Origin of the sequence: Entomobacter blattae, from assembly GCF_014672835.1 — a bacterium.
Classification (GTDB): Bacteria; Pseudomonadota; Alphaproteobacteria; order Acetobacterales; family Acetobacteraceae; genus Entomobacter; species Entomobacter blattae.
Genome location: NZ_CP060244.1, coordinates 57672 through 173014, shown reverse-complemented (window position 1 = coordinate 173014; position 115343 = coordinate 57672). Strand labels below are relative to the sequence as shown.

104 protein-coding genes, 2 tRNA genes, 1 other RNA gene and 2 pseudogenes (2 of these 109 cut by a window edge) are annotated in these 115343 nt (G+C 46.5%); 70 read left to right on the top strand and 39 right to left on the bottom strand.

Going from position 1 to position 115343, the window contains the following annotated elements; all coding sequences use genetic code 11:
- Nucleotides 1–379 carry the 5' portion of a 16S rRNA (cytosine(1402)-N(4))-methyltransferase RsmH gene (rsmH, locus tag JGUZn3_RS00795; RefSeq protein WP_203413906.1) on the bottom strand. The gene continues 650 nt to the left of window position 1, outside the view, so only the first 379 of its 1029 coding nucleotides appear in the window; it begins with the start codon at nucleotides 377–379; the stop codon falls past the left edge of the window.
- Nucleotides 380–617: 238 nt separating this feature from the next.
- Nucleotides 618–1014: RNase P RNA component class A (rnpB, locus tag JGUZn3_RS00790), an RNA gene on the bottom strand.
- Nucleotides 1015–1108: 94 nt separating this feature from the next.
- Here rnpB and JGUZn3_RS00785 point away from each other — a divergent pair.
- A pseudogene (locus tag JGUZn3_RS00785) lies at nucleotides 1109–1288 on the top strand (redox-regulated ATPase YchF); the annotation flags it as partial.
- A gap of 277 nt (nucleotides 1289–1565) precedes the next feature.
- Complete coding sequence (locus JGUZn3_RS00780; protein ID WP_238996843.1) at nucleotides 1566–2435, top strand: alpha/beta hydrolase; 870 nt, start codon at nucleotides 1566–1568, stop codon at nucleotides 2433–2435.
- 33 nt (nucleotides 2436–2468) lie between these two features.
- On the opposite strand, the gene petA is transcribed toward JGUZn3_RS00780, so the two are convergent.
- The 3 genes from petA to zwf form a co-directional block, all read right to left on the bottom strand.
- Nucleotides 2469–3158, bottom strand: coding sequence for a ubiquinol-cytochrome c reductase iron-sulfur subunit (gene petA / locus JGUZn3_RS00775; protein ID WP_238996842.1), 690 nt, complete (start codon nucleotides 3156–3158; stop codon nucleotides 2469–2471).
- A 174-nt stretch (nucleotides 3159–3332) separates the two neighbouring features.
- The gene (locus JGUZn3_RS00770; RefSeq protein WP_203413905.1) at nucleotides 3333–3755 is read right to left on the bottom strand and encodes a hypothetical protein; all 423 of its coding nucleotides are present in this window, start codon (nucleotides 3753–3755) and stop codon (nucleotides 3333–3335) included.
- A 2-nt stretch (nucleotides 3756–3757) separates the two neighbouring features.
- On the bottom strand, nucleotides 3758–5233 hold the full coding sequence (gene zwf, locus JGUZn3_RS00765) for a glucose-6-phosphate dehydrogenase (RefSeq protein ID WP_408871783.1): 1476 nt from the start codon (nucleotides 5231–5233) through the stop codon (nucleotides 3758–3760).
- Nucleotides 5234–5601: 368 nt separating this feature from the next.
- Between zwf and JGUZn3_RS00760 the strand changes: the two genes are divergently transcribed.
- Entirely contained in the window at nucleotides 5602–5874 is a 273-nt protein-coding gene (locus JGUZn3_RS00760) for a DUF2312 domain-containing protein (protein ID WP_203413903.1), read from the top strand.
- Between the two features lie 143 nt (nucleotides 5875–6017).
- On the top strand, nucleotides 6018–7049 hold the full coding sequence (locus JGUZn3_RS00755) for a hypothetical protein (RefSeq protein ID WP_203413902.1): 1032 nt from the start codon (nucleotides 6018–6020) through the stop codon (nucleotides 7047–7049).
- Nucleotides 7050–7105: 56 nt separating this feature from the next.
- Here the strand turns inward: JGUZn3_RS00755 and proB are convergent, their stop codons facing one another.
- The 4 genes from proB to rplU all read right to left on the bottom strand — a co-directional run bounded on the left by proB (nucleotide 7106) and on the right by rplU (nucleotide 10181).
- Complete coding sequence (gene proB / locus JGUZn3_RS00750) at nucleotides 7106–8233, bottom strand: glutamate 5-kinase (RefSeq protein WP_203413901.1); 1128 nt, start codon at nucleotides 8231–8233, stop codon at nucleotides 7106–7108.
- Between the two features lie 160 nt (nucleotides 8234–8393).
- On the bottom strand, nucleotides 8394–9389 hold the full coding sequence (gene obgE / locus JGUZn3_RS00745) for a GTPase ObgE (RefSeq protein ID WP_203413900.1): 996 nt from the start codon (nucleotides 9387–9389) through the stop codon (nucleotides 8394–8396).
- Between the two features lie 151 nt (nucleotides 9390–9540).
- Nucleotides 9541–9810 (bottom strand): 50S ribosomal protein L27, encoded by a 270-nt coding sequence (rpmA, locus tag JGUZn3_RS00740; RefSeq protein ID WP_203413899.1) that lies wholly within the window; start codon nucleotides 9808–9810, stop codon nucleotides 9541–9543.
- 56 nt (nucleotides 9811–9866) lie between these two features.
- The gene (gene rplU, locus JGUZn3_RS00735; protein WP_203413898.1) at nucleotides 9867–10181 is read right to left on the bottom strand and encodes a 50S ribosomal protein L21; all 315 of its coding nucleotides are present in this window, start codon (nucleotides 10179–10181) and stop codon (nucleotides 9867–9869) included.
- A gap of 246 nt (nucleotides 10182–10427) precedes the next feature.
- Between rplU and JGUZn3_RS00730 the strand changes: the two genes are divergently transcribed.
- Both JGUZn3_RS00730 and JGUZn3_RS00725 read left to right on the top strand, forming a co-directional pair.
- Nucleotides 10428–10517, top strand: a tRNA-Ser gene (locus JGUZn3_RS00730).
- A complete protein-coding gene (locus JGUZn3_RS00725; RefSeq protein ID WP_203413897.1) occupies nucleotides 10490–10666 on the top strand; it encodes a hypothetical protein in 177 nt (58 codons plus the stop codon). The genes JGUZn3_RS00730 and JGUZn3_RS00725 overlap by 28 nt, the downstream gene beginning before the upstream one ends.
- A 374-nt stretch (nucleotides 10667–11040) precedes the next feature.
- Here JGUZn3_RS00725 and JGUZn3_RS00720 read toward each other — a convergent pair whose 3' ends face one another.
- From JGUZn3_RS00720 to JGUZn3_RS00705, 4 genes are all read right to left on the bottom strand, one after another.
- Nucleotides 11041–11274 carry a hypothetical protein gene (locus tag JGUZn3_RS00720; RefSeq protein ID WP_203413896.1) on the bottom strand — a complete coding sequence of 78 codons (234 nt, stop codon included), beginning with the start codon at nucleotides 11272–11274 and terminating at the stop codon, nucleotides 11041–11043.
- Nucleotides 11275–11627: 353 nt separating this feature from the next.
- Nucleotides 11628–12263 (bottom strand): recombinase family protein, encoded by a 636-nt coding sequence (locus JGUZn3_RS00715; RefSeq protein WP_203413895.1) that lies wholly within the window; start codon nucleotides 12261–12263, stop codon nucleotides 11628–11630.
- Nucleotides 12200–12772, bottom strand: coding sequence for a recombinase family protein (locus JGUZn3_RS00710; RefSeq protein ID WP_203413894.1), 573 nt, complete (start codon nucleotides 12770–12772; stop codon nucleotides 12200–12202). The genes JGUZn3_RS00715 and JGUZn3_RS00710 overlap by 64 nt, the downstream gene beginning before the upstream one ends.
- 55 nt (nucleotides 12773–12827) lie before the next feature.
- Entirely contained in the window at nucleotides 12828–13271 is a 444-nt protein-coding gene (locus JGUZn3_RS00705; RefSeq protein WP_203413893.1) for a DUF2924 domain-containing protein, read from the bottom strand.
- A gap of 605 nt (nucleotides 13272–13876) precedes the next feature.
- Here JGUZn3_RS00705 and JGUZn3_RS00700 point away from each other — a divergent pair.
- Nucleotides 13877–14104 (top strand): ParB N-terminal domain-containing protein, encoded by a 228-nt coding sequence (locus JGUZn3_RS00700; RefSeq protein ID WP_203413892.1) that lies wholly within the window; start codon nucleotides 13877–13879, stop codon nucleotides 14102–14104.
- 459 nt (nucleotides 14105–14563) lie between these two features.
- Here JGUZn3_RS00700 and JGUZn3_RS00695 read toward each other — a convergent pair whose 3' ends face one another.
- The gene (locus JGUZn3_RS00695; protein WP_203413891.1) at nucleotides 14564–15817 is read right to left on the bottom strand and encodes an NADH:flavin oxidoreductase/NADH oxidase family protein; all 1254 of its coding nucleotides are present in this window, start codon (nucleotides 15815–15817) and stop codon (nucleotides 14564–14566) included.
- An 86-nt stretch (nucleotides 15818–15903) separates the two neighbouring features.
- Here JGUZn3_RS00695 and JGUZn3_RS00690 point away from each other — a divergent pair, with 86 nt between their 5' ends.
- Together JGUZn3_RS00690 and JGUZn3_RS00685 are read left to right on the top strand one after the other, a co-directional pair.
- On the top strand, nucleotides 15904–16317 hold the full coding sequence (locus tag JGUZn3_RS00690; protein ID WP_203413890.1) for a MerR family transcriptional regulator: 414 nt from the start codon (nucleotides 15904–15906) through the stop codon (nucleotides 16315–16317).
- A gap of 437 nt (nucleotides 16318–16754) precedes the next feature.
- Nucleotides 16755–17591 carry an alpha/beta fold hydrolase gene (locus tag JGUZn3_RS00685; RefSeq protein ID WP_203413889.1) on the top strand — a complete coding sequence of 279 codons (837 nt, stop codon included), beginning with the start codon at nucleotides 16755–16757 and terminating at the stop codon, nucleotides 17589–17591.
- A gap of 77 nt (nucleotides 17592–17668) precedes the next feature.
- Here the strand turns inward: JGUZn3_RS00685 and JGUZn3_RS00680 are convergent, their stop codons facing one another.
- Nucleotides 17669–17809, bottom strand: coding sequence for a hypothetical protein (locus tag JGUZn3_RS00680; RefSeq protein ID WP_203413888.1), 141 nt, complete (start codon nucleotides 17807–17809; stop codon nucleotides 17669–17671).
- 26 nt (nucleotides 17810–17835) lie between these two features.
- On the opposite strand from JGUZn3_RS00680, the gene JGUZn3_RS00675 reads away from it, so the two are divergent.
- From JGUZn3_RS00675 to JGUZn3_RS00655, 6 genes are all read left to right on the top strand, one after another.
- The gene (locus JGUZn3_RS00675; protein WP_203413887.1) at nucleotides 17836–17937 is read left to right on the top strand and encodes a type II toxin -antitoxin system TacA 1-like antitoxin; all 102 of its coding nucleotides are present in this window, start codon (nucleotides 17836–17838) and stop codon (nucleotides 17935–17937) included.
- Between the two features lie 345 nt (nucleotides 17938–18282).
- On the top strand, nucleotides 18283–19707 hold the full coding sequence (locus JGUZn3_RS00670) for a ShlB/FhaC/HecB family hemolysin secretion/activation protein (RefSeq protein WP_238996841.1): 1425 nt from the start codon (nucleotides 18283–18285) through the stop codon (nucleotides 19705–19707).
- An 8-nt stretch (nucleotides 19708–19715) separates the two neighbouring features.
- Entirely contained in the window at nucleotides 19716–20051 is a 336-nt protein-coding gene (locus JGUZn3_RS12225; RefSeq protein WP_238996840.1) for a hypothetical protein, read from the top strand.
- Complete coding sequence (locus tag JGUZn3_RS00665; RefSeq protein ID WP_203413886.1) at nucleotides 20051–22666, top strand: two-partner secretion domain-containing protein; 2616 nt, start codon at nucleotides 20051–20053, stop codon at nucleotides 22664–22666. The genes JGUZn3_RS12225 and JGUZn3_RS00665 overlap by 1 nt, the downstream gene beginning before the upstream one ends.
- A complete protein-coding gene (locus JGUZn3_RS00660) occupies nucleotides 22621–26733 on the top strand; it encodes a beta strand repeat-containing protein (RefSeq protein ID WP_338030809.1) in 4113 nt (1370 codons plus the stop codon). Before JGUZn3_RS00665 ends, JGUZn3_RS00660 begins: the two co-directional genes overlap by 46 nt.
- The gene (locus tag JGUZn3_RS00655) at nucleotides 26693–30856 is read left to right on the top strand and encodes a hemagglutinin repeat-containing protein (protein ID WP_238996975.1); all 4164 of its coding nucleotides are present in this window, start codon (nucleotides 26693–26695) and stop codon (nucleotides 30854–30856) included. Before JGUZn3_RS00660 ends, JGUZn3_RS00655 begins: the two co-directional genes overlap by 41 nt.
- On the opposite strand, the gene JGUZn3_RS00650 is transcribed toward JGUZn3_RS00655, so the two are convergent.
- On the bottom strand, nucleotides 30817–31026 hold the full coding sequence (locus JGUZn3_RS00650) for a hypothetical protein (protein WP_203413883.1): 210 nt from the start codon (nucleotides 31024–31026) through the stop codon (nucleotides 30817–30819). The two genes, JGUZn3_RS00655 and JGUZn3_RS00650, sit on opposite strands and share 40 nt — an antisense overlap.
- Nucleotides 31027–31086: 60 nt before the next feature.
- Here JGUZn3_RS00650 and JGUZn3_RS00645 point away from each other — a divergent pair, with 60 nt between their 5' ends.
- The 11 genes from JGUZn3_RS00645 (at nucleotide 31087) to JGUZn3_RS00595 (ending at nucleotide 41177) form a co-directional block, all read left to right on the top strand.
- Nucleotides 31087–32205, top strand: coding sequence for a polymorphic toxin type 17 domain-containing protein (locus JGUZn3_RS00645; protein ID WP_203413882.1), 1119 nt, complete (start codon nucleotides 31087–31089; stop codon nucleotides 32203–32205).
- A 16-nt stretch (nucleotides 32206–32221) separates the two neighbouring features.
- Entirely contained in the window at nucleotides 32222–32572 is a 351-nt protein-coding gene (locus tag JGUZn3_RS00640; protein ID WP_203413881.1) for a hypothetical protein, read from the top strand.
- Nucleotides 32573–32903: 331 nt separating this feature from the next.
- Nucleotides 32904–33566, top strand: coding sequence for a hypothetical protein (locus JGUZn3_RS00635; RefSeq protein ID WP_203413880.1), 663 nt, complete (start codon nucleotides 32904–32906; stop codon nucleotides 33564–33566).
- Complete coding sequence (locus JGUZn3_RS00630; RefSeq protein WP_203413879.1) at nucleotides 33563–33802, top strand: hypothetical protein; 240 nt, start codon at nucleotides 33563–33565, stop codon at nucleotides 33800–33802. Before JGUZn3_RS00635 ends, JGUZn3_RS00630 begins: the two co-directional genes overlap by 4 nt.
- A gap of 175 nt (nucleotides 33803–33977) precedes the next feature.
- Nucleotides 33978–34847 (top strand): polymorphic toxin type 50 domain-containing protein, encoded by an 870-nt coding sequence (locus JGUZn3_RS00625; protein WP_203413878.1) that lies wholly within the window; start codon nucleotides 33978–33980, stop codon nucleotides 34845–34847.
- Nucleotides 34848–34862: 15 nt separating this feature from the next.
- Entirely contained in the window at nucleotides 34863–35195 is a 333-nt protein-coding gene (locus JGUZn3_RS00620; protein WP_203413877.1) for a hypothetical protein, read from the top strand.
- A 134-nt stretch (nucleotides 35196–35329) separates the two neighbouring features.
- Nucleotides 35330–35536, top strand: a complete 207-nt coding sequence (locus JGUZn3_RS00615; protein WP_203413876.1) for a hypothetical protein — start codon at nucleotides 35330–35332, stop codon at nucleotides 35534–35536.
- Between the two features lie 69 nt (nucleotides 35537–35605).
- Nucleotides 35606–36220: an IS6 family transposase gene (locus JGUZn3_RS12775; protein ID WP_203413875.1), complete on the top strand. Its 615-nt coding sequence runs from the start codon at nucleotides 35606–35608 to the stop codon at nucleotides 36218–36220.
- 1428 nt (nucleotides 36221–37648) lie between these two features.
- Nucleotides 37649–39178, top strand: a complete 1530-nt coding sequence (locus JGUZn3_RS00605; RefSeq protein ID WP_203413874.1) for a hypothetical protein — start codon at nucleotides 37649–37651, stop codon at nucleotides 39176–39178.
- A gap of 99 nt (nucleotides 39179–39277) precedes the next feature.
- Entirely contained in the window at nucleotides 39278–40243 is a 966-nt protein-coding gene (locus JGUZn3_RS00600; RefSeq protein ID WP_203413873.1) for a quinone oxidoreductase family protein, read from the top strand.
- Nucleotides 40244–40403: 160 nt separating this feature from the next.
- Nucleotides 40404–41177 (top strand): SDR family NAD(P)-dependent oxidoreductase, encoded by a 774-nt coding sequence (locus tag JGUZn3_RS00595; protein WP_203413872.1) that lies wholly within the window; start codon nucleotides 40404–40406, stop codon nucleotides 41175–41177.
- Nucleotides 41178–41877: 700 nt separating this feature from the next.
- Here JGUZn3_RS00595 and JGUZn3_RS00590 read toward each other — a convergent pair.
- The 3 genes from JGUZn3_RS00590 to dalD are packed head-to-tail and all read right to left on the bottom strand — an operon-like array spanning nucleotide 41878 to nucleotide 46083.
- Nucleotides 41878–43152 (bottom strand): MFS transporter, encoded by a 1275-nt coding sequence (locus tag JGUZn3_RS00590; RefSeq protein ID WP_203413871.1) that lies wholly within the window; start codon nucleotides 43150–43152, stop codon nucleotides 41878–41880.
- Between the two features lie 48 nt (nucleotides 43153–43200).
- The gene (gene xylB / locus JGUZn3_RS00585; RefSeq protein WP_203413870.1) at nucleotides 43201–44673 is read right to left on the bottom strand and encodes a xylulokinase; all 1473 of its coding nucleotides are present in this window, start codon (nucleotides 44671–44673) and stop codon (nucleotides 43201–43203) included.
- A gap of 9 nt (nucleotides 44674–44682) precedes the next feature.
- Complete coding sequence (gene dalD, locus JGUZn3_RS00580) at nucleotides 44683–46083, bottom strand: D-arabinitol 4-dehydrogenase (protein WP_238996839.1); 1401 nt, start codon at nucleotides 46081–46083, stop codon at nucleotides 44683–44685.
- Between the two features lie 638 nt (nucleotides 46084–46721).
- Between dalD and JGUZn3_RS00575 the strand changes: the two genes are divergently transcribed.
- The 3 genes from JGUZn3_RS00575 to JGUZn3_RS00565 all read left to right on the top strand — a co-directional run bounded on the left by JGUZn3_RS00575 (nucleotide 46722) and on the right by JGUZn3_RS00565 (nucleotide 48625).
- Nucleotides 46722–47189, top strand: coding sequence for a MucR family transcriptional regulator (locus JGUZn3_RS00575; RefSeq protein ID WP_203413869.1), 468 nt, complete (start codon nucleotides 46722–46724; stop codon nucleotides 47187–47189).
- Between the two features lie 205 nt (nucleotides 47190–47394).
- A complete protein-coding gene (gene sppA, locus JGUZn3_RS00570; protein ID WP_203413868.1) occupies nucleotides 47395–48324 on the top strand; it encodes a signal peptide peptidase SppA in 930 nt (309 codons plus the stop codon).
- Between the two features lie 22 nt (nucleotides 48325–48346).
- Nucleotides 48347–48625: an integration host factor subunit beta gene (locus JGUZn3_RS00565; protein WP_203413867.1), complete on the top strand. Its 279-nt coding sequence runs from the start codon at nucleotides 48347–48349 to the stop codon at nucleotides 48623–48625.
- Between the two features lie 182 nt (nucleotides 48626–48807).
- Here JGUZn3_RS00565 and JGUZn3_RS00560 read toward each other — a convergent pair whose 3' ends face one another.
- Nucleotides 48808–49422: a 2,3-bisphosphoglycerate-dependent phosphoglycerate mutase gene (locus tag JGUZn3_RS00560; RefSeq protein WP_203413866.1), complete on the bottom strand. Its 615-nt coding sequence runs from the start codon at nucleotides 49420–49422 to the stop codon at nucleotides 48808–48810.
- A 167-nt stretch (nucleotides 49423–49589) separates the two neighbouring features.
- Between JGUZn3_RS00560 and JGUZn3_RS00555 the strand changes: the two genes are divergently transcribed.
- Entirely contained in the window at nucleotides 49590–49826 is a 237-nt protein-coding gene (locus JGUZn3_RS00555) for a hypothetical protein (protein WP_203413865.1), read from the top strand.
- Nucleotides 49827–49852: 26 nt separating this feature from the next.
- A complete protein-coding gene (locus JGUZn3_RS00550; protein WP_203413864.1) occupies nucleotides 49853–51304 on the top strand; it encodes a mannose-1-phosphate guanylyltransferase/mannose-6-phosphate isomerase in 1452 nt (483 codons plus the stop codon).
- A gap of 43 nt (nucleotides 51305–51347) precedes the next feature.
- Here the strand turns inward: JGUZn3_RS00550 and JGUZn3_RS00545 are convergent, their stop codons facing one another.
- Both JGUZn3_RS00545 and trxB read right to left on the bottom strand, forming a co-directional pair.
- A complete protein-coding gene (locus JGUZn3_RS00545) occupies nucleotides 51348–52232 on the bottom strand; it encodes a LysR family transcriptional regulator (protein ID WP_203413863.1) in 885 nt (294 codons plus the stop codon).
- Nucleotides 52233–52360: 128 nt separating this feature from the next.
- Nucleotides 52361–53335 carry a thioredoxin-disulfide reductase gene (gene trxB, locus JGUZn3_RS00540; protein ID WP_203413862.1) on the bottom strand — a complete coding sequence of 325 codons (975 nt, stop codon included), beginning with the start codon at nucleotides 53333–53335 and terminating at the stop codon, nucleotides 52361–52363.
- 182 nt (nucleotides 53336–53517) lie between these two features.
- On the opposite strand from trxB, the gene JGUZn3_RS00535 reads away from it, so the two are divergent.
- From JGUZn3_RS00535 to JGUZn3_RS00525, 3 genes are all read left to right on the top strand, one after another.
- Nucleotides 53518–53985, top strand: a complete 468-nt coding sequence (locus tag JGUZn3_RS00535) for an Lrp/AsnC family transcriptional regulator (RefSeq protein ID WP_203413861.1) — start codon at nucleotides 53518–53520, stop codon at nucleotides 53983–53985.
- A 65-nt stretch (nucleotides 53986–54050) separates the two neighbouring features.
- Nucleotides 54051–55223, top strand: a complete 1173-nt coding sequence (locus tag JGUZn3_RS00530) for a polyprenol monophosphomannose synthase (protein WP_203413860.1) — start codon at nucleotides 54051–54053, stop codon at nucleotides 55221–55223.
- 87 nt (nucleotides 55224–55310) lie between these two features.
- Nucleotides 55311–56714, top strand: a complete 1404-nt coding sequence (locus tag JGUZn3_RS00525; protein WP_203413859.1) for a glycosyltransferase family 39 protein — start codon at nucleotides 55311–55313, stop codon at nucleotides 56712–56714.
- An 18-nt stretch (nucleotides 56715–56732) separates the two neighbouring features.
- Here JGUZn3_RS00525 and JGUZn3_RS00520 read toward each other — a convergent pair whose 3' ends face one another.
- The 4 genes from JGUZn3_RS00520 to JGUZn3_RS00505 form a co-directional block, all read right to left on the bottom strand.
- Nucleotides 56733–57107: a response regulator gene (locus JGUZn3_RS00520; RefSeq protein ID WP_203413858.1), complete on the bottom strand. Its 375-nt coding sequence runs from the start codon at nucleotides 57105–57107 to the stop codon at nucleotides 56733–56735.
- 145 nt (nucleotides 57108–57252) lie between these two features.
- A complete protein-coding gene (locus JGUZn3_RS00515) occupies nucleotides 57253–57741 on the bottom strand; it encodes a GAF domain-containing protein (protein WP_203413857.1) in 489 nt (162 codons plus the stop codon).
- A gap of 146 nt (nucleotides 57742–57887) precedes the next feature.
- Nucleotides 57888–57964, bottom strand: a tRNA-Arg gene (locus tag JGUZn3_RS00510).
- Between the two features lie 118 nt (nucleotides 57965–58082).
- Nucleotides 58083–58538 (bottom strand): hypothetical protein, encoded by a 456-nt coding sequence (locus JGUZn3_RS00505; RefSeq protein WP_203413856.1) that lies wholly within the window; start codon nucleotides 58536–58538, stop codon nucleotides 58083–58085.
- A 191-nt stretch (nucleotides 58539–58729) separates the two neighbouring features.
- Between JGUZn3_RS00505 and guaA the strand changes: the two genes are divergently transcribed.
- The 5 genes and pseudogenes from guaA (at nucleotide 58730) to JGUZn3_RS00480 (ending at nucleotide 64972) form a co-directional block, all read left to right on the top strand.
- Nucleotides 58730–60334 (top strand): glutamine-hydrolyzing GMP synthase, encoded by a 1605-nt coding sequence (gene guaA, locus JGUZn3_RS00500; protein ID WP_203413855.1) that lies wholly within the window; start codon nucleotides 58730–58732, stop codon nucleotides 60332–60334.
- Between the two features lie 422 nt (nucleotides 60335–60756).
- Complete coding sequence (locus JGUZn3_RS00495; RefSeq protein ID WP_203413854.1) at nucleotides 60757–61479, top strand: HamA C-terminal domain-containing protein; 723 nt, start codon at nucleotides 60757–60759, stop codon at nucleotides 61477–61479.
- Nucleotides 61480–61524: 45 nt separating this feature from the next.
- Nucleotides 61525–62208, top strand: a complete 684-nt coding sequence (locus JGUZn3_RS00490; protein ID WP_203413853.1) for a hypothetical protein — start codon at nucleotides 61525–61527, stop codon at nucleotides 62206–62208.
- A 173-nt stretch (nucleotides 62209–62381) separates the two neighbouring features.
- Nucleotides 62382–63512, top strand: a pseudogene (locus JGUZn3_RS00485) (DEAD/DEAH box helicase).
- Nucleotides 63509–64972 carry a hypothetical protein gene (locus JGUZn3_RS00480; RefSeq protein ID WP_203413852.1) on the top strand — a complete coding sequence of 488 codons (1464 nt, stop codon included), beginning with the start codon at nucleotides 63509–63511 and terminating at the stop codon, nucleotides 64970–64972. The pseudogene JGUZn3_RS00485 and the gene JGUZn3_RS00480 overlap by 4 nt, the downstream one beginning before the upstream one ends.
- Before the next feature lie 2161 nt (nucleotides 64973–67133).
- On the opposite strand, the gene wrbA is transcribed toward JGUZn3_RS00480, so the two are convergent.
- Nucleotides 67134–67733, bottom strand: coding sequence for an NAD(P)H:quinone oxidoreductase (gene wrbA / locus JGUZn3_RS00475; RefSeq protein ID WP_203414722.1), 600 nt, complete (start codon nucleotides 67731–67733; stop codon nucleotides 67134–67136).
- A gap of 349 nt (nucleotides 67734–68082) precedes the next feature.
- On the opposite strand from wrbA, the gene JGUZn3_RS00470 reads away from it, so the two are divergent.
- Nucleotides 68083–69018: a LysR family transcriptional regulator gene (locus JGUZn3_RS00470; protein ID WP_203413851.1), complete on the top strand. Its 936-nt coding sequence runs from the start codon at nucleotides 68083–68085 to the stop codon at nucleotides 69016–69018.
- A 51-nt stretch (nucleotides 69019–69069) separates the two neighbouring features.
- Here JGUZn3_RS00470 and JGUZn3_RS00465 read toward each other — a convergent pair whose 3' ends face one another.
- Nucleotides 69070–69855, bottom strand: coding sequence for a tRNA1(Val) (adenine(37)-N6)-methyltransferase (locus tag JGUZn3_RS00465; RefSeq protein ID WP_203413850.1), 786 nt, complete (start codon nucleotides 69853–69855; stop codon nucleotides 69070–69072).
- A gap of 213 nt (nucleotides 69856–70068) precedes the next feature.
- On the opposite strand from JGUZn3_RS00465, the gene JGUZn3_RS00460 reads away from it, so the two are divergent.
- Entirely contained in the window at nucleotides 70069–71082 is a 1014-nt protein-coding gene (locus tag JGUZn3_RS00460) for a polyprenyl synthetase family protein (protein WP_203413849.1), read from the top strand.
- Here JGUZn3_RS00460 and murI read toward each other — a convergent pair.
- A complete protein-coding gene (murI, locus tag JGUZn3_RS00455; RefSeq protein ID WP_203413848.1) occupies nucleotides 71066–71941 on the bottom strand; it encodes a glutamate racemase in 876 nt (291 codons plus the stop codon). The genes JGUZn3_RS00460 and murI overlap by 17 nt on opposite strands.
- 38 nt (nucleotides 71942–71979) lie before the next feature.
- Nucleotides 71980–72735 (bottom strand): orotate phosphoribosyltransferase, encoded by a 756-nt coding sequence (locus tag JGUZn3_RS00450; protein WP_203413847.1) that lies wholly within the window; start codon nucleotides 72733–72735, stop codon nucleotides 71980–71982.
- Between the two features lie 369 nt (nucleotides 72736–73104).
- Between JGUZn3_RS00450 and JGUZn3_RS00445 the strand changes: the two genes are divergently transcribed.
- Nucleotides 73105–73353: a hypothetical protein gene (locus JGUZn3_RS00445; RefSeq protein WP_203413846.1), complete on the top strand. Its 249-nt coding sequence runs from the start codon at nucleotides 73105–73107 to the stop codon at nucleotides 73351–73353.
- Between the two features lie 151 nt (nucleotides 73354–73504).
- Here the strand turns inward: JGUZn3_RS00445 and JGUZn3_RS00440 are convergent, their stop codons facing one another.
- The 3 genes from JGUZn3_RS00440 to JGUZn3_RS00430 all read right to left on the bottom strand — a co-directional run bounded on the left by JGUZn3_RS00440 (nucleotide 73505) and on the right by JGUZn3_RS00430 (nucleotide 76580).
- On the bottom strand, nucleotides 73505–74800 hold the full coding sequence (locus JGUZn3_RS00440) for a citrate synthase (RefSeq protein ID WP_203413845.1): 1296 nt from the start codon (nucleotides 74798–74800) through the stop codon (nucleotides 73505–73507).
- Between the two features lie 105 nt (nucleotides 74801–74905).
- Nucleotides 74906–75238 carry a chorismate mutase gene (locus tag JGUZn3_RS00435; RefSeq protein ID WP_203414721.1) on the bottom strand — a complete coding sequence of 111 codons (333 nt, stop codon included), beginning with the start codon at nucleotides 75236–75238 and terminating at the stop codon, nucleotides 74906–74908.
- Nucleotides 75239–75866: 628 nt separating this feature from the next.
- Entirely contained in the window at nucleotides 75867–76580 is a 714-nt protein-coding gene (locus JGUZn3_RS00430) for a metallophosphoesterase (protein ID WP_203413844.1), read from the bottom strand.
- Between the two features lie 235 nt (nucleotides 76581–76815).
- Between JGUZn3_RS00430 and JGUZn3_RS00425 the strand changes: the two genes are divergently transcribed.
- The gene (locus JGUZn3_RS00425; protein WP_203413843.1) at nucleotides 76816–78336 is read left to right on the top strand and encodes a succinate CoA transferase; all 1521 of its coding nucleotides are present in this window, start codon (nucleotides 76816–76818) and stop codon (nucleotides 78334–78336) included.
- A 120-nt stretch (nucleotides 78337–78456) separates the two neighbouring features.
- Here JGUZn3_RS00425 and JGUZn3_RS00420 read toward each other — a convergent pair whose 3' ends face one another.
- From JGUZn3_RS00420 to JGUZn3_RS00410, 3 genes are read right to left on the bottom strand one after another with little or no spacing between them, the layout of a single operon-like run.
- A complete protein-coding gene (locus tag JGUZn3_RS00420) occupies nucleotides 78457–79671 on the bottom strand; it encodes a YVTN family beta-propeller repeat protein (RefSeq protein WP_408871782.1) in 1215 nt (404 codons plus the stop codon).
- A 54-nt stretch (nucleotides 79672–79725) separates the two neighbouring features.
- Nucleotides 79726–80622, bottom strand: coding sequence for a creatininase family protein (locus tag JGUZn3_RS00415; RefSeq protein WP_203413841.1), 897 nt, complete (start codon nucleotides 80620–80622; stop codon nucleotides 79726–79728).
- A gap of 8 nt (nucleotides 80623–80630) precedes the next feature.
- Complete coding sequence (locus JGUZn3_RS00410) at nucleotides 80631–81224, bottom strand: hypothetical protein (protein ID WP_203413840.1); 594 nt, start codon at nucleotides 81222–81224, stop codon at nucleotides 80631–80633.
- A 322-nt stretch (nucleotides 81225–81546) separates the two neighbouring features.
- On the opposite strand from JGUZn3_RS00410, the gene ispH reads away from it, so the two are divergent.
- From ispH to rnhA, 3 genes are read left to right on the top strand one after another with little or no spacing between them, the layout of a single operon-like run.
- A complete protein-coding gene (ispH, locus tag JGUZn3_RS00405; protein ID WP_203413839.1) occupies nucleotides 81547–82566 on the top strand; it encodes a 4-hydroxy-3-methylbut-2-enyl diphosphate reductase in 1020 nt (339 codons plus the stop codon).
- A gap of 18 nt (nucleotides 82567–82584) precedes the next feature.
- Nucleotides 82585–83550 (top strand): homoserine kinase, encoded by a 966-nt coding sequence (locus JGUZn3_RS00400; RefSeq protein ID WP_203413838.1) that lies wholly within the window; start codon nucleotides 82585–82587, stop codon nucleotides 83548–83550.
- A 12-nt stretch (nucleotides 83551–83562) separates the two neighbouring features.
- Nucleotides 83563–84021 carry a ribonuclease HI gene (gene rnhA / locus JGUZn3_RS00395; RefSeq protein WP_203413837.1) on the top strand — a complete coding sequence of 153 codons (459 nt, stop codon included), beginning with the start codon at nucleotides 83563–83565 and terminating at the stop codon, nucleotides 84019–84021.
- Between the two features lie 290 nt (nucleotides 84022–84311).
- Here rnhA and JGUZn3_RS00390 read toward each other — a convergent pair whose 3' ends face one another.
- Complete coding sequence (locus JGUZn3_RS00390) at nucleotides 84312–84752, bottom strand: hypothetical protein (protein WP_203413836.1); 441 nt, start codon at nucleotides 84750–84752, stop codon at nucleotides 84312–84314.
- Between the two features lie 530 nt (nucleotides 84753–85282).
- Between JGUZn3_RS00390 and JGUZn3_RS00385 the strand changes: the two genes are divergently transcribed.
- The 4 genes from JGUZn3_RS00385 (at nucleotide 85283) to JGUZn3_RS00370 (ending at nucleotide 88421) form a co-directional block, all read left to right on the top strand.
- Entirely contained in the window at nucleotides 85283–86140 is an 858-nt protein-coding gene (locus JGUZn3_RS00385) for an EcsC family protein (protein WP_203413835.1), read from the top strand.
- 82 nt (nucleotides 86141–86222) lie between these two features.
- Nucleotides 86223–86927, top strand: coding sequence for a leucyl/phenylalanyl-tRNA--protein transferase (gene aat, locus JGUZn3_RS00380; RefSeq protein ID WP_203413834.1), 705 nt, complete (start codon nucleotides 86223–86225; stop codon nucleotides 86925–86927).
- Between the two features lie 174 nt (nucleotides 86928–87101).
- Entirely contained in the window at nucleotides 87102–87776 is a 675-nt protein-coding gene (locus JGUZn3_RS00375) for a DUF4412 domain-containing protein (RefSeq protein ID WP_203413833.1), read from the top strand.
- A gap of 36 nt (nucleotides 87777–87812) precedes the next feature.
- Nucleotides 87813–88421, top strand: coding sequence for a hypothetical protein (locus JGUZn3_RS00370; RefSeq protein WP_203413832.1), 609 nt, complete (start codon nucleotides 87813–87815; stop codon nucleotides 88419–88421).
- Nucleotides 88422–88607: 186 nt separating this feature from the next.
- On the opposite strand, the gene bcp is transcribed toward JGUZn3_RS00370, so the two are convergent.
- Both bcp and JGUZn3_RS00360 read right to left on the bottom strand, forming a co-directional pair.
- The gene (bcp, locus tag JGUZn3_RS00365) at nucleotides 88608–89084 is read right to left on the bottom strand and encodes a thioredoxin-dependent thiol peroxidase (protein WP_203413831.1); all 477 of its coding nucleotides are present in this window, start codon (nucleotides 89082–89084) and stop codon (nucleotides 88608–88610) included.
- A gap of 125 nt (nucleotides 89085–89209) precedes the next feature.
- Nucleotides 89210–92239 (bottom strand): bifunctional [glutamine synthetase] adenylyltransferase/[glutamine synthetase]-adenylyl-L-tyrosine phosphorylase, encoded by a 3030-nt coding sequence (locus JGUZn3_RS00360; RefSeq protein ID WP_203413830.1) that lies wholly within the window; start codon nucleotides 92237–92239, stop codon nucleotides 89210–89212.
- 65 nt (nucleotides 92240–92304) lie between these two features.
- Here JGUZn3_RS00360 and JGUZn3_RS00355 point away from each other — a divergent pair, with 65 nt between their 5' ends.
- The 20 genes from JGUZn3_RS00355 to rplP all read left to right on the top strand — a co-directional run.
- Nucleotides 92305–95604 (top strand): YhdP family protein, encoded by a 3300-nt coding sequence (locus JGUZn3_RS00355; protein ID WP_203413829.1) that lies wholly within the window; start codon nucleotides 92305–92307, stop codon nucleotides 95602–95604.
- 61 nt (nucleotides 95605–95665) lie between these two features.
- The gene (locus tag JGUZn3_RS00350) at nucleotides 95666–96952 is read left to right on the top strand and encodes a DNA recombination protein RmuC (protein ID WP_238996838.1); all 1287 of its coding nucleotides are present in this window, start codon (nucleotides 95666–95668) and stop codon (nucleotides 96950–96952) included.
- Between the two features lie 164 nt (nucleotides 96953–97116).
- Nucleotides 97117–97551, top strand: a complete 435-nt coding sequence (gene rplK / locus JGUZn3_RS00345; protein WP_203413828.1) for a 50S ribosomal protein L11 — start codon at nucleotides 97117–97119, stop codon at nucleotides 97549–97551.
- A 1-nt stretch (nucleotide 97552) separates the two neighbouring features.
- The gene (gene rplA, locus JGUZn3_RS00340; RefSeq protein ID WP_203413827.1) at nucleotides 97553–98245 is read left to right on the top strand and encodes a 50S ribosomal protein L1; all 693 of its coding nucleotides are present in this window, start codon (nucleotides 97553–97555) and stop codon (nucleotides 98243–98245) included.
- A gap of 374 nt (nucleotides 98246–98619) precedes the next feature.
- A complete protein-coding gene (gene rplJ / locus JGUZn3_RS00335) occupies nucleotides 98620–99144 on the top strand; it encodes a 50S ribosomal protein L10 (RefSeq protein WP_203413826.1) in 525 nt (174 codons plus the stop codon).
- Between the two features lie 67 nt (nucleotides 99145–99211).
- Entirely contained in the window at nucleotides 99212–99586 is a 375-nt protein-coding gene (gene rplL, locus JGUZn3_RS00330; protein WP_203413825.1) for a 50S ribosomal protein L7/L12, read from the top strand.
- 356 nt (nucleotides 99587–99942) lie between these two features.
- Nucleotides 99943–104115: a DNA-directed RNA polymerase subunit beta gene (gene rpoB, locus JGUZn3_RS00325; RefSeq protein ID WP_203413824.1), complete on the top strand. Its 4173-nt coding sequence runs from the start codon at nucleotides 99943–99945 to the stop codon at nucleotides 104113–104115.
- A 105-nt stretch (nucleotides 104116–104220) separates the two neighbouring features.
- Nucleotides 104221–108417, top strand: coding sequence for a DNA-directed RNA polymerase subunit beta' (rpoC, locus tag JGUZn3_RS00320; protein ID WP_203413823.1), 4197 nt, complete (start codon nucleotides 104221–104223; stop codon nucleotides 108415–108417).
- Nucleotides 108418–108835: 418 nt separating this feature from the next.
- On the top strand, nucleotides 108836–109207 hold the full coding sequence (rpsL, locus tag JGUZn3_RS00315) for a 30S ribosomal protein S12 (protein WP_003621118.1): 372 nt from the start codon (nucleotides 108836–108838) through the stop codon (nucleotides 109205–109207).
- 14 nt (nucleotides 109208–109221) lie between these two features.
- Nucleotides 109222–109701, top strand: a complete 480-nt coding sequence (rpsG, locus tag JGUZn3_RS00310; protein WP_203413822.1) for a 30S ribosomal protein S7 — start codon at nucleotides 109222–109224, stop codon at nucleotides 109699–109701.
- 73 nt (nucleotides 109702–109774) lie between these two features.
- A complete protein-coding gene (gene tuf, locus JGUZn3_RS00305) occupies nucleotides 109775–110965 on the top strand; it encodes an elongation factor Tu (RefSeq protein ID WP_203413821.1) in 1191 nt (396 codons plus the stop codon).
- A gap of 94 nt (nucleotides 110966–111059) precedes the next feature.
- A complete protein-coding gene (gene rpsJ / locus JGUZn3_RS00300; protein ID WP_203413820.1) occupies nucleotides 111060–111368 on the top strand; it encodes a 30S ribosomal protein S10 in 309 nt (102 codons plus the stop codon).
- 10 nt (nucleotides 111369–111378) lie between these two features.
- The gene (gene rplC / locus JGUZn3_RS00295) at nucleotides 111379–112062 is read left to right on the top strand and encodes a 50S ribosomal protein L3 (RefSeq protein WP_203413819.1); all 684 of its coding nucleotides are present in this window, start codon (nucleotides 111379–111381) and stop codon (nucleotides 112060–112062) included.
- A 12-nt stretch (nucleotides 112063–112074) separates the two neighbouring features.
- Nucleotides 112075–112689, top strand: coding sequence for a 50S ribosomal protein L4 (rplD, locus tag JGUZn3_RS00290; RefSeq protein ID WP_203413818.1), 615 nt, complete (start codon nucleotides 112075–112077; stop codon nucleotides 112687–112689).
- Nucleotides 112690–112724: 35 nt separating this feature from the next.
- Entirely contained in the window at nucleotides 112725–113021 is a 297-nt protein-coding gene (locus JGUZn3_RS00285; protein WP_203414719.1) for a 50S ribosomal protein L23, read from the top strand.
- A 12-nt stretch (nucleotides 113022–113033) separates the two neighbouring features.
- Nucleotides 113034–113864, top strand: a complete 831-nt coding sequence (gene rplB, locus JGUZn3_RS00280; protein ID WP_203413817.1) for a 50S ribosomal protein L2 — start codon at nucleotides 113034–113036, stop codon at nucleotides 113862–113864.
- Between the two features lie 12 nt (nucleotides 113865–113876).
- Nucleotides 113877–114155, top strand: a complete 279-nt coding sequence (rpsS, locus tag JGUZn3_RS00275; RefSeq protein WP_203413816.1) for a 30S ribosomal protein S19 — start codon at nucleotides 113877–113879, stop codon at nucleotides 114153–114155.
- Between the two features lie 2 nt (nucleotides 114156–114157).
- Nucleotides 114158–114562, top strand: a complete 405-nt coding sequence (gene rplV, locus JGUZn3_RS00270; RefSeq protein ID WP_203413815.1) for a 50S ribosomal protein L22 — start codon at nucleotides 114158–114160, stop codon at nucleotides 114560–114562.
- A gap of 1 nt (nucleotide 114563) precedes the next feature.
- Complete coding sequence (gene rpsC, locus JGUZn3_RS00265; protein WP_203413814.1) at nucleotides 114564–115241, top strand: 30S ribosomal protein S3; 678 nt, start codon at nucleotides 114564–114566, stop codon at nucleotides 115239–115241.
- A 42-nt stretch (nucleotides 115242–115283) separates the two neighbouring features.
- A protein-coding gene (rplP, locus tag JGUZn3_RS00260) for a 50S ribosomal protein L16 (RefSeq protein ID WP_203413813.1) crosses the window boundary here: on the top strand, nucleotides 115284–115343 show its 5' portion. It continues 357 nt past the right edge of the window; the window shows 60 of its 417 coding nt (coding positions 1–60); its start codon is at nucleotides 115284–115286; the stop codon falls past the right edge of the window.

The following is a 115343-nucleotide window of genomic DNA, read 5'->3' as shown; positions in this document are numbered from 1 at the left end:
AATCCATAATAACACCGTTGATCTGTGTTACCTCTTGTTTGTGGAGAAGGTGTTTCATGTTTCCAAAAGAGCCTTCCAGCATATGAAGGCGGGAATGCCCTGCGGGATCGGTAAAGCGCTCTGCCAATCGGTAGCCTCTTTGGATGGCATCTGGGTCCCTGTCGATGGCATAAACGGAACAGTTGGCCTTTTCAAGCATAGCACAACAGTACCCACCGCCTCCGAAAGTCGCATCGACGTATATCTCATCGTTTTGTGGCGACAATAAAGCAACGGCCTCCTCCAGCATGACAGGAATATGGCCATTTGCCGGTAGGGAAGCTTGTTGGGAATAATCAGGCCTATTTTTGCTGACTTTTATAGACACACTACCTACCATGATATGCAAACCTTACATTAGTTGCATTATAGGGCTTAAAAAAAAATAAAACAATTTTATTGGTGCTAATTTATTGTTTTTTTTACAAAATTCCTCAATTTTCACAAAAAGGATTAATTCTTTATAAAAAAAGACCTATTGTTAAATATTCTTTCATAATAAAGATGGAATTTAGGGAAAATCACAAGGCCTAAAGAGTATAAAATGCGTTTATCTTATTGTTTTTAGAAGATTTTATTATACCAGATAGCCGATAAGCCGGGTTCTGTCTAAAACTAGAGTTTAGGACGGCCATTCATCTGGGATAGACCTTGCAGCCTACCTCAAGCAACCAACCCGAATGGTACGGCAGAAAAACCGTATATAACCTGTAAAAATACAGCCATTCCTATTTGGTTTTGCTCCCGGTGGGGTTTGCCCTGCCATATATGTTACCATATATGCGGTGTGCTTTTACCACCCCGTTTCACCCTTACCCAGTGTTAAACCTTGGCTTAAAGCTGGGCGGTTTGTTTTCTGTGGCACTTTCCCTAAGGTTGCCCTTGCCGGCCGTTAACCGGCACCGTTTTTCTGTGGAGCCCGGACTTTCCTCCCCTTTACTTACAAGGCAAAAGGGCGGCCGTCTGGCTATCTGGTTGGTGTAAAATAATCAACTGGGAAGGATCGTCAAGCAGAAAATGCCAGAATAAACAAAATATACTTTCTCTCTCTTGTAGGAATGAAGTCATTGTTTTGCGCTGCTTTGAGGATGGTGATATTACCCATGTGGAAGGTTCTGTTGATCCTGTAAGAGATGCAGAAACCATTGAGACAGAATTGATGCTGGCCGATCTTGACAGTTTAGAAAAACGCCTGCCAGCTTTACAGAAAAAAGCTAAAGGAAATGACCGCGAGGCCCAAAGTCAGGTCTCCTATGATTTTTTTAGTTTTTTGGATCGCTGCGCTACTGACTTGACCAAGGATGATCACTTTAGCCAGACTTATAAAGGGAAAGCCGGATATGTATGCCAAACCCGATTTCAGAACTCGTCTGCTTTTATTGGCTTTAAAGACCTCGGTCAGGATAAGAAAAAACTTAACAATCGCCTTCAGATTTTTTAGGAAAATTACGGGCGTTTTCGCTTTAAAGCCATCAAAGTCATCTGGAAAAGGAGCGCGTAACAGCCAGGCTAGGTTTCAATATGGGGTGGATTTATTAGCCTTGCGCAAAGTTATGGATACCCCAAGTTTTCCACAAAAATTCTCACAAATGCAGATACGGCGCGTGGTTTCTTTACATGTTGCTGGTGCTGTTGATAAACGACCGGCACGGTTATATATCCCCTATGGGAAAGTTAGAGGGGTTATTCTTTTTTTTCATGGGGGTGGGTTTGTCCATGGGGGATTGAATGCCTACCATGGGATTTGTTGCCGTCTGGCCCTGAGCAGTCATGCTGCTGTGTTATCTGTTGACTATAGGCTTGCTCCAGAGCATCCCTTTCCGGCCGCTGTAGAAGATGCAGAACAGGTGTGGGTATGGTTGTGCCACGTACTCCAGCAGCGTTTTCCAAACCAAAAGGTTGTTGTGGCTGGCGATAGTGCAGGGGCTAACTTGGCAGCCGTTATTGCCTTTAAAGCCCGCCATGCGAAGAGCGACCAGCTTGCGGGGCAGCTTTTATTTTACCCAACCCTTTCGGGAGCATATGCACTTCCCTCGCGCTTTCAATATGCAGAAAATTATATGCTCACCAAACGGTTAATGGAGTGGTATGGCAAGATGTATCTCACAGAGGAAAGCTGCTTTGAGAACGTTGATTTTGCTCCTTTACTGCACACAGATTTTTCTGGCTTGGCTCCGGCTATTATCATTACGGCTCAGTTTGATCCGCTTTATGATGAAGGGCGCTATTATGCCGCTGCTCTGCATAAAGCGGGTGTTAAAGTCTGGTATCGCTGCTATGGGGGAACAATCCATGGTTTTCTGAATTTTTATGTCTTCATGCCGAAAGCCAAAAAGGCCCTCTCTTATGCTGGTCAAACAGTAAGAAACCTTTTGGAAGCAGCAGATCATCCGTAAATATGGAGGAAAGAGAGGTACGCATAAACAATTTTATAATTGTTCGATGGTGTTGAAGTCAAAATCCTGTCCAGGGGGGTTTGCACCTAGGCGTAAAAGGTGAGGTTTAAGGAAATGATGGGGGGGAATAGGTAAGTTTAAAGGGGCGGGTACATCTTTAAAGACACGGCCAGCACTATCATAAAAAGAGCCGTGACAGGCGCAATGATATTGGGCATTTTCCATTTTATCCTGCCCTGTAGGTGTAGAGGGTTGAAAAGAGGGAATGCAGCCTAGATGTGTACAGATTCCCACCATAACGCCAATTTCTGGCCGTAGGGAGCGATGCCAGTTACGGGCATAACTGGGTTGCTGGTTTTTTAGGCTATCTGGGTCCCGAAGTTTGGCGATATGAGATGACAATTGAAGGGTGGCTAAGTCTGCCGGGCTACGTTTGACAATAAAAACAGGCTTTCCTGTCCAAATAACAGTTTTTGATTCGGTTTCTCGAAGGGTGGAAAGGTCAACATCTAAGGTCTCACTCTCGACCGTTTCAGCAGGAGAAAGGCTTTTTAAAAAAGGCCAGCTCAGGGCTGCAGCTCCCGTAAGGGCTGATGCACAGGTTAACAGGGTAAGAAAATTACGCCTAGGGGCCCATTCCTCATCCGATAAGGGGGGTGAGGGGTCCTCTCTTGTGGGGTGGTTACCCGCTTGGGCGGGAGGCTCTTTACTGGCGGGCATCATTAACCATTGCTTTTATAAATGGGATTTGGATGGACGCTACAAAGAAGAGATATTTGAAAAATCATCTCTCGGTAAATTTACAGTGTAAGATATTATTCGTGTAGAATATTATCTTCTATGAAGGGCGTCAAAAGATATCTTTAAGGTTATTTTAGATTATCAGGTCTGGAATGGTTATTCCAAGGGTCGAAAGACCCCAGGGTTGCCTTGATCTGTCATAAGAGTCTTATGGAGTTTGTCTATTTTTACGGTAAAGAAATGCAACGGTGTATTGGGCTGGCCACCACATGTGGGTGAATTTTTTTCTATAATTTTAACCCGTGTTGCTTCTGACGGATCATTTCCGTTGAAAGAAAGCAGAAGACATTCCCGTTTTGATTGGGTAAGCCCTTTCTCAACGATCACATTACGAATATGTTCCCCAATCTGGAAATTATCAAGCCAGTTCATGTGAGTGGTCGAGACCCGATCGGCTAACCGATCAAGAGTGCCAGTATATTGTAAGGCTATAATAAGAAGCGGTATAGGAAGGGTTACGAGAACCCTTCTTATAATACGGCGCTTAAGCGAAAAGGAGCGTTTAACAGGAGAAGACAAGGCTAACGCATGTCCTCATGCCAGATATGGCCATTTTTTGCTAACATGATTTTGGCTTCTTCTGGCCCCCAAGAGCCTGCAGAATAGACAGCAAGCGGCGTAATGTTTTTGCTCCATCCATCAAGAATAGGCTCAACCCATTTCCATGCGGCTTCTACCTCATCCCTTCTGATAAACAAGATAGGATTGCCCCGTACAGCATCCAGCATAAGGCGCTCGTAGGCATCTGGATAGCGGATGTTGAATTCCTGGGTAAAGGAGACATCCAGATTAGCCCTGCGCAGGGCTACTTCATCAGAGGTGGGGTCCTTGGCCATAATGGAAAGGGTGAGTCCTTCGTTGGGTTGTAGGCGAATAATCAGCCGATCTGGCCCGGGTTTGGAAGGAAACAAGGTGGTGGAGGATTCTTTAAACTGGATAACAATTTCACTAACCTTTTTATGGAGCCTTTTTCCTGTTCGAATGTAAAAAGGTACTCCTTTCCAGCGGGGTGTATCAATTTCAGCTTTTACGGTAACGTAGGTTTCAGTTTGGCTGGTTTGGTTTTCCCCCAGATCTTCAAGGTAGCTTCGTGCCGTAGTTTCTTCAAGAAAACCCCTCTGATATTGAGCACGTACGGTATTTTCAGCAACCTTTTGCCCGGTTATAGGGACAAGGGCATTCAGGATCTTCAGTTTTTCATTTCTCAGGTCGTTGGCATTTAAAGAGGCTGGCTTTTCCATGGCCACCATGCACATAACCTGCAATAGGTGGTTTTGAATCATATCACGCATGGCACCAGATTTGTCGTAATAAGGGCCTCGGCCTTCTACCCCAACTGTTTCAGCAGCAGTAATCTGGATATAATCAATATTTTCAGCAGACCAGACATTCTCCATAAAGGGGTTTGCAAACCGAAGCCCCAAAAGGTCCTGTACTGTTTCCTTGCCCAGGTAATGATCGATACGGAAAATCGCATCTTCCTTAAAGTATTTCCCTACACTTTCGTTAATCTCATTGGCGGTTTGTAGATCATACCCAATGGGTTTTTCTAAAACAACGCGGGTGTTGTCTGTAACCAGCTTATACTTGGAAAGGTTAGCACAGATCTGCCCAAACAGGTTGGGAGAGGTTGCGAGGTAGAAAACGCGAACCTTTTCGGCATCCTTTGGGGTAAAAAGGTCCAGCAGGTTTTGCCAGCTGCCGCTTTCCTCAGCGCCATTGAGGCTGGCGTAAAAAATATGTTCAATAAATTTGGCTGCCACCTTGGCATCGTAATAGGTGCGGTTCACAAAGTCACTTAAGGCCTTGCTAGCCCGTTCACGGTATTCTTCATGGGTGAGCTGGGAGCGGGCTGTGCCGATAAAGCGAAAGTTATCGGGGATCTGCCCTTCACGGAAACGGTGATAAATGGCAGGAATAAGCTTGCGCATGGTCAGATCGCCAGTGGCACCGAAGATGACATAGTCAAAGGGTTCAACCTGGGAGGTTGATGAAATGGGAGACATTAGGAAAACTCCAGGCTCATAAAAAAGGGAATTTTTAATATAAATTTTGCCATTATTGTCTAAAAAGATAGAATATAGAGAATAGACAACCAAATAATATATCCTTTTTCACCCTATAGCATGATAAAGAGTCTTTTTGAAGGGTGATGTAACGAAGGATTAACTTTCTTGAATATGGCACTTTGGTATTGACCATAGCGCCGTAGAGAGATAGTGCCACGCTAAGCGATGAGTGGTACAGACGAGGGAGCCCTTCTTCCCTGAAGATTCGAGTGAGGGTTCTAGGTTTGGTTTTATAGATGGATTACGCCCTATGAGGTTATTATGGGGGTATTCTCAATAAAAAGAGGAAAAAGATTATGGATTCTGAAAGTTTTACAATGGAGAAAAAAAGTGATGTTGGTGGTATAGCTGCCGATAGGTTACGCTCCATTATAGAACGGGTTGAGCGCTTGGAAGAAGAGCGCAAGGCCTTAAGTGGTGATATCAAGGATATTTTTATCGAGGCTAAGTCTGCTGGTTTTGACGTAAAGGTTCTTCGCACGATTTTAAAAATTCGTAAACAAGAGCCTGCCGAGGTGGAAGAACAAGAAACGCTTTTGGATATCTACCGCAGGGCCTTAGGAATGTAGTGAAGAGAAGGGAGCAGGTGCTTATGGGCAGGGGATCCTGAATAATAAATTTCTGAAAAATTTTCTCCCTTGTGAAGGCAGAGAGAAAATTGGTCTATGGAAATGCAAAAAATGGGCAAAACAGGGTATGAGTGGGGGGTTGAATGCAGGCTTTTTTTCCAGCTTGGTTACCTTATTGGGCGCAAGTCAGCCTTATAGGAGGGGTAAGCCTTTTATTATGCGCCGTATTATTAATGCCATTTGCCGTTTTTGGCTTAAAATCCCGCTTGCATTATATCGAAGCCCAGCTTGAAGATGTTCAGACTGCTTTGCGGGTGATCGCTTCCCGCCTACCTCAGCGAGGCACAGAAGGGGCAACTCCCTCATTAAGGAGGATAGTCTCTGATGAGGAAATTTTTGACCCACAGCCTCTTACGAGGACTTCCTACCAATCGCAGGAAGGCAGCCCCAAGAACCCCGACCCGCAGTCCAATCCCCAAGGCCATTCTCCCCTTCAGCGTGAAGAGATTTTTACGCCTCAGGCTGAAAATGGTTTAACGCCCTCTGTGCTTAACAGCACCGATGCTTATCAGCCGCGTTCTCCCTATACAGCCTCTGAAGAAGGACGTTCCGTCGTGCCTGACAGAGCCTCGTCGCAGAAAAATCCTCTATGGTCGGAAGATAAAAATGCAACCAGACAAAGATCTAAGGAAGAGGCCTCCTATTCAAAGGAGAGCATTTATAAGTCAGGTTATAGGGAGATACCGTCATCCACTTCTTTTCCCCATAAAGCCCATTCTGAGGAAAAATTTTATGTCCTCGGTCGTGCCGAGGAAACTCTAGAGGGTAAAGCCAGAATGTCTTCTTTTAGGGAGAGGGATCATCTTCCTCAGGAGGTACCTTTAAGGTCTCCGGGAAGGGGTGGGGCCAATCAATCTCCAAAGCGGGAGGGATATTTTGCATGGAAAAGTACGGGGCATTCTTTTCCAGATGGGGGTTCTTCATCGGTATCTCAACGGGTTGAACCACAGCTTTCCCCCAATCCTTTCCAAGGTGAGGAACAAAGGGACGAAAAAGATGCCATATTCTCCCCCCCAAGAGGTCGGGAGCCAGGTTTTGGGGATGCCTCTCACAAGAGAGATCATGCCAGACAGGAACGTAGGGAACCCGGTTTGCGCTGGCCGCCTTCTTCATAAAATTCTTTCTACGGAAAATCAGTTCTTCTGAAAATAAGGTTTTAGAAGAGCCTGCCCTAGCAGAGGAGCACAAGGTTATCTCTATGGATCATTTCTTCTCGCCCTAGCCATCCTAAAAGCTGTTCTATCTCATGGGTATGATGGCCCATTATTTTTTGAGCATCATCAGCATCATAGGAGATGAGACCTTTGGCTATAAGGCGGTTATGCGAGTCTTTAACAACAACAAGGTCGCCTTGTGAGAAATAACCGTTCATGGAGACAATACCAGCGGGCAGTAGAGAATGCCCTGCAAGAAGGGCTTGAACAGCCCCTTGGTCAATGACCAATTCTCCATTGCTTTTAAGGCTGCTGGCAATCCAGTTTTTACGCGCTGAGATCCTATCTTGTTGAGGCAGGAACCAGCTGCAGCGACCATTACCCTCAATAAGATGGTGTAAGGGACGCATAAGGGTGCCTTTGGCAATGGCTACAGCACAGCCTGCATGGGTGGCTATTTTTGCAGCAATAATTTTGGTTTTCATGCCACCAGAGGAGAAAATATTGGTGGGTTCACCAGCCATGGCTTCTATATCCTCTGTAATGGTAGGAATAAGAGGAATATGTTGGGCAGACGGGTCCTTATCGGGGTTTGCTGTGTAGAGTCCATCAATGTCGGAAAGGATAATAAGCTGGTCTGCATCGGTCATAACAGCAACCTTGGCCGCCAGTCGATCGTTATCGCCAAATCGGATTTCAGTGGTCGCTGTGGCGTCGTTTTCGTTAATAATGGGTACACACCCTAATTTATGGAGCATGTTGAGAGTATTACGGGCATTGAGGTAGCGGTTTCTGGCCTCTGTATCTTCAAGCGTTAGCAGGAGTTGGCCAGCAGTAAGGTTAAAGGGGGCGAGCGCCTTGCTCCACCCTTGGGCTAAGCCAATCTGCCCAATAGAGGCAGCGGCCTGTTTTTCATCTAGCCTTAGTGGGCCATTTTTTAGATTAAGCTGTGTTCGGGCTAAGGCAATGGCGCCCGATGAGACCAGGATGATATGTACCCCCCTACGGGAAAGAAGAGCGATGTCTTCAGCCAGAGATTGCATCCATTCCTTTTGGAGGCGGCCTGTTTGCGTGTTCACAACGAGTGCGCTGCCAACCTTGATCACAATTTTTTTGGCATGAGAAAGGGAAAGGGGAGCCGTCATAAGGAACTCACGATTTTAAGAAAAAACAATGGGAACATCAAGGTAAGGAAAGGACTATAAGAAAGACTGTGAAGAGAGGCCCTTGAAGGACAGTGGACGATTTTGTAAAAATACCCAAAAGGGTAAAAGGGCAAGAATAAAATACGAAAGGGTTATCTGATTAAGGGGTATCGTTAACGATTTTTTGAAGAGCACGCAATAGGGGGGTAAGGCCCTTCTGGCTTGCTGCAGAGATCGGAAAAATAGAAGCAGATGTAACCTGTTGTAAGGATTCTATTTTTTGGCTTATCTCTTCCTCTGTGAGGATATCAACTTTATTGAGGGCTATAATCTCTAGCTTGGCTGCGAGTTTTGGGTCGTAAGCTTGCAGTTCAGCCCGAATGGTGTGCCAGGCAGCCAGGATATCCTCTTGTGTAATATCTATGAGATGGAGCAAGGCCGAACAGCGCTCTACATGACCAAGGAAGCGATCACCTAAGCCAGATCCTTCATGGGCCCCTTCAATCAGGCCTGGGATATCAGCCACCACGAATTCTTCAGTCTGGGAGAGGTGAACAACGCCGAGCTGTGGGTAGAGGGTGGTAAAAGGGTAGTCTGCAATTTTGGGTCGTGCGGCTGAAACCACCGAAAGGAACGTGGATTTTCCCGCATTAGGAAGACCAACAAGGCCAATATCAGCAATCAGTTTAAGGCGTAACCACACCCAGCGCTCTTCACCTGGCCAGCCTTTATCTGCCCGCCGCGGGGCGCGATTTGTGCTACTTTTAAAACGGCTATTCCCAAAGCCACCATCTCCACCACGGCAGAGGGTAAGGGTTTTGCCTGCTTTGTCCATATCAGCAAGAAGCGTTGTTTTGTCTTCATCAAAAATTTGGGTTCCCACAGGAACCTTGATAATAACGGGTGCCGCTCCAGCGCCAGTTTTGTTAGCTCCTGCCCCGTTCCCCCCTTTTTTGGCACGAAAATGCTGCGTATAACGAAAATCAATAAGGGTATTTAGGTTATCCACAGCTTTAAAAACAATATCACCCCCTTTGCCACCATCCCCACCATCTGGGCCGCCAAATTCAATAAATTTTTCGCGGCGAAAGGCTACAACGCCATCTCCTCCATCTCCGGATTTTACGTAGATCTTTGCTTGATCAAGGAATTTCATGTGTAGACTTACCTAAAGGAGAACAAAAAGGCCAACCCTAGAATATAAGGATTGGCCTTAATATCAATGGCTCTCTCAAGTTTCAAAAACTAACTTTTTTTGAGTTTGAGAGAAACGGCAATAATGCCAAGTTTAAACCAAGTGTGAACTTTTACTCGGCAGCAGCAGCGAAGGGGGTTACAGAAACATGCACACGCCCTTCCTTATGGGTTTCAAAACTGACATTGCCATCAACTAAGGCGTAAATGGTATGGTCACGTCCTAACCCAACATTGTGGCCAGGTTTCCATTTTGTCCCTCGTTGGCGAATAATGATATTGCCGGCAATAACCTTTTCCCCACCAAACTTCTTAACGCCAAGGCGACGGCCTTCTGTATCGCGCCCATTGCGGGATGACCCGCCAGCTTTTTTATGTGCCATGTATATGCTCCTTATTTCTCAAACAGGGACTAAGCCCTGCTGTGGGCAGCCTGTTTTTAGGCTGCGTTAATATTTGTGATCCGCACTACGGTAATAGGTTGACGATGGCCATTTTTACGGCGGCTATTCTGCCTGCGGCGTTTTTTGAAAATAATAACTGTATCAAGACGATCTTGGGCGATAATTGTGCCTGAAACTGTAGCTCCATTAACCAGGGGAGCCCCAACTTTCATATTGCTTTCTCCCCCAACAGCCAAAACTTCGTCAAAAGTAATGGTAGAACCAGATTCGCCAGGAAGTTTCTCAATTTTAATAACATCGTTAGGAGAAATACGATATTGTTTTCCCCCGGTGCGGATAACAGCAAACATTCTAACTCTCTTTCCAATTCATAAGCCTATGCTGCCATTTACAGCACAGAAAAGGCCTATAATTGCTTTTTAATTATTATGATCAAACAGATAGCTGGTCTCTCATTCTGCTCAGCATTTCATGCATATATAGGTAAACGCGTGATATTTCTAGACTTATTTGGAGAAACTGCAACATAATTTTCTTTCCATAGGGGCATGACATTGCGTTTTTATTAAACTATCCCTATAAAAACACGATTAAGGGGAGAGATGCCGGAGTGGTCGAACGGGGCGGTCTCGAAAACCGTTGTGCGTTTAGGCGTACCGTGGGTTCGAATCCCACTCTCTCCGCCAGCGACCCCGTGAGAATGATGGAAGATTATGTGTTTGCTGTTGGATGGCGGCTGTGTGCGGACGTTCTGACGGATATGGAGCGTGGAGAGACGCTTTGGCGGGTGATTATCGCTGATAAAGGGCGAGTGTTTCTGATGGGGTATTTTTGAGGTTCGCTTCGCCTGTTTGTGCGGATTTTCTGTTTCTTTCTTTTCCCTTTTTTACATATTGAACAATATTGATTCTGCGTGCTTTTACAGATGCGGAGGATGATCTCTTTTTGTGGGCAGAAAGTGATAACAGGGAATTAACAGGGAATTTTTTCCAAAAAGGATGCTTGTAAGTCATTTTTGGCCATTTTTACTCTGGCAGATCAAGCTGGAGATGGCGCTTTTCTGCGTGTTTTGTCGGTCATAAAACGCAATTCCCTGTTATTATTTTAACAGGGACTTTAAAGTGCGCGAACAGGGAAGTGTAGTTTGAAGAACAGGGAATTACGTGAGCAGGAACAGGGAATAACAGCGAAGAGATGTTTTGCAGAACTTTATTGCACAAAGAGGTTTTCCTGAGTATTCCATGAACTGCTTTTGGCAATATTGAGCAAAGCAGCCAGGGTCAGATCAGGGGGCTGTGTGTCTTTAAGGATATGTTTTTGTATAACGGTAGACAAGAGGGCGAGTGCTATACGCTTGCTGAGATAGCGTGGGGTTACAGCATGGGAGGCGGCAATGGAAGCCAGCCTCTCTCTCCTTGATCCGTGCGAGACACTGATGAGCAAGAGTGAGGTTCCTGAGCAGAACCGGATCAGGTTGTGATGCTCTTTGCCCCAGCAGTAGAACCTGCTCGATCCCTCTGCGCTTGATCTGCAAGGGGGCAATCAGGGTCAAGATGTCCAGATTGAGAAGGTTCTGATCAATCTGGAGATAAGAGGCAAGAGCTATTTGATCTAATGTGAGCGTGAGGGTTTGTGGCGCCAGATCAATGCGAGCGATCAAGGCTGCTCTTTGAACAGGAGCGATGGAAGGGATGCGCTCAATCTGTGACCTGATCTCCTGATCTCCTGATAAGAGGAGAGGGGGATATGTGCAGAAGGAGCGTTCTGTTTTGTTATCTCTTCACTATTATTTACATTTACCAACAGGTTGTGCGCTTCATAACAGGAGAGGAGATGTGTGGTGAGGAGATGTGTAACAGCTTTTTCCAGGGCAGGTGCTGAAAGTCTCCAACCTGTGGGATCCTTGGAGGTGTCAAAAGACGGTGTGAGAGATAATAGCGGAAGCGCTGTGTTGTAGTCCCTTGAGCTTTTTTTTGTGTATGAGAGGGGGTCAGTGTCTTACCTGTTTCATCACGGAGTTTTCCCTTGAGCCATGAAGGAGAGGATGCAAGGGGAGAAGGACCACGCTTTCTGGCACTGGCCTGCATAAGCCTGTCCTGCACCAGCGCAAAGAGTTCTGGTGTGATAATAGCCGGATGCTTGCCCTCATGGAGGGTACCCTTATGACTGATCTTACCCATATAAACCGGATTGGTCAGGATCTTGTGAAGGGCCCCACGTGAGGGAACTGGATGTGTCGTTTGTCTTGAGCTGTTTGCAGTCTTCTTTCCCTTTTCTTCTGCAAGGGCGTGGACAAGCCTGGAGAGGCAGCCCAGTTGACTGTAGAGCGTAAAGATATGCCGGATACGCTCGGCTTTATGCTCATCAATCATGAGGGTGCGTGCATGCCTGTCAGGGTGAGGTGTATAGCCAAAAGGTGCAATGCCTCCCATCCATAAACCACGGCCTTGGAGGCTGCAATCTTGTCCCTGATCCGCTCAGCGGTGACCTCGCGCTCGAACTGGGCAAAAGAGAGGAGCATATTAAGCGTAAGACGGCCCATGGAGGTAGCCGTGTTAAAACTCTGGGTCACCGAGACAAAACTGGCCCCATGACATTCCAGACGCTCAACAATCTTGGAGAAGTCGGCAAGCGAGCGGGTCAGACGATCGATTTTATAGACAATAATACGCTCAACCAACCCGGCTTCAATATCAGCGAGCAGGGATTGAAGGGCCGGCCGGACCAATGTGCCACCTGAGAGGCCGCCATCGTCATAACGGGTTTTGACCAGCTTCCAGCCTTTATGCCTTTGAGAGGCGATATAGGCTGAACAGGCTTCATATTGAGCATCGAGTGAGTTGAAGTGCTGATCAAGACCCTCTTCTGAAGATTTGCGGGTATAGATCGCACAAAGCGTGCGAGAAGGGGAGCGCTGATTGGTATGATCCGTGCGGCTCATGATGATATGACCTTTTCTTTCTCATTTTTCTCCTCTTTTGTTTTTGTGTTTACTTTTATATTTTTACTTTGTTCCTTTTGCCTGCTTTCAACCAGCCGAAAGAATCTGGGCCCTGACCAGTGGGCCCCGTGATGGTCTGGGCAACAGCAGAGAGGGACGGATAGGATGCACCCTGATAGAGACAGCCTCCTTCGGTGATATCAACATGATGAACCACACCTTGCCACTCACGCATCAGCCTGCTGCCAGGCTTGAGGGCAGGAGATGTCCTTCTACCTTTATGTGTAACATGCTGACCAAGGAGTGCCTTTTGCTCCTTTCTGCCTAATCCTCCCTGAGTTTTGGCCTGTTCTTCATAAGTGATTATGCGCCTGAGCAGATCTGTGCTGATGGTGGAAGGAACAGACCTGCGCAGATAGAGTGTCCAAAGGGTACAAAGTTCTGTGCGGTCTTTATCCGAATGAGCTGTTTGATCAGGTTCTATGTCTGCTTTTCTCATGTTCTCTTCCCAGCTTGACAGTGCGACGCGACTTGCAGGGTTTGTATAGCGTCCCAGCACTGAGAGATTTGCTCGAAGGAGCGAGATAGTCCAGTTGATTGTGCAAGGAAAGGAGAGAAAATCAGGGTGAGTTTATGTGTGTATTTAATTGAACGTATTCAATTAATGTTCACATTACGTTCTAGTTGTGGTATAAGGGAAAACATCAATAAGCTTTTGTGCACAAGAAGGCACAAAATCTTCCTGTAAAACTGTCCGTAAAGCTGCCTATTATATAAAAAACAGATGATGGAATGAGATGATAAAAATGATTGGCGTGCAGTTTAAGGCGTAATTACTGTAAAACCCTTATCGTAAAGGAATTGGTATGTCTTCCCCATCATTCTCAACCCTCCCCCTCCCATCTACTCCTACGCTCTTTGTCACACTTTCACCTGCATTGTCTTCTCTTTCACAGCAGATACACACTCTCTCCATAAGTGATCTTCGTCCGTGAAAGAGGAATGCGCGCACGCACTCAAAAAAGCAGCTTAAACAGATTGCACGTAGCATTGAGAGTTTTGGCTTTACCAACCCTGTTCTGATTGATAACAGGCAGAATATCTTTGCAGGGCCATGGCCGGGTAGAAGCAGCCAGACAGTTGGGCATGACGCAGGTGCCGTGTTTATGTATTGATCATCTGGATGATGCCCAGAAGCGTGCCTATGTGTTAGCTGATAACCGGATTGCTTTGAATGCGGGCTGGGATTATACGATTAGCGGTGATGTATTATATTCGTTACCCGCTGAGTTACCACCAGGTAGAAGATTTGTTGTGGGAACAAGGGAGTGATGTTTGCCACGAGACGGTGCGTTATTGGGTAGGAGTTTTCGGCAAGAAGCTTGCACACTCTATTCGCAGAAAGAGACAGGAAGATAGCCACCAGATTTCTATAGAAGTAGATGTTACCTGAACGACAAGGGTGGGAACTTTCATCTACCATTTCGCCGACGTGACTGTATGAAGCAGCATTTTCGGCGTGTGAGATGGTTACAGGAATTTGTGAGTATTCAGGATCAGGTGTATAACTTTTTCAATCACGAGAGGCATTTAATAGGACGAGCCACATATAAGGTGAGACGATCTGCAGCATTGGCTGAATGGATGAGCCTTTCTGTTGGATAAAGTCTCACGATTTTTGCTCTAGCTGAGACCGGTCGCAGATAATATGACAACATCCTCGGAGTAGGTTTCTACGGATTGTGTGACTTTTAATATGGCACAATTATAAATTTAAACCTGGGTTTAAGGTCAAGTGGCTATTACATTCACTGGCACCCTGCGTTGGGCGATCCAGCTGCGATAGCGCTTTGCTTGGCGCTTCGACTTCAACTGCGCGGTGACAAGCGCCCACAGCGGCGACACGTTCGGCGCGGTGCTCCGTCCCAGGCTCAGCCGCTCAAGCTGGTATCGCACCGCCGACATATGCGCCGATGAGGCAAGCTGCTTATTCTTCCAAGTAATTGGCTTCAATGCCGGCGCATCATCGCCACCCTTCCGCCAGTGGTTCGGCAGGTCCGGTCGGATCGCGATCGCGGTTGCGATACCTGCCATCTCGACGCCGCTATCTACGACCTGCTCTGCCACCACGCGTCGACGGATGCCGCCAGTGACCATCAGCGGCATTGCTGCGACTTCCTCGAATTCACGCGCGAATTCGAGGAAATATGCCTCACGGGCGAGCGTGCGCTCGTCGCGAGATGCACCCATCATCGCTGGTGCCTCGTAACTGCCGCCGGATAGTTCAACGAGGTCGATCCCAAGTGGTGTGAGCATCGTGATCACGCTCCGCGCATCCTCAGGCGAGAAGCCACCACGCTGGAAATCGGCCGAGTTGAGTTTTACTGACACTGCAAAAGAGGGAGAAACCGTCGTGCGAATGTCGCGCGCGATTTCGACCAGCAGCCGCGCGCGATTCTCTAAGCTGCCGCCCCATTGGTCGGTCCTATGATTGGCCAATGGCGAAAGGAACTGGCTGAGCAGATAACCATGCGCGGCGTGGATTTCGATCCCGGTGAAGCCGGAGTGCTCCGCCAATTGTGCTGTGGTCGCAAAGCGACGCTGCACATCGGCAATATCAGTTGCGGTCATCGCGCGCGGCATGGGAAATATCTTTGATTGCGCGCCGAGGTCGAGTGCAATTGCAGACGGCGCAACTGTTTCTTGCCCAAGCGCCGCAGGCATTTGGCGGCCGGGATGATTGATCTGCATCCAGACCTGCGCGCCATTTGCACGACCGGCATCGGCCAAAGCGCGGAAGCGATCGAGATACCGATCGTCTTCCAGCACGACACCGGCAGGCCCTGTCATCGCGCGTGCATCGACCATCACATTGCCGGTGATAATCAGGCCCGCACCACCCTGACCCCATGCCCGATATAGTCGGATTAGCTTCGCCGATGGCGCATGGTCGGCGTCAGCCATGTTCTCCTCCATCGCGGCTTTTGCGATGCGGTTCGGGATAATCGCGCCATTGGGCAGCGTGAGGGGTGAAAAGACAGACATAATCGACTCCTGAAAATTCAGCTTGGCATCAGTTTAACCTTTGAGTTAAGTTAAAGGTCAATAGGTAGTTTTGATGGAGCGCAGATTTGAGAATTGGGGAATTGGCGGACCGGACCGGCCTCTCGCAGTCGCGTATTCGCTTTTACGAAAAAATAGGGCTGCTAATGGCAGTGGATCGTCGGTCGAACGGCTATCGGGATTATCCCCGTGAAGCTGTTATCATCCTTCAGCTTATTGCGATGGCCCAATCTGCCGGATTCGGTCTGGAGGAGATACGCGCACTGCTACCCAATAAACAAGAGCAGTGGGACCATGACGCGTTGCTCGACACCCTTCGGCGCAAGGTTGCGGACATTTCCTTACTCGAAACGCGGTTGAAGCAAAACAGGGCGCAACTTGTCTTTGTGATCAATGAGATTGAAGCACGACCCAACGATATTGACTGCGCGACAAATGCACGGCGTGTCTTGTCGCGCTTGCTTGATGATGAGGACAGGTAGGCGGTTTAACATGCCCGGATTGTTAGAATTGTCGCTAATAATTCTTCGCCGCTGAAGCCTCATGGGGCGGTGAGCAGGAGCGCGCCAGAGCCTGCTAGACCGAGGCCGGGTTTAATGCTTGACCTTAAACCTAACTTCAATGTTATGATTAAAATGGACTTACTATTTTAGCGGCTTATCCGTGAGCCGTCCATCGGGTAGATTCATTGAAGAAAGTTATAAGTCGTGGCTAATGAATTAACGGAAGTCGAATTCGCGGGACACAAGGTTATGGTGCCGAAGGGCGGCTACTATGACCGCTTCCGTTCCAATCCCAATCTTGACGAAGTAGCGAAAGACCCGGCGGCTGGAAATATCGACTTCGTCCGTTGCAGACTTTACCTACCATATAAGGATTGCATCGCCAGATTACCTCAAACAATAAAGGAGAAATCACCATGACTTTTGTTAAAACGAAAGACGGTACCGAAATATTTTACAAGGATTGGGGGCCGAAGGACGCGCAGCCGATTCACTTCCATCATGGTTGGCCACTTAGCGCCGACGACTGGGATAACCAGATGCTGTTCTTCTTGAAGGAAGGTTTTCGCGTTGTTGCCCACGACCGGCGCGGGCATGGGCGCTCAAGCCAAGTCAGTGAAGGCCACGACATGGACCACTATGCTGCCGATGCATCAGCGGTTGCCGAGCACCTCGATCTTCGCAACGCGATCCACATCGGCCATTCGACCGGCGGCGGACAGGTCGCACGCTATGTTGCGCAATATGGGCAGCCGCAGGGCCGCGTCGCGAAAGTGGTGCTGGTCAGCGCGGTGCCGCCGCTGATGGTCAAAACTGACAGTAATCCTGACGGAACGCCTATCGAGGTATTCGACGGCTTCCGCACGGCGCTTGCCGCCAATCGCGCGCAATTCTTCCTTGATGTGCCCACCGGTCCTTTCTATGGATATAATCGTCCGGGAGCCGAACCCTCGCAGGGCGTTATTGAGAATTGGTGGCGACAGGGCATGATGGGAAGCGCCAAGGCGCATTATGAAGGCATCAAAGCGTTTTCCGAAATCGACCAGACGGAAGACTTGAAGGCGATCACCGTTCCGACCCTCGTGATGCAGGGTGATGATGACCAAGTGGTCCCCTACAAGGCGGCAGCGATCATGCAAGATAAGTTGCTGCAAAACAGCAAATTGATTATCTATTCCGGCTTCTCGCACGGGATGCTCACCATCAATGCCGATGTGATTAACGTTGATCTGCTCGCTTTTATAAAGGAATGAGTTTTGTCAGACTAATTTTTCTCAATTGAGATTTAGTGATATTTGTAAGGAATGCAAGTAAAAGATCCCATTAAATATTAGCAAGACATCGGCTGAGATAATGCGATTGGCGGTGATGTATTATGTGCGTTATCCGCTGAGTTATCGTCAGGTAGAAGATCTGTTATGGCAACACCGACAATCAAGGAGACACCACCACAGCCAGCCACACGTGCCATGAACTTGCGGGTCCGTGAGGATTTGCATGAATCTGATTGACCAAGTAGCACGTGTCAACGGTAAAACCCGCTCTGACTTTATGATTGAAGCGTCATGGGCGATGACAGAAGAGACAATAAACCGGTAGATATGGGATCAGAGAATAATACATATCGCCTTGTGCCAGTCTTGTTGGGCAAAGTGTTTTAATTTTAGGTGATGTCTGTGTGTTTTCGAATTGGGTGATTATATCCGAATGATATTATTTAATTGATTTGTATTAATGACATTGTGTGGGCTAAGAGCAGCAGCAGTATTTTGGGTGATGTTTGGTCTTAATTAAAGTTGTGAGCTATTTTATATAACCCATTGAGATATATTGTATTCATGTTTTGTTCATCTGTGTTCTTTATGTAACGATTAAGGTTTATTTAACTTACCTGAATAGTTACGTCTTTGATAGGATAAGGTTTGGATTATAAGCCACCTTATCATGAGACCTATAATAACAATAATAAGTGCGGGTATTTTTGGTTTGGTGTGTGTGCGGGCACAGGCACAGGGTTTACCGCTTTCTACTGAACCTGTGATGCCGTCAGGTGGTTTTTTGCCGGCAGGTCCTGGGTCTTCACAAGATCAGTTTCAGCGCTTTCAGCAGCGCAAGGAGGAGTTGCAACGTCTGGCTCCGCCCAACAGTAATACGCAGATCAAGGCTAAAGACAAGACTGTAAATGGATCCAGCCGATGTGTAAGCATTTCGAATATTATTGTTGATGGAGCTCACAACCTGCCAGAGGATGAGTTGCAACGGATTACCTCCCATCATGTACATCAATGTCTTACAGTTTCAGATTTAAACAAGGTAATTGATGATTTGAATGGGGCCTATATTGCCCATGGTTATGTTACGTCACGTGCCTATCTGCCACAGCAGAATTTATCTGGTGGTGTTCTGAAAGTGATTGTTGTGGAAGGCAGGATTGCCTCCTTTTCCTTTAAAGGGGTCGATGCTGATCTGCATGAGGAGATGGCCTTTCCAGGCCTGCAAGGTGAAGTGCTGGATCTGCATGATTTGGAGCAGGGACTGGAGCAGATGAATCGCCTCCCCAACTGGCAGTCACAGATGCAGATTGCCCCAGGCCCTACTCCAGGAACTTCCATTGTTGATGTGAATGTTCCAGATCCTGGTGTTCTTCACGGCCAGATCTGGGCTGATAATAACGGCCAATACGAGACTGGCCGGGAGATTGGGCATGCATTACTGACAGCCCAGGATGCCCTGGGTCTTCTGGATATGTGGTCTGTTGAATATGATCACTCCCTGGTAGGGAATGCGGGTATGAGGCGTACCAGCTATCTGTCGGCTAATGGTTCGATTCCGTATGGATATGCGACTTTTTTTGGTGGGTGGTGGATGGCTGATGATGCCTACCAGCTTAACAGCCAGGGGGAGACTTTTCAGCTTTACGGTAAGCGCAAGGATTTTAGGGTGGGAGCTTCCTATGTGCTGTTACGTAACGATATTGGAGTGACAACATTCCAAACATCTTATGAGTTAAAGTCGTTTGCATCATACCTTAATCAGACGCGTATTGAAACCCAAAGCGCACGTCAGGCTTCCATTGTTTCCCAAGTCAGTGAATCTCTTAACGGATTTGGCGGTGGCGTTTGGTATATCACACTTGGTATGCGTTTTGGTCTTGGAGGGTTGGGAACCAGCCGTAGTTTCTCTGATCCCGGGCCACAAGATCCTCATTCACGCTATGTTAAACCTTCTCTTGATATAGATGGCTATCAGCCGTTAGATGATGACATCGTTTGGCACACATCGGTTCATGGGGAATATAGTACCAAGAACCAGTATACCTCCAATCAGCTGCAGGTAGGTGGGCCCTATACGGTAAGGGGTTTTTTTTAAGCCATCTTTTGCTGGGTAATAACGGTATCTACATACGCAATGATTTTTCTTATACCCTGCCGACATCTGGCATGCAATGTGGGCGATATGAGGGGTTATGCGAGCATTTTCTCAAAGGTGTGGAAGTATATGCCTTGCTTGATGGTGGTTTAATCAGAACCACTCATGATTCCAACAATACACCCGCACAGTTAAAAGGAGGACAAATTGCAGGAACAGGTATAGGGATACGTAAAACGATGGGTAACCTGTTTTGGGATGTAGCTGTAACCCGCTCTATTGCCCGGAGTGGATTAAAGGATGAAGGTGTCATTACCTTTTTTAGGGCGGGTGTAAGATTTTGATGGTCAGGAAAAAATCTCACTCTTTTATTCGGCCTTCTAGTCTTTCTGTTTTTTATAGAAGGAAGAAGTTAAGGCGCTTTCTAAGCCATGCAGTTAGCCTGTCTTATTTCCTGTTCAGCACGAATGTTATGGCTCAACAGGCTCCCCCTTCCATTACGGTTGATACCCAGACTGCTCCACAGGTCCCGGCCCCCACACTTGAGACGACAGCCAACGGCATCCCGCAAGTTAATATTGCCACCCCTAATCAGGCGGGTGTGTCTCATAACATGTTTACCGACTATAATGTGGGTGATAAGGGTGTTGTACTGAACAATGCCACTCATTCCACCAAGACCGAGAGTGCAGGCTATGTTACTGCCAATGGCAATCTGCAGGGTAAATCGGCCAATGTTATTCTTAATGAAGTCACAGGCAAACAGGCCTCCCAGCTGGGAGGCTATACGGAAGTTGCCGGCCAAAAGGCTGCCGTGGTGATTGCCAACCCCAATGGGATTAACTGTAATGGGTGCGGTTTTATCAATACAGATCGTGCCACGCTTTCGACCGGCCATCCTGAATTTGAGGCCAATGGCCAGTTGGGTAGCCTGACAGTCACTGGCGGGCAGGTGACTTTCTCTGGCAAGGGCGGTGATTTTACCACTGTGCCCGTGCTTGATGTTATCAGCCGCAGTGTCAAGCTTGATGCCCATGTCAATGCCCAAACAGTTAATATCATAGCTGGGCGTAATCGCTATGACTATCAGAAAAATACGGCCCAGTCCTTGGGCAAGGGCGACAATGCTCCAAGCTTTGCTATTGATAGCACGGCCTTTGGTGGGCTGTATGCTAATCGTATTTCCATGCTGGTCAATGAACAAGGAGCTGGTGTGCGTGTGGCCGGCCAGATGGCAGCCAATGCTGGCGATCTGACTTTAAATGCCAATGGTGACCTGATCATAGCCTCTTCCGGCAGTGCGCATGCAAGCGGTGCCATTCAGGTTACAGCAGGTGGGGTGAATAATGCTGGCAGTCTGCAAGCCGGTGGTAACACAACTATTACTGCAGCCAGGACATTGACCAATAGCGGTGTGATCCAGTCTGTCAATGCTCGCACAACAGTGCAGACAGCCCAGATCACCAATACAGCCCAGGGCCATATTCAAAGTGATGGCAGCGATGGTGTGACACTGAACGCCGATAATTCCATTAGTAATGAGGGGCAGATTGGAGCTTCCAAGGGCAGTATCAGTATAACAACAGCGCGGTTGGATAATGGCGCACAGGCTATTATCGGGGCAGAAGGTGGCATAAATGCAGCTGCTTCTGCCGGTATAAATAATCAGGGCATGCTTTCTGTGCGCAATGGGGCAATCACCCTTCAGGCGGGTCCAATTTTTGACAATCAGGGCGGTAAGGTTCTGGTTCATGCTGGTCGGGTTTCAGTGACAGCCCAAAGCATTCGTAACCATAATGCCGTTCATCCTGCTTCAACCCCTGAGCAGCCTGCTTCAGTGGATCAGGGGCAGATTGAAGCTGGCGATACTTTGGTGCTTAATGGTGATAGCCTAACCAATGAGGGTGGCTTAATCACAGCGAATAAGACTTTAAATGTTTCCATCGCCAAGGCCATCAATAATGATAATGGCATTCTCTATGGTGCAACTGACAGCATTGTTACAGCACAAGGTGCACTCTCCAGTCATTTCGGGCAGATTGGCACGAGTAATGCCGGTAACCTGACACTTACAGCTGCTACTGTTGATAATGGTTCGGGCAAGATTATCGCCGGTCAAGGACTGACCCTGCAAACCGCACAGCTTGCGAACGGATCTGGTCTGATACAGGGTGGTAACGGGTTAAAATTGTTTGTTAACAATTTGAATAATGCGCAAGGCAACCTTTTGACCACAGCAGGTGATATCAGTATCGCAGCCCTTGCGGCTTCTGCCCCAGAGAGTGCGGTCCCAGTGAGCGTGGTCAATGATAATGGCGTGATTCAGTCAGCCAACAACGTGTATGTTCAGGCGTCCACCTTGTCAAACAACCAAGGTAGCGTGACAGGGGCAGGGGATTTGTCTCTTTCTGCAAGCACGTCGCTTGTCAATGACCAGGGTAAGATTATCAGCCAGCAGGGCAGTATTGGGCTTTATAGGGGTGATGTCACCAATGCAGGAGGCGCAGTCAGCGCAGCCCAAGATATCACAGCTCTTGTCCAGTCACTCGATAACAGCCAGAAGGGGGTTATGGTTGCCCAAAGGCAGCTGAACCTTTTTGGTGATAAAGGCATTAATAACAATGCCGGCGGGATCCTTTATGGCGATCAAGGGGGACGTCTCTCCAGTCTGGGGCAGATCACCAATGTGTTAGGCCAGATTGGCGCCGGCAGTGGCATTTTGGCTTTTGCCGGTGCAGAGCTTGATAACCGTTCCGGTAAGATTACTTCTTCGGCTGGAGCACTTGATCTTTCTGTGGCCGGGATTAATAACGATTCTAGAACGACGGGAAGTGCTTCTGCATCAGCAGGTCTGATTCAGGCTAATGGTCTTGTCTCCCTTAATACCGCAAGTCTGAAAATAGTGGTGCAACAATCCTTTCCCAGACAGGCGATGTCGTTTTTAACCCCCAACAAGTAGTAGCCATTAATAATGAGAAGGGGGTCATTCAGGCCAATAAGAGTGTAAGCGCAGCTCTGTCCGGTCTGGATAATACTTCTGGTCTTGTGCTGTCCCAGACAGGTGATATTGTTTTTACAGGCACCGGGCAGGTCAGCAATAGTGCAGGCACGCTTCAATCTGGGGCTAGTATTGCTGTCAGTGCTGCAAGTCTGTCCAATATACAGGGTAGTATTACAGCTGACACCTCGCTGTCTCTTTTTGCCACCCAGAGCCTTGATAACAGTGCAGGCCAGATTGTCAGCAAAAATCAGGATGTAACCCTGACCGCAGGTCCGCTGATCAATCTGGCAGGCCTTATCCAGTCTGTAACTCAAACTTCCTTGTCAGCTCAGCAACTTGATAATACCAAAGGGAGTATTGCCAGCAAGGGGCAGGTCACTGTTACAACCACAGGTGATATTCTCAACCCGTTAGGGGTGATATATGGAGTAACTGGTAATAATGTTACAAGTTCTGCAACATTAAATAACGCCTCAGGACAAATAGGCTCTGGTTCAGGGGCCCTGTCTATTGCGGCAAAGCGTTTCAATAATACATCCGGCAAGACCATTGCCGAAGGTGGTACACTTTTTGTTGCGGCTGATACAACAGATAATACCTTAGGCGTTTTGCAGGCCCAGGATCGTTTGAGCATTGCTGGGCAAGCGTTGAATAATACCAAAGGGTTGGTGTTGACTACTGTCGGTGATATTGTTCTGGGTAACCCACTGGCCCTTGATAATACCAACGGTACGGTTCAAGCTGCAGACCTGCTAGATATAACACTTTCTACTCATAAAAATGAGGGCGGCACCCTATACGGTAAAGGGGGGTTAAAACTTGCAGCAGACAGTTATAGCAGTTCCGAGAGTTCTACCTTGTCCACAGAGGGGATTCTAATCCTTGATATCAAGAACCAGCTCGATAATGAAGGCAAGCTTTTAGGTGACGGGGGTGTGGTGCTGCAGGCTGGTAATGCCATCAATGGCACAACAGGCAGTATTGCCTCACAAAAAGGCAATATCAGTATCACGGCCAGTCAAGCGGCAGGTATTGTCAATCAGGGTAAAATCCAGACACCAGCTGCAGGCAGCGAGATCCGTTTTGATGGCATCAGCCATACCAATAGCGGTCAGTCTCTTTCTGCCGGCACGCAGCAGGTTGATGTCACAAAGGCCTTTGCCAATACTGGTCAAATGAGTGCTTTGGGTGGGCCCTTTACTTTCAATTCTGGCAGTGTATCCAATACAGGCCTTGTGGTTAGCAGTCAGTCTATTACAGGTCAAACCAGTGGGGATTTGTCCAATAATGGTATATTTTATGCACCACAAACCATTGATCTGACTGCTGGCGGCACATTAACTAATCAAGGGGGACAGATCGGAACTGATAGTGGCGACATTACCCTTAACAGCCTTGCGATTGATAACAGCACCGGGAAAGTCATCGCCCAGGCAGGCAATTTGAATGTTACTGCAGATACCAGCACCTTGAACAGGAGTGGCCTGTTTCAGGCAGGTCAAAATGTAGCGTTAAATAGTGCTACCCTTGACAGCAGCCAGGGCACTATTCTAGCTCAGAACGGCACTGTAACCCTCGGTCAGGCACAGGCTCCGCTGATCTCAGCGGTCAATGATGATGGCCGGATTCAGGCAAAAAACACGATCAGTATTTTTGCTGATATGGTCAGTTCGATCAAAGGGATTGTGCTCAGCCTGACAGATCGTATCGGTATAACCGCCTCTCCTTCTGGCCAGCTGAATAATGCAGGGGGTATCTTGCAGGCTGGAACCGATATTACCCTTCATGGCGGCAGTTACAGCAGCGATCAGGACAGCACCATTACAGCACCTGGCCAGGGTCTATTTGATTTTGCAGGTAACTTCAATAATCGGGGCCAGCTGGTAACAACAACCATCAGCCCCATTCAGACAGGTAATTTCATCAACGGGCCAAATGCAATATTTGCTGCCAGAACAGGGGATCTGGTTTTTAATGTGGCTGGCTCCTTCTCAAATACAGGAACCATTGAAGCAGTCGATAAAGGGGTTGCTGTCAATAAAGAGCAAGCAGGGCGTAATCCTGCTAACCTGGCTGTTTTTAGCTCAGATTTTAGCAATAATGGCCTGCTGCGCGCCCAGGGCAGCACAAATCTTACCATAGCACAGGGTACTAACGGATCAGCCGGACAGATCCTGGCTCTTTCAGGCCCCGTTACCCTGACCAGTCAGGGTAATTTTACCAATGCTGGCACTATAGGTAGTACTGCAACTCTGGCAGGCACCATTGGCGACAATCTGTATAATAGTGGAACGCTGTATGGCCAAAACGGGGTTACTGTCAAAGCGGCCAATGATTTTGCCAATACAGGTGGGCAGATCAGTGCTGCCAACAATAATATTGATCTTTCTGCGGTTTATATTACCAATTCTGCAGCTGGTATAATTGTAGCCCGTCAAGGTCAGGTTTTGCTTACCGCTTCTGATATTGCTAACCAGAGTAGCAGCACCCTTCAGGCCCAAGATCAGGTGGTTTTGAATGCCAATATGCTGCATAATGACGGCGGTACAATCCTGTCCATTGGCAAAGGCATCACTCTGGGGGCAGCCAATGATAACAGCCCAGTTACCCTGACACCAGTCATCCTGACAAATATTGGGGGTATTTTCCAGTCAGTTGACAGTATTACAGCCACTTTGGCAGCTTTTGATAACACCAACGGGACCCTGCGCAGCACAAATGGTGCTATTGCCCTTTCCGGCCCAATCACGCTTGCCAATGATAATGGCTCTATTCAGGCTGCAGGCAGTGTAAACCTGAATGCCAGCAGCTATAATGGCGATGGCGCATCAACCCTGCAGGCAGGCACAGATCTGAATCTGGCCTTAAGCGGTGATGGCAGCTCCAATGGCAAGATTATCGGCCAGAATGTAACACTTACAGCCCATAATTTCTCAACCGGCACTGACAGTGTCATCGCAGCCCGCACAGGTGAAACTACACTGACCCTTTCAGGTGACCTGAATAATGCCGGCACCATTGAAACGATTGATGCAGGCCATGTTCTTGCTCTTCAGGCTGCCAATGTTTCTAATACCGGCAGCCTTCTGGCTTCTGGCGCAGGCAGGTTGACCTTGAGCGGAACCCTTGCCAATACAGGAGAGATTACCGGTTTCAAAGGCCCATTAGCTCTTACCGGGGCACAACTGATTAATGAAGGAAGCATCTCTTCAGGCCAGAATATAGCAGCAATCTTTGACAAGAGTATCACCAATTCAGGTGTAATCTATGGGGTCACTGGGTTGAAGGCTGCCACCTCAGGGGCACTTGATAACAGTAACGGGCAGATTGGCAGTGACAATGAGCGGACAGAAATACAATCCGCCAGTATTACCAATCAGAGCGGAAAGATTATTTCGCGCACAGCTGGTGTTGCTCTCACAACAGGTATGCTTGCCAATAATAATGGTATTATTCAAGGGCAGACCGCCACCTTCCTTACGCTTTCAGGCCTTGATAATACCAACGGGCTGATTACCACCCAAAATGGGGGCCTGTCCATTACAGGGGCCAGTGGGCCTTTGGGTAACATCGTCAATCAGGAAGGCCATATCCAGGCGATTGGCGGCAATCTTGACCTTTCAACCGCACGTCTTGACAACGCTAACGGCACCCTGGCCACCAGCACAGGTGATATTACGCTGACCAATGGTGGTGGCCCGTTGGGCGCCTTGACCAATACCAACGGCAAGATCAGTTCTGGTGGTAGCTTTACGCTCGCCGTTAATACGCTTGATAATCTTAATCAGGTGTCGGCCAAAAAAGACCTGACACTTTCCACCCCAGCTGGTTTTTCAGGGCAGGCCCTATTCTCGGCCGGGCGTAATGTAACTTTAAGTTTTGGGGGAGATTATACCGCCCTTGCTGGCTATGGGATTGTCAGTGGTGGAGATCTGAGCCTGCAGGCCGCCAATATCACTAATCAGGGCGCATTTATTGCAGGCGGTGCTGCCACGCCTCAACACGCCGGGCAGCATCACCAATAATGGGTTGATTGAAGGTACAAGCGGGGTCAATTTACACCTTGATGGTAATCTTGCCAATACTCAGGCCGTAATCACTACCGATAATGGGCCGCTATCCATTGCTGGTTTTAACAACGCCATAGCTGGTAATATTGTCAATACCTCAGGCGAGATTTCAGCCAATGGCCCCAATGGTGACCTGCAGATCAACGCTGCCAGCCTGACCAATAACGTACTGGGCGGCGTCAAGGAAGTCGCCGTTCATTACCAGAAAGATTATACAGAAGGCCTTGCCAACCCACTCCCACTGGATCAAAGTAAATATCCAGACGGTACCTATGGGGATTATTATTACGGCCAGAAGGTTATTCAGCTCGACACTCCGCCTGATCTGGGAACCGGTCATGTTCTGGCGGCTCTCTTTGATGGCGATGCCAGCAGCCATGTGCTGGTTACAGGTGAAGGAGCCACGGTTACAGCTGCCAATACCCCCGCTCTCATCGGGGCCAGCCGTAACCTTACGCTGAACATCAATGGGGCAGTCAGTAATGATGCCAGCCATATTACAGCCGGTAACGATATCAATATTGTTGGTGGCAGTTTGAACAATGTGGGCTATACCTCTTCTGTAACCTATATGTTCCAGTGTTTTAACGGCAGTTCCTGTCGTTTCTTCGATCCGCCAACAGATATTGCCAGCCCAGATATAAACCTGCCCAAGCAAGATATTGGCTCACCCCCTGCGGGCAATGCCTGGCCTGCCCATATCTGGGCAACCTCTGGCAGTGGAACTGGCTTTTCTGGCACATTGGTGGCTGGTGGTACTATTACCGGTAACCTGACGGGGGCCATTAATAACAAAACCGTTGTTGTTGGTGCGCTTCCTGGCGAGATTCCTAATTATACCGGTAACACGCCTTCCGGTATTACAGCCCCTGGCCAGTCTGGCGCTATTGCCCCGGGTGCTTCTCTGGGCACTGTTAATACAGGCAACCTAAATGCAGCAGAGGGGGGCAATGGCTCTTCCGCCAATCAGGTTACGGGTAATGGTCCAGGCTTTGGCAACACAGCTGATTTATCCAGTCGCACGGCCAATGCTGATACTGGCAATAGTGCCACCAATCCTGATCTGTCTGGCCTTAAGCCAGGGGAGGGCGGGAGTGCCTCAACCGGGCAGTCTTCAGTGGGCTCTTCCAGCCTTGCCCTGCCAGATGCCGGCACCGGCAGTAATGCCGTCGGTCAAAATGGCAACGGCCAGCAAGTTGGTACACCTGGTGCTGTAGCAGGGGCTGGTGCGCAAAGCCTGCCTGGCAGTGGTGGCATACTCCCCCCACAGGTTACTGTCTCTCATCAGAATGGCCAGGCCGTTGCGCTGCCTGGGTTTCAGGGTACCTATCAGGTTTTTGTTGGCAGTGGGTTGACCGTTGGTAACGGGGGGAATACTGCCGGGGGCAGTTCTTCAGGCACAGGCACCACATCCCCCCCGACCGCGACCCTGGTTGATATTGTTGCGAGTATTCCAGGTGGGAGGGCCTTGTTTGTGCCCAATCCATCCCCTGATATTTCTGTTCTGATTGAGACCAACCCCAGTTATGCGACTGCTGCGGGCTTTTATGGGTCGCAATATCTGCTGAACAAAGTGGGCGATGCCCCTTCTAATTATAAATTCCTTGGCGATGCAGGCTTTGATACGCGCTATGTCCAACAACAGATCGTCAGTGCCACTGGCCAGATCTTTATGGACAGCACCATCAACAACGCCTCTGACCAGATGCGCATCTTACTTGATAATGCCGCAAGCCAGGCCACAGCTTCAGGGCTGAATGTTGGTATCCCCTTGACCGCTGCCCAACAGCAGGCCTTGACGTCTGATATTGTCTGGTATGTGCCCGTTACGGTCAACGGCCAGCAGGTTCTGGCTCCACAGCTTTATCTTGCGCCCGGCCACAGCACTTTGGCCTCAGGCGCTGCGATTGCTGGCAAGAATGTAAACTTAACGGGCAGCTCCATTACCAATTCAGGCAGTATTTCCGCCCAGAATGATCTGGTCCTAACCTCACGTAATGGCGATATCCTCAATGAAGGCGGCACGCTTTTGGCAGGTGGGAATTTTACAGCCACTGCCCATAATGGCTCTTTCGTCAATACTGATACCCTTAACCATTACCTGACCCAGACCGGCACTCAGGAAGGTCTTGCCAATAAGGCTACGGTTACAGCCGGCAAAAGTGCCACTGTCGTGGCCGATAGGGATATTACCTTCACTGGTGGTACCCTTTCGAGTGGGGGTGACCTGAATATGGTGGCAGGCCAGAATATTACTCTCAATACCCGTACTGCTCAGGCCCAAACAGATTTTGCACAGGATCGCTTCACCTTCTCCAACAGCCAGACCCGTAATGAAGCCACCACTATCAGCAGTGGCGGCAATGCCCTTCTGGCTGCCTTAGGTGGCAACCTTACAGCTCAAGGCGCACAGCTTTCCTCAAGTGGTGATATGACACTTTATGCCGGCCAGAACATCGACCTTGGCAGTTATACCAACAGCGAGGCAACGCAGGATGCGGGCAGCGAGAGGGGCTTTCTAACCTCGAGCGCCTTTTCTGACCAGCATTCGTGGACGCATGAGCAGGGTAGTGCAGTAACCTCTGAGAACGGTTCTCTCACAGCTGTTGCTGGTGACAATCTAACCCTTAAAGGGGTGCTTGGTGCTTTGGGGAATGTTGATCTCTCAGCCGGTAAAGCCATTACCATTGATGCCACCAAAGATACCACCGCAGATGCCACCATGCACAAAACCAGCAAGTTTGGTTTTTTTACTGATGGTCTTTCTGCTTCAGTAGGGAGTAAGTTCTCGAAAGATACCGCATCCTCGGCCACCACTATCTATACGTCTTCTGTTGTGGCATCAACTGGTGGCTCGGTTGATATTAATGCCGGCAAGCAGGTTACCCTCAATGGTTCAGGGGTTAGTGCCGCACATGATGTTACCATTGCCGGCTCAGACGTTACCTTCAACGCTGTTACCAACCATGAGGAGGGCAGCGAAAGCCATGTGCGGAAAACCGCAGGGTTTGGCCTTGGCCTTTCGGGCAATAGCATTGCCGGCCAGGTTGGCAATTCCATACAATCTGCCACCCACACCCATGGCGCAGGTTCTGGTGTTCTAGGCACGTTGTATGGCCTGCAAGGGGCCTATAGCAGTGCGATAGGGGCTGATGCGTTGAATGGGCTGGAGCTTGATCAGCTTGGGGCGCTTAACGATAATCCTGTTTTTGGTGGGGTGCAGGCCATTGGCGTGCAGGCGGGCTTTAATTTTGGGTCCAGCAAATGGTCATCATCCTATAGTAAGGATACTGTCCAGGGATCGAGTGCACAAGCGGGTGATGCCCTGACAATTATTGCCCGCGGTGACCCCACCACCACTACCCCTTCCAAAGGTACTATTACCGCCACAGCCTCAACCCTTGCGGGGAAAGATGTTACATTAGCTGCCCCGGGCGATATTACTCTGCAAGCTGGCACGAACACCACCACAACGCATAGCGACAATCACTCCACAGGGATCAGTGTGGGGGTTGCAGCTTCCATTGGTAGTGAGGGGGCTGGGCTTTCAGCCACAGCCACCGGCAGCCATGGGCAAGGCCATGCCAACGGCACAGAAACCACGGCTGTGGATACCACTGTGACCGGCACCAATTCAGTGACCATTGCCAATGCGGGGGGCATCACCACGCTGAATGGGGCGGAGGTCAAGGGTGGGCACATTGCTGTGCAGACGGGTAGCCTTTCCATCACCTCATCGCAGAACACGGCGCAGTATAGCAGCAAGCAGGACCAAGGGGGTGGCACTGTCAGTGCTTCCTTCCTTGGGGCGGGCACCACAGGGGCTTCTGGTAGTGTTGCACATTCCACTATCACCAATAACTACAGCTCCACGAGTGATGTGCTCTCTGGGTTGTATGCCGGCCAGGAAGGGCTGAGTGTTGATGTTTCGGGCAAGACGTCGCTTGTGGCTGGTGTTATTGCCTCGGAAGCGGACAAGGCACTGAACCATTTCAGCACGGGGTCACTGGAGGCTAAAGGGCTTGAGAACCATTCGGATTATTCTGGCACACCTATGGGCTTTCTGCCAATGGGCTGAATACGGCTTCTGGTGCGGTGAATGGCCCGGTTGCGGATAATATTGGCAGCAATCTGGCATCGAACTCCACAGCCCACATCGGGGACGGCGCCAATCACCATGAAACCAGCACTTCTGAAAGTGCGATTGGTGAGAACATCACCATCGCTACTGGTTCCACCACGGGCCATTACAGCACCGACCCCACCACCGCCAACCACCCGCTAACTAACAAATTCGACCCCCAGAAGGTGCAAAACCAACTCGCCACCCAACAAGCCGGCACCCAGCTCGTTGGCGAAGTTGCAGGTCAAGCCGCTGATGCTTTGCGTGATAATGGCGTGCAGGGCTTTGACGAGGGTGAGTATGGCCGTGTGCTCACCGAAGCCGCCCTCAACGCAGGCGTATTCGGTGCCACAGGCGGCAGCGCCCTCGCCGCCGCCAGCAGCACAGTCGCCAGTGGGTTGCTGACTGATTATGTGAACGAGGCTGCCAATCAGGCGGCAGCGAAGCTGACGAGTGACCCTAAGGCACAGGAAGCGATTGCTCGTGTTCTGGGTAACAGCATGGCGTCTGCCCTTGGATTGGGTGCAGGTGCCCTGACAGGAAGCAGCACGCTGAATGGAGCTTTGGCAGGAGGTGGTTCTGCCTCCAATATCTATCAGTATAACCAGATGGAAGACGAGCGCGAGGGGGAGAACCGTCCGCTGGATGCTGAAGGGCGACCCTTAAGTATTAATGAGGAAGTTCGGACAGAAATCTGGAATAACAACCGTGAAGAACTGAAGCGGCTGGATCCTGATAATCCCGTACTGACAAGGAAAGAGTTACGTCCTGCAAGTGATGCATTGCATTCTTATGTGCCTTCAGAAGCGGAAGCACGTGAAGTTCATGAAGCTCTGGAAGTCGCACGCAAGGTTGAGCGTGCACAAGGAAGCACCGAAGGGCTGAAAGATCTTGTCACCAACGGCAAGGTCGGCTCTGAAAACCTCAAGCAAGCCGCAAGTGGCGGAAAAACCCCTTCTTCCATAGATGATGGAGAGGAAGCCTTTAATCCTGCGGGCACTATGGGCGCTGCACGTCTCTGGACAAAATCTGCCCGTTTGAAGCAAGCACAGTTGCCGACACAAGGTAAAATTCGCTTCGTGCCACCAGATGACTATAATGCTACAGCTTCTTTAGATAGAGGTCCTAGTAAAGGGTATTATGACAGATTTGGTAATGAGTGGGTAAAAGGACCGTCTCGTACGCCAGGGGAGCCGTTTGAGTGGGATGTTCAGTTGTCTTCGAAAGGGCAAGCCCAATTGGGTTGGGCCAGTCGTGATGGCAAGCATTTGAATGTTTCCCTAAAAGGTGAAATAACCCATTAGGAAAGGAAGTAAGGAAATGTTGAAAGATCAAATACCTTTTTACGCAGAAGTTATCGTAAAAGAGAATACTACGCGATCTCAACATACTGGAAAAAAAGGAGCAATTATGGCCATTAGCGAGGAAGATGGGCATATATATGGATATCGAGTAATTTTATTTGATGATTACGAAGATATTGCGGAGAGTATGCTTGAATTTGACAAAAAATCTGCTTTTTTCCCGCCGCATGAACTTGAGGTAACGGGTGTAATGTATAAACGCTCTGATTTTTATGATGGCAATTACATCAAGGTTTCCCCTGAAGGAGAGTGGGACGGAAAGATATATCAGAAGGAAGAGGATGAAAGCGATTCTCCCAAGGAGTAGCTAGATTTTGTTCTTATCCAAACCTTGCCAACTTTACAGGCAACACCCTTGCAGCTGGTGCTGGTGTTGGTGCTGCGTCCTACATCAATGCCTATAACTACCTTGCAGACCATCAGAAGAAGGCAGAGAAGGAAGAGCTTTCAGCCTGTAACGGCAGTGTCGCCTGTGTTGGAGGTGTAGAACTTAAATACGTACTGATCAGCACCAAGCAGGATGCGGCTTTTGCAGCTGGTCTGGTTGCAGGTATTCCTACCAGTCTGATTGAAAGTCTTGGGGGTGCTGTTGATCTTCTTGCCCACCCTGTTGATACGGCAATGCCCTGATAGCTCTTGTGAGCAGTGAGAACGCTATTGGCACAATAGGCAATGGTATTAAGTCAGATTTGACAGACAGACTAACGCGGTTTAAGACCAATTACGAAGAAGCAGGTCTGTCTGGATCAGCCAATGCGGGTCAGGAACTGGGCAAGCTGCTGACGGATGTTGTAACGGTTGCTACAGGGGGTGTAGGGCTGATCAAGGGAGGCATTGCAGCCTCCAGCAAACTGGTCTCTCTCCTCAAAACCGCCGATAATGTTGCCAAAGGCACCGCAACCACCGCAGAACTTGCCGCAAAGGCTAGTGAGCTGGTAGCAAGTGATGTAATAAAGCAAGCTATTACAGGAGGAGAAGCTGCAAAGAGTGTAAATGCTCTTGATGCAGTTAATCGAAAGCTTAGTGCTCTTTCTAAAGCACAAAACAAAGCAGTTTCTGTCCGAGTATTATCCGATGGTCGTATTCGTTATTATGGACCTGAAGCTCCTTCAAAAACTCTAGGTCCAACTCGTGGGGCTTCTCATGTTACAGAGTATGACCCAAAGACAGGAAATGTAAGGGAGTGGCATGAAAATTATAATCAAGCAGGTCAAGTAAACCGTGTTCATCCTAAAAGCATTAATGGTCAGGTTGTTAAAGGTCAGCATTACCCACCAACAGGTAAGGAATTAAGGCAATGATAGAAAAAGTTACAGGAAAAGAGGTTGCAGAAATTTTAGAAAAAGCTGCTAAAAATAAGTATAGTACTTATCAAATAGCTAAAGTGGCTTATGAAATTTATTCTAATCCTGGTAGAGATTTACCTCAAAATATTTCAGATAAAGTATATCCACTAATGTTTATGGATGATGCACCAGAAATGGAATTGACGGAGGAGGAGTTTCGTGAGGTAGTAGAGCAAATTAAGCATATGTAGTTTTTTGAATAATTTTTTCGTTTATTAAAAATTAAATAATACTGATGGTCGCTCTGATGGTTGGGACGAGGGGGGCGCGTATCGTGTTGGTGTTGAATCAGCGCTTAACGGTCTTGTCGCTGCAGCAGGGGGTGGTAATGTTGGTTCAGCTATAGCAGGAACTGCCACAGCAGGCTTGCTTACTCCGCAAAATAACCTCCTGGCCACAGCTCTCTCCCAGGAGGCGGGCCTCAAACCAGAAGAATCCCAGGCACTTGCTAACTTCATAGGCAACAGCCTTGCAGCGAGTGCTGGTGCTGCTGGTGGCCTTGCAGGCGGAGGCAACCTCACCACCTCCGTGCTCACAGGCGCAGGGAGTGCAGGCAATATCTATCAATATAACCAGCTGGCTGATATTGGCACAGCGAAGGGTGTGGCAGCGGCTTTGTCTGGTGCGGGTGTTGGGTATACGGTTGTAGAAGGGGGCTTGCTTCTTGTTCCAGGGCTAGGTGTTGCAATTGCAATTGGTGCTGCAACAGGTGCTGTTATTTACTATGTGAACACGGAAAGTGGCCAGAAGAACTTACAGCAGGCTGTGGATATTGTTAGCAGTGTCTTTCAAGGTTCTGTAAAGACCACTCCTATTGCAGTGCAAGCCAGTAATAATGACGGAGGGAATGCACCTAAGGATGGTCAAGCCTCTACTTCGGCCAAACCTCCAGTTTCCGAAAGCGCTTCACTCCCACCAAATGAACCGGATGAGGATGGTGATAAAAATTCTAATATTTCTAAAAATATTGATGAGGGGCGACAGGGGAAACATGTTCCTGGCCATAATAATAATATTAACCCAAATAAATCAGATCTCTTAAAGGAGATAGATCCACAAGAGTTATTAGATGGTGTCCACAGTGGTAAATATACAATTAAAGGTTACGACCAGCGGAATGGCAACCCAATTGTTGACTTTGGAAAGCCAATTGGGGAGGTAAAAGGGAAGATAACCAACTTAGGAAAAATACATTCTGGTAAAAATGGAGCGCACATTGTTCCACATGTACCATAGGAGTTAAGTGATTAAATGGATAAGATGAAAGAGTTTATACCTGAACTACCGGAAGAGGTTTTGAGGGCATGCGTTGATGGATTGTTAGGAGAGATTTATCCAAATATTAGAGCTATCTCCGCTGGTTTAACAAGAGATAATGTTTTTATATTGCATTATTATTTGGATCGTGAACCTACAGATTATGATCGAGATAGTATTGATGCAGTAGTGAATGAAATTCTTATTTATCTTCCTACAGAAGGAGTGATAGAGAAAGTTTCTACGCATGTTTTTTATGAAAATGGTTCCTATGAAAATATGTCTCGAATGTCTGGCTTTTTATATGCTAGAAGACAGTACAAATAAAGGGTATTGTCAAAATAATTTTGTGTGGACCTGATCTGATATTGGAGGCTATGCAAACTAGAAATTCTTTTTAGTATTACAAGACATCACCTGAGATTATCCGATTGGCACAGTGCGTTATTGGTTAGGAAGCTTTGGTTGGCGCAAGTGCTGCTTCCTATATCAATGCCTATAACTACCTTGTAGACCATCAGAAGAAGGCGGAGAAGGAAGAGCTTGCCGCTTGTAATGGCAGTGTTGCCTGTGTTGGAGGTGTAGAGCTTAAATACGCACTGATCGGCCTTGTCAGATTAACTTTTCTAGGTGAGGAGTTGGTGATATTTGTAAGGGATGGAAAGTAAGACTTTAAATATTACAGGACATCAGCTGAGCTAATAAGATTAGCAGTAATGTATTATATGTGTTAACCATTGAGCTATCGCCAGATTGAAGATCTGTTGTGGGAACGAGGGATAGATGTTTGCCACGAAACGGTGCGTTATTGGGTAGGGGTCTTTGGCAAGAAGTTCGCTGGTTCTATTCGCAGAAAGAGGCAGAATAGTCACTCGAACTGGCAGTGGCATATTGATGAAGTGTTTGTAAAGGTGAAGGGCAAGCTTCATTATTTATGGCGTGCGGTTGATGGTGAGGGAGAGGTTCTGGACTGCTATGTCAGCGAGAGAAGGAACAGGAAGGCAGCAGTTAAGTTTCTACAAAAAGTGATGAGGAAGAGGGGTATTCCGCAGAAGATAGTAACGGATGGGCTTTCCTCGTATAGAGCATCATTAAAGGAACTGGGATTGGAGAAGTGCCAAGAAGTTGGTCGTTATTTGAACAACAGATGTGAGAATTCGCATTTACCGTTTCGAAGGCGTGAATATATGATGCAACACTTTCGGCGTGTGAGATGGTTACAGGAATTTGCGAGCATACAGGGTCAGGTATATAATTTTTTCAATCACGAGAGGCATTTGGTTAAGAGGGACACATACAAGGAGAGACGATCCACGGCGTTGGCTGAATGGATGTGCCTTTTTATTGGATAAAGTCTCGTGATTTTTGCCCTAACTGAGGCTAGTTGCAGTTAGTCTGACAACACCGCCAGCAAGCTTTCACAGTCACTTTTCCTTCGTTTTTCCTTTGTTTTATAAAATAAAGCAGTAGAATTATAAAGCAAAGCAGTAAGTAGGATTTTCCGTACGAACGGCACTTGCATAGAGTCTTAAAATCGACAGGGATCCCCGTTTTCTCCATGTGATTTCTTTGGCAGGAGAATCATAGACTGATCCTGAACAGTCTTGTTCCATGCGCATACGAATTGTGGTTCTCGCAGCCCCTTAATCTCTATCAGTCAAGGATATCACTTGGATTTAAGATCGGACATTGGAGAGGTCAGGGCAGGATCCATCAAAAGCCTTAAAAGCTTCTCTATGCCTTATTTTATGCCTTGTAGGAATATATCCGTATATGAGGGTAGCCCTAACAGCAAAAGCTTTAGGAGGTTTAGTGCATATAGGTCTTTTAAAAAGAATGGAAGCTGAGTAATTTTAACGTAGGGTTCATTTCCTTTCAGAGGAGTGTTCCCCTGTATTTTAAAATTCTGTGTTTTAAAGCTTTGTGTTTTAAAGTTGGGAGTTTAATAGGGTAAGTCTTTAATAAAACCAATAACCGACAAAACAAATAACCCATAAGAACGCTTCCACAGGCTTTACTTTGTAATAGGGGGGGAAGCCTGTATTTTGGGCATGAAAATTTTAAGATAAGAGTTTTAGTTTTCTGCCCAGGCATCGGGCCAGTATCGGGCAGTATGCGGGTAAAAGCCGGCAAGAAAAGGCAAAAAACGGTAAATTTCGCTATAACGAACGGAAATTTGTATTCGCCAATAAGTGTGGCGTAATTCCTGATGGTTGTTTCTGAATGATTTGCCAAGGACGCTATCATTTGTTGACGTTTGTTTTTTTATTTATGAAATTGCGCATTTATAGATAGACTTGTCGTTATGATGAAAGGGGATGAGGACGAATATTATTTCTAGGATAATTTTATGGTATAATCGTTTAAGCTATTGATAGGCGATAGGCCAAATGATAGCTCAAATAAAGTTGTATTCTTGAAAGCTCCACTACGGTTATGCTTAAGAACTTCATACCTAAGAATTTCATACCAGGGGGGACTCTTAAGGGGGCCTTAAGATGGTGTGATGGGGAGGAGGTCGCGGAATTTGGCAGCTGAAAAGTCATGTATTTTTGCCATAGAAAGGGCAAGAGGCTAGTCAGCAACTCGGTGTTTTTTTGCTTATGAAGGCCAACCGTATAGAACGAGATTGAGGGTAATGTTATAACGAAAGCAGCACAACATTAGGCAGGCAAGGATGAAGGTCTTGCATAGCAGGAGCAACGGAAAGTTTAGAAACACATAGAGTTTGCAGGAAATGGAAATAGTCATACGTTGTGGCCTGGCTGAAATAGATGAAGATGACGAAAATTTTTAATAGTGCAGGGATTACGAAAACTGTTTTCACAGGTTTTTGTGTAGGTCTTTGCGTTATTATTGCTTGTCATGCCTTGTTTCTCCAAATGGGTACATGGCATGTAGATGAATATGATTACATGTACTCCCTTGAAACCCAGGGTATTTGGTTTTCGTTAAAGCGCTGGCTCATATGGAGCCCACGCCCACTGGCAGAATTGCTGACATTTCTGTATGCCCGTTTGGTTCTTATTACTCGTTTCCCCCTTACAGGATATGTTTTGGGGGCTATGTGGCTATTATTCTTTGCCCTGGCTTTTAAAACATTTTTACAAAACGCCCCAAAGGGCAGTACAGGCTTTGCCTGCTTGTTTAGCTTGCTCATATGTGTGCTGTATTTGTTAGGCCACCCTGTAGCAGACCTCTATTATTGGCCCATGGCAACATTTGCTTATCTACCGACATTAGGCTCTATAACAGCCTTATTTTTATTGTGTTTTCTTGAGAGGGTGTCGGAAAGAAAAAAACAGAGGATAGAGTTTATCTTGTTGTTAATTGGGCTTGCCTCTAGCGAATCTGGGATGATCTTTGCAAGCCTGTATGCGGGTTTTAAGATAATTCTATGCCAAAACACAAAAGGAATGGCCTTTTTACGGGAAAAGGCATTTTGGAATTTAGTCGTTATTATTGGCCTTGCTGGGGGATTATTGGTATTGGTAAAAATTGGGCGGGTGCCCACAGAACAATCCTCTAGTATTGATATTAAGGGAGACTGGATAGGCAGTTTACGCTATACACTGCCAGCGTTTTACCAGACATTTTTAGCCGTTCAACCTAAGGAGCTCGCTTTTGGTACAGTAACGCTCAAAGATGTTTGGCTTGGTATGGCCTTAAAGCCATTACTGTTTTTAGGGTTTTTTCTTCTTTTTCTGTTTCGGGGGTGGGTCTTTTCAGCGCGGGAAATGCTTGGGGTTTTACTTGCCCTTATGGGCACGGTGTTTCTGACGCTGTATTTTACCTATTATGTTTTTGGTGCGTTGATGACCCAACGTTATCTGTCCTTTCAGATGGATTTGGTTGTGTTAAGTGTAGCTGGTTTTGCAGCTCTGGCTGCTAAAGGTGTTCTGTTCTTATGGCAAAAAAAGGTGGTTGTTGAAAATTGTCGTAGGGTCTCTCATCTTCTTTTGGGAGGTGGGCTTGTCGTTCTTGCTGTTTGTATTGGAATTATGTTCTCATGGCGCTTTCCTGCTCTTCAAAGAGCGTATGCCCTTTACCCCGAATATAGGCAAAATCAACAAGAGCTATGGCAGACCAAAGGGGAGAAGATTATATTCAAGCAGTGTGGTTTTACACCTCTAACCTATTCCTGGGTATGGGAGCCGGGGTATTTTTCCCTTGATCACCCCCCACATAGTGGCGACAAAAAGCTAGAAATGAGTTTTTTACATTCTCGACCTGTTATGCTTTTCTTTCACAAAAAAGAGATGGTTATCTTTTCTCCGTTTTTTCATAAGGATTGCCCTGTCCAAAAGTGAATGAAATGAAAAGAGACGACTGTAGTTTTATTTTGGCTCCATGACGATAACAGTTAATATTTATTAATTTTTAAGTCTATTTTAAAATTGGAACATATTATGAAAGCTTTACAATTTGATCGGTTTGGTGGGCCTGAAGTCTTGTCACTCCAAACAATTCCTGACCCCGTTCTTAAAGAAGGTTTTGCTCTTGTCGCTGTAAAGGCAGCTTCGGTTAATCCTTCTGATGTGGGAAACGTTGCGGGGAATTTTCCTTATACAACCTTGCCACGTGTCCCGGGGCGCGATTATTCAGGTATCGTGATCGATGGGCCAAAAGAGTGGATGGGTGCTGAAGTATGGGGGGCTGGGAATTTTGGTTTTGCCGTCGATGGTACCCATGCTGAAAAACTGTTGGTTCCTGTAGCAAGCCTACGTAAAAAGCCAGAAACCCTTACTCATGAACAGGCTGCAGCTGTAGGTATAACATTTGTTACGGCCTGGCTTGGCGTTGTCGATTATGCCAGCCTTAAAAAAGGGGAAACCTTGGTTGTGGTTGGGGCCGGGGGCGGGGTTGGCTCTGCTGCGGTTCAAATCGGTAAATATTTGGGGGCTCGTGTTATTGGGCTTGTGCGTAACCCTATAGAGAATGGCTCGCCGGTTATTGGTTTGGCAGATCATATAGAGGTTGTTGGGGCGTCAGACTACAACAGCACTGTTCGCGGTCTGACAGATGGGAAAGGAGCCGATGTTATTATCAACACAGTTGGGCGCGATACATTTGAGCCTTCCTTACAGGCATTGGCCCATCGGGGGCGTATGGCCGTTCTGGCTTCTCCGGGGCAGAGGAAGCAAAGCTTTGATTTAATAGATTTTTATCATAATGAAAGCCAGCTTTTTGGAGTGGATTCTCTTAAAAAAGATGTGATTGCCTCTGCCATGATCATGGAAGAAATCAAGAATGGTTTTGATAAGAAGGCCTTTATGCCACCGATGATTGAAAACCGCTTTTCGTTAGAACAAGGAGCAGAGGCTTATAAAGCTGTGGTGGCAGGAGCAAAAGGAAAAATCATTATCGTTCCCTAACATCTCTCTCACCAATGCCCTATCGATATAATTGTTATATGATGGGGTGTTGATAATAAAAATAAAATGACCTTTCTAAATAGAAAACTATTCGAGTATTATTGAAGAATAATGTCATGGAATAAATGGTAAACTCGGTAGGTCGCATAGGGGTATAAAAATGTCTGGGCAGAAAAACGTGGTCTTCATTACGGGTGCAACCTCTGGCTTTGGTCAGGCTGCAGCCCGGCTTTTTGCTCAGGAGGAATGGTCTGTTATCATTACGGGCAGAAGGGGGGATCGGTTAAAGCTTTTAGAAGAGCAGCTCGCTCCCTTAGCATCAATATACCCCTATGTTTTAGATGTGAGAGATGCTGAGAGTGTGGCAGAGATGGTTAGCACCTTACCTGAGGAGTTTTCTCATATCCGTACTCTTATTAATAATGCTGGCCTGGCTTTAGCCCCTGTAAAATCTCAGGAGGTTTCCTTACAGGATTGGCACACCATGATTGATACTAATATCAAGGGGGTGGTGAATGTAACCCACGCCTTACTTCCTAAACTTATAGAGTATGGGAAGGGTGCTAGTATTATTAATGTGGGATCAATTGCAGGTGAGTGGCCTTACCCAGGCAGCCATGTCTATGGGGCGACAAAAGCTTTTTTGAAACAATTGAGCTATAATTTAAGGTGTGATTTACAGGGCTCCCATGTAAGGGTAACAGACTTGGCACCCGGATTGGCAAAAACCGAATTTACCCTGGTTAGGACTGGTGGAGATGAAAAGGCGACAGAAGATTTATATAAAAATACTATCCCCCTTTCTGCAGAAGATATTGCTCAACAGCTCTATTATATCGCAAACCTTCCTGATCACATGAATATTAACCGATTGGAAATTATGCCTGTTTGCCAAGCATGGAACGGTTTTTCCATTGAACGAGAGAAAAAATAAGCGAGAGAAAAAAGACAGTTGAGCTGATTGTGGTGTTTGTAAGAGGAATCTCTCAGCATTGAAAAATAAAAATGAGAGAGAAAAGCAAGCATAAATATACTCATGATCGTGCTAAGGAAGGCGCAAGGCCTGCCGAAAGACTATAAAAAGACTATAATGGAAATGGCCGCGCTTTTAGGATTGGGTTCTGATTGTGCGAAATAGCCGTCATTGCTCTGTGCGATACTCCATGGGGAAGGCTTAATTTTTAGGGCACACATGTCGTATCGATACATGGGGGTGTGTTCTTGGTGGTCGCTATCCTATGTTAGCTGGTGTATTGAAGACACACGATATTGCAAATGCCGGATATCGCAAATGCCGTTAGTGTTGTTCATGGCACAAAGGCTGTAACGGTATCCTCACCGTGATGGCCCAGGATAAGGGGAATAGGAGGATTATTATAACCAAAATGGTAGGGAGGAGAGTAAACGCCATACTGGATATAGTGTAGCCGACATAACCAGACCAGCGCATTTGTCGTAGCCAGTTAATATATTCTCCTATAATTCCCTAAAATATATTGATAGAGATCGCTCCGAAAATATGTGGATCTTTTCACAAAACAAAACCCCGAAACGACCTTGATCATTTCGGGGCTGTCTTTTGCTTGCCCTAATGCTAGCAAATACCTCTCGTAGCGTTTAGATTTGGTTTATTCCTATGTATGGCGTGCGGCCATTTCTTCAGTGAGTATTTCTTCTTTTGAAACCCTTTTGGGTTGTTGCTCTACTTGAATAAAGTAGGTCAGCACAGCAGCGAAAATATAAAGGGCCGTGTAAGCATAGACGACATAAACAAGGGGTAAGAAAAGAAGGATAAGTGAGGCAATTGCTGGGGCGAGGAAGTTACTGAGGCCCGCAGAAAGGTTATAAATGGAGATAGCAGCTCCCTTGTGATTAGGCTCCAAGACTGCGAAAACAGCTGTCATTGGTACAAAGGCTGCAACGGTAATTCCCAACATGATTGCGGGGATAAGGGCAATGAAATAATTATGGCCGAAATGGTAGGGAAGATAGTAAAACGCCATGCTAGAGATAGCGCAGCCGACACAACCAAACCAGCGCATTTGTCGTAGCCAGCCAATATATTCTCCTATAATTCCCCAAAATATATTGGTAAAGATTGTTACGGCAAAGAACATACCCCAGATTTGGAGCCATTCAGAGGTGGTAAAACCAAGAGTTCCTGTAAAAAACAGGGGCATAATAACAGGGAAGCCAAAGAGTGAGATAGTATTAACAATGCGTACTATGCTGCACATCAAAATATGTTTATTGGTAAATAATATCGTTACGGCCAAGCTCAGCTCAGCCAGTTTCTCGTTAAGAGGGAGGTTAACTTTACTCTCATCAGCTTTAACTTTCCTTAAGAGAACAACCCCTAAAATTCCTCCAGCAATGATAAAGGGAAGAGCCATCCATAAGGTTCCTCTCTCCCCGATAAGGGGAATGGCAAAACTTGGCAAATAGCTACCAATAACCCCAATGCCGATAGAATACATAGACCAGAACCAGCCCATAGCTGCAGAAATTTGGTTTTTAGGAACAGTCTGCACAATGAGCATGACAAAAGAATAGATAAAGAGCGGATAGGCAAAGCCGCGTATTCCGTAAAATAGCAGCATGAAGAAATAATTAGGAAGCCCGAGCCCTAAGGTTAAGAAGAGGGTATGCAGGACTGCCCACATGAGAAATCCAATAAGCATGGTTTTTTGTGGGGTGATAAGCTCTGCTACAACGCCCGAGCTCCAAGCTGCCAGGGCTGCAGCAAGACCATAAAAGGTAAATACCATTGCAGCCTGAGAGTCTGAAAAGCCCATATCTGTAATGTGCTTGGAGAGGAAGGCCATTTCAAAGCCGTCTCCACTCATAAAGATAGCAATGGCGACAAACCCCCAAATAAGCGTAGGATTAAAATCCAGTTTTTTTAGCATTGCTGGTAATTCCTTTATTATGGCTCTTTCGTAAAAAGGTCATTGAAGTTATGAGGCAAGCAGGCTTCGTGCCGCTTTTTGCTGATAATATAAGAGCCTGAAAAGGGCAAAGCGTTTGTCCAAGAAAGCCTGTTTTATAGGGTCTGGTTCATATCGCTGAGAAATTGCGGGCTTAATGCAGACATCATCTTCTACACCCCCACATGCTAGCCATCCTAGTCGGGCTGCTCCTAGTGCACCGCCTGCTGCACTCTCCTTATGGGTAAGAATGGGAATGTCCAGAATATCTGAAAGGATCTGGGCCCATATGCTACTTTTTGCTCCCCCACCGATAAGGCTGCATTCCTGGGCATTTGAGCCTGCCTGCTTTAAAGCCAGCAAGCCATCTGCCAAGCCAAAAGCAACTCCTTCTAAAACAGCATATCCCAGATTGGCTCTTTTTGTTTCATGTCTCAAACCGTAAAACGAGCCAGAGGCCAGGGCATCGTTATGTGGTGTACGCTCCCCAGACAGGTAAGGCAGGAATAAGGGACCCCTTTCCCAACTTTCTTGGTCAAGGGCATCAATCTCTTTCATCAAATCTGCCTCAGATACGTTTAGTAGAAGGCATAACCAGCGCAAGCAGCTTGCAGCACTGAGCATAACGCTCATCTGGTGCCATCTTTGCGGTAAGGCATGGCAGAACGCATGGACTGCAGAAACAGGGTTGGGAGAAAAAACCTTATTGACAACGAAAACCACACCAGAGGTACCAAGCGAGATAAAGGCATCGTCGGGTTTTACATCGCCAACACCTACAGCACTGGCCGCATTATCTCCGCCACCGCCGGCAATAATAACAGATTTATCCAGCCCCCATTTCTCTGCAATGGGAGGGCTTAAGGTGCAGGAAGCATCAGAGCCCTCTACGAGTGAAGGCATATGTTGAATACCTAACTCGCAGGCAGAGAGAAGAGGTTCTGACCATTTTCTCTTGGCAATATCCAGCCAAAGAGTGCCCGAAGCATCAGACATGTCTGATATAAACTCTCCAGACATCCGAAAACGCAAATAATCCTTCGGTAAAAGCACATGGGAGATTTTGCTAAAAATTTCTGGCTCATGGTTTTTTACCCAGATCAGCTTGGGAGCTGTAAAGCCAGGCATGACGAGATTACCAGTAATTTTTGTAAATTCAGGATGTTTACGGGAGAGCTCGTAACTTTCCTGGGCACTGCGCATATCGTTCCAAAGTATAGCGGGGCGTAACACATTGTTCTGTTTGTCGAGCAGAACGGCCCCATGCATTTGACCAGAGAGGCCAATTCCTTTTATCTGGCGCCATCGTTCGCCGAGTTTTTGGCGAATCTGGCCTATGGCTTCTTCGGTAGCACTCCACCAATCCTCTGGATTTTGCTCAGACCAGTTAAGGTGGGGACGTTGTAATTTTAAGGGGTTATGGCTTTCAGCAATAATGGCTCCCCTCTCATTGATGACCACCGCCTTTATTTCTGAGGTTCCAGCGTCAATGCCTAAAAACATAAAGGTCTCCTATTTCCCGGACCATGGCTGATCAGGGTTTTGAAGCCAGTTTTCGAGGTTTTTAACAGTGTTTCGGAGCAGGTCTACAAATTGCGGGTTCTGTGCAACACTGCCGAAAAGGGCTGGGTCTGTGGCAAATTTTTGGAGCGGATCTGCTTCTGAAAGTATTTTGTGCATTTCATCAGGGTGAAGGATTCCATCTTCATAAGGATAGGGGAGGGCATTTTTATGCCACCGCTGGAGGAAAATAAAGAAAAGGGCTGGCAGTACCGTCGTAGCTTGAGGGGTTTGGCCCCGTTTATAGGTTTCAATAAGGGTAGGGGTAATAAAACCAGGCGTTTTAGAAAGCCCATCGGCAGCAACGCGCTGGTTTGTATCTTTAATATAGGGGTTGCTGAAGCGGTAAAGGACAACATCACGGTATTGTTCAAGGTTTAAGGGGCTGGGGTTAAGGCAGGGAATGACATCTTCTGTAACATAATTCCAAGCCATTTTATGGATGGAGTTTACTTTTACACTTTCATGGATGAAATTTTTCCCAATCAGGGTGCCTGCCCATGCAATACAACTATGAGGAGCATTTAATACACGAATTTTGGCTTCTTCCCATGGTTGAACAGATTCCACCACTTCAACCCCAACTTTTTCCAGTGGAGGTCTGCCATTGATGAAGGTGTTTTCAATGACCCACTGGATGAAAGACTCTCCCATAACAGGGGCTTTGTCTGTAATTCCCGTAGCTTGCTTTACCCGCTCGGCAATATCGGGTGTAGGGCGTGGGGTAATTCGATCAACCATCGTATTCGGAGAGGTTGTTTTGTTGCGAACCCATTCGAGGAGATCTTGATGATTGATAAGCTCAAGAAAGGAAAGAAAGCCATTACGGAAGCGCTCCCCATTGTGGCGAACATTGTCGCAACTTAACAGGGTTATTGGCTCGTTTATGGTTTTACGGCGTGCTTCCAAGATTCGGGCAAGGGCACCATATATGGTTGTAATTTCTCCGGAGAGATCGGCTTTAATATCGGGTTGTTGGGGGTTGAGGCGATGTTGGGTATCAAGATAATAGCCCCCTTCCGTAACAGTAAATGAAATAATACGGGTTTGAGGATCACATCCTTGCTTAACGAGAGAGGATATGTCTTTATCCCAAGGGAGGATTTTTCTTATAGAGGTGATCTCAGTATAGTCTCTTTCTCCATCAGGGGAAACGGTTTCCAGAACATATCGTCCATCTTGTTCTTGAAGGGTTTCTAGGAGGCTACTGGCATCATCACGAATATTGCCCAAGGCAATTGACCAGTCTTTCTCGCCACTTTGGCGGAGGAGGTGCAGATAGTAAGCTTGGTGTGCCCGATGAAAAGAGCCTGCCCCGATATGCATCCAAATATTTTCTTGGCGTGAAGACATAGACGTTACCAACCTTTATAAAATAAAATTTTGGGGAATAGAATTTGATGGTGTCAGTAAAAGTTTCCTAAAAATGAGGGAATGGTTAATTTTTGTTCGCATAATAGTAGTTTACGATAAGAGTTATCCTTTGATTATTGTACTTGCACTTTTTTTGTGCTAATCAATTTTTTGTGTGCCTATTCGTGTTTGGAGCGCAGAAAATTTAGGATAGTTTTCATAACACTCAGCAGAAAATAGAAAATTTCTTTCTTAATTGTTCCGAATGGCTAATAAAAACGTTTGAATGGAGAACGAGATAATTTTTTGAAAAATATAGTGCTCTATTTTATCTCATTATGATAATAAAAGATTTTATTTGTTGGATATTAAAAAAATTGTGGAATATTTATCCTGTTTTTACTATGACTTGTTCTGTTCTAGTGAACTCTGTACATTAATTGGATAATTGAAATTTTGTAGAACTGAATAGAAAGTAATAAAAATGTATTTTTATTACACAGGAAGATAAAGCAATATACAGAATATTTTTTCTTTCTATTTATATTGTAGGGAGATTTAATTTTTATTGAATAAAAAATAAGTAATTGTTTTGTTTTAAATGTTGATAAGAGTTTTTTTGGTAAAGAGATTAGGGAATGGAAAAAGATCAGGAAATAGATAAAAATAAAAAAATTTTGGAAATGGCAACAACCATTATATCCTCATATATTGCCAATAATTCCCTAAAACAGGAATATCTTTCTGCTTTGCTTACCGAGGTCTATCAGACACTGAGTAAACTCACCAACCAAACTCCTGAAGTTGTTAAGCAGCAGCCAGCCGTAACAATTAAACGTTCTGTTTTTCCTGACTATATTATCTGTCTGGAAGACGGGAAGAAGCTTAAAATGTTAAAGCGGCACTTAAAAAGTGCGTATGGCCTTACACCAGATCAGTATCGAGAAAAATGGAGACTATCGCCAGACTATCCGATGGTAGCACCAAATTATGCCCAAAAACGCTCCACGTTGGCACATAAGAGTGGCTTGGGGAAAAAAGAGCAGGTCTCAGCTTTATCCCGGCGCAAGCAGGCTTCCAAAAATATCAAGGGACAAAGAGATTAGCAAAAAAAAATAGTCTGTTTTCTAGTCGCCTTGTGGGGTAAAGAGTTTAGGCTTAAGCGTTTTTTTTTAAATTGAAGGGGATGTTTCATTCTTAAAATACTGCCATTCTTGAATACTGAATGTTTATTTGAGAAAAACTGTAGTGTATAAGGAAAACTATAATGTTAAAGATGGAAGTCTATTTTTATAATCAGTAGAGGCATTAATGGAATTTAAGCAAGATAGCGTGCTCATGCGCCTAAAATTACGCAGAAGGCTTTTGGTTTGGCGGGTTTTTGCCGTAGTTGCTTTTGTAGCCGCTATTCTTTTTGCTGGGAGCAGCGATTTTAAAAACATAAAATCTGTTGGCGGTAACTCTATTGCGCGCATAAAGGTAGAAGGTACCATTTCTTCAAAAAGCATTAAAGAGACGCTTGAGCAAATTGAAGATGTCTATAAGGACGATACGGTAAAAGCTGTTATCCTTGATATTAATAGCCCTGGTGGTGCTGTGACTTCTGGGGAAAGAGTGCATGATGCGATCGAGCGCTTATCTGCCAAAAAACCTGTGGTTGTCACCATGGAAGGTTTGGCTGCCTCTGCTGGTTATATGATTGCCGTACCCGCTCAGCGTATTTTTGCCCATCGTACCTCTCTAACGGGTTCAATAGGCGTTATTTTGGAATCTCCTGAGGTTTCGGGGTTGATGGAATATGTTGGGGTGAATGTTAATGAATTGGTTTCTGGGCCGATGAAAGGCCAACCTTCTTTTTTTAAGCCGCTTTCTCCAGCAGGAAGGGAAATGTTGCAGGGTGTTATAGCAGACCTTTATCAACAGTTTGTAGCTATTGTCTCTAAGGGGCGGCATTTATCCATTGAGGACGTTAAACGTCTGGCAGATGGTAGGCCTTATACAGGAAGCCAAGCCTTGAATTTAAAGCTGATTGATGAAATTGGTGATCAGGATACGGCAAAAAAATGGCTTATCTCTCATTATCATCTGAATAATGCCATCGAAATAAAGGATGTCTCAGAGAAGAAGTATAAATGGCTATCCCAACAGTTGGGAAGTACTGTTTCTTCTCTATTTATTTCTGCAGCTCAACCTTTTCTCCCTCTTAAAGAAGAAGGAGCTATGGCTATCTGGAAGCCATAATCTTGAAGATAGGGTAGTTTTTATGATCCGCTCTGAATTAGTGGCAGCGTTGGCTGAAGAGAACCCACATCTTATGTTAAAGGATGTGGAAAGGATAGTTTCCATCGTTTTTGATGATATGGTTGTCGCCTTAGCGCGAGGGCATCGTATTGAATTACGGGGGTTTGGGACATTTAGTGTCAAAAAACGGAATGCCTGTATTTGCCGTAACCCGAAAACGGGTGAGCAGGTTGAGGTTGCAGCCAAAAATATTCCTGCTTTTAGATCTGGTAAAGAGCTTAAAAACAGGATTAATAAATAATTTTTTCGGAAAATAGGTCTTGGAAAAACAACTTTCCAAGGGAGGTCCCCTAAAAAATACCCAGTCTTTTAGAATTTTTCGAAAAGTCGATATCTCATAAAAACTTTGAAAGATGAAAATTTTCAAAGACTGGCGCAAAGACTGGGCGCTAGGCTAAAAGGTTTTGGCGGTTGCTTGAAAAACTAGAAAGTTTCTTTTTTCTCTACCGTCGTATCATTTCGCAGTTTATAGAGGAAAGGTTCGCCCGTACCAATTTCCAGCTTAGTAATTTGTTCAGGGGTAAGTCTGTCGAGCACCATTACTAATGCACGGAGGGAGTTCCCGTGTGCTCCAATTAAAATATTCTTCCCTTGCATAACTTTTGGCAGAATGTTCTGGATGTAATAGGGAAGCACTCTGGCAACGGTATCTTTTAGGCTTTCGCCTCCAGGGGGAGGGACATCGTAAGAGCGACGCCAAATATGAACCTGATCTTCACCCCATTTTTTCCGTGCATCATCTTTGTTCAGACCGGCTAAGTCTCCATAATCTCTTTCGTTTAGGGCTTGAGAACGGGTTATGGGGATATGACCTTGCCCGAGGATGGAAAGAATGATGTCAGTTGTATGTTGGGCCCGCTTAAGGTCTGATGTAAAGGCTTCATCAAAATGAACATTTTTGCTTTTCAGCATTTGGCCAGTTTTCTGGGCTTCCTGTTCACCTTGTTCTGTAATATCTGGGTTTTTCCAGCCGGTAAAAAGGTTTTTTAAATTCCATTCACTTTGTCCATGTCGGACAAGGACTAATACTCCAGGCATAAGGAACTCCTGTAAAAACTATTATTAAAAATATCGTTACAATATACATGATAGAACATATACGGTAAATAACACTTAGTATACTATGGTGGCTGTAAAAAAGCTGTGCTAATTTCTACGGTTCAGTTTGCTTTGTTAATAATGGTTTCCTGAAATGTGGAGGTATCATGAAAGGGGCAATAGGCAGAGGAGAGGAGGGACTTTCTGAAAGTCAAAGGGCTTATGAAGCACGAAGGGCTGCAAAAGCAGGGGTAAGCCTCGAAAAATGGATGGAACAAAAGAAACAGAGGCAGCGGGAAGAGCAGAAAATTCAGGATAATTATCAGAATCGCTTAGAGCAGAAAAATAAAAAGAACGGCTTTTTAAAAAGACTCATAGAAAGGCTCCATAAGCCTTTTAGCTAAGGTTTAGGAATGAGGTTGGACTCCTTATGGATAGTGGTGCTGTCATAAAGCAAAAAAATCAGTCAAAGCCGGTTCCTGTCGTGCTATCAGGGGGGGCAGGGTCGCGGTTGTGGCCCGTTTCGCGTGCGAGCTTTCCAAAACAATTATGGCCTTTGGTTACAGAAAAAACTTTGTTGCAGGAAACGGTGCTAAGAACCTGCAAACAAGGTTTTGCTTCTCCCCTTATCGTTTGTAATCAAGAGCACCGCTTTTTAGTGGCTGAGCAACTCAGAGAAGTTGGCGTTGAGCACTCCACTATTATTCTTGAGCCAGAAGGGCGCAATTCTGCTCCCGCTATGGCTGCTGCTGCTTGCTTTCTTGCAAACTCAGACCCAGAAACTGTTATGTTGGTCATGGCGGCAGATGCTGCGATTGGGGATGTAGAGCGTTTTATAGAAGTGGTAGAACCAGGTATCAAGGCAGCAGAAGAAGGGTATTTCGTAACATTTGGTATAAAGCCAGATAAACCGGCAACAGGCTATGGCTATATATGTGCCGGTCAGCCGTTAACAGCTATAGAAAATGTCTATCATATTAAGGGTTTTTACGAAAAACCTGATAAGGCCCAGGCTGAGAAATATCTCCAAACGGGGCAATATCTGTGGAATGCAGGCATTTTTGTTTGTAAAGCTAGTACGCTCATAGCGGAGATGGCGCTATACACCCCTACCTTGCTTCAAGCCGTCAAACAGTCTGTCGACAGACAGCACGTGGATTTGGATTTTATTCGTCTGGAAGAAAATTCGTTTAAGTCTGCCCCTCATATTTCAATTGATTATGCCATTGCGGAAAAAACAAAAAAATCCGTTGTCATACCGGCTGATTTTGGCTGGTCGGATGTAGGGAGCTGGGACGTTTTATGGGATATAGGCCGTAAGGATGCCGATGGAAATGTCGGCATCGGTGTGGTAGAGCTTCTGGATACGAAAAATTCCTACGTTCGATCTGAAAACCATTTGACAGTTCTTCTTGGGGTTGAAAATCTTGTTGTGGTCAATACTGGCGATGCAACCTTGGTTATGGACAAAGCCAAAGCCCAGCAAGTTAAGGAGATAGTGGAGCGAATAGAAAAAAGGGGGCTTAGCCAGGCACGTTTGCATAACCGAATGTATCGCCCTTGGGGATATTATGAGCAGCTGGCTTTAGGGGAGCGTTTTCAGGTGAAGAAGCTTGTTGTCTGGCCAGAGGCGAAGCTTTCTCTACAAAAACATTTCCATAGGGCAGAACATTGGGTTGTTGTGCAAGGTCTTGCCAAGGTAACCCAGGGTACAAAAGAGATATTGCTTAAGGAAAATGAGAGTATTTATATTCCTTTTGAGTGTTTGCATCGGCTTGAAAATGCAGGTGATCTCCCCTTGGTTATGATTGAAATTCAGTCCGGTCATTACTTGGGGGAAGATGATATCGTTCGTTTTGATGACCACTATAACAGATTATAACAAGCAGCTATAAAGGTTTTATATTCGTAAAGCATTGTTTGGTCTAGGGTTTTTGTTTGAGTTCTTCAATCAGAAAGTCCCGGAACAGAGCGATTTTTTTAGAGGCCTTCAATTCTTCTGGATACACAAAATAGGTGTTAATGGTTGGGGTTTTAACATCTGGCAGGATGGGCACCATGTCAGGAAAACTGGAATAGATATACTGGGGTAGAGCGCCAATGCCCATTCCAGAAACAATGGCAGAGGCAATGGCAATAAGGTTGTTAACCTCAAGTGTAGCTTTACGTTGCTGCCCCGAGGGCAAACCAGCAGAACGCAACCAGTTGACATGGGGTACAGGTTTATCATGGCCACCAAAAAGGATAATTTTGTGTTTATCAAGATCTTCCAGGGTTTTGGGCTCGCCATAGGTAGAGAGATATTCGGTAGACGAGAAGAGTGGCAAGGATATATCAGCGATATGCCTTTGGATAAGGTCTGACTGATGGGGCGGGTGCATTCTTATAGCCACATCGGCTTCACGCATACTAAGATTAAGGTCATTATCGTCCAGAATGAGGGAGAGCGTGATATCAGGGTGGGTTTTTAAAAAGCGTGCAATATGCTTTGCAAGCCACGCACTGCCAAACCCAGTCGTGGTGGTAATGGTGAGATGGCCTTGGGTTTTTTCTTTACTTTCTGAAAGAAGCGCCTCTGTCATGGCCAGTTTTGCAAAGACATCTTGAACGGTTTTGTTGAGTAGTTCTCCCTGCTCGGTTAAAAGTAAGCCACGGGCATGACGATGGAAAAGGGGGAGTTTAAGAGACTCCTCCAAAGCCGAGATCTGTCGAGATACAGCAGATTGGCTCAGGTTAAGCAGATCGCCTGCATGGGTAAAAGAGCCTGCCTGTGCCACTGTATGAAAAATACGGAGTTTATCCCAATCCATTCACTATTATACCTTTGTTTGTTTATATTTATTGGTCTTATCGTGACTATTTATCATACAAATCGTAAAAAAATATAGTTCATATATAGGTTATAAAGTGTGTTTTTTTTTAAGGGATTGGGGAAGAGCTATGCAAAAACATGGTGAATGGTTGCTAAAAACCGTTCGGCCTCTAAAGCTGCCATGCACCCTGTACCTGCAGCGGTTATCGCTTGCCGGTATGTTTTATCTTGAACATCTCCTGCTGCAAATACTCCTGGAAGAGAGGTTTGGGTGGTTCCAGGAGTGGTGATGATATAGCCTTCTGAATCCAGCTCGACCTGTTTTTGGAAGAGTTGAGTGTTCGGGGTATGGCCAATCGCAATAAACACCCCATCAAGAGGGAGTGTGGTGGTTGTGTTGGTTTGGCTGTTGTGTACTCTCACCCCACTGACCACGCGCGAGTTGGTATCTTCAAGAACCTCTTCAACAGTGGAGTTCCACAGAACCGAGATTTTTGAATTGGCAAAAAGGCGATCCTGCAGGATCTTTTCAGCCCTTAAACTGTCTCTTCTATGGATAAGGGTAACTTTATCAGCATGGTGGGTTAGGTAGAGTGCTTCTTCCACTGCAGTATTGCCGCCACCGACGACAGCAACTTCCTTGCCTTTAAAGAAAAATCCATCACACGTCGCACATGCAGAAACGCCAGCCCCTTGCAAGCGTGTTTCAGATTTAAGCCCCAGCCAGCGAGCTTGGGCACCCGTGGCTATGATGACACTTTTAGCCTGATAGTGGGTTCCCGAATCTCCTACAAGCTGAAAAGGGCGGCCTTCAAGAATATTTTGCTTCAAATGACATTGGGTGATGATGTCATATTCAATTTTTGCCCCAACATTTTCGGCCTGTTCTTGCATTTGTTGCATAAGCCATGGGCCCTGTATGGGGTTGGCAAAACCAGGAAAATTCTCAATCTCAGTGGTAATCATAAGCTGGCCGCCTGGTTGCAACCCTGCCACAAGAACAGGTTTGAGGTTGGCACGAGCCGCATAGATTGCTGCTGTATAGCCTGCTGGGCCTGCACCAATGATAAGGACATCTGTGAAAATGGTGTTTTCGCTCATAATATATTCCGTTATCTGGTTTAAGTGTTTTGCATATAGAAGTAGAGAAAAAAAGTGTTATATAGCAAGTCGGAAAGGGTGTATTTGAAAGATAACTTTTGCTTATTATTAAATGCAAAGATAGTCAGTATAACCTGATAGTATAATATAGAACTTAATCTTAGATCGATAAGGTATCAAGAATGAGAACGGCTATAGAGCTGGATACAATTGACCGTAAAATTCTAGCAGAACTTCAAGCTGATGGCCGTATAACAAATGTTGAGCTGGCAAAGCGGGTTAAAATTTCTGCTCCCCCCTGCTTAAGAAGGGTGCGCCGTTTGGAAGAAGCTGGGGTTATAAAAGGGTATCATGCTAGTGTAGACCCGGTTATATTGGGTTGGCCCATTACCTTTTTTGCCCTTGTAGGGCTCAATAGCCAAAGTGAAAATGCCTTGCACGCCTTTGAAAATGAGGTAGCCCAATGGCCAGAATTACAGGAATGTCATATGATTCGGGGGGGAAGCGATTTTTTACTCAGGCTTGTGGCGCGTGATGTTATGCATGAAAATGACTTAACAAGAAAATTAACAGAGGCCCAGAACGTAAGCCGTGTTCAGACTTTTCAGACTGTTCGTACATCGTGTGAGCAACATATCTTGCCAGAATAGGCGTGGCTAAAATAGGGTGGGATAAAAAAATTATATGGTGCAAGGCTGGAGGGAATAGAAAAGATTTGAAACGATCAGAGGGGATGCCTTCTCTTAGCACGCCTATTCATTCTTCTGAACGCCTCACCGCTAAGACAGGCCCACGGTTAAGTGTTATTATACCGTGTTATAACGAAAAAGAAAATGTAAGCCTGCTGGTTGAAAAACTTGAAAAAACGCTGAAAGGTATCAGTTGGGAAGCTGTTTTTGTTGATGACTTTTCTCCTGATGGAACCTATCGGGAAATAGAGAGAATAGCCCAGGCTAACAGCCATATAAGGGGAATATGCCGTATTGGCCGTAGAGGGCTATCCACAGCAGTCATAGAAGGGATCTTGTCTTCTTCTGCCGAGATTGTTGTGGTGATGGACGGGGATTTGCAGCATGATGAAACCCGTATTCCAGCGTTTTATAGCCTCATAGTGAACGATGTGTGCGATATCGTCGTAGCTAGCCGTTACCTAGAAGGTGGGAATGCCGCTGGTCTGAGTGGGCCGCACAGGCACTTTTTTTCGCAGCTGGGGGTTACATTCGCTCAAAAATTATTGTCCATTTCCTTGACGGACCCGATGAGTGGTTTTTTTGCCATGAGGCGCTCCTTATTTTTGGCAGTAGCCTCTAAGCTTTCTGGGCATGGGTTTAAGATTTTGTTAGATGTGGTCATGATCCTTCCTGCCTCGGTGCGGATAAAAGAATTGCCCGTTATCTTTAAAGAAAGGGTGGCAGGGCAAAGTAAGCTTGATTTTTCAGTTCTGGCTGCTTTCTTTTTTATGGTGATAGAAAATAGGATAGGCCGGTATTTTCCCCTGAAATTTCTCATTTTTTTAGGGAGTATGGTCCCCACTTTTTTATTGGCTTCTCTCTATTTGCAGAATTTGCAGACTGGTTATTTTCAAACTGGGGAAAATCATACAGCATCTGAAAGCTTATTGTATGGCGTGGGAATTTTTGGAGCTCTTCTCATAGCCTATTTTTTTAATAATTATGTCACATTTTATGACTCCCAGCAAAAAAAGTTCAAGCTATGGGGGTGGAGTGTCTTTTTTATCGTCTGTGCTGTTCTGAGTTATTTTTCACCCCTCTGGGCAACGGAAACCATAGAGTTTCCGGATTCTTACAGCGGTCGGGTGCTAATGTTTTTCTGCCAAACTATCGCCCTTTATATTGGGTCTCGTTTTTTTATCTGGCCGCGCAAGTGATTGGCCGCGCAAGTGAAACGCCCTGTATTTTTCTGTAGTGTCTTTGTGCTTGGTATCACGCTCGTACGGTTATATATGGCCAGTATCATGCCTTTATCACCGGATGAGGCGTATTACTGGGTATGGGCACGCCATCTCTCGTTAGGGTATTTGGATCACCCTTTCATGGTTGCTTTGTGGATTTGGTTGGGAGAGCATTGTGTGGGGAGTACCTTTTTGGGCATACGCTTCCTTTCTCCGCTCTCTGTGGTTGTGGGAAGTCTATTTCTTGCGTCAGCTGTTAGGGGTTTTCATAATCCGTTGCTCAAGGAAGTTGGCCTTTCGAAGGGGTCTGGTATTTCAAAGTCCGCTCTTGCTTGTATTTACATCTACAATAGCATTCTCGCTGTGGGGATTGGGGCTGTTACCATAACGCCTGACACGGCATTATTGTTTTTTGTTTGTGTTTTCGTATGGGCCTGTAGCCATCTGAGAGGTAAGCCAACCCCTTTTTGGTGGATAGTAACAGGGTTTGTAGCCGGCTGTGCCATGGATAGTAAATATACGGCCTCGTTATTAATTATGGGGTTGGTAGGTTGGTGTTTATTAACTCGGGTAGGACGGCAGCATATAAAAACACCCTGGCCATGGTGTGGGGCTTTGGTAAGTATTATAGCCTTTTCTCCCACCCTTTTATGGAATGCTCAGCACGGTTGGGCAAGCCTGGCAAGGCAAGCCGGCCGGGCCGGAAACTGGGCGCCCATAAATGCACTTCGTTTTAGTTTTGAACTTGTTATGGGGCAGATAGGTCTTATAACACCTCTTTTATTTATGGGGTTTTGTATTGCTTTTTCCCGCGCTTTCAGCAGGCAAGCTGAAGGGAGAGATGGGAACAAAATGTTACTATGGTTAGGGATCATCCCTATAATAGTTTTTATTCAGCATGCTTTGGGAGATAGGGTTCAAGCCAACTGGCCAACTGTCGTTTATCCTGTTGGGGTGGTTTTATTAGCCATGATCGGGTGGAAGGCCACACGCATGGCATGTCTTTTGGCCCTTTTTCTGATTGTTCCTGTTTATCTTCAGGCAGGATATTCCGTTTGGGCCATTCCCCGAAAATTTGATATCAGTTTAAAACAGCTGGGGGGATGGCAGGAATGGGCGATGCAATTAGCGGCAAGGCAGCCTGCTTTTATAGCCACAGATGATTATGGTGATGCTGCAGAACTGGCCTATTATCTTCCTCATGCCATCCAGGTTGTGGGGATTGATCCTCGTTGGCAATATTTTAGGCTTTCTGCCTGTACGGTAAGGGGACAAGGACTTTTCGTTCAGAATATAAAAAGAAGAGAACCCCCTGATTCACGAATTTTTTCTGATAAAATCTTACAAGGGACTATGGTCCGGCAAAAACAAGGACGAATTGCCGAAACTTATAGGATTTATCAGGTCGCCATAGCGCCTTCTATTACAGATGAGGCGAAGAAGACCATGGGATGCTTGAAGGGATAGGAGAATCTCGGCTGTTTTTTACGGGGAGAGAGGAGACGAGGTGGGCCGTTTTTTTTCAGCCTGCTCAATAACAGAAAGTAAGTTCTGGATACGAAAAGGTTTTTCTAGGGTAAGATATTCTTGAAAATTTAAGGAGTGGAAGGACTCAAGGTTACCACTCATTAAAATAACTTCACAAGACGTTTTCTTCAGCATTTTTATGAGATCAAAAGAAGTGCCATCTGGCATGTTCGCATCAATAAGCGCTAAGGAAAAGGTCTGGTTTTGTAATGCGTTCGTGGCTTGGCGAAGGGTTGGAAAACATGAAACCTGAAAGCCGGCATGAGAGAGGATAATAGTGATTAAGGTGCTAATTTCTTCTTCATCTTCTAATACAAGGATATGTCTTTCCATTCAAACCTCATGAAAATCCCTTAAAGTTCACAGGAAAGGAGTGTATGAAAATTCCTAACGGGGTGTCAAATGCTTGTTAGACGAAGGGGTTGGGAAAGGGGTCGTATGGACTATAAACGCTTTCCCTTCCATGAGGAAAGGGCCATTAAGAGAGGGTTTGAAACGAATGAAGAAAAATTTGTGCCGCTTTTTCAAGTCCGTTTTTATCCTGCTCAGAAAAGCGCTTGATGAGGGGGCTATCAATATCAAGAACACCAATGACGGTATTATTCTTTATTAAAGGAATTACAATTTCTGATTGAGAGGCGCTATCGCAAGCGATATGGCCTTCAAAATGGTTTACATCATCAACAATTACAGTTTCTTTTTTCTGGGCTGCTGTGCCACAGACCCCTTTGCCTAGGGGAATGCGTACACAGGCTGCTTTTCCTTGAAAGGGGCCTAATACAAGCTGGTTATCTTTCATTAGGTAAAATCCCACCCAGTTGATGTTGGGGAGATATTCGAACAAAAGGGCAGCCGTGTTGGCGGCATTGGCAATAAAATCTGTTTCTTCAGCAAGCAGGGCTTCAAGGGTCGGAAGAATATCATCTTCATAGGAAACGGAGAAAGATGCAGTGCGGGGCTTCAGCATAACGAGAACCAGGCTGGTCAATACCAGATCGTTTGAAAAAAAAGGGCTGGATTAAAAAAGCACGTTTCAAGCGGGTAAAAAGTAGTCCAGAACGGGTAGAGAGCAACCCAGAAATAGAGGGTATAACGGCTTTTGCATGAGGATACTGGCGCACCCGAAAGGACTCGAACCTCTAACCCCCAGATTCGTAGTCTGGTGCTCTATCCAGTTGAGCTACGGGTGCGTTTTCCGTTAGGGTTTGTACTGCAGGGTTTGAAAAAGAGCAAGAGCTTTTTTTGATTGTTTTTATAAATATGGAATTATTCGCCGAAAAAAAGACATTTTTTTATCGATGGGCTTTATTATTTACGGTCTAAAGTAATGTTGGCCCGGCAAGAGGGGGTTGCATAAATACCCTTAAAAAGCTCTTTTTCTTGGTCAAAATGGCCTTCAAAAACCATGGGGAAAGGTTTATGGTTTGTGCCTTGGGCGATAAACTGGGCATGATAATGCGGGTGATCAGGAGAAAATGTACCCTTAAGAATTAAACTTCCCGATCCAGGAATAAAAAGAGTCTCGTCGTTTCTAATCACAAGAGTGCTAGGGCGTTCAGTAGGGCAAGTGCCCTTCTCTGTTTTTAGTGTACCAATCCATATTCCTTGTGCCTCCTGGGCAAAAGCAGGAAAAGAAAAGCAACTTCCCAGAAAGTAACTCCCTAGAAGGGTAAGAGAGAAGAGAAATCTTATTTTTTTTCCCTTGTTTAAAAGAGCAAAGGAAGAAAGAAAGGAAGAGAAGGGCGAAAAGAAAAAGCGTTTCATGGATATTGTCCGTCTGCTTTGGTTTTATTCGGGCTCAAATGAAAGAGAGAAACCCCAAATATAGAAATTTTGGCTCTCATATAAAATCATAATTAAGGCATTCTGGCTTTAATGGTTTATTCTCTCGTTAAAAAAATATATTAATACGTGTCGTTCTCCCATTCTTTGTTTGGTAAGAAAGTTTGAAACCTATGAATTCCACGGCCCAACAACCCTCTCAAGGTGTCGCATATCTGGAAAAAACCCTTCACGATGACCGTATTCTTATTTTGGATTTTGGAAGTCAGGTGACCCAGTTAATTGCACGCCGTGTAAGGGAGAGTGGCGTTTATTGCGAGATATGGCCCTTTAATGTTTCTGCTGAGCGTATTCGTCAATTTCATCCGAAAGGGGTTATTCTTTCTGGTGGGCCAGCAAGTGTAACAGAGGCTCATTCTCCACGGATTCCTTCCATTGTCTTTGAGTTGGGGCTACCTGTTTTGGGAATATGCTATGGTCAGCAGGCAATGTGTGAACAGCTTGGCGGAAAGGTTGAGAATTCAGACCATCGGGAATTTGGGCGTGCGTTTGTGGATATTCAGGAAGATAGTGCCCTTTTTCGTGGGGTCTGGTCGAAAGGAAATCGGGAGCAGGTTTGGATGAGCCATGGGGATAGGGTAGTAAAACTTCCCCCTGGGTTTCAGGTGGTGGGGACTAGTGAAGGGGCTCCTTTTGCCATTATTTCAGATGAGCGGCGCAGGCTATATGGTGTTCAGTTCCATCCGGAGGTTGTTCATACCCCTCACGGGGCCATTTTACTGAAAAACTTTACTCATGGTGTTGCTGGCTGTAAGGGGCAATGGACAATGGCCGGCTTTAAGGAGATGGAGATTGCCCATATCCGCGAACAGGTGGGGAAGGAAAAGGTTATTTGCGGCCTATCAGGTGGGGTCGATTCCTCTGTTGCTGCTATTTTGCTGCATGAAGCGATTGGCGATCAGCTGACCTGTATTTTTGTAGATCATGGGCTATTGCGTGTAGGGGAAGCTGAAGATGTGGTTCGGACTTTTCGACAGAAATACAATATTAATCTTGTCCATCGTGATGCAACGGCATTGTTCTTGGAGAATCTCAAAGGTGTTACCGATCCAGAGCAGAAGCGTAAAATTATAGGGCGCCTATTTATTGAAGTCTTTGAGGAGGAAGCCGTAAAGCTTGGGGGGGCAGACTTCCTTGCTCAGGGAACATTATACCCCGATGTTATTGAAAGTGTCAGTTTTACAGGAGGGCCTTCAGTCACCATTAAATCTCATCACAATGTTGGGGGATTACCAGAGCGGATGAAAATGAAGCTGGTGGAACCCCTGCGCGAGCTGTTTAAAGATGAGGTTAGGGCCTTAGGGCGTGAGCTTGGCTTACCAGAGGTTGTTATCGGCCGCCACCCATTTCCTGGCCCAGGCCTTGCCATCCGAATTCCTGGGGAAGTTACAGCTGAGAAACTCACCCTTTTGCGAAAGGTTGACAGTATCTTCCTAGAAGAGATTCGCCAGGTTGGCCTTTATGATGCCATTTGGCAGGCTTTTGCGGTGTTGTTACCAGTGCGAAGTGTGGGTGTTATGGGTGATGGCCGTACGTATGATAGGGTATGCGCCTTGCGGGCTGTTACCAGCACTGATGGTATGACCGCAGAGGTTTTTCCCTTTGATATGGCTTTTCTGAATCGTGTGGCAAGCCGTATTGTCAATGAGGTGAGGGGCATAAACCGTGTGACTTACGATGTGACATCCAAGCCACCGGGAACAATAGAGTGGGAGTGATCCCGTGTCCGTCATGGACCGGCACGAAAGAGCATGAGATAGATGAGATAGCAGCTAAACCTGCGTAACTTTGGGTTTTTTTCATTCTTGGCTTGGCACTGTCTAGCAAATTTATGCAACGCCAAGACCCGTATTTGTATGGCATGATAGGTGGTACTATCTGAATCTGATGCCAGCTGAAGGGTGGTTGGGATCCACATGACAATCTCCAAGAGCTCGCCACTCCTTGGAATCATCCGAACTCCGGCTCCTTAACCCCTTTCGAAACGGCCTCTAAATTGTAATAATATTTTCAATAGAATATTATTCGCTCAACTGATAGTGTTCTGACTGTGCTCAATTGGATCACATCCTCCAAGTCGGCTGGAAGCATGTGTGGAATCACACTACGAATGAGGCATGGGTGGTCGATTGGAGGTTGCGTGGGACTGTACGAATGGTGGTGCAAAGCCACAAAAAAAGGCGATAAGCGCAAGTACTACTGGATCTATGTTGAGAGGAACGGCGGTCGAAACGAGATTCGCGCAGACCTCGTCAAGACTATTCGGTCGCACTACGACCGCCTTGAACGCATAGCCGAAGACGTGAAGCGCCTCGGATATAAGGGCGCAGCCCAGATTCTTAGTGCAAAATTGCCGCAAACTGCTGAAAGCCGGTCCGGCGATCTCGGGGAAATTCTTGCGGTGGAACTGGTCGAGGAAGAGGTTGACCTACGTGTGCCGGTGTGCCGTCTCCGTTATAAGGACGGCCGCAATGTGGTCATGCGCGGTGACGACTTCATCGGCGTTGGATACAAAGGGGCTGACAAGAGGCTCTGGCTTCTTAAGGGGGAGGCCAAGAGCAATAAGGTGCTTAGCAAGAAAACGGTTACGAGCGCTCGCGAGGTGCTGAATCGTGACAACGGCCGCTGCACGCCCGCTTCCCTCCTGTTTGTCGCAGACCGTCTCCTGGAGAGTAATGACCGGCACGACAACCTGCTTGGTCGTAGCCTTCGCGACGAGGGGGATATGAAGTCCCTCTGTGCCGACTGCATCGACCATATGCTTTTCACCGTGTCGGGTAACGGTCCGCATGCATCGTTGAAAGAGGACCTCGACGCCGTAGGGACGAATTGTAATCACTACGTAGTAAAATCCACGTCGTAGATCACCAGCATTTTATCACAGCCGTGTACCAGGAGGCGGAAAATCTTGGAAACAATTGACGAACTAACCACGTTCTTGACTACCGCGACGGAAGATGATGGCCTGCTCTATCGTGGCGTTGCTTGGTCGTTAATGCGCGAGAAAGGCGTGTTGCCTACGAACGCTCCGTCACTAGGTCCGATGATCGAAACTGATCTTGCCGAATACGGTTTTGCCTTGCTCCGTGGATCGATGGCTCTGCGTGCTCAGGCCGGTGCGTCGGATCTGACAAACAAGGCGTTCGAGTGCGCCGCAATCGCCTTTGAATCCTTGGTACGCAACGGCGATCCGAAGTCCCCTGATCGCGGTTTTCACCGCACGATCGCCGCTGTAGCCTATCATCTGGCTGGCTTTTCGGCCCTTGCCTATTCGCTCTTCAACGATGTCACGGATGATCTCAATGCGTCGCCGGGTGAAACGGCGATCCGGCATTTGATCTTGCGTGATCTTGGCCAGTTGCGAGGATTCGTTCGCGATTGGTTGGGCGATCAGGCTCACGAAGATGGGGAGATCGTTAAGGCGTTGAGGGGCAAAGAGTCTGACATCGACGAGGCTTTATCGGCAATCCTCAACACGACGATATGCCGGGCACTGGCGTGTTTCGATTTGCGCTCGAGACGGACGAATCTGAGTCAATCGAGACCGCGCGGATGCTGCTCATCACCGCAGTCAGCTTGGCGGACAACGTAGGGAATGTTCCGCTGTGGTGGATCTCTAACCTCTGTCGTCACCTGATCGATGACCTCTGACAGCATTCTCTGCACGCAAATTTACCGATTGAACCGCCGGAGGGAACAGAGGAAAAATACCCTGATCTGCGCCGGCTGTTTATCTCGTCGCTCTACGCCCTCAAGACGTCCGAGGTGGAGCTATGGCCATCACAGCGCGAAGCAGCTCGGCGTTCCACGGATGTCACCGACGATTTAGTCGTCTCCCTGCCGACCAGTGCCGGCAAGACTCGCGTGGCGGAGATTGCCGCACTGATGACTCTGTCGTTGGCGTGCCGGATGTTGATCGTGACGCCGCTGCGTGCACTGTCCGTCCAGACCTAGCGATCATTCAGAAAAACATTCGCACCGCTCGGCTTCAGCGTTTCCTCCCTTTACGGTGCTAGTGGCCTTTCGGCTGGCGATGAAGACGTACTGCGCACGCGCGAGATCATCATCGCGACGCCCGAGAAACTTGATTTTGCGCTGAGAAGCGACCCATCGCTGATCAACAATGTCGGTCTGATTGTTCTCGATGAAGGCCACATGATTGGTTCCAGTGAACGCGAGATCCGCTATGAAATCCTCGTGCAGCGTCTGCTTCGGCGCGCTGACGCAGGCGAACGTCGTATCGTTTGTTTGTCTGCGATCCTGCCCAGCGGTGATGAGCTGGATGACCTTACAGCGTGGATACGCTCTGATCCGGGTGAGCCTGTGCGTTCCGATTGGCGCCTCACACGGCAGCGGTTCGGCACGCTCGCCTGGCGAGGCAAGGACGCGCAGCTCCGGCTAGACCTCGATGACAATGATGGTCCGTTCCTCGACAAATTCGTCGTGGAGAAAGCCGCACAGGGGAAAGAGACGAAGCCCTATCCGCGCAAGAACTCGCATCTCACCCTGTTCGCAGCATGGGAATTCGCGGGCCAGGGCAAGCGGACACTGATCTTCTCCACCCAAGCGAATTGGATCGAGAGCTACGGTAAACAGGTGGTGGACCTCCGCAAACGCGGTTATCTGGACTCACTGTTGGAGGATGAAGCCTCGATCGCCCGCGCTCTGGAGGTCGGCAAAGAGTGGTTGGGCGAAGACCATCCAACCGTCGCCTGCCTAAAGGTCGGCGTTGCTATCCACCACGGCGACCGCCGAGCTCGTTCCTTCGCGAACTGGAAGCCCTTCTGTCCGAAGGTGTCCTGCGGGTCATTGTCGCGTCGCCGACGTTGTCTCAGGGTCTCAACCTCAACGCCGCTGTCCTGTTGGTGCCAATGTTGTATCGGGCATCCGAGATGATCAAAGGAAAGGAATTCGCGAACGTTGCTGGTCGCGCAGGGCGCGCCTTTGTGGATGTTGAAGGCCTCATCGTTCATATCATGTTCGATAATGTCAACTGTCGAAAAAATAAATGGAGGAAGTTAGTGGCTTCCGCCAAGGCCCGAACGCTGAAGAGCGGTCTCATCCAGATTATCGCCGAGATTCTTGAGAGGCTGGCCCGTAAAGGTGTTCTGGATCGTGATGATGCTTGGGAATATTTGGCCAACGCACGTGAAGCTTGGATATCCCCCGAGGAAGGAGCTAAAGTCGTAGAGCCCTTGATGACTGGCACGAAGTCTGGTGCTAATGGCGACAATGAGGAAACCATCGAAAAGGAGTCACTATCACAGATCGTCGAGCGTCTAGACGCAACGGTATTTGGTCTGATCGAAGCACTCGACTCCGATCGTTCTGACCTGCCGAAGCTCTTGGACGATGCGCTCAAGGGATCGCTCTGGGCACGCCAGATCGCGCGTGAGGACAAGGGTGTCGCCTCGCAGCATAAGAAGGTGTTCGAGGCTCGCGCCGATCTCATCTGGAAAACCACCACGGCGCAGGCGCGACGTGGGCATTTCGCCATGGATGTCGGACTCGAGGCTGGTCTGCAAATCGACGCCATGGCTGACGAGCTGGCCGAACTTCTAGATCGAGCAGACAATGCGGCATTGAGTGGCGACGTCGAGGCACTTGTTGATGCGCTCGGCGGTCTCGGTGAACGTCTGCTATTCATGCGACCTTTCATCCCCGATAAGGCGAACGCATTACCGGTGAATTGGAGGGCTATCTTGCGTAGTTGGGTGTCTGGTGAGGATGTGGCCAAAATCGGACCCCAGAACATGCGAGTCGTTGAGGAGGCATTCACCTATCGTTTGGTCTGGGCTTTGGAAGCTGTTCGTACCCGCCGCATGTCATTCGGTTGGTTGCCGGAGAAGGTGGCGGGTGGCGGCGCAGCAGCGGTCGAAACTGGCGTCCCGCAATTTATGATGTCGATGCTGATTCGCGCGGGACTTCCTTCGCGGCGTGCGGCCATGGCGGCGATCAAAGATGCTAAGTCGGTCTTCGTCACGCCAGCTGGGATGCGGGCTTGGCTTGAGTCCGACGAGATCACAGCCTACACTGACGCCAGCGACAAGCCCACGCCCGATACGGCTGCGCTGTGGGTGCGGTTTCGAACCGACGCCCTTAACGGCGGCATTCAGAAATGGTCAGTCGAACATTACAAGCATCTGCTTGATGACACTGTGATAGTCCCGCAGGCTGGCTTCTATCGCATAGTTATCAACGAGGGCGATGGGCGGATTTGGCTGATAACACCCGACTATCAACGTGTCGGTGCGTTCAAGAAATCGGCTGTTGATCTCAAGCCTAGCCTCCACCAGGCTGGTTGCCCGGCGGCACCAGACTGGTGGAGGCTTTACGTGTTGGGTGCGGCAAGCTGAAATGGCCTCCAGATGATGCATAGAGGGCGTAGTTTCTGGTAGATGGAGTTAGTTCATAACGGCATATTCACTGGAGCAACCATCATCGAAACCCAAGGCCACTGTGAGCGGTGCTTGAAACGGTCGTATTCTTAGATGAGTCAGGCTCTCTAGACTACTCTTGGTATTTTTTATGGTATTAAAACCATGTTGCGATTTAAAATACTGAATTTTCTATTAAAAATTTGATTGTTTATAATTGAGTAGGATCCCTTGATTAGATAAACGCTAAAGAGGGGCTCTAGTCTATTACTATTATCAGAGGAGCCTTTTTGGTAACTGTGCCTGATCGGCTGGTCGTTCTTGTCGTTGGGGAGTAGTGTTTTCTGTTTGGGCTTAAGTGGCGTGCTTTTTTACCTTCTTTCCGATCTACGCTCCTCATCTTGTGCAGCATGAAGGGCAGAAAGATGGGTTGCTTCTGCTAGGAGAGAGGCTTACAGGCAAAAGAGTAGTTCTATATAGTTGGAGGGTGGCACCAGATTATTACTGCCTTGAGAGGCTTTAATGTTACCCATCTTTTCTGGTGCTATGGTATTCTCATCACGCTTACGAGAAGCATCTATCAGTCAACGAATGGCCAATGCCACTTGTGCTCTGCACGGATCTCAATATGGGGTGGGCTTTACGTGATGCGTTGATTGTTTACGTTTTACATCAGAACTGGGTAGAGGGTAGATCATGGTTTTTGTGCTGAATCGGTGTAAAAGCTGCTCCGGCCGATATCAAGCCTCGTAACCTCACGTTAAAGGACAAGCTTTATGAGGTGAAAGACCTGTAAGGGGCTGGTGTCTGGATCCTCATATCTATTTTTATAATTTTACCATTTTTGAAGGTTCGATTTTGCTTCACTATCATGATGTGATCCACAGCGAAGAAGAGAGTAATGCTGTTCGCTCTTACACGATCAGCTTAGCGGAATGCCCGTGAGTGGGATGGGGAGAAGAGAAGTTAAGAGAATCTCCTATCGGGAATTAGCCAAAGGGGAATTAACCAAGGAGAAAGCATGAGGTAAGGACCGTATTAAGGATGCGAAAATGTTCTATGTATTATGGGTTGAAAAATGGGTGTGTGGACACCCGATGGTTTCTAACACCTGCACTTTATGTCGTGCAGTTTTTGAGCATATGCTGAAATCAAAATAAAATAATGGCCGGGGTCACTCATCAAGGCTGACAGGTCAGTGTCTTTGCATTGATGACCTTCTTTTTGATTTCTTTACCTTGGTAGCGTGTATTATTCTCAAGTCTGTCGGAGAATTTGATAGCTGGTATTATTTTGTGACCCGTTTTGGCTAGAGGGAGCTGCTTTTAGGGTGCTTCTAATCCTTACGCCGAGAAGATTTTGGTAAACTTATGAAAAGATGTTTGTCTGTGGTGGCAGCTAGAGTATTACTAGCAGTATTGAGACTCATGCGTATTGAAGAACGAGGAGAAGAGATTTCCTGTAAGACTTTAGTCACAATTTGCGAATTTTTGATAGTCTGGTTGATCCTTCACCCTTTCTGATTGCTCTCTTTTGAACACTCCCCTTCATCACACAAAGCCAGAATGGCCCTAGGGAAAGTTATGCGGTACGGCCTGTCGGTTGAGACGTGGATATCTGTGAGGTGTGATATTCGGGGGTGGGTTTATTTTCACGTATTTCCTATTGGGTGAAGTTTCTTGTGCTGTCTCTTTTTAAGATCCTGGTATTTAATATTCTGGGCAGGTTGTTACGGGTTGGATACCTCCTCTATGCTTTTTACTTCTTCTTAAAAAACTGAAGAGTATTGTCAATGTTCCGTTAATAGCTATATCGAAACAGTAGATTGAATGCCGCCAGGATAATGAGCCTGTCTGTAACACACATAAGCTTGCCAATAGTGTTATATATGCTTAGGCCTTCTTTTAAAGGGTAGCGATTTTTTTATGGTCTCGATGAGGCCAGTGGGTTATAAGTATTCTTTAGAAAACTCCTTAGCCGTCAGAATATAATAGTTTTTCCCTTTGATATGGCTTTTTTGAATCGTGCAAGAAAAAAGGCCTGACCATAAAAAGAGGGGGAATTTCCCCCCTTTCTTTTGTATTTTAGTCAAATACATCGCTGATAAAATACACTCGGCTAAGATAAAAGACTTAAAGTCTTAGGCCTTAACTTTAGCAGCCATTTTAGCAACATGGTTTCCAAGGAAACGGGCACCAGCAAGATCATTCGCAGAAGGTTGGCGAGAACCATCACCCCCAGCAATGGTAGAAGCACCATAAGGAGAACCACCGGTAATTTCGTCGGTAGACATCTGACCCTGGAAGCTATAGGGCAAGCCACTGATTAACATGCCATGATGGAGCAGGTTGAGATGAATGGAAAGAAGGGTTGTTTCCTGGCCGCCATGCTGTGTGCCGGTAGAAGTAAAGCCTGCACCAATTTTGCCAATAAGGGCACCTTTAAACCATAGCCCACCGGTAGCATCCCAGAAAGAAGCCATCTGTCCAGACATACGGCCAAAACGTGTTGGGGTGCCAACAATAATGGCGTCATAGTTTGGCAGGTCATTCGGAGTAGCAATAGGTGCAGCCTGATCCAGCTTAAAGTTGTTCTGACGAGCAATATCTTCTGGGAGGGTTTCCGGTACCCGTTTTACGTCTGCGGTGCTGCCGGCTTCGCGTGCACCTTCAGCTACTGCGTTTGCCATGGTTTCAATATGGCCGTAGCTGGAATAGTACAAAACAAGGACTTTACTCATAGTAACATTACCTTTTTCTTCTTTAGAGGACGATCCAAAAGGAAATAGCCATTTTGGAAGTTGTATCATAGAAATGCTCCATCTTTTTTACACAGAAAAAGCAGACTGTTGAAAATGCAAATCCGGGAAAATAATTAATTGTTATCCTGCTGCTTTAAATAGACATGATGGAAAACGAATACTAAAAATTGCTTCCGGGAATGACATATAATTGCCTATATCATAATTTCAATTAATAGCAAATCTTACTTTCTGCATAATGGTTTTGAGCTCTGCACAATTAATTGCTTGCTTTTAATATAAAATAAATAGAAACATCAGAAAACAATTATTTCGAAAATTAAGAATTATGTCACGTTTACCAGATTTAGAAGCATGGGCCATATTTGCCAAATTGGCTGAGATTGGCTCCTTTACCGGAACAGCGGCTGAGCTGGGAATTTCTGTTGCAACGGTTTCCAAGGCTATTCATCGTTTGGAACAAAGGGTTGGGGCGACCCTGCTTAATCGCACGTCGCGTCGTGTAATGTTAACCGAACTGGGGAATCATCTGGCGCGCAACGCAACAGATATGCTGGTGAATGCTGAGCATATGGAAACAGAGGCCAAATCCCAGACTTCTACATTAGCCGGCGTTATTCGGATTGCGGTTCCCATGTCGTTTGGGTTTCGGCATGTCGCTCCCCTTCTGCCAGATCTGCTGAAGAAGTATGAAGGGCTTTCGATAGATCTTCACCTTGATGACAGTATAGTAGATCTTATTGGGGGGCGTTTTGACCTGGCGTTGCGGATAGCCAATTTGGCGGATTCTTCCTTGCGTGTTCGCCGAATTTGTAATGTTCGTCGCCTTTTAGTAGGCTCGCCTGAATATTTCCAAAAACATGGCAGGCCAGAACATCCTAATGACTTGGTTCATCATGATTGCCTCGGATATGTCTATTTACCAACACCAGGTGTGTGGCGTTTTATTCATGAACAGTCGGGGGAGACGGTCTCCGTTGTTCCCTCAGGGCGGCTGCGGGCTAATAATGGCGATGCCTTAACAGCTTCCCTCTGTGCTGGGTTAGGCATCGCCGTTCAGCCAGAATTCACTATCTGGAAAGAACTCGAGGCCGGTGCGCTGGAAGCCGTGATGCTGGATTGGTCCTTACCTCATCTTACGCTTAATGCCGTGATGCCCCCAGGAACCTTGCGCCCAGCCCGGGTGATGCTGGTGACAGATTTTCTTGTTGAGGAACTACGGAAAGCTTTATGGGCTTATTATAAATACCATAAGGATGAATAACCCTTTGTAGAAGGAAGTCCTTTTATTCTAGCTTGCTGCTAAAAGGATTTGTCACGAGAGAAGGGAATGTCCTTCCTGAAGCACGGCTTTTGCTTCTTGGCTGTATTTTCCGTCTTCTTGATGCAGGGTGAGCCCAGGGAGAATCCGGCCCATGCCAGCAGAGTATTTATAGGCTTGAATAAGAATGATTTTGGGCTGCTTGCCTGCTTTAGGCCAAAGGGGGAAAAGCGTAATTCTGCCCAGGCTATTTTTTTCCATAAGCTGGCAAGCTTGGGGGTAAAGCCCTGTGGGTAATATGAGGGTAAGGGTTCCTTGCTGTTTGAGTAATCGTGCCAAGCTTGCTATCCACTCACTGAGCATGCCTGGTAAAAGCCTGCGGGCAGCTTCTCGCCGAGGGTTGGGAGAAGGGGTTCCAGAATCTGCATGCCAGGGAGGATTGGCAAAAGCATGATCGAATCTTAGCTTTCCACTAGCTGCATCTTGCATCATGAAAGAAGGAATGTGGGGAATGGTCGCGTGAATGCATTGAAGGTTTTGAAAGTTGTTGATAGAAAAATTTTCTCGCGCCAAAAGGGTGGTTTCTTGGTCTTGTTCTAGTCCAAACCCCCGGATTCCCGGAACTCTATGGGCTAGGCACATCAAACCTGCCCCCGTGCCGCAACCGCCTTCTATTACGGCGTCTCCGCGTTTGGCGGGAATAAAAGCCGAGAGGAGGACAGGTTCAATGCCTGTACGATACCCTGCAGCAAGTTGGTTATAGACGAGCCTTCCTCCCAAGAGGAAATCGTGCGTATAGAGATTAGTGGTTGGGCTTAAGGTGGGCACAGAGAAAAACACTCGTTGGAAAGTTCATAAACAACTAAAAATAGCATAGGAGAAGATCAAAAACAGGGAGGATAAAAAAAGCTAATGCTTGATCGTTTTGTTCTTTTCCGCCTATACAATATTCAGTTTATATTCATGGTGGAAGCCATATTTAAAGGGTATGTCCCACATTTATTATAAAAGATTGCATTATCCAAACTCCAAAGCGTGTTGAAAGAAAAAGTTATGAGTACAGCCCTCACCGGAAATGAGGAAGCATTACGTATACTGGCTGATTATCTGAAAGATGATATGCAGGCTTGTAACCGCACTATTATTTCTCGTATGGATAGCCCTGTTCCACTTATTCCTCAGCTTGCTGCTCACCTTATTGCAGCGGGGGGCAAAAGGCTCAGACCCCTTCTTACCTTGGCTTCTGCACGGCTGTGTGGGTACCCTTATGGCCCAGAGCATCAGCGCCATATTAAACTTGCAGCATGTGTTGAGTTTATCCATACGGCAACCCTTTTGCACGATGACGTTGTTGACGATAGTAATCTGCGTCGTGGTTTGGCGAGTGCCAACGCCGTTTTTGGAAATAAGGCCTCGGTTCTGGTGGGCGATTTTCTGTTTGCTCGCTCCTTTCAGCTTATGACGGATGATGGGTCGCTGAAGGTTATGGGCATTCTGTCCTCTGCTGCTGCGACTATTGCGGAAGGGGAGGTTTTGCAAATGTCTACCCAGAATGACCTCTCAACCTCCATAGAGAAGTATCTGGATGTTATTCATGGGAAAACGGCTGCCCTTTTTGCTGCAGCTTGTCGTATTGGGGCTATTATTACCGAACGGCCAGAAAGGGAAGAGCTTGCATTGGAAAGTTTTGGTACGAATTTAGGCATGGCTTTTCAGCTGGTTGATGATGCCTTGGATTACGCAGCTAACCAGGGAACTTTAGGAAAAACGATAGGGGATGATTTTCGGGAAGGAAAAATTACCCTTCCTGTTCTGGCGGCCTACCAGAAAGCCGAAGGTGTAGAAAAAGTTTTTTGGAAACGGGTTATTGAGCAAAATGAACAAACAGATCAGGATCTTGAAATGGCCTTATCCTATATTGAAAAAAGCCATGCCATACAGGCGACAATGGACAAGGCAGACTGGTATGCTCAAAAAGCGATAGACGCTTTAAACGTTTTTGAAGAAACGCCCCTGCGAAAAATGTTGGTTGATACTACATACTATACGGTTAATCGGGCAAGATAGCCGATGGAGAGAGAGAGTTTTTAAAAGCAAAAATTTTCATTTCTCGGTTAAACCCGTAAGGAACCAGCCTTTCTTTTAAGGCTTCGGGGTAAAGGGGGGGGGCTGTAAAATATATGTCTTCTGCCTGGGAAGTCAGCTTGAGTTGGTTACGGGTTTTAAGAGAAGATCCTTGCTGGTGAGTAAGAACTTTTATAGATTGACGGGCTACTGCATCTGCTGGATCCAGCCAGGTGATGGAAGAAGAGGTTAGCTCCTGAAAGATACCCAGTAAAAAGCTATAATGGGTGCACCCAATGCAGACTGTATCAATCAATTCTCCACCAGGTTGGCTAAAAAGTGCCAGAAGCTCCCTTTGAATGGCCGTTTTATCAATTGTCCTATTTCTAAAAACGTCTTCAGCGATGGGGGCTAATATATGGCTACCATGGGTTAAAAGGCGGCAATTTTTGGCATAACGTGTATAAAGCTCGGAAAGGTACTGCCGTTTAACGGTAGCAGGAGTAGCTAAAAGGCCGATATAATGGGTTTTTGTACTATCTGCTGCCCATTTTATTGGCGGGACACATCCAATAAAAGGCATGAAGGAAAAGGCCTGTCTTAGGGCATCTAGGGCTATGGTGCTCGCTGTGTTACAGGCTATGACCACAGCATCAGGTTGCAGGGCCGTAATGGCTTCGCCCATTAGCGCGACAATTCTCTTTTTAAGGGCTTCTGCCGGCACCTCTCCATAGGGGAAAACAGCATTGTCAATTAAATGATCGATCAGGATATCTGGAGCCTGCTTACGTATGGCACGAACAATACTGAGGCCCCCTATCCCGGAATCAAAAGTGAGTAAACGCTGTTTTATTGGGGTCATGGTCTTCTTTTGGTCAGGCAAGTGATCAGTAAGACAAATCAGGCGCTTTGGGTAATTTTGTGTTGTAGGGCTTCTTCCACACTTCCAACCCCTCCACGCTGTGCTGACCAGGCGCAGGGATTCTCTAGAAAATTCCGCACTTCAGTGGTAGATTTCTCGTCAAAATAAGGGCGTTGCGCACAGGCATCCAGCACATCCCACCATGTGCATAACGCATGCAGGTTAATACCCATATTCGCCAAGGTCTCATGAGAGCCAGGAAAAACACCGTAGGAAAACACAACAAATGTATCTTCAATAATAGCACCAGCTTTGCGCAGGGCATTGGCAAAATGCACTTTTGAACCCCCATCTGTTGTAAGATCCTCTACCAAAAGAGTCCTCATCCCTTCGGGGACATCGCCTTCAATTTGGGCATTTCTGCCAAAACCTTTGGGTTTTTTGCGAACATAGGCCATGGGGGTCATTAACTTATCTGCAATCCAGGCAGCGAAGGGAATGCCAGCCGTTTCACCGCCCACTACGGCTTCTATCGTTTCATAACCAATGTGGCGCCCTATCTTTTCTGCTGCAAGCTCAATAATTTTTGTTCTGGCACGAGGGAAAAAGATAATGCGCCGACAATCAATATAAACAGGTGATTTCCACCCAGATGTTAGGGTGTAGGGGGCCTCGGGTCTAAAATTTACAGCCTTGATTTCCAGCAGAATGTTGGCTGCTATCAATGCGGCTTCCCTATCCCAGTCAAGAGGGGAGGAGAGAGAACGATTTTCTGCTTTTTTGGAATGTTGCATAAGAGAAGAATCCTTGTGCAGTATTGCTGAAGAGGAAAGAAGGCGCGTGCGCAAAATAAAGATGGGTATAAACACATCAAGAAGATTTACAGTTCAATAGCATGAAACAGCTTTTGGTATCTAGAGCTATTGTAGGGGAGTTCCTTTTACGGAATAGAGGGATTATGGCAGAAAAATCTGGAAAATTTACAGCAGGAAAATAGCGTAAAAAGCAAGAAGGGAAGGAACGGAAGCCCTTCTTTTTATGTTAAATAGGTTTTGGGAGTGAAAAATTTTAGAATGAGCTTTGTAAATGAACTTGCTTTTCTTCCCGTATAGGGTGCATAATTAGCAGCCTTAAGAATTATTTGCATTTTTGGAGTATATGCTGTGGTTGTTTCCACCCATCAGCTTGACCGGATTACGCGTAAGTGTGAAAAGGCAGTTATTACCGCCTATCAGGAGTTAAAAGGGATTGGGCGGAGTGATGTCCAGGCTTTTGATAGCTGTACAACCTTGTATCGTATCCACCATCCTGAGGCCTCTATTAATGAAGCCCGACTCCTTGTTTCAGAGTGGATTGACCATCATGTGGTTAAAAAGGCTACAGGGCCAACACCAGGTTGCCGGTGTGATTAATCAGTGTGAGTAATAAAGGCGCCCCGCTGGACACACAAGAATTATAGCTCGCAGTTCGTGCCCCCGATATTTGTTTTTCCAGGATTGTTTTAAAAAAGGATTGTCCCTTTCTTTTTCAGAAGAGAAAGGGTTTTTTGTATGAGCGGGACAATTAATCGCGGGTGGAGATAGGGGTAAAGTGCCTTAAAGAAGCACCAGTATAAAGCTGGCGGGGCCGATTAATCCGCTGGGTTCCTTCAATCATTTCCTTCCACTGGCTAATCCAGCCTGTTGCTCTGGCAACGGCAAACAGGGGTGTAAACATGGAAGAGGGGATCCCTAGTGCCCTGAAGATGATCCCTGAGTAGAAATCCACATTGGGATAGAGCTTCCGCTCGATAAAATAAGGGTCTTCAAGGGCAATTTTTTCAAGCTCCATGGCAAGTTCTAATAAGGGCTCGTGGGTAATGCCCAATTCGTTAAGAACATCGTGGCAGGCGTTTTGCATGATTTTTGCACGGGGATCAAAGTTTTTATATACTCTGTGCCCAAACCCCATAAGGCGAATACCGCTGTTTTTATCTTTGACCTTTTCAATAAAAGCGGGAATATTTTCTTTGCGGCCGATGGAGTCAAGCATCTTCAAAACGGCTTCATTGGCCCCTCCATGGGCTGGCCCCCAAAGGGCTGCAATTCCTGCGGAGATACAAGCAAAAGGATTGGCCCCTGTTGAACCCGCAAGTCTGACAGTGGAGGTTGAGGCATTTTGCTCATGATCTGCGTGCAGGATTAAAATGCGGTCAATAGCCCGAGCGACAACGGGGTTCATGACGTAGGGCTCCATGGGTGTGGCAAACATCATGTAGAGAAGATTTTCTGAATAAGAATATTCACTACGGGGATACATAAAGGTCTCCCCTTGGGTGTATTTATAGGCCCAGGCTGCAATGGTAGGAATTTTGGCAATAAGCCGGATAGCAGAAAGCATACGGCTTGCTTCGTTAGAAATATCTACAGCTTCATGGTAGAAGGCTGAAAGGGCTCCTACGGTTCCGCATAATATAGCCATGGGGTGAGCATCTCTACGGAAGCCATTAAAAAAATTTCTGATTTGCTCGTGTAGCAGAGACTGTTTTTTAAGAAGTTGGCTAAAATGACGATATTGCTCCACATTGGGGAGTTCCTCATTCAAAAGCAGATAGGCAACTTCAGTAAAGGTGGCGCGTTCAGCTAGCTCTTCAATAGGGTATCCTCGGTAGAGAAGCAGGCTCTTTTCGCCGTCAATAAAAGTAATTTTACTTTCGCATGAAGCAGTCCCAACAAAACCTGGGTCGTAATTAAGTAGGCCAAGCGCAGAGGATAAGGCGTGGATATCAATAACATCTGGCCCCATTGTTCCTTTGATGATGGGGAGAGAAACGCTTTCATCTCCAGCAGTTACAGAGACACTCGATACAGGCTTGGTCATGTTAGGCTCCAAAATTCGGGGTTTGGATGTCATTCTTATTTTTGTGGTAGTTTGAGGCCAAAGAGGAAAGGGGATATACCGGCAAAATAGGAAAATATAAGGATATTATTTTTTTGGGTTTTTGGCGGCTATGGCTTCATGATGGCAAATCACCTCACGGATGATGAAGTTAAGGAATTTTTCTGCAAAATCCGGATCAAGATGGGCTTCTTGCGCCAATCTTCGCAAGCGGGCAATCTGCTGGGTTTCCCTTTTGGGATCAGCTGGGGGGAGAGAAAATTTAGCCTTAAGTTTACCAATAGCTTGGGTATGGCGAAAACGCTCAGCAAGCATGTGAATAAGAGCTGCATCGATATTATCAACCGACTGGCGAAGCGCGAGAAGGATTTGATCGGAAGAAGTATTGTCATCATCAAAAAAAGGGAGATGGGCCGTCATAAGGGGGACATATCCTGAAATATACAGTGTTGCACTGTTCATAGTTACATCTCTCTTAAGAAGAGATAAAGGGGAAAAACAAAATTTTTAAGGATCTTAGCGAGTCCTTATCTATAGAGGAATAGCTACAAAGCAGACTCTATCGGCCCGCTGAGAGAAGTAAATAGAATGGGTTTGGTTAAGGGAAAAAAAGGGAGTGCTGGCATTCTTATTCAACAATATTCGCTATGGCAGGCTTTGCGCTAGAGGGACATATTTGCACCATTTTCGCGGTTAAGAGAAAACGAAAAGCGTGTTCAATATCAGCCACAAGATCCTGCCAATTTTCAAGCTCAACGTAAAAACGGCACATTGGCCTTGGAAACGGCTTGCTAACATTGTGGGTGACAGACCCTAAACTTGGCAGCACCAAGCTTTCATATTCCCCCATATAGTGCAGTGGAAAGGCTATGGCGTTTGTAGCTGCCCGTGGGATTGTAATTTTTACTTGCTACGAGGGTCGAACGGGGGAAGGCATGCGAATGGGCATATGACCTTTTTGCTGATGGGCAGAGAGACGGTTTTGAAAATGCACCAGCAGGTTTTCAAAAGGTGCTTGTGGCCTATGAGGGGGGAGTGATGCGCTGATTCATGGATTGGGAGGAAGATCTATCCAGGAAAGGTGTCCTCCTTTTCCTGCTCCTGTATCAAGGAAAACTGCTATTCCACCTGCGTTGCCCTGTATAGTCCAGGGTGTTCCATCTTCTGAGCGTTGATCGTGCCCGCAATAAAGGGTGAGGCCGTGGGGGATATGATCAACCCAGCTAATGGAGCGTTTGGGGTAGCCATCCTCCTTTATCTCGCTCATAACCTTGCCGAACAGGGCGCGGGCAAGAAGGGGAGTCATTTTTCCTGTTATGGGTGGAGGATCTTCTACCAGCATAGAGGGGTGGAAACCTCCGTGGACAAAAAAATAAGATCCTATCTTAAACCAGGCAGGAGCTTCCTGGATGGCTTTCAGAAATGGCGTTATAAGATGTCTATGAGTAGAAGAATGAAGCATATCCAATGTGTATTGTAAGGCAGGGCCGATGGTAACATTTTTTCCTTCTAGGGCACGGGCCAGCTTACGTTCATGATTTCCAGCAATAAAAAGCCCTTTGTCGCTTTGGAGAGTATGAAGCATAAGCTCAATAACGCCGGCACTATTAGGCCCGTTATCAACCAGATCACCGAGTTGGATAACAAAATGGGGGGTGTTCAGTGCACAAGAAAAAGCCTCTTTTTCTCCATGAACATCCCCCACTACCCGTAATGGGGTAGTTTTTAATAGGAAAGACTTGATAAACAAGGAAGAAGTCATAGTAAGATCCCGAAAGAGGGCGCCTTTGACAAATGATACGTGCGAGAAAAATGCCGGTAGTATGATTGATAATGGGCTGGGATGTTGAGCATGTGGACAGGATAGAAGATTGACATTCAGAAATGTTGCATGAATATGAGAGCCGTTGCAACTAAGGTCTCAACGGTTGTGAAGAGAACTGTTTGTTTTACAGTCTAATATTTTGTTTACACTCCAATATAAAGGGAAAGTGGGTATGGAAGGCATAAAGCGTGTAGGATATAAGCCTTTTCAGGCAAAAATCTGTAGTGCAGAAGAAGCAGCCCTCCATATTCAGCATAATGACCTTGTCGGGATGAGCGGATTTACGGGGTCTGGCTATCCCAAGGATATTCCCCAGGCCCTTGCCCAGAATGCCCAAAGGCTTCACACTGAAGGAAGGCCTTTTTCCATAAGGTTAGTGACGGGGGCTTCAACTGGGCCAGAGCTGGATGGCTCTTTAGCCCAGGCCCAGGCGGTGAGTTTCCGTAGCCCCTATAATTCTGAAAAGGCCATGCGAGCGCTCATTAATGCGGGCCAGGTGGCGTATGTTGATGGGCATTTGAGTCGCACTGGTGATAGTGTGGATGCTGCGATATGGGGAGAGATGGATGTTGCTGTTATCGAGGTTTCAGCCATAACCGAAGACGGAGCCCTCATCCCTTCGTCCTCTGTGGGGAATAACCAGACCTGGTTGGATAACGCAAAAACCGTTCTCTTAGAGGTTAATAGTTGGCAGAGCGCGGATTTTTTAGGGTTTCATGATATTTATCGGCATGAAGGGCAGGGGGCATTTCAGCCTATTCCCTTAACCGAGGTGAATGGCCGGGTTGGTAAAAATACTTTCTGGGTTGATCCGCAAAAAGTCAAAGGCGTGGTGCTTACCCATACTCCGGATCGAAATGCCGATTTTTCTGCACCCGATGATGCAGCAGAAAAAATTGCGGGATATTTGTTGGATTTTTACTCCCATGAGGTCAAAAAGGGGCGTCTACCACCTTCTCTTTTTCCATTGCAGTCTGGGGTGGGTAATATTGCGAATGCTGTTTTGGCGGGTTTGAAAAAAGGGCCTTTTCGGAATCTTCAAGGGTTTACGGAAGTTATCCAAGATGGCATGTTGGAACTGCTCGATGAAGGCGTTATGGAAAAAGTCTCCGCAACAGCTTTCTCCCTTTCCCCAGCTCAGGCTGCTGCTTTTAACACTCATGCCCAGCGCTATCAGGGGCGGGTGATTTTGCGGCCGCAAGCCATAAGTAATCATGCAGAGCTCATCAGGCGTTTTCATATTATTGCCATGAATGGGCTTTTAGAGGCTGATATTTATGGGAATGTAAACTCTACTCATGTTATGGGGTCTGCCATACAAAATGGAATTGGTGGTTCGGGGGATTTTGCCCGTAATGCCCTACTGTCAGTTTTTATGACTCCCTCTATAGCAAAGGGTGGAAAAATTTCTACTATCGTGCCGGCTGTTCCCCATGTAGATCATATCGCACAGGATGTACATGTGGTGGTGACCGAGCAGGGCCTGGCCGATTTAAGGGGGCTTTCTCCTGTTCAGCGGGCGCAGAAAATTATTGCAATCTGTGCGCATCCCCTTTATCGCCCTATGTTGGAAGAGTATTTTCAGCATGCTCAAAAACAGTCTTTTTCATTCCATAAACCTGTTTTATTGCCTCAGGCCTTTTCATGGCATCAGCGTTTTATTGAGACGGGGAGCATGCTTGTTTCTAGCTGAAATGATTTTTTTAAAAGTAAAAAACGCCACATCCTTCTTGGTGTGGCATTTTTTAGGCTCTTAAATCCTTCAAAGGGAAGATTTTTAAAAAAGGGACAGACTTTTAGAGAAGGAAAAACCTTAGCGCATAATCCCTGTATGGCCAATAGAGAAGCGGCCAGGCTGGGGCCATACTGTAAGCCCGTGAGGTTCCTCCCCCACGGCGATTTTTTTCATGGCGCCCGTTTCGGTATCAATAGCGTAAACGACATCGTCGAAGCGGCCTGAAAGCCAGAGCGTTTTTCCATCAATACTCACATTGCCCATATCTGGGCTCCCTCCATCGGGAATGGGCCATGTGGCGATAACCTTATTGGTTGCAAAATCTATAACGCTGACACTTCCCTTTTTACTATGGGGTTCACCATGGATTTTATGGGTGCCACGATTGGCAACATACATTTTAGTCGCATCCCTACTGGGATAAAGGCCATGAGTCCCTACCCCTGTTGGGATAAATCCAATCTCCTTAAGGCTATCACCATCCACAATAAAAACGCCATCGGCTAACATGTCAGCGACATAAAAGATTTTACCATTCGGTGCAGCGAGTACGTCTTGGGGCATCCCTCCCTTTGAAAGTTTAAGATAGCCCATCACCTTGGGTGTGGAGATGTCAATTTTTGCAATATAGCCACCGAACTCGCAGGTAAAGAGGGCATAACGACCATTCTGCGAATAGGCTGCATGGTTGATGCCCTTACAGTTGGGGACTGAGAGCGAGTGTTTGAGTTCCATGGTATGCGGGTCGCGAAAATCAAGCCGTTTGCGGGCTTCAGCGACAACAATGGCATATTGGCCATCGGGGGTAAAATACATATTGTAGGGGTCATCAACAGCAATGGCTTTCCCAGGTTTTCCGGTTTTGGGATCGATGGGGGTCAGGCTGCCATGTGTTGTACCTTCGGCGTTATTAGTGACCCAAAGGGTTTGTAAATCCCATGAGGGGACAACGTGCTGGGGGCTACGCCCAACCTTAAAAGTATCGACGACTTTCATACTGGTTGGATCAATCACAGAAATACTGTTGGAACGAAGGTTAGGAACATACACACGGCTTAGGGCCTCTTTTGCCGTAGCGGAAAGGTTAGAGGGGTTGGCTTCACTATAAATATTATTGGGGTTAACCACCGGTGGCATATGATCCAATGGAGGAGCCGTTTCTAGCGAGGAAGAGGTGTTGGGAGATGTAGGGGATTCTTCTTTGGGGGCTGGAGCGGTTGATGGGGCAGCAGGATCATTGGCATAAACAGCAGGGCTGACGGAAAAGAGAAAAGTTGAAGAGAGGCTGACCATTAAAAACGAGGCTTTTAAAAATTTATATGGTTTAGTTAATATATTTTGCATGGATTATTGTCCTGAAATTAAAATTTGTTTTTGTTGAATAGCCTTAATTGTCGCTTTAATTTGGTATGTTATTCCCTGCTGCCCCAGTTCAGCACTGGCTTTTCTTGGATCTCCACCGTAAATACCCTGTTGGGCCGTGGGTGCTGGTGCATTGCGCAGCTGCACTAAGCGGACATAAGAGGGGTCGACAGCAAGCATCAAGGAAGTATCGTTGATATCGGCATGCTTGCCTATATCCTGGCCAAAACCATGCTGGCGCAAATAGGTATTAAAATGGGTTTGAAGGACCGAATAATATTCAGGCACATAAAGAGCGTAACTTTTTTCTCGGGCCCGACCTTCTTTGGCCCAGCGTTTGTTCAGGGCTTGGGCAACATCGGCCACAATATGTTGGTAGCCCCCGTGGTCGCCAATAAAAACAATAAGGTTGAACCCATGGGTTTGGAAGCTTTCAGCTGTAGATATGAGTAGGGATTTGAACGTTTGTTCAGGAATGGAAATTGTTCCAGGAAAACGCATATGGGATGTCGGGGGCGTAATATTGCCTTCAGGGACGTACGCTATCACGGGTGCTACCAGGGTATGCCCAACTTGTTGGGCAATTTGTTGGGCAAGGCTTGCAACACGTGCATTATGTTTGCCTATAGCTATATAAGGCCCGCTTTGTTCTGTACCCCCTATAGGGATAATGATCGTGCGGGTACCGGCTTTTTCTTTTTGTAGGATTTCAGTCCAAGTCAGTTTTTCTAGCTCAACCTGTTCCTGCTCTTGGTCTTGAGCCTGGGCCGGAAAAGCAAGGTATAAAAGAATAAAAAATAGTCTGCTGAGGGTAAAAAAACGATGCTGGGAGAAGGAAAAAATACATTTATTGCCCAGTCGGCAAAAGGGAAAGCGGCTCATAGGAAAAATTATTGGAAAGGTTTGAAAGTGGGAGGGAGAATGTGGGTCATATTATAGTTCAGTTGTTCTTCAGTGAGTTGAAAGCCAACCTCTATTTGGTAACCTTCTACATTCAGTGTATCGGAAATCGGCAGGGAAATCTTTACAAGCTTTGTGGATGCTGAAATTTGCGAAATATTTTCGGGGAAGGTTATTTCCTGTGAGTATTCATATTTATTTTGGATTGAGCCATTATGGAGGACCGCAACAAAATAAGGAATATTGATTGTTCTACTCTTGGCAGCAGGGCCCTGCTGGATGGTCATTTTTAGGGAGAGGCGGGTCGCAATCGCTGTTTTTTCTTCATTGGCATAGCCACAATCTCCATGGAGAGAGGCAATATTAGCTCTGGTGATCAGATTGGAGAGATCTGAACTGCCTGATTGGTGGTTATAATAGTCTGCTGCGTTTTTTAATACTTCTACATGAGGGCATTGGGGGGCAAAGCTTTTTGAACTGCCAGAGGAACACCCTCCCAGTATCAGAGAACCACCTGCTAGAAGGGTGATAAGGAAGGGTGAGAAAGGTTTGGCTTTCGAGGAAAACAGGAAGGGAAAAAACATATTCTGGTTCCACATTATAGGTCTTGTAAGAGTATTTGGCAGTTTTAACGCAGGGCGGTTTCGTCCGTGTAGATGACTGAAACACTCCTTGGTGGCGTTATCATTGTGGCGTTATCATAGAATAATCTATAAAAAACAGTAATCATGAACAATTTCTCATGAGCCTGTAGCGAGAATACCACGCTCTTGTGTAAGGCCAGAACGTAAAAAAATTAATACTGGTAAAAACTTATAGTATCCCCCATATATTTTCAGTATAGCTATATGAGTGAATAAAGTGTGGTTTAGTGTTCTTTCTCCCCATTTTGAACAGAAGGCTGTAATGTCCCAAACGGTGTTGCCCCAGACAAAATCTAAAAATCCATCTTCTTCTTCAAAAACAGCAGGTACGTTACCACGACTGAAAGTCCTTCTGGCTGGCCCAAGGGGCTTTTGTGCGGGAGTGGATCGTGCCATTCGGGTAGTAGAAGAAGCCATACGGCGCTATGGTGCTCCAGTCTATGTCCGCCATGAGATTGTTCATAACAGGACTGTGGTGGAAATGCTTGAAAAGAAAGGGGCCATCTTTGTAGAAGAACTTGATGAGGTTCCAGAAGATGCCCATGTTGTTTTTTCTGCTCATGGAGTGCCCAAAAGTGTTCCAGTGGAGGCCCAAAGACGGAACCTCCTTTATCTAGATGCTACCTGCCCCTTGGTTTCAAAGGTGCATCGTGAGGCAGAACGTCACTACGCCAATGGTGATCCTGAAGAAAGCCGCCATATCCTGATGATAGGCCACGCTGGTCACCCTGAAGTTGTAGGCACTATGGGGCAGCTTCCGCCAGGGGCTGTTACACTTATTAATGATGCCGAAGAAGCTCGAACTGTTCAGCCAGAAAACCAAGATCGGTTGGCTTTCATTACCCAAACAACCCTTTCAGTTGATGATACAGCAGAAATTGTAAAAATCCTGCGGGAACGTTTTCCCAACATTGAGGGGCCGCGGCGTGAGGATATTTGCTATGCGACGACCAACCGTCAGGAGGCCGTTAAGCAAATTGCATCTTCTTGCGATTTAATGATTGTTATAGGTTCGCCCAACTCTTCCAACTCTCAAAGGTTGCGCGAGGTAGCTGAACGTTCTGGTGCCCCTCGGGCTATTCTTCTCCCTCGTTTGGATGATCTTGATTGGTCTGTGCTGGAAGGGGTTGAAGCTCTCGGGATTACGGCTGGAGCTTCTGCTCCTGAAAGTCTGGTTCAGGAAATGGTGCAAGCTCTTTCCCATCGGTATGAATTGCAGATAGAAGAACGGAGCGTTAAGGAAGAGCATGTCACGTTCCGTCTTCCCTTTCCGTTAGGGTAGTAGTGTAAAAAGGGTGTTATGGCTGTTTATACCAATTTGGCAGAAGAAAAACTCAGGGCATTTCTTCTGCTTTTTGATGTGGGTGAATTGTTGACCTTTTCAGGAATTAGTGAAGGGGTAGAAAATTCCAATTTTTTTGTTCAAACCACTCGGGCTCGCTATATTCTTACCTTGTTTGAAAAAAGAGTATCGTCGCAGGATTTGCCATGGTTTATGGAACTTATGCAATTTTTGCACGCCCAGGGAATCCACTGTCCCCGTCCGGTAATGGATAGAAGTGGTACAATCATTCATCTTCTGGAAGGACGCCCAGCCACATTAACCACATTTCTGAATGGGCAGTGGAAAAAAAATCCTCATCAGCAGGACTGCAGGGCCCTTGGAGTAGCAATGGCTAAATTCCACTGGGCAGGGAAAGGTTTTGTCCAAGAACGTCTTAATTCTGTGGGTATTCATACTTGGCGGGGGTTATGGGCGCAGTGTGAAGAAAAAGCCGAAATATTCGAAGCGGGTCTTAGTACAAAAATTGGTCGTCTTCTGACAACGGTTGAACAGCAGTGGCCTTCTCAGCACGCCGGATTACCGAGAGGGCAGATTCATGCAGATCTCTTTCCCGACAATGTCTTTTTTGAAGGAGACGTGATTAGCGGCATAATAGATTTTTATTTTGCCTGCACAGATTTTTTGGCCTACGATGTTGCCATTGCCTTGAATGCCTGGTGTTTTGATAAAAGTTTTCTTCCGGAGAATGTCAAGGCGTTGTTGGATGGGTATAGAAGTGTCCGGCATTTTCAACCCCAAGAATGGCAGTCCTTGCCAATTTTATGCCTGGGGGCGGCGTTGCGCTTTTTTCTAACACGCCTTCATGATTGGTTTGCTACCCCTGAAGGGGCACATGTTATTAAAAAAGATCCACGGGAATATATGATGAAGCTGGATTTTTTTTCTCAGCAAAGAGATTTTCTCGTAGCTTTTCAGGCCTGAATTTTTGCACGCATGATAGAAAAAGGTTTAAAAAAAGTAGATATCTGGACGGATGGTGGCAGTAAACCCAATCCTGGCCCGGGGGGATGGGCAGCCCTTTTACGCTTTGGAAAACATGAGAAAGAAATTTCTGGGTTTGAACAAGAAACAACCAATAACCGCATGGAACTTACAGCGGCGGCCAAGGCCTTGGAAACGTTGAAGGAGCCTTGCGAGATCAATCTTTATACCGATAGCCAGTATGTCCGCCGAGGCATTACAGAGTGGTCAGCGGGGTGGATAAAGCGTAACTGGCGCGGAGCTTCGAATAAGCCGGTATTAAATGTGGATTTATGGCAGAGAGTATTGAAGGCTGCGGAAAGGCATATCATTACCTGGCACTGGGTAAAGGGACATGCTGAGAGCGCAGAAAATAACCGGGTTGATGAACTGGCAACGCTGGCACGCAAAAGCGCAGAGACACAGACCTAAGGGCCCCAGCCCTCTACCTTCCTGCAGGGATTGAAACTGCAAGGATTACAACGTTTTTCTCATGGGGCGTATCTCTTTGCAAGTGTGGCTTCTAGAGCAGGGGAATGCACCCTTATGAACAAGCCGTTTTGTAGTTTCTGTCTTAAAAAAAGTCAGAATGACGTTTTACTTTACAAAGAAATACAGCTTCTGGATTTTCTACCCTGTGGGAGAGGGAGAGGGAGAGGGAGAGGGAGAGGGAGAGGGTAGGCATGCCCTTAAAAATCTTCTCCCTCCTCTCTTGAGTTTGCTTAGGGTTCTCCAGCGGCTCCCTGTTGGCCTGTCGCATTCCATCCACCGCCTGGTTGGCCGGCATAAGTGGTATAGGTCGAAGATGCGTTATAAGGAGGCGAGACGGGGGCATTGAAAAAGAATCGCATTCCTCCTGCTTCCAGAGCTGGACCATTATAAGGTTCGCGGGGAGTTTGGTTGGCTGTTACAGAAGGAAGGCCAGAGGGTTTTTGTGATGTGACACTATCACTGCTGGAAGTTTCTGTGTCATAAGTGACGGGTTTATAGCGGGAATAGTCTGTATCAGGTGTAGCGGTCGAGGTAGGGGCAACATTATCGCTGCGTGGTATAGCAGAAGGCTGGGTACGTTGGCTATTTTGGGCAAAAGTAGGGGTGGCAATCATAAAGGCCAAAGCAAAGTAACTTCCTGCAAGCAGGGAGGGTAAAAGAACAGTTTTCATAATATCTCCAATCCCGAATGGGTTAGTCTCGCAGATGGGTTTGTTTTGAACATGTTTTTGATCGGGCAAGAACCCTGCTCAGAAAATATGTTAATGACATAACGCCTGTTAATTCCATAGGCATGAATGGCACGGTTTGGCTAAATTATGCTATAAAGGCTAATGGAAATAAGAATGGTTGAATATAGAGAGTTCATCAATACCTTATTAATATGATAATTTTTCTAGTGACAATGCAATGTCTTGGGGAAAATATTTTATTTTTGTGTTTTTCGATCACAAGGCGTTTATGTCATGTATATCATGGTGAAAGCAATAAAGCTGGCATATTCGCAAACCACAAGGTTACTGGCCTATGACAAGATCCATTTTGGTAAGGCTGTGCCTCTAAGGTCGTACTATATTCTTGGTGTGGTGAAGCTTGCGTTTGGGTTAAAGAGTATCAGAGGTCTTAGAGACCGTGGTTGATAAGGTTTTTTCATTACAATAGCCAATAGGGTTAGAAAACAGGTAGGGAGAGTTCAGACAAGATGCAAGAAAAACCTTCTAATGATGCTTCTCATAAAGAGCTCACTGAGTCTTCCCTTACGGTAGAGGATCTTTCAGCGCTGGAAAAAGCCCTTGAAGATGTTGAGCAACGCCGAAATGTTCTTGTTCGGTTGGCAGATCTGATGGGCGGGGCTGTAGGCCATATGGCAAGCCTAGGCATGCAGGGGATTAGTATGGCTCCTGCAGTCCAGAAAAAACTTCAAGGCGTGGTTCAGTCCTCCTTGAGCAGGGCTTTTGATGTTGCTGTTATAGGGGTAAAACATGGTGGCAAAAAATCCCCGGCAAAATGGCGGGAGCCTTTTGTCCATGCTGCTGTGGTGGCCTCTGGTGTTGCCGGGGGATTTGTGGGTGCGCCAGGCCTTGTGCCCGATATTGGGTTTACAACCCTAACCATCATGCGCGAAATTGCAAGGATTGCCCAAGAAGAGGGAGAGGATCTGAAAGATCCAGAAACCCGGCGGGCTTGCCTTGAAGTGTTTGCCTTACGATCGCTAAACCAAAAGGATTCGTCAGAGCGGGAAATAGGGTTCTTTTCAGCGAGAACATTACTGCGCGGGCGTCCGTTGATTATGCTGGTTTCAGAGGTGGCAGGGCATTATGGTTTGGCTCTTTCTCGCAAGATTTCCTTACAGATGACCCCTATTGCAGGCGCACTGTGTGGGGCTGCGCTTAATGCGGCTTTTTTGGCCCATTATAAGGCCTTGGCACGAGCGCATTTTGTTATTCGCCGCCTTGAACGCGAAAGGGGAGAATTAGCCCGTAATGTGGCCCATTCTGTGTATACAGCCCATCAAGAAAAATGGTCAGAAAAACAGGGGAAAGATACTCCCTTTTCATAAAAGGGAGAGCGCGTTGTGTTAAAGGATTTCGTACATAGAGTGGCCGGTTTTTGATGGATGAACGTAAGAAAACAAAAGGGCTATGGTAAAATCTGTGGGTTTTCCTTCTCAATGGCAAATAGATCCTGCATTGTTGGTACAGGCTTATCGTCAAGGGATCTTTCCCATGGCAGACTCTGCCCAGAGTCTGGAAGTTAGTTGGTATCAGCCCCAAAAAAGGGGGATCCTTCCCCTTGAGAGTTTTCATCTTCCCAAGAGCCTTAAAAAGAGAGTGCTTTCAGGCTATTTCACCATTACGGTTGATACAGTTTTTGAGCGTGTTATTGCCCTTTGCGCAGAAAGCACACCGCAGAGAGCGCATACATGGATTAATGCCCCCATTCAGGAAGTCTTCTGTTCTCTTTCACAGCAGGGATTGGCCCATAGTATAGAAGTGTGGGAAGGCTCGCAATTGTGTGGGGGGTTATATGGCCTGGCTCTGGGGGGAGCGTTTTTTGGAGAAAGCATGTTTAGCCGTACTCGTGATGCTTCAAAAGTGGCTTTGGTGCATCTGGTGGGAAGGATGAAAAAGGGTGGCTTTACCCTTTTGGATACCCAGTTTGTTACAGACCATCTTGCCCAGTTTGGTGCTGTGGAAATAACGGCCGAATCCTATGCAGAAAAATTGCATGCAGCCATCAAGAGAAAGGCCGATTGGTTGCCCCAGATGACTGCAAAAGAGGTGGTAGAAGAAGCCCTTGGACTTAAACATTTCCTCCAGCTCAAGGATTATGGCAAAAGCACTTAGATGAAGAGAAAAACTGATGGTATTATCCTTGTTTATACAGTAGGAAGAGGAAAAGAGCGTTTTGTTTTTCCCTTTGTTTTTTTGTGAATAGAGGGATAGATTTTTACGGAATTTGTTGGGTAAGGCTAGGGGCGTAGCAGCAAACGGTAGTACTACTTTGAGTGGAGGAATAAAATGAAGATGTGTTTTCGGTATGTCTATGGGAGTTTACTCATAAGCAGTCTGGTCGGGGTTGCTTTGCCGGTTATGGCTGCTGAAGATGTGCCCATCTCTTCCTCTTCTGTTAGTAATACTCTTTCTGCTCCCCCGCTTATGCCCCAAAAAGATGTAACGGTGACGTACCTAGTGCAGGCTGAAGATCAACCTAAGCAAAAATCGGTAAAAATTTATTTTTCCGGTAAAGGCGATTTGCTACGGATTGACGAGGTGGATGGCCAGGGGCAAATAGTTCTGGATCGTAAAAAACAGCTTATTACGATCATTATGAATGCCGATCGGGTCTATACCCAGATTTCCAAGAAGAAGGAAATCCGTAACCCGTTCTTGTTAGATAGCTCCATGCGCTTTCAGCAACAAGGCCGTAAACAATTGGTCGGGCAGGCTTGTACTGTATGGCAAATTCAGTCTGATCATGGAGAGTCTATCGCATGTGTTACTGACGATGGGGTGGTTTTACAGCAAGATGGTGCAGATGGAGCGGGAGTTAAGGGGCATTTAATTGCTCAAAGTGTCGTTTATGGAACTTTACCCGTTGCCTTGTTTGAACCCCCAGCTGGGTATGAACGGCGTGATCCTCCAAAGCCGGGCGAAGGGGTAGCCAAGCACGTTGACAAGCCAGAGAATGAGTAGGGTTTTTCTAGGGTATAGCGGAAAGAAGAGAGGGTTATGAAGAGATTTTCACAGATAAGTCTTGCTCTACTCGCAGGAGTGGCCTTACTAGCCGAACAGGCTTTTCAGCCTCTTGTGGCGTGGGCAGAAGAGAAGGAGCGTCAAGCACCTTATGTGACCCCACAGCGCGATGTAGATGTTACCTACTCCCTTCTTTCTCCTTTTCCAAAGGAACCTCCTGCTCTTCAGCGTATGCGTTGGTCGGTTTCAACCTTAAGACAGCGAGTGGATCCCGCTAAAACGGAAACTTACATGGTAACCAATTATCGGAATAATACCCTCACCGTTGTTGATCCTGTTAGAAAAATTATTACGATAACTCCTGCTCCAGGCGGTAAAATTGCTTTGCCAGGAGAAAAACCCTCAACAGGCGAATATCGTGCTCAGGGGAAGGCCACCCTTGTAGGTTTGAGTTGTACAGATTGGCATGTCACTGATACAGAAGGCAGGCCCAGTGACGTTTGTTATACAGATGATGGGATTATGCTCAGGGTAGTACAAGATGGGTTGGTAATGGTAAGGGCAACAAAAATAGATTTTACAAGCCAGCCGGATTCTGTCTTTGAAGCACCCTCAGATTACAGGAAAATCCAACCCCAGCACTAAGATTTTTTATGATTACTCTTTCTTTCTCCTCGTAACCACTTTTTCCCTTTGGGGTTGCATTTCTTCTTTTTCCAAAAGGCAGGTGCTGTATGCAGAGCTCATGTAAGTCTGTATACAGGTTTTAGCGTTTGCATGCGTATGGGCAGAAGGTAAAAGGCAGAGGCCAATAAAGTGAGATATTGAAAGTTATGAGCCTGAAAGGGCTTTCATAACGGCTTCAACATGGCCAGGAATTTTTACTTTATACCACACTTGCAGAATTTTCCCATCCGGCCCGATGAGAAAAGTGCTTCGTTCAATGCCCATATATTTGCGTCCATACATGGATTTTTCTACCCACACACCGTAATCCATACATGTTTTCCCTTCTTCATCTGAGGCCAAGGGAAAGGTCAGATTGTATTTTTCAGCAAACTGCATAATGGCCTTCATAGGATCACGAGAGACCCCAATGACAGGAATATTGAGGGTTTTAAAAGCTGGAAGGGCCTCTTCAAATGCACAAGCCTCCTTTGTACAGCCGGAGGTATTAGCCTTGGGGTAAAAATAAAGCACAAAGCTTTTGCCTTTCAGAGATGAAAGGCTGATGGTTTGGCCTGTGCTGGTAGGAAGAGAAAAATGGGGAGCAGAATCGCCAGGAGTCAACAGATGTGTTGTATTCATTCTTGTACCGTCTGAGTGAGTTTAAGGAAATAGGGGTAAGAAAGGTGTAAGAAAAAAAGACGTATTTTGTGTTCAGTATTACCTGAAAAATTCAGGATAGGACATAATTTTTTGTTGATGAGTTTTTAGTCTGGCTTACCAATCAGCTCACTGAATAGGATCCTTACGGTTTTGGCATAGGAGGCCATAATGTCGGGAAGGTTTTCTAGGGTTGCATGAGGAAATTTTTTGTATAGATCTTCAAGCAGGATCTTTCCATTAAAAGTGGAAAGAGGGAGAAGGGGCGTTTTAGGGACTGTGGTGCCAATAAGCAGGCGCAGTTGACTTTGGAGGGTTCGCCAGAAATATTCCGCCTCAGAAAGCTGGTGCGCTTGGGCTGGTGTTATTTCACCCAAAGAGGCAAGGGCTTTGAAAACTTGGGCTGCTTGAGGATGTCTGGTAGAAGGATGAGTAGAAATAAGCTGTAAGGTTTGGGCAATAAACTCCACTTCCATTAAGCCGCCTGCCCGTAATTTTATATCCCAGATGCTCGCTGGTGGTAGGTCTTTAGTCAGGCGGTTGCGCATGGCCAAAGCATCTTGCTTGGTCGTTTCAGGGCCCTTCTGGTGTTGTAAGGATAAAGCCTGCTTAATAGCAACATGCACTTTGCGTTTTATAAAAGCTGGTCCGGCAATAATATGGGCACGGGTTAAAGACATGCGCTCCCATGTCTGGGCCTGGCTCTCGTGATAGTGCTTAAAGGAGAGTAACGAGACAGCAACGGGCCCTTTACTGCCTGAGGGACGTAGGCGCATATCCACAGCATAAAGTGGGCCTTCGAGCCCTGGGCTTGTAAGGGCTGCAATGAGGCTATGGCAAAGCCTTACAAAATATTGTCCAGCGGGAAGGGGGTGTTGCTTACGAGTGCCTTTTCGGCCAGCAGGGGAAATAACACTTTCTGCATTATTTTCGGGGTGATCAAATATCATCAACAGATCAAGATCTGATCCGGCCATCATCTGCTGAGAGCCTGCTTTGCCAAGGGCTATAATGGCCATACCCCCTTGAGGGATGCGCCCATATTTTTGTTTGTGCTCATGATAGACAGACTTGTAAAGGCTGGAGATAACGGCCTCGGCAAGGTTTGTACGGGCTACCCCTGCTTCATCAACATCTATTCTGCCCTCAAGCTGTTCTACAGAGATCTGAAATTGTTCTGAACAGACAATATTGCGTAAGTGGGGAATAAGTTCTTCGGTTGAAGAATATTTTTTTGCCAGCTCCGCAATTTGGATTAGGGCTGATTGATGGACTTCTAAAGGGTTTTCCGTACTGAGTAGGCTTTCTATGGCAGCAGGGTTTTCTGCCAGATAGGTGGCCAGGAAGGAGGAGCTTCCCAACAGGGTGATAATACGGGTTATCAGGGCTGGATTATATTCCAGAAGAGAGAGGAATTGAATGCCTGCTCGATGGACGGCTAGAAGGTGGTCAAAGCGTTTTAAAACAATAAGCTGGGAAGGCTGTTGAGAAATTGCGGTTAAAATTGGCACAAGAAGGGTTTTGAGAAGTTTGCGAGCCCGATCGGATTTTAAAGCTCTTAGCCCATCTGTTTCCCAGTAGGAAATAATGTCAGCGGCTTCTTCAGGGGCATCAAAACCAAGCTTTTGCAAATATCCGATCAAGTCTGCAGAAACAAGATCAGCCGGCGTGCTGGCAAGGTGGGAGGAGGCTACAAACTGGGTTTCAAATGCCGTATGGACTTGGAGAAAAATATTGAAGAGGTTGGTAATGAAATGGTCAAGATCAGGAGCATTATTAAAAATGGCGCAGGCTTTAAGCCCCTCTATCGTTGTCGGAAGACTGTGTGTTTGCCTATCTTCGTACATTTGAAGCCTGTGTTCCACCTGGCGAAGAAACGTGTATGAGGTGATAAGCTGCCGTGTCAGGCTGTCATCAATAAGCTGGTTTTTAGCCAAAAGACTTAGGGCTTGTATGGTGGAAGGAGCGCGGAGCTCTTCGCGTTTGCCCCCCCAAACCAGTTGCATGGCCTGAGCCATAAATTCGACTTCTCTTATCCCCCCTTGTCCTAGCTTTACGTTATAACCCAGCAGGAATTCTATTTTTTCCTCTAGGGAGGCCTTGGAAAGATGGGTAAGCTGCTGAAGGGAAAGATGCTTGCGGCTATGATGGTGGTTGATGCGCAGCTTCATGCCACGAATATCGTCCAGCAAGGCAAAGTCCAGATGTCGCCGCCAGATAAAGGGCGCTATGGTTTTAAGAAAATCCTCCCCCGCTGCAAGATCTCCTGCAATGGGACGGGCCTTGATCATGGCAGCACGTTCCCATGTTTGGCCCATACTTTCATAATAAGTTAAAGCTGCAAGAAGAGAGACTGCTACAGGGGTAGAGGCCGGATCAGGCCGTAAACGTAGATCAGTACGGAAAACATAGCCGTTTTCATCGGGCTTTGACATAAGGCTGACAAGATCATGGCATATTCGGATAAAGGTATGGCGTAGTGAGTCGTTCTCTTGATGGCAGGCTGGATCGTAGAGTATGATCAGATCGATGTCAGAAGAATAATTGAGCTCATAAGCCCCTAGCTTTCCCATGGCAAGTACAATAAAACCACTTTTATAAGAGGGGTCGGTAGGAGAAGAAAGCGTTATGGTCCCTGTTGCGTGAGAAGTGAGTAAAAGATGGTTTACGGCAATGTTTAGTGTATGTTCTGCAAGGAGGCTAAGGGTCTTTGTAATTTTTTCTAAGGGCCATAAGTCACCGATGTCTGCCAGGCCGCATGTAAGGGCCATATAATGTTTGGCCTGTCGCATGACCTTGGCTGTTTCTTGCCGAGAAAGGGAAGGAGAGACCTCACGCAAAGACTGAAAAACCTGCTTTGTTATGGTATCGGGTCCATGATGGAGAAGTTGTGCAAAAAAAGTGGGGTCTTTCAGGGACAGCTCAGCCAGGTAGGGGCTATTTCCGCCTATCGCTGCAAGCAACGCAAGGGATGCTTCTTTTTGGTGGATAGGGTTTTTCAACCCCATTGTGCTCCACAAGTGGAGTATATCTTTAATAAAACACTGTGCTCGCGAGCTATTGGCAGGTTCAGGCCACGGACAGTTTGCCCAGCCGGAAAAAAAAGGAACCTGGTTTGTCATGAAAGCGTTGGCCATTTTGTTCTGTTCTCTAAAATATTTTGCTTTCAGGATAATGCAGTAGGGTATCAAGGACAACGGGGATGATACACGATACGGAGAACCTATTGGAAAAGCCAACGCAAGAGAGAGGGGTTCGAGCCTTTTTCCTTTCGCCGTGGTGGCTTGCCATTAAGGTCGTTGTTTTATTTCTTTTAAGTCTTTTAGGGGTCCCCCTTATTGCCTTGGCCGTATTGATTTTTCGGCTCGGATATGGGCCTTTGGATGTTTCTGTTGTGGCGAAAGGGTTTTTCCCTGTTGTTATTATGTCTGGTCAACCCGGTAAACCCCCGGCTGCATCCTTAACAATTGGCCGTGTCTTTTTAAACTGGAATGGGTTTCATTATGGTTTGAAGGCTCCTTTCAGTATTAAGCTTGTGGATGCCAAAGTGCTGGATGCTAAAGGGCAAGTGGTTAATTTAATAAAAAGCAGCGAAGTCTCGCTCAGGCTTCGGTCTTTGCTCAAGGGAGCGGTATCTATTAACTCCATTAATATCCAGGGTGCTGATATTCATTTGCTTCGTCAGAAAAACGGAGACTTTACTTTGGATGTGCCAGGCGGTGTTGCGGATAATGCCCCACCGCCTAAGATTGATTTTTCTCGTTTCAAGCTTGTTCAAGCGTCAGATATTCACGCGATTATTCGTGATGAGGCGTTGGGGTATTCCTGGAATGTTACCAAGTTGGATATCAAGCTGAATGCTTTAAAGTTACAAAAGCGGATTGGTTTTGTGGGGGATATTAATGTTGCCCTTAACTTTAAAGATGTTGTGCCAATGAGCTTTCATGCCCATGGGAGTGCTGTTGAGCTTACCAATGGGGAGACAGGGTTGAAATGGCAAATCAGTCTTGACCCTGTTAACCCAGCAGCTTTTGTTTCTGTTTATCCACAAATGGAGGGTTTAAAGTCTGCCAACCTTCCGATTGGTTTTAAGGCTGAATTTATTTTGGCCGCCTCTAAGGATCAAAGTCAATTTGTGCTTCCCTCTTCCTTGCAGGCAACAGTTACCGTAGGAACAGGGTATATCCAGGTAGGGGATGGTATAATCCCCATGATTGATGGCGCCACAGAGGTTGAGGCCAAGCTCCCCTCCACCCTCGATGGAGCATTAAAGGTGACTATGAAGAAGGGGCTATTTCATTTGGCCTCTTCAAAATTTCCTCAAGATCGTGCTTATCAGCTTGCGGTTAAAACAAGTGGTTCTCTTTCTCTTCCGAACGTGCAAGAAAGTAAGTTGATAGATATGATGCTGAAGTTAGATACCCCCAGGGTCGATCTGGCGCGCATTATGGAATATTGGCCACGGGGTATCAGTCAGGGGGCGCGTGACTGGGTGGAAGAAAATCTTGTGAGTGGGCAAGCCAGCAATTTTCATATGGATATTGGCCTGGGAAGCCATGCAGGCTGGGAAAACCTTGATATCGCCTCATTAGGGGGGCATGTTGACGCCAAAAAAGTTAAGGTTTACTGGATGCGCCCTATTCCGCCGTTGGAAGATATCCAGGCAAAGATGCAGTTTGTCAACAAAAACAAAATTCTGATCACATTTTTTCATGCCACCCAGATTGCCCATCCTGATGTTAAGCGCATCGGCTCAGCAGGTCCAGGAAAGATACAGTTTGACAAGGGGACAATGGAAATTTCTGGCTTGATGGATAAGGTTCAAACCGGCGTGGTGCACGTTCCTATTTCTGGAGATGTCCGTGACATTCTTGCCATTCTGGATGAACCCAAATTTCATCTCTTTTCCCGATCGGCCCCTCTGCCGTTAGATCATCCGCAGGGGAAAGCCAAGGTTGCTCTTTTTGTGCAGCTGCCATTGGTTAATGATATTCATCTTAAGGATGTCAAGATCCGTGCAGATACCTACCTTACCGATGTTTCCATACAAAATATCGTCATGAATAGGCCGCTTGAAGGGGGGAATATTCATTTGGTTAGCACAACCGAAAATTTGGCTTTAAAGGGGAACGGTAAGCTCTCGGGTATCCCTTCAAGTTTTTCATATGCTATGAAATATGCAAAAGTCCCTTCTGGAAGCTTCTCCCAACAGGCTGATGTGCAAATGCGTCTTTCGCGAAAGGAAGTGGCTCGGGAGCTTCCCTTCCTGCATGATTATATCTTCGGGAATGCGGCTTTATCCGTTCAATATAGAAAATACGGAAGTGGTCATATTGATGTCGTTATGCATGCTGATCTTTCTCAGGCGAATATTGTCACCCCATTCTGGGAGAAGCCTTATCATGTTCCGGGAACATTACAGGCTGTGATGCATCCCGTAGAAAGCGGTGGCAACTCATTTGATAGTTTGATCATTAATGCGCCAGGTTTACGTTTTTCTGGGCGGGTTATGCTTTCTTCCCGCTTGCCGGAAAATTTGGTGGAAGGGGATTATATTCTTGATCACTCGCAAGGCTATATTCGTGTGGCCTATCCTGTTGTTGAGGGGGGTGGACAAAAGAATGGGTCCATTCATATTACCCTTAATGCCCAACATATTGATGCCTCTTCCTATCTGCAAAAGGATAGCTCGAAAACGTCCTCTGGTTTTGATGTCCCACCTTTATTAACAGGCTGGCCAGCTGCCCCTCAAAGGCCATGGGATATTAATGCCTACACCAGGGATTTTTTGGTTGAGCCTGAAAAAATTATTCGTGATGTCCGTGTTCAGGTTGACAGCGATGGAAGAAGAATTAGCCGTATTTATTCCAACATTGCCGATGCCGGGGGAATGCGCCTGTTAATGTTTAGGGAGAGAGGATTCCGGCCCCTTTATTTCCAGATGAAGGATTTGGGTCATTTTTTTGGAAGCATTGATTTTATTAAGGATTTCAGGGGTGGCCCGGTGGATATTCATGGGTATTTTGATGATGAAAAGCCCACTGCACCTTTTACAGGCAGGTTCAATGTCGGGCCTTTTCACATGATGCAGGCTCCTCGTAGCCTTCTTTTAGCCAATAATCTTTCCATTTACGGTTGGCTGTTAGGTCCCAAGCCACCTCAATTTGATTTAAACCACATTCATGCCGAATTGGAATTGAACGATAATATTATTCAGTTAAAAAACGGGCAGGCCGGTAATTCGTCCCTTGGGGCGACCTTTAAGGGACCGATTGATCTTCATAAGGGTGAAATTACTGTGGATGGGACCATTGTGCCCGCCTTCATCATTAATACCTTGCCTGGAAAACTCCCATTGATTGGGGAATTGTTTAGCCCAGAAGAAGGGGGTGGGCTTATCTCAGCGACTTTTGACGTTCGGGGGCCCCTGAATGATATGAATGTGCATGTTCATCCATTTTCTGTGTTGTTACCGGGAATCCTTCGGGAGTTGATACAGTAAGTGTTATACGGTTATGACCCCCTCAAACAGGTGAGTTTCATAATAGGGAAAGGAGAATATCGTGCGGGAAGAATTTGCGTTAGGCTTATTAATAGTGCAGATTTTTCTGCTTTTTCTTCTTTGTTTTGGTTTTTTTCTGCTTTGGCGTAAAGTTTCTCAAAGCAACGAGGCACAACCAGAGAAAGAGCAGTGGAACAAGCTATTTCAGATCCTTCATTATGAGGCAGAGTATTCAACCCGCCGAAGTGAACAGCTTTTAAATACACTTGCCGCTACAGAGCGTGCTCTTACAGGACATCTTGGGCGATTAAAAACAGAAATTATGGAAAAAAGCACTGATGCCTCAGCAGCCTTGTTAAAAGAGCAGGCAGAAGCCCGCATTATGCAGGTGACAGCCTTAAAGGAAATGGCTGAAAATAGCGCAAAGCAACTTCATGAAATTAGGGCGAGTGTTTCAGAGCGTTTGCACGAAGCTGTAGAAAAGCAGATGCAAACCTCTTTTAGTCGGGTATTGGAACAATTTGCCTCTGTTCAGAAAGCCATGGGTGAAGTGTCTTCGATGACTGCTCAGATAGGGGATTTAAAAAGATTATTTTCAAATGTCAAAACCCGTGGGGGGTGGGGTGAGGCCCAGCTCCGCTCGATTCTGGACGATATTCTTCCCCCGGATGGTTTTCTTATAAATCAGAAATTGGATGAAACCAGTGGTGTGTTTGTTGAATTTGCTCTTTACATGCCGGCCAATACTCAAAATAAACCGCTGCTTGCCATTGATTCAAAATTCCCCACCGAATCCTACGAGCGCCTCCTTGACGCCCTTGAGGTAGGAGATGGAGAGGCAGAGCGCAAGGCACGCCGTGAGCTGGAAAGCACTGTACGTTCAGAGGCAAAAAAAATAGCGAGCAAATATATTGTTCCTCCTGTCACTGTTGATTTTGCCATTCTCTATTTGCCAACGGATGGCTTGTATGCCGAGGTTTCCCGCATGGCCGGACTTATTGATGAACTTAATCGTTCCCACAGAATTCTGGTCATGAGCCCAGCCTTGATGCCCGCTTTTTTGCGGACAATTCAAATCGGGCATGTCTCTTTGGCGATGGAGGAAAAAACTCAGATGGTGGCAGCCTTGTTGGGCGCTACCCGCCAGGAGATGATAAAGATGGATGGAATTTTAGAAAAACTGGCCAAAAATACTGTCACCATGGGCAATTCTATAGAGGCTGCACGAACACGCACACGTTGGTTTGCAAAGAAACTTCGTAATGTTGCAACACAAGAACAAAATATTGCAACCCCCGAACAAGAGGAAGATATGACTTCTCAGTCGCTTTTGATACAGGAAGAATAATGGGCCTCTTTTGAGATTAGCTTGACAGGAAGAGGGGAATTGTCTACATATCCGAGCTCATAACGAACGCGGGAGAAGGCTGGCAAAGTAAAAGTAATCGGCCAGTTTTCGCTGTAACCGCGGTTCGGGCGAAGCTAATGGATTTTATAAGGAGCATCCCGAATATGGCCAAGAAAATTGTTGGCTACATTAAACTGCAAATTCCTGCAGGCAAGGCTAACCCTTCCCCTCCTGTTGGTCCGGCTTTGGGGCAACGTGGGCTCAATATTATGGAATTTTGCAAACAATTCAACGCCGCAACACAGTCACTGGAGCCAGGCATGCCAATTCCGGTGGTGATTACGGCTTATGCTGATCGTACGTTTAGTTTCATTACCAAAACTCCTCCTAACACCTATTTTCTGTTAAAGGCTGCTAAAGTCTCCAAAGGTGGTACAACTGTTGGTAAAGGCAGCCCTGTTGGAAAAATCACCACTGCACAGTTGCGTGAAATAGCCGAACAGAAAATGAAGGATATGAACGCTAACGATATTGAGGGTGCAGTCAAAATGCTTGCAGGTTCTGCCCGTTCTATGGGTCTTACTGTGGTGGAGGGTTAAGATGGCCAAAAACAAACGTCTTGCAGCCATTAAGGCCAAGGTAGATCGTAATCAGTTTTATGCATTGGTAGAGGCTGTTAAGCTGGTAAAAGGCAATGCGACGGCTAAGTTTGATGAAACAATTGAAATTGCCCTCAATTTAGGGATTGATCCTCGCCATGCAGACCAAATGGTGCGTGGGTTGATTTCTTTGCCTCATGGTACTGGCAAAACACTTCGCGTGGGGGTTTTTGCTCGTGGTGCCAAGGCTGATGAAGCAAAGGCTGCTGGGGCAGATGTGGTCGGTGATGACGATTTGGCAGAGAAAATCCAGGCTGGTACTATCGAGTTTGATCGATGCATTGCAACACCGGATATGATGGCTTTGGTGGGTCGCTTGGGTAAAATTTTAGGCCCACGCGGACTTATGCCCAACCCCAAGCTTGGCACTGTTACAATGGATGTTAAGTCAGCCGTTGAAGCAGCTAAGTCTGGCCAGGTTGAGTATCGTGCAGACAAGGCAGGAATTATTCATGCCGGCATTGGCAAGGCCTCTTTCGATGAAGCTAAGCTGCAAGAAAATATTCTTGCTTTGGTTGATGCTGTTCAGAAAGCACGCCCATCTGGTGCAAAAGGAACTTTTTTGCAAAAAGCAGCCTTGTCTTCCACTATGGGGGTTGGTATCGCTGTGGATGTGGCAACATTAGCTGGTTAGTGATTCAAGAAGGTCTCTTTAATGGGATGGGTCTTGTAGAACTCTCTGGTAGAAATGTTGTGTAACGTTGTTTTATAGCGTTAATGAATGATGAGTAAGAATCTCCACTCCAGCAGAAGATAATGCTGGGGTGGCGTAGGGAAGCAATTATTTGTTTTCCCGATCCTGTCCGAGACCAGACGTGGCATAAGCCTTAATTTTACGGCTGGGAGACGGGGCCAGATACAGGAATTTTGGTTTTTGTTATCGTGGTTTTTTCCGTTTTTACTTTGGGGCAGGCGAGCTGGAGCATACTTCAAAATCGAGGTAGCTCTTAAGGGTAACCTAGGCAGAATGCTTTAGAGAAGCACTCTGTCGAATGAAGGAGACGGGAATTGAACCGTACGGAGAAGCGTGAATTTGTAGCCTCCCTTTCGGCTGTCTTCGCAGAAACGTCTATGGTTGTTGTAACCAGAAATGATGGGCTGACGGTTGCTGATGCAACAGAGCTTAGAAGGCGTATGCGGAGTGCTGGTGTGGGCTATAAAGTTGCCAAAAACCGGTTAGCGACCCTCGCTCTGAATGGCACCCGCTTTGACGGTATTGCCCCCTTATTAAAGGGGCCAACGGCACTTGCTTGGTCTGATGACCCTGTTGCTGTTGCAAAAACTGCCGTTGAGTTCGCCAAGATCAATGAGAAATTTGTTATCGTTGGTGGCGCTTTAGGCGAGCAGGCACTTGATGTGTCTGCCATCAAGACATTGGCTGAACTGCCATCGCTTGATGAGCTGCGTGCCAAGCTGGTGGGTCTTATTTCTACACCGGCAACACGAATTGCTGGTGTATTACAGGCGCCAGCAGGACAGATTGCTCGGGTTTTGGGTGCTTATTCATCCAAGGGTGGGGCGGAAGCCGCCTAATAAGAGTGTTTTACCCTTCTTTTGGGGAGGGTATTGTTGTGTTTAGTAAATAGAGAAAGAAACCAAAATGGCTGATTTAAATAAACTTGTTGATGACCTTTCTGCTTTAAGCGTTCTTGAAGCAGCAGAACTTTCTAAACTTTTGGAAGAAAAATGGGGTGTTTCTGCAGCAGCTCCTGTTGCTGTGGCTGCAGCAGCTCCTGCTGCTGGTGGGGCCCCTGCTGAAGAAAAGACAGAATTTACAGTAGTTCTGGCAAAATCTGGCGAGAAGAAAATTAACGTTATTAAAGAAGTTCGGGCCATTACAGGTCTAGGCTTGAAAGAAGCTAAGGATCTCGTGGAAGGGGCTCCAAAACCTCTTAAAGAGGGTGTCAATAAAGACGAAGCAGAAAAAATCAAAAAGACCCTTGAAGAACAAGGGGCTACTATCGAAATTAAATAAGAGGCTTAAATTTTTGGTAGTAAACCTAAGTTATTTTTGCTACTTTAATTTAAGTAGGGGTGAGAATCTGTTCGGTTCTCACCCCATTTGGCCGTTTACCTCCTAAGGAATGGCGGGGGCGTTAAGGGTAAATCGGTGGTTTTCCGCTAATGGCATTAAGGGCAAGTGAATTTATTAGGTATGGTGTGCCCATTTTAAAGATATTAAGCGCGTTATTTCGGGTAAGTTTCTTACGTTAATGGAGCCTGAATGCAAAATAGGGATAGTCTGTTTTTGTTAGGCAAAAATCAGAGCACGAGAGTTAAACGCACAGCGGTGTGGATGGAAATTTCAAGCAAGATGGAGCAGGGAAAGCGATGAACGCAATCACAAAATCGTTCACGGGGCGTAAGCGTATTCGCAAGAATTTTGGTAGAATTCCAGAAATTGCTCCCATGCCCAACTTGATCGATGTGCAGAGGGCAAGCTACGAGTCTTTTCTTCAGATGAACGTCTCGCCAGATAGCCGCACGCGTACGGGTTTACAGGAAGTTTTTGTTTCGGTTTTTCCTATTAATGATTTCGCAGGTCGTGGTCGTCTAGAATTTGTGGACTACGAGTTAGAAGAGCCAAAATATGATGTTGAAGAATGTATTCAACGTGGTCTTACCTATGCCGCTCCTCTTAAGGTTGTCTTGCGTTTAATAGTTTGGGATGTGGATGAAGATACCGGTTCCCGCTCTATTCGTGATATCAAAGAGCAGCCTGTTTATATGGGTGATATGCCGCTTATGACAGATAACGGCACCTTTATTATCAACGGAACAGAACGTGTCATTGTTTCGCAGATGCATCGCAGTCCTGGTGTATTTTTTGATCATGATAAAGGAAAGACACACTCTTCAGGCAAGTATCTTTTTGCAGCCCGGGTTATTCCTTATCGTGGTTCATGGTTGGATTTTGAGTTTGACAGTAAAGACCTCATTTACGTTCGTATAGATCGTAAGCGCAAATTGCCCGTTACCACTCTGCTTTATGCGTTGGAGAGTGAATATTCCAAAAAAGCTAGGGCAGAGCGTCTTGCTGAGGGGGGCGATGTTGATGTCATGGAAATTAAGGGGATGGATGACGATGAAATCCTTTCCTATTTCTATGAGACGGTTGAGTTTCGCAAAACTAAAAAAGGCTGGGCCCGGAGTTTTGTTCCTGAAGCTTTCCGTGGAATGAAGCTTTTATCGCCTCTCGTTGATGCCAAAACCGGGGAAGTGATTGCTCAGGCAGACGAAAAGCTTACAGCGCGGACCGTACGGAAAATTGCCGAAACAACCAAAGAAGTTTTGGCAACAGAATCTGATCTCATTGGTCGTTATATCGCCTGTGATCTTGTTAATGAAACAACAGGGGAAATTTACGGCGAATCTGGGGAAGAGATTACGGAGGAGCGTCTTGCTGCTATTGAAGCTGCAGGTCTAAAAAGCCTACCCACTCTTGCTATAGATGCCAATAACGGCCCTTGGATTCGTAATACCCTGATGGCTGACAAGAATGCGAGCCGAGAAGATGCGTTAATTGACATTTATCGTGTTATGCGTCCAGGGGAGCCTCCAACAAGAGAGACAGCTGAATCTCTTTTCCATGGGCTTTTCTTTGATTCTGATCGTTATGACCTTTCCTCTGTCGGGCGTGTTAAAATGAATATGCGCTTGGGGCTTGAGGAGAATGATGACAATCGGGTTCTTACAAAGCTGGATATTCTACGCACGATTAAAGTGATGTGCGACCTTAAAGATGGCCGCGGTGCGGTTGATGATATTGACAACCTCGGCAATCGTCGTGTGCGCTCTGTAGGCGAATTGATGGAAAACCAGTATCGTATTGGCCTATTGCGCATGGAGCGCACTATTCGTGAGCGTATGGGTTCTGTCGATATCGATACAGTGATGCCCCATGATCTGATCAATGCCAAACCTGCGGCAGCTGCTGTCCGTGAGTTTTTTGGATCTTCCCAGTTATCCCAGTTTATGGACCAGACCAATCCTTTGTCTGAAGTTACCCATAAACGGCGGTTGTCAGCACTTGGGCCGGGAGGGCTGACCCGTGAACGTGCAGGGTTTGAGGTGCGCGATGTTCATCCAACCCATTACGGTCGTATTTGCCCGATTGAAACCCCTGAAGGGCCCAATATTGGGCTGATCAACTCTTTGGCAACCTATGCTAAAGTAAACAAATACGGTTTTATTGAAACCCCTTATCGTCTTGTGCAGGATGGCGTTCTTCAGGATGGGTGGAAATATCTTTCTGCCATGGAAGAGGAAAGGTTGGTCGTAGCACAGGCCGATGCCAAGCAGGATGCAGATGGCCGTTTGGTAGATGATCTGGTTTCTGTCCGCAAAGGAAGTGATTTCCGCCTGGTTCAGCCTGAGGAGGTTACCGCTTGTGACGTTTCTCCCAAGCAGCTGGTTTCAGTAGCAGCAGCACTAATACCATTTTTGGAAAATGACGATGCTAACCGTGCCCTTATGGGTTCAAACATGCAACGCCAAGCTGTTCCGCTTATTCAGTCTGATGCCCCATTGGTGGGCACGGGAATGGAAGCGGCTGTTGCCAAGGATTCAGGGGCTACCATTGTGGCCAAGCGTGGGGGAGTGATTGACCAGATTGATGGTGCTCGTATCGTTATACGAGTAACGGACGATTCTGGGGCGACGCAGGGTGTCGATATTTATCGTTTGCGTAAATATATGCGCTCTAACCAGTCTACATGTATTAATCAGCGTCCTCTTGTACGGGTAGGGGATAGTGTTGGGGCAGGTGATATCATTGCCGATGGTCCCTCAACAGATCTTGGTGAGTTGGCCTTAGGGCGGAATGTTCTTGTGGCTTTTATGCCCTGGAATGGCTATAATTTCGAAGATTCTATCTTGATTTCAGAGCGGATTGCCCGTGATGATGTTTTTACTTCGATTCACATTGAGGAATTTGAAGTGATGGCTCGCGATACCAAGTTGGGGCAAGAGGAAATCACCCGGGATATTCCTAATGTCGGTGAAGAGGCTCTTCGTAATCTGGATGAGGCCGGCATTGTCTATATAGGGGCAGAGGTCAACCCTGGCGATATCCTGATTGGAAAGGTTACCCCCAAAGGGGAAAGCCCGATGACCCCTGAAGAGAAGCTGTTACGTGCTATTTTTGGTGAAAAAGCCTCTGATGTACGCGATACTTCTTTAAGGCTTCCTCCTGGAACCTCGGGAACGGTTGTAGATGTGCGGGTGTTTTCTCGTCGTGGAGTGGATAAGGACGAGCGCGCCATGGCCATTGAGCGTGCAGAAATTGAACGCTTGGCAAAAGATCGTGATGATGAGCGCGCTATTCAGGAACGTTCTTTCTATAACCGTTTAAAAGAGAAATTAATTGGCCAAACAGCTGAAGCAGGCTTCAAGGGAATTCGTTCTGGGGTTGTGATCACTGAAGAGGTCTTGGGCGAACATCCCCGCGGCATGTGGCGGAATATCGTTGTTGAGTCCGATCGTGTGATGGAGGAGATTGAGGCCCTTAAACGGGAATTCGATAGCTCTGTTCAGCGTATCCAAGACCGGTTTGAAAATAAGGTCGAGAAGCTTCAGCGAGGTGACGAGCTTCCTCCTGGTGTGATGAAGATGGTAAAGGTCTTCATTGCCGTAAAGCGCAAGCTTCAACCTGGCGATAAAATGGCCGGGCGGCACGGCAATAAGGGGGTTGTCTCTCGTGTTGTGCCTGTTGAAGATATGCCCTTTCTTGAAGATGGAACACCAATGGATATTGTTCTTAATCCTTTAGGTGTGCCATCACGTATGAATGTGGGGCAAATATTGGAAACCCATTTGGGTTGGGCCTGTGCCAATACGGGCAAAAACATTGGTCAGCTGGTTGACGACTATCAGCGCAATATGGAGACTAAGCAGACCCTTCTTAATAAACTCAAAGAGGTTTATGGGGAAAGGGTTTATGAGGAAGACATAGCCAGCCTTGAAAATAGCCAGCTTATTGAGCTGTGTGACAATCTACGAAAAGGTGTGCCCATTATGACCCCCGTGTTTGATGGGGCAAGCATTCCCGATATTGAAAACATGTTAAAACAGGCTGGTGTTAGTCATTCTGGTCAATCCCGCTTGGTAGATGGGCGAACAGGAGAGATGTTTGAGCGGGAAGTCACTGTTGGCTATATTTACATGCTGAAGCTTCATCATCTGGTTGATGACAAAATCCACGCTCGTTCTATTGGGCCTTATTCTTTGGTCACCCAGCAACCTTTGGGTGGTAAAGCCCAGTTTGGTGGTCAGCGCTTTGGAGAGATGGAGGTCTGGGCTTTAGAGGCTTACGGGGCTGCCTATACCCTTCAGGAAATGCTGACAGTTAAGTCTGATGATGTTTCGGGAAGAACTAAGGTATATGAGGCCATCGTGCGCGAGCAGGATGATTTTGAAGCAGGCATACCAGAAAGCTTTAATGTGCTGGTAAAAGAGCTCAAATCTCTCGGTTTGAATGTTGAGCTTGAGCAAGGCTCTGAGTAAGAGAGACCACTGGTTTGTCTTAATATAGGTTTGATTTTTTCTTTATTGCCTGGTTGGGGAGGGGTAAATCCTTCAATCAGGCTCCCTCAAGGGTAGGTTTATAGCATGAATGAAATCATGAAGATCCTTGGTCAGAATGGCCAAACATTGTCATTTGATCAAATCAAAATTCAGCTGGCTTCACCTGAGCAGATTCGCTCGTGGTCCTATGGTGAAGTAAAGAAACCTGAGACGATTAATTATCGTACTTTCAAACCAGAGCGTGATGGGCTGTTCTGTGCGCGGATTTTTGGCCCCATAAAAGATTACGAATGTTTATGCGGTAAGTATAAACGTATGAAATTTCGTGGGATTGTCTGTGAAAAATGTGGGGTAGAGGTTACCTTGGCGAAAGTTCGCCGCGATAGGATGGGCCATATTGAGTTGGCTAGCCCAGTTGCGCATATATGGTTTCTTAAATCATTGCCAAGTCGTATTGGTTTAATGGTGGACTTTACCCTTAAGGATCTTGAAAAGGTCTTGTATTTCGAAAGTTACATTGTTCTAGAGCCTGGCACTTCACCTCTTAAGCAATACAGCCTTTTGACAGAAGAGCAGTATTTTAGTGTTATGGAAGAGTATGGGGATGAAGGGATTGAAGTCGGTATTGGTGCTGAGGCGATTAAAAAGATTCTCTCTAGCATTGACTGTAACGAGGAAAAGGAAAAGCTGCGAGTTGAGCTGAAGGAGACTAATTCAGAAGTCAAACGCAAAAAGCTGGTGAAGCGTTTGAAGTTGGTAGAGGCCTTTGCGGAGAGCGGCGTTCGTCCGGAATGGATGATTCTTGATATTGTTCCTGTTATTCCTCCTGAATTACGTCCTTTAGTGCCTTTGGATGGAGGGCGTTTTGCAACTTCTGACCTGAATGATTTATATCGCCGTGTGATCAACCGTAACAATCGTCTAAAAAGACTGATTGAGTTGCGTGCACCCGATATTATTGTCCGTAATGAAAAGCGTATGCTTCAGGAATCTGTCGATGCTTTGTTTGATAACGGGCGTAGGGGGAGAGCCATCACAGGGGCTAATAAAAGACCTCTGAAATCTCTTTCTGATATGCTGAAAGGAAAGCAGGGGCGTTTCCGTCAGAACCTTCTTGGTAAGCGTGTGGATTATTCCGGTCGTTCTGTTATTGTGGTGGGTCCTGAGCTCAAATTACATCAGTGCGGTTTACCTAAGAAAATGGCACTGGAGCTGTTTAAGCCGTTCATTTATTCCAAGCTTGAAAAATATGGTCATGCGACAACTATCAAGGCTGCAAAGCGGATGGTGGAAAAGGAGCGGCCGGAAGTATGGGATATTCTTGAGGAAGTGATCCGGGAGCATCCTGTTATGCTCAACCGTGCGCCTACGTTGCATCGGCTGGGCATTCAGGCCTTTGAGCCCATTTTGGTAGAAGGTAAAGCTATTCAGCTTCATCCGTTGGTTTGTACGGCCTTTAATGCCGATTTTGATGGCGACCAAATGGCGGTGCATGTTCCCTTAAGCCTTGAAGCCCAGCTTGAGGCGCGCGTGTTGATGATGTCGACGAACAATATTCTCAGCCCTGCCAATGGGAAGCCGATTATTGTGCCGTCACAAGATATTGTGTTGGGGCTTTATTATCTTAGCCTTGAGACCCCTGAATTTAGAAATACGCCTGACCAGAGCGAGTATGATGATCAGGGTCGGCTGGTAAGGGTGGGTGCTACGGCCTTTGCCTCGATTGGTGAGATAGAATATGCCCTTAATAGTGGTGTCATTAAACTGCACGACAAGATCCGTGCCCGTTATGAAGCAATTGACGCTGAGGGAAGGAGTGTTCGCCAGACTGTGGTCACCACACCAGGAAGGATGCTCATTGCACAGATTTTACCTAAAAATCCAGCCATCTCCTTCGACCTTATTAATAAACAGCTCACCAAAAAGACGATCTCTGATGTCATCGATATGGTCTATCGTCATTGTGGACAAAAAGAGTGTGTGATTTTTGCTGATCGTTTAATGGGCCTCGGGTTTGGCCAAGCCGCTAAAGCAGGTATTTCCTTTGGTAAGGATGACATGATTATCCCTGCTGAAAAGCAGCCTCTCGTTGAGCGCACAGCTAATGAGGTTAAAGAGTTTGAACAGCAATATCAGGATGGTCTTATTACTGCAGGTGAGCGGTACAACAAAGTTGTTGATGCCTGGTCTCGATGCACGGATGAAGTCCAGGCTGCGATGATGAAGGAAATCTCCAAACAGGAAGAGGGTAAGCCTATTAACTCTGTCTGGATGATGAGTCATTCAGGGGCTCGTGGGTCGCCAGCGCAGATGAAACAGCTGGCGGGGATGCGTGGGCTTATGGCAAAACCTTCGGGGGAGATTATTGAGCAGCCCATTATAGCTAACTTTAAGGAAGGGCTATCTGTTCTTGACTACTTTACCTCTACCCATGGTGCGCGTAAGGGATTGGCCGATACAGCACTGAAGACTGCAAATTCAGGCTATCTAACCCGGCGATTGGTAGATGTTGCCCAGGATTCCATTATTATTGAACAGGACTGCGGAACAGAACGTGGGTTAAGCCTTCGTGCCGTTATGGACGGGGGCGAGGTTATCTCATCCCTTTCAGAGCGTGTCCTAGGCCGCACGGCAGCTGCAGATGTTGTGCACCCTGTTTCAGGCGAAGTTATCGTCAAGGTTAATACCTTAATTGAAGAGGCTGATGCTGAGCGTATAGAAAAAGCTGGCGTTGAGAGTGTTCTTATTCGTTCTGTTTTAACCTGTGATAGCAAGGTTGGCGTGTGTGCGAAATGCTATGGGCGTGATCTTGCTCGTGGGACTCCGGTTAATATTGGTGAGGCTGTGGGTGTTATTGCTGCGCAGTCCATTGGTGAGCCTGGCACACAGTTAACTATGAGAACCTTCCATATTGGGGGGGCAGCTCAGCGTGGTGCGGAGCAATCTATGGTTGAAGCCTCTCGTGATGGTGTCATAGAAATCCGCAATCGTAACATCGTTCATAATAGTCAGAATGTGCCTATTATTATGTCTCGTAACTGTGAGATTCTCTTGAAGGATGAGCAAGGTACAGAGCGCGCCCGTTATCGTGTGCCCTACGGGGCGAGGCTTTTGGTGGAAGATGGTGCCAAAGTTGAACGCCATCAGAAAATGGCGGAGTGGGACCCTTATACACTTCCTATTATAACCGAACAGCCTGGCACGGTTGAGTATCTTGATCTGATTGAGGGGATAACCCTTATTGAACGAATGGATGAGGTTACGGGCCTTACCTCTAAGGTTGTTGTGGATTATAAACAGGCGTCGAAGGGTGTAGATTTACGCCCAAGGCTTCAACTTAAAGATGCCAAAAGCAACGTGGTTAAACTCTCAAATGGGAATGATGCGCGTTACTTCCTGTCTCCAGATTCCCTTCTTTCTGTACAGAACGGCGCTGTGGTGAATGCAGGGGATGTCTTAGCCCGTATTCCTCGTGAAGGCTCGAAAACGCGCGATATCACTGGTGGTCTTCCTCGTGTGGCAGAGCTGTTTGAAGCCCGCCGGCCAAAGGATCATGCTATTATTGCTGAAGCACCAGGTCGTGTTGAATTTGGGAAGGACTATAAGGCCAAGCGTCGTATTGTGATTAAGAACGATGAAACGGGGGAAGAGACGGATTATCTTATTCCCAAAGGGAAACATATCTCTGTTCAAGAAGGGGATTTTGTCATGCAGGGCGATCCTTTGGTGGATGGTCCTAGGGTGCCGCATGATATCTTGAAAGTGCTTGGGATTGAAGCTTTGTCGGAATATCTCATTAATGAAATTCAAAGTGTTTATAGGCTTCAGGGTGTCAAGATTAACGATAAACATATTGAAGTCATCGTAAGGCAGATGCTGCAAAAGGTCGAAATTCAAGAGCCTGGTGATACAACATATCTTATCGGAGAAATTGTTGATCGGGCTGAGTTCGATCAAGAAAACAGTAAATATCTTGCACGTGATGAAAGGCCTGCGGTAGCGACTCCAGTCCTTCAGGGGATTACCAAGGCCTCATTGCAAACTCAATCCTTTATTTCTGCAGCCTCGTTTCAGGAAACGACTCGTGTGCTCACAGAGGCCGCGACTTCTGGTAAAGTCGATACCCTTAATGGGCTGAAAGAAAATGTGATTGTCGGGCGTCTTATTCCTGCGGGAACGGGCAGTGTTATGAATCGTCTTCGTGCAGTTGCTGCTCAGGATGATCCACAGCCTATTCAGAAAATGTCTTCAACAGAAGGAGATGTAGAGGCCGCTGAATAGCCTTTTTATTCACTACTGGATGATATTGTGTGTTCAAAATAAGTCAGATGGCAGGCTATCTGACTTATTTTTTTTAAAGTCGCTATTTTATTTTGTAAAAATAGTAAAACTATTGTAAAGAGAACTCTATACAGAGAATGGCAAAACATTCACCCTATTGCGGGCTTGACAAAAGCGTAGCTGTTTTGTAATTCTCGCGCCCACAGCAACCTGTTATTTGGGAATAGCAGTTGCAGACGAATACAACACTCGAATCGTATGGTGCCGTTTGCATAATGCACAACTTAGGCCATATGTGTTATGTATTCCCCGTGAGGATGGTGTTACACTATCTAAAGCGGGTTTTTGTTATGAATAATAGCCGTAATATTCTGTTGGGTATTAAGGCTTATTTTTAGATGAGGATTGGGAAAGGCGCATGCCGACCATCAACCAGTTAATTGCTAAGGGTCGTGAGCCAGCGGCCAAGCGCAATAAAGTGCCTGCTTTGCAGGGTTGTCCGCAAAAGCGTGGTGTCTGTACGCGTGTTTATACAACGACACCTAAGAAGCCGAACTCGGCCTTGCGTAAGGTTGCGAAGGTTCGTCTGACAAATGGTTATGAGGTTGTGAGTTATATCCCTGGTGAAGGGCATAACCTTCAAGAGCACAGTGTGGTCTTGATACGCGGTGGTCGTGTTAAGGACCTTCCTGGTGTTCGCTATCATATTTTACGTGGTGTATTGGATACGCAAGGTATTGCAAAACGCCGTCAGCGTCGTTCGTTATATGGCGCCAAGAGGCCGAAGTAAGAGGGAATTAAGATATGAGTCGCCGTCATCGCGCAGTTAAGCGCGAGATTCTTCCTGATCCAAAATTTGGAGATGTCGTTATCACGCGCTTCATGAATGCGCTTATGTATGATGGCAAGAAATCAATCGCTGAAGGGATTGTATACGGTGCCCTTGATGCATTAAAATCTCGTGGTGGGAGCTCTTCTGGGGATCCTGTTCAGATGTTTCATGAGGCTTTAGACAATGTCAAGCCAGTGGTTGAGGTTCGTTCGCGCCGTGTGGGTGGTGCTACCTATCAGGTTCCTGTTGAGGTTCGTGCAGAGCGCAGGCAGGCATTGGCCATTCGTTGGCTGATAGATGCTTCTCGGAAGCGTGGTGAAAATACCATGCAGGAGCGTCTTTCAAATGAGCTGCTCGATGCGGTAAATAACCGTGGTGCAGCTGTAAAAAAACGTGAAGACACGCATCGTATGGCTGAAGCCAATAAAGCGTTTAGTCATTATCGTTGGTAATTTGGTTATTGAGTATATTAGATTTCTACATGCTATTTTGTCCCAGTGGGCACCAGAACGGAGATATTGAATAATGGCAAAGGCAAAGTTTGAGCGGAATAAACCGCACTGTAATATTGGAACCATTGGTCACGTTGATCATGGAAAAACCACCCTCACGGCAGCGATCACAAAGGTTTTGGCTGAGGCTGGTGGGGCATCCTTTACTGCCTATGATATGATTGATAAGGCACCTGAAGAGCGTGCTCGCGGTATTACTATTTCAACAGCGCATGTTGAGTATGAAACTGGTAAGCGTCACTATGCTCACGTTGATTGTCCTGGTCACGCTGACTACGTAAAAAATATGATTACGGGTGCTGCGCAGATGGATGGTGCTATTCTGGTGGTTTCTGCTGCAGATGGCCCAATGCCTCAAACACGTGAGCACATTCTTCTAGCCCGTCAGGTAGGTGTTCCTGCTCTGGTGGTTTTCATGAACAAAGTTGACCAGGTTGACGATCCAGAGCTTCTGGAGCTGGTTGAGATGGAAATTCGTGAACTGCTTTCTTCTTATCAGTTCCCTGGTGATGAAATTCCAATCATTAAAGGTTCTGCTCTGGCCACCCTGGAAGATGGTGACCCAGAAATTGGAAAAAACCGCATTAAAGATCTGATGGACGCTGTTGATTCTTATATTCCGCAACCAGAACGCCCTGTTGATCGTCCATTTCTTATGCCAATTGAAGACGTTTTCTCAATCTCTGGCCGTGGCACCGTGGTGACTGGCCGTGTAGAGCGTGGTGCTGTAAACGTTGGTGATGAAGTTGATATTGTCGGTATTCGTGATACTGTTAAGACAACTGTAACCGGCGTTGAGATGTTCCGTAAGTTGCTTGATCGTGGAGAGGCTGGTGACAATATTGGGGCTCTGCTTCGTGGAACAAAGCGTGAGGACGTTGAGCGTGGACAGGTTCTTGCAAAGCCAGGTTCAATTAATCCTCATAAGAAATTTAAGGCAGAAGCTTATATTCTGACAAAAGAAGAAGGTGGCCGTCATACCCCATTCTTTACGAATTATCGTCCACAGTTTTATTTCCGCACGACTGATGTGACCGGTGTTGTTCATCTGGCGGAAGGAACGGAAATGGTTATGCCAGGTGATAATGCGGCGATGGATGTGGAATTGATTGCTCCAATTGCTATGGATGAAGGTCTTCGTTTCGCTATTCGTGAGGGTGGCCGCACAGTGGGTGCAGGCGTTGTATCCTCTATTGTTGAATAAGTATTATTAAGTGTTTGACTCTGGAGGAAAATCCTCCAGAGTTTTGTTTGGTCTCGGGTGTCTCCGAAAAAATTAGTTGGACAGATACAGAAAGATGGATAACCAAAACATCCGCATTCGTCTTAAGGCATACGATCATCGTGTCCTTGATACCAGCACGAAAGAAATCGTGAATACGGCAAAACGTACGGGTGCGCAGGTTCGGGGGCCTATCCCGTTGCCGACGCATATTGAACGGTTCACTGTTAACCGCTCACCGCATATTGACAAGAAGAGCCGTGAGCAATTTGAAATGAGAACTCATCGCCGCTTGCTTGATATTGTTGAGCCAACACCGCAGACCGTGGATGCCCTCATGAAGCTCGACCTCGCCGCTGGCGTGGATGTTGAGATAAAGTTATAAGGCCCAGACGATGCGCACCGGATTGATCGCAAAAAAATTAGGGATGACCCGTATCTTCAAGGAAGACGGTACTCATGTTCCTGTTACAGTCTTGCATATTGATAATGTGCAGGTTGTGGATATAAAAAACAAAGATAGAGATGGCTACACCGCCCTTCAGTTGGGAATTGGTACTGCAAAAGTAAAAAACGTTAGCAAGCCTAATCGTGGCCATTTTGCAAAGAACAGGGTTGAACCAAAGTCCAGACTTACAGAATTTCGTATTTCTGAAGATGCTGTTGTTTCCGTGGGAGAGACTCTGACTGTTTCACATTTTGTGATTGGTCAGCGGGTTGATGTAACGGGAACAAGTAAGGGGAAAGGCTTTGCTGGAGCGATGAAAAGATGGAACTTTAGGGGGTTGGAAGCAACTCACGGTGTTTCCATTAGCCATCGTTCCCATGGTTCTACTGGTAATAGGCAAGATCCTGGCAAAACATTCAAGAACAAAAAGATGGCTGGCCATCTTGGTTGTGAACGAATCACAACCCTTAATCTGGAAGTTGCAGCTGTCGATGTTGAGAGAAATCTCATCATGATTCACGGTTCTGTGCCGGGCAGTAAAAATGATTTTGTTTTAATACGTGATGCGATCAAGAAGGCGCGCCATGCAGATGCTCCGTATCCTGCAGCCCTTCAGACGGCAGAAAGCTAAGGAAGAAGGGTTATGGATTACGAGATTAAAACCCTAGAAAATCAATCTGCAGGTAGTACTACACTGCCAGACCAGATTTTTGGGGTTACACCGAGAAAAGATATTATGGCTCGGGTTGTGCATTGGCAGTTAGCTAAACGTCGGGCCGGCACTCATAAAGTAAAAGGTATGGGTGAAGTTTCTGGCACAACTAAAAAGCCTTATCGTCAAAAGGGTACGGGTAATGCTCGTCAGGGCTCTTTAAGGGCTCCTCAGTTTAGAACGGGTGGTGTTGTACACGGGCCAGTTGTTAGGGATCATGGGTATGATTTACCTAAAAAGATGAGACGTCTTGGGTTAATTTCTGCTCTTTCTCAGAAGGTAGAAGAGGGAAAACTGGTCATTCTTGATCAAGCGTCTGGTGTAAGCAAGACTTCGGACTTGGCCAAGAAAATTAAGGTTTTAGGCTGGAACTCAGCTCTTTTGGTTGATGCTCATCTGGATGATGCTTTTGCCCGCTGTGTGCACAACCTTCGCCTGGTGGATATTCTTCCTACAGTGGGTGTGAATGTCTATGATATTCTCAAGCATGAGATGCTGGTGATGACCGTGTCTGCTGTTGAGGGTCTTAAGGAGCGCTTGTCATGACCAATATACTTGCACTTCGCCGCAAGGCGGAAGGAATGTCTCGTGAGCAGATGTTTGACATTATCCGCGCCCCTTTGATTACTGAAAAGGCTACGGCTCTTTCGGAAAAAAATCAGGTTGTATTTCGTGTAGCGCCCTATGCGACCAAACCGCAAATTAAAGTTGCTGTTGAGACCTTGTTTAATGTTAAGGTGTTGAACGTCAATACCTTGGTGCTTAAGGGTAAAACAAAACGCTTTAAGGGGATACCAGGTAGGCGTTCGGATACGAAAAAGGCTTTTGTTCACCTAGCTGAGGGTCAGTCTATCGATCTGACCTCAAAACTATCCTAAGGGGTGAGATTGATGGCTTTAAAACATTTTAAACCAGTTACGCCAAGCCTTCGTGGAACTGTTCTTGTTGATAGATCAGATCTTTGGAAGGGGAAACCTGTAAAGACCCTCACGGAGGGAAAGAGTAAAACAGGTGGTAGGAATAATAACGGGCGAATTACATCGCGCTTTATTGGAGGCGGGCACAAACAGTCTTACCGTTTTGTCGATTTTAGGCGTCGCAAATTTAATATACCGGCAACTGTAGAACGTTTGGAATATGATCCCAATCGTACGGCTTTTATTGCCTTGGTGAAATACGAAGATGGTGAACTCTCCTATATTCTCGCACCGCAACGTTTAAAAGCGGGTGATGTCGTCGTTTCCGGCGAACGAGCTGATATTAAACCCGGAAATGCGATGCCTTTGTCTGCTATACCTGTGGGTACGATTATTCATAACATTGAATTAAAAGCTGGTGCTGGGGGGAAAATGGCCCGTTCAGCTGGGACTTATGCTCAGCTTGTTGGGAAAGACGGAGGTTATGCACAGATTAAAGTACAATCTGGCGAGCTTCGTCTTGTTCGTGGAGAATGTATGGCCACAATTGGAGCTGTATCTAATCCTGATAACATGAACCAAAGCTTTGGCAAGGCTGGTCGGACACGTTGGCAAGGACGTCGGCCTCATAATCGTGGTGTTGTTATGAACCCTGTTGATCACCCTCATGGTGGTGGTGAGGGTCGGACCTCGGGTGGTCGTCATCCTGTTACCCCATGGGGTAAACCCACTAAAGGATATAAGACCAGAGTAAATAAACGGACTGACGGTTTGATTATCCGCCGTCGCAAAACAGGTAAGTAAGGGGCAGGTAAGATGGCACGTTCTGTCTGGAAGGGCCCGTTTGTAGACGGGTATCTTCTCAAAAAAGCTGAAGCTTCAAGGGCTTCAGGGCGTAATGAAGTGATTAAAATTTGGTCACGTCGATCAACTATTTTACCGCAGTTTGTAGGGCTGGTTTTTGGTGTCTATAATGGCCACAAATTTTTACCAGTTCAAGTGACGGAAAATATGGTTGGGCACAAGTTTGGTGAATTCTCACCTACACGTACTTTTACTGGCCATGCATCAGATAAAAAAGCTAAGCGGGGTTAGTGATGAGTAAATCAAAAAGATCTCGTGTTCTCGGTGATGATCAAGCCCAGGCTTTAACACGTAATATGAGAACAAGCCCTCGTAAGCTCAATCTGGTTGCAGGTTTAATTAGAAATAAGCCTGCTCATGAGGCTTTGGCTTTGTTGACGTTCTCAAAACGACGTATTGCCCAGCAGGTCAAAAAAACCTTGCAAAGTGCAATTGCTAATGCAGAAAACAACCATCAGCTCGATATTGACCAATTGGTGGTTGCACGTGTGGACGTGGGAAAATCTATTGTTATGCGACGTTTTCATGCACGTGGTCGAGGACGGTCAGCAAAAATTGAGAAATTTTTCAGCCATCTCACGATCGTTGTAGCGGAGCGAAAAATGACTGAGTCACAATCTGAGAAGAAGGCAGCCTGATATGGGTCATAAAGTTAATCCTGTCGGGCTTCGTCTCGGCATTAATCGTACGTGGGATAGTCGTTGGTATGCTGATGCTGATTATGCACAATTGCTTCATGATGATTTCAAGTTAAGGGATCATTTAAGAAAGAAGCTGGCAAGTGCTGGTGTTTCTCGTGTTGTTATTGAACGTCCTGCTAAAAAGCCAAGAGTAACCATTTATGCGGCTCGGCCTGGTGTGGTTATTGGGAAAAAGGGTCAGGATATTGACTCTCTGCGTAAAGAGCTTGGTCAGATGGCTAAAGCTGATGTTGCTCTTAATATTGTAGAAATTCGTAAACCTGAAATCGACGCCACTCTTGTTGCCGAAAGTATTGCTCAGCAGCTTGAAAGGCGTGTGGCTTTTAGAAGAGCAATGAAACGGGCTGTTCAATCTGCTATGCGTTTGGGTGCTCAGGGTATTCGTATAAATTGCAGTGGTCGTCTTGGTGGTGCTGAGATTGCGCGGATTGAATGGTATCGTGAAGGGCGTGTTCCCTTGCATACTTTACGGGCGGATATTGATTATGGCACTGCAACAGCGCATACAACGTATGGAACGTGTGGTGTGAAGGTTTGGATTTTCAAGGGTGAGATTATGGCGCATGATCCTTTGGCCCAGGATCGTCGTGCGACAGAGCAAGCCCCCCAACGATAGGGGTATTGGTTAATCTTGTAAGGTGTATGGGGGAGAAGAAGAATGCTTTCGCCGAAGAGAACGAAATTTCGCAAGGCTCATAAGGGGCGGATCCATGGCCTT

What these genes read in the sequence shown, in the direction of transcription:
- petA (WP_238996842.1), bottom strand. Translation starts at nt 3,158, where the DNA reads ATGATGCCCGCCAGTAAAGAGCCTCCCGCCCAAGCGGGTAACCACCCC.
- JGUZn3_RS00760 (WP_203413903.1), top strand. Translation starts at nt 5,602, where the DNA reads ATGGATTCTGAAAGTTTTACAATGGAGAAAAAAAGTGATGTTGGTGGT.
- JGUZn3_RS00755 (WP_203413902.1), top strand. Translation starts at nt 6,018, where the DNA reads ATGCAGGCTTTTTTTCCAGCTTGGTTACCTTATTGGGCGCAAGTCAGC.
- proB (WP_203413901.1), bottom strand. Translation starts at nt 8,233, where the DNA reads ATGACGGCTCCCCTTTCCCTTTCTCATGCCAAAAAAATTGTGATCAAG.
- obgE (WP_203413900.1), bottom strand. Translation starts at nt 9,389, where the DNA reads ATGAAATTCCTTGATCAAGCAAAGATCTACGTAAAATCCGGAGATGGA.
- rpmA (WP_203413899.1), bottom strand. Translation starts at nt 9,810, where the DNA reads ATGGCACATAAAAAAGCTGGCGGGTCATCCCGCAATGGGCGCGATACA.
- rplU (WP_203413898.1), bottom strand. Translation starts at nt 10,181, where the DNA reads ATGTTTGCTGTTATCCGCACCGGGGGAAAACAATATCGTATTTCTCCT.
- JGUZn3_RS00715 (WP_203413895.1), bottom strand. Translation starts at nt 12,263, where the DNA reads ATGGGAGGCATTGCACCTTTTGGCTATACACCTCACCCTGACAGGCAT.
- JGUZn3_RS00710 (WP_203413894.1), bottom strand. Translation starts at nt 12,772, where the DNA reads ATGAGCCGCACGGATCATACCAATCAGCGCTCCCCTTCTCGCACGCTT.
- JGUZn3_RS00705 (WP_203413893.1), bottom strand. Translation starts at nt 13,271, where the DNA reads ATGAGAAAAGCAGACATAGAACCTGATCAAACAGCTCATTCGGATAAA.
- JGUZn3_RS00695 (WP_203413891.1), bottom strand. Translation starts at nt 15,817, where the DNA reads ATGTCTGTCTTTTCACCCCTCACGCTGCCCAATGGCGCGATTATCCCG.
- JGUZn3_RS00685 (WP_203413889.1), top strand. Translation starts at nt 16,755, where the DNA reads ATGACTTTTGTTAAAACGAAAGACGGTACCGAAATATTTTACAAGGAT.
- JGUZn3_RS00680 (WP_203413888.1), bottom strand. Translation starts at nt 17,809, where the DNA reads ATGGCACGTGTGGCTGGCTGTGGTGGTGTCTCCTTGATTGTCGGTGTT.
- JGUZn3_RS00675 (WP_203413887.1), top strand. Translation starts at nt 17,836, where the DNA reads ATGAATCTGATTGACCAAGTAGCACGTGTCAACGGTAAAACCCGCTCT.
- JGUZn3_RS00670 (WP_238996841.1), top strand. Translation starts at nt 18,283, where the DNA reads ATGAGACCTATAATAACAATAATAAGTGCGGGTATTTTTGGTTTGGTG.
- JGUZn3_RS00665 (WP_203413886.1), top strand. Translation starts at nt 20,051, where the DNA reads ATGGTCAGGAAAAAATCTCACTCTTTTATTCGGCCTTCTAGTCTTTCT.
- JGUZn3_RS00650 (WP_203413883.1), bottom strand. Translation starts at nt 31,026, where the DNA reads ATGGCCCGTGGTGGAACCAGTAGCGATGGTGATGTTCTCACCAATCGC.
- JGUZn3_RS00640 (WP_203413881.1), top strand. Translation starts at nt 32,222, where the DNA reads ATGTTGAAAGATCAAATACCTTTTTACGCAGAAGTTATCGTAAAAGAG.
- JGUZn3_RS00630 (WP_203413879.1), top strand. Translation starts at nt 33,563, where the DNA reads ATGATAGAAAAAGTTACAGGAAAAGAGGTTGCAGAAATTTTAGAAAAA.
- JGUZn3_RS00620 (WP_203413877.1), top strand. Translation starts at nt 34,863, where the DNA reads ATGGATAAGATGAAAGAGTTTATACCTGAACTACCGGAAGAGGTTTTG.
- JGUZn3_RS00605 (WP_203413874.1), top strand. Translation starts at nt 37,649, where the DNA reads ATGACGAAAATTTTTAATAGTGCAGGGATTACGAAAACTGTTTTCACA.
- JGUZn3_RS00600 (WP_203413873.1), top strand. Translation starts at nt 39,278, where the DNA reads ATGAAAGCTTTACAATTTGATCGGTTTGGTGGGCCTGAAGTCTTGTCA.
- JGUZn3_RS00595 (WP_203413872.1), top strand. Translation starts at nt 40,404, where the DNA reads ATGTCTGGGCAGAAAAACGTGGTCTTCATTACGGGTGCAACCTCTGGC.
- JGUZn3_RS00590 (WP_203413871.1), bottom strand. Translation starts at nt 43,152, where the DNA reads ATGCTAAAAAAACTGGATTTTAATCCTACGCTTATTTGGGGGTTTGTC.
- xylB (WP_203413870.1), bottom strand. Translation starts at nt 44,673, where the DNA reads ATGTTTTTAGGCATTGACGCTGGAACCTCAGAAATAAAGGCGGTGGTC.
- dalD (WP_238996839.1), bottom strand. Translation starts at nt 46,083, where the DNA reads ATGTCTTCACGCCAAGAAAATATTTGGATGCATATCGGGGCAGGCTCT.
- JGUZn3_RS00575 (WP_203413869.1), top strand. Translation starts at nt 46,722, where the DNA reads ATGGAAAAAGATCAGGAAATAGATAAAAATAAAAAAATTTTGGAAATG.
- sppA (WP_203413868.1), top strand. Translation starts at nt 47,395, where the DNA reads ATGGAATTTAAGCAAGATAGCGTGCTCATGCGCCTAAAATTACGCAGA.
- JGUZn3_RS00565 (WP_203413867.1), top strand. Translation starts at nt 48,347, where the DNA reads ATGATCCGCTCTGAATTAGTGGCAGCGTTGGCTGAAGAGAACCCACAT.
- JGUZn3_RS00560 (WP_203413866.1), bottom strand. Translation starts at nt 49,422, where the DNA reads ATGCCTGGAGTATTAGTCCTTGTCCGACATGGACAAAGTGAATGGAAT.
- JGUZn3_RS00555 (WP_203413865.1), top strand. Translation starts at nt 49,590, where the DNA reads ATGAAAGGGGCAATAGGCAGAGGAGAGGAGGGACTTTCTGAAAGTCAA.
- JGUZn3_RS00550 (WP_203413864.1), top strand. Translation starts at nt 49,853, where the DNA reads ATGGATAGTGGTGCTGTCATAAAGCAAAAAAATCAGTCAAAGCCGGTT.
- JGUZn3_RS00545 (WP_203413863.1), bottom strand. Translation starts at nt 52,232, where the DNA reads ATGGATTGGGATAAACTCCGTATTTTTCATACAGTGGCACAGGCAGGC.
- trxB (WP_203413862.1), bottom strand. Translation starts at nt 53,335, where the DNA reads ATGAGCGAAAACACCATTTTCACAGATGTCCTTATCATTGGTGCAGGC.
- JGUZn3_RS00535 (WP_203413861.1), top strand. Translation starts at nt 53,518, where the DNA reads ATGAGAACGGCTATAGAGCTGGATACAATTGACCGTAAAATTCTAGCA.
- JGUZn3_RS00525 (WP_203413859.1), top strand. Translation starts at nt 55,311, where the DNA reads ATGCCTTTATCACCGGATGAGGCGTATTACTGGGTATGGGCACGCCAT.
- JGUZn3_RS00520 (WP_203413858.1), bottom strand. Translation starts at nt 57,107, where the DNA reads ATGGAAAGACATATCCTTGTATTAGAAGATGAAGAAGAAATTAGCACC.
- JGUZn3_RS00515 (WP_203413857.1), bottom strand. Translation starts at nt 57,741, where the DNA reads ATGCTGAAGCCCCGCACTGCATCTTTCTCCGTTTCCTATGAAGATGAT.
- JGUZn3_RS00505 (WP_203413856.1), bottom strand. Translation starts at nt 58,538, where the DNA reads ATGAAACGCTTTTTCTTTTCGCCCTTCTCTTCCTTTCTTTCTTCCTTT.
- guaA (WP_203413855.1), top strand. Translation starts at nt 58,730, where the DNA reads ATGAATTCCACGGCCCAACAACCCTCTCAAGGTGTCGCATATCTGGAA.
- JGUZn3_RS00480 (WP_203413852.1), top strand. Translation starts at nt 63,509, where the DNA reads ATGATCAAAGGAAAGGAATTCGCGAACGTTGCTGGTCGCGCAGGGCGC.
- wrbA (WP_203414722.1), bottom strand. Translation starts at nt 67,733, where the DNA reads ATGAGTAAAGTCCTTGTTTTGTACTATTCCAGCTACGGCCATATTGAA.
- JGUZn3_RS00470 (WP_203413851.1), top strand. Translation starts at nt 68,083, where the DNA reads ATGTCACGTTTACCAGATTTAGAAGCATGGGCCATATTTGCCAAATTG.
- JGUZn3_RS00460 (WP_203413849.1), top strand. Translation starts at nt 70,069, where the DNA reads ATGAGTACAGCCCTCACCGGAAATGAGGAAGCATTACGTATACTGGCT.
- murI (WP_203413848.1), bottom strand. Translation starts at nt 71,941, where the DNA reads ATGACCCCAATAAAACAGCGTTTACTCACTTTTGATTCCGGGATAGGG.
- JGUZn3_RS00450 (WP_203413847.1), bottom strand. Translation starts at nt 72,735, where the DNA reads ATGCAACATTCCAAAAAAGCAGAAAATCGTTCTCTCTCCTCCCCTCTT.
- JGUZn3_RS00440 (WP_203413845.1), bottom strand. Translation starts at nt 74,800, where the DNA reads ATGACCAAGCCTGTATCGAGTGTCTCTGTAACTGCTGGAGATGAAAGC.
- JGUZn3_RS00435 (WP_203414721.1), bottom strand. Translation starts at nt 75,238, where the DNA reads ATGACGGCCCATCTCCCTTTTTTTGATGATGACAATACTTCTTCCGAT.
- JGUZn3_RS00430 (WP_203413844.1), bottom strand. Translation starts at nt 76,580, where the DNA reads ATGACTTCTTCCTTGTTTATCAAGTCTTTCCTATTAAAAACTACCCCA.
- JGUZn3_RS00425 (WP_203413843.1), top strand. Translation starts at nt 76,816, where the DNA reads ATGGAAGGCATAAAGCGTGTAGGATATAAGCCTTTTCAGGCAAAAATC.
- JGUZn3_RS00420 (WP_408871782.1), bottom strand. Translation starts at nt 79,671, where the DNA reads ATGGTCAGCCTCTCTTCAACTTTTCTCTTTTCCGTCAGCCCTGCTGTT.
- JGUZn3_RS00415 (WP_203413841.1), bottom strand. Translation starts at nt 80,622, where the DNA reads ATGAGCCGCTTTCCCTTTTGCCGACTGGGCAATAAATGTATTTTTTCC.
- JGUZn3_RS00410 (WP_203413840.1), bottom strand. Translation starts at nt 81,224, where the DNA reads ATGTTTTTTCCCTTCCTGTTTTCCTCGAAAGCCAAACCTTTCTCACCC.
- ispH (WP_203413839.1), top strand. Translation starts at nt 81,547, where the DNA reads ATGTCCCAAACGGTGTTGCCCCAGACAAAATCTAAAAATCCATCTTCT.
- JGUZn3_RS00400 (WP_203413838.1), top strand. Translation starts at nt 82,585, where the DNA reads ATGGCTGTTTATACCAATTTGGCAGAAGAAAAACTCAGGGCATTTCTT.
- rnhA (WP_203413837.1), top strand. Translation starts at nt 83,563, where the DNA reads ATGATAGAAAAAGGTTTAAAAAAAGTAGATATCTGGACGGATGGTGGC.
- JGUZn3_RS00390 (WP_203413836.1), bottom strand. Translation starts at nt 84,752, where the DNA reads ATGAAAACTGTTCTTTTACCCTCCCTGCTTGCAGGAAGTTACTTTGCT.
- JGUZn3_RS00385 (WP_203413835.1), top strand. Translation starts at nt 85,283, where the DNA reads ATGCAAGAAAAACCTTCTAATGATGCTTCTCATAAAGAGCTCACTGAG.
- aat (WP_203413834.1), top strand. Translation starts at nt 86,223, where the DNA reads ATGGTAAAATCTGTGGGTTTTCCTTCTCAATGGCAAATAGATCCTGCA.
- JGUZn3_RS00375 (WP_203413833.1), top strand. Translation starts at nt 87,102, where the DNA reads ATGAAGATGTGTTTTCGGTATGTCTATGGGAGTTTACTCATAAGCAGT.
- JGUZn3_RS00370 (WP_203413832.1), top strand. Translation starts at nt 87,813, where the DNA reads ATGAAGAGATTTTCACAGATAAGTCTTGCTCTACTCGCAGGAGTGGCC.
- bcp (WP_203413831.1), bottom strand. Translation starts at nt 89,084, where the DNA reads ATGAATACAACACATCTGTTGACTCCTGGCGATTCTGCTCCCCATTTT.
- JGUZn3_RS00360 (WP_203413830.1), bottom strand. Translation starts at nt 92,239, where the DNA reads ATGGCCAACGCTTTCATGACAAACCAGGTTCCTTTTTTTTCCGGCTGG.
- JGUZn3_RS00355 (WP_203413829.1), top strand. Translation starts at nt 92,305, where the DNA reads ATGATACACGATACGGAGAACCTATTGGAAAAGCCAACGCAAGAGAGA.
- rplK (WP_203413828.1), top strand. Translation starts at nt 97,117, where the DNA reads ATGGCCAAGAAAATTGTTGGCTACATTAAACTGCAAATTCCTGCAGGC.
- rplA (WP_203413827.1), top strand. Translation starts at nt 97,553, where the DNA reads ATGGCCAAAAACAAACGTCTTGCAGCCATTAAGGCCAAGGTAGATCGT.
- rplL (WP_203413825.1), top strand. Translation starts at nt 99,212, where the DNA reads ATGGCTGATTTAAATAAACTTGTTGATGACCTTTCTGCTTTAAGCGTT.
- rpoB (WP_203413824.1), top strand. Translation starts at nt 99,943, where the DNA reads ATGAACGCAATCACAAAATCGTTCACGGGGCGTAAGCGTATTCGCAAG.
- rpoC (WP_203413823.1), top strand. Translation starts at nt 104,221, where the DNA reads ATGAATGAAATCATGAAGATCCTTGGTCAGAATGGCCAAACATTGTCA.
- rpsL (WP_003621118.1), top strand. Translation starts at nt 108,836, where the DNA reads ATGCCGACCATCAACCAGTTAATTGCTAAGGGTCGTGAGCCAGCGGCC.
- rpsG (WP_203413822.1), top strand. Translation starts at nt 109,222, where the DNA reads ATGAGTCGCCGTCATCGCGCAGTTAAGCGCGAGATTCTTCCTGATCCA.
- tuf (WP_203413821.1), top strand. Translation starts at nt 109,775, where the DNA reads ATGGCAAAGGCAAAGTTTGAGCGGAATAAACCGCACTGTAATATTGGA.
- rpsJ (WP_203413820.1), top strand. Translation starts at nt 111,060, where the DNA reads ATGGATAACCAAAACATCCGCATTCGTCTTAAGGCATACGATCATCGT.
- rplC (WP_203413819.1), top strand. Translation starts at nt 111,379, where the DNA reads ATGCGCACCGGATTGATCGCAAAAAAATTAGGGATGACCCGTATCTTC.
- rplD (WP_203413818.1), top strand. Translation starts at nt 112,075, where the DNA reads ATGGATTACGAGATTAAAACCCTAGAAAATCAATCTGCAGGTAGTACT.
- JGUZn3_RS00285 (WP_203414719.1), top strand. Translation starts at nt 112,725, where the DNA reads ATGTCTCGTGAGCAGATGTTTGACATTATCCGCGCCCCTTTGATTACT.
- rplB (WP_203413817.1), top strand. Translation starts at nt 113,034, where the DNA reads ATGGCTTTAAAACATTTTAAACCAGTTACGCCAAGCCTTCGTGGAACT.
- rpsS (WP_203413816.1), top strand. Translation starts at nt 113,877, where the DNA reads ATGGCACGTTCTGTCTGGAAGGGCCCGTTTGTAGACGGGTATCTTCTC.
- rplV (WP_203413815.1), top strand. Translation starts at nt 114,158, where the DNA reads ATGAGTAAATCAAAAAGATCTCGTGTTCTCGGTGATGATCAAGCCCAG.
- rpsC (WP_203413814.1), top strand. Translation starts at nt 114,564, where the DNA reads ATGGGTCATAAAGTTAATCCTGTCGGGCTTCGTCTCGGCATTAATCGT.